The sequence below is a fragment of the Mucilaginibacter gilvus genome (genome assembly GCF_004054195.1).
In the GTDB taxonomy this organism is placed as follows: domain Bacteria; phylum Bacteroidota; class Bacteroidia; order Sphingobacteriales; family Sphingobacteriaceae; genus Mucilaginibacter; species Mucilaginibacter gilvus.
On the sequence record NZ_SBIW01000007.1, the window covers coordinates 230,686 to 346,028 of the forward strand.

Consider the following 115,343-nt stretch of genomic DNA (forward strand, 5'->3'; position numbering starts at 1 on the left):
GAACCAGAACACCGGTGCTTTAAGCGTGCATGTAAACGCGGCGAATGCCACCGCCGTACTGGCACAGGTTAAAGAAAAATGGCATTCCTTAGCGCCAAACCAACAGTTCGACTACTCGTTTATGGACGAAGATTTTGAGAACAGCTACCGTACCGAGCAGCGCATAGGCGGCATATTTATCGCCTTTACCTCCATGGCTATTATTATCGCCTGCCTGGGCTTATTTGGCCTTGCAGCTTATGCTGCCGAGCAGCGCACTAAGGAGATAGGCATCCGCAAGGTACTGGGTGCCAACATATCCATTATAGTAGCGATGCTTTCCAAAGATTTTATTAAACTGGTTATCATCGCCATCGTTATCGCGTCGCCATTGGCCTGGTTTAGTATGCAGCACTGGTTTCTATCAGGTTTTGCGTACCGCGATGGTATTAAATGGTGGATAGTAGCCACTGCCGGCGGCGGGGCCATCATTATCGCGTTTGTCACCATCAGTTTTCAATCAATAAAGGCCGCGCTGGCCAACCCGGTAACGAGTTTGAAGAATGAATAGGGTAGAGAGTGGTGAATAGAGAATAGAAAGTAGTGAGTAGAGAATAGTCAGTGGAGAATAGAGAATGGTGAGTGGTTTTGGGCCGCTCACCATTTTTTAGTTTGTTACAAGTGTAAATTCACCACTCTCTATTCACCACTCACCAAAACCACAGTGTATCATAACCGTACAACTGTTGTTACGCATGCGTACAGTGTGTAATATTTTTTTTACGTTATTGTATTGATTTTTAGATTATTGTAAAATTGGTATCGCTTTTAATATATTAACAGTGTTATAAACAAATACATAAATAGCCTGGCGCGGTGCATAAAGCAAGCGGGCGATAATTATAACCAAAATACTATCACCTCACGAAACTGAGTAATCAAAAACTAATGATAAAGAACTATTTTAAAATCGCCTTAAGGGGGTTCCGCCGGCACAAGCTGTTTACCTTTATCAACATTGTGGGCTTATCCATAGGCATCAGCGCCGCGCTGGTGATATACCTCATTGTGCATTTCGATTTTACGTTTGATAAGTTCCATAAAGATAGCGACCGCGTTTACCGTGTAACTACTGATTATTCGTTCGCGGGTGAAGTTGGGCACAACGGTGGGGTAACCATGGCCCTGGCGCCGGCATTGAGCACCGAAGCAACCGGTATCGACCAGGTAGCACCATTCTACATATACGGTAACGTGAATGTGCTGGCGCCCAATGGCTCATCGGTAGGTAACAAGTTAAAAAAGCAAAGCGGGATAATTTTCGCCGAAGGCCATTACTTTAATATTTTTGAATATAATTGGGTAGTGGGCAATAAAAAAACCGCCCTTAAAGATCCCAACACCGTTGTGCTTACTACAAAGCAAGCGAAACTGTATTTCCCTAAGCTGGAGTATGCCGATATGCTGGGCAAGCAACTCATCTATGATGATTCGCTTAAAACCACTGTTACCGGTATTGTAGAACCTTTTAAAGAACGTTCGGACTTTATGGCACATGATTTTATATCCTACATCACCGGCACTACCGACCATTACGTCAAAGACAATTTTGAGGTAACGCAGTGGGGAAATACCAACTCTGCCTCGCAGTTATTCATCAAACTCGCGCCAACTGCTTCAGCTGGTAAATTAGAGAAGCAATTGAATGTAATGCTGAACAAGCATAACCCGCCAACGCCCGAAAATAAGGGCAATACCCAGGGTTTATCGCTCCAGCCTATCGGCGATCTGCATTTCGATCAAGTGTATGGCGGCTTTGATGGTGTGCGTACGGCCAGCAAAACAACGCTTTACGGTTTATTGGTTATAGCGGCTTTCTTGCTGATGTTAGGCTGCATCAACTTTATTAACCTTACCACAGCGCAGGCATCGCAACGCGCCAAAGAAATAGGCATCCGCAAAACAATGGGGAGCAGGCGGGGGCAGTTGATCATGCAGTTTTTAAGCGAAACGTTTTTGATAACCCTTTTAGCGGTTATTATTTCTGTGGCTATAGCGCCGGTAATATTAAAATTGTTTGCCGACTTTGTTCCAGAGGGGATCGCCATAAATATCCTCGCTCAGCCCGATCTAGTTGTGTTTTTAATATTACTGACCTTACTCGTAAGCGGCTTGTCGGGCTTTTATCCGGCCCTGGTTTTATCTGGCTATAAACCGGTTACGGTGCTTAAGAACCAGTCGGCAGGTAATAGCAGTAAATCGCGTAACGCCTGGCTGCGTAAAGGGTTAACGGTTACCCAGTTTGTGATAGCGCAGTTCTTTATCATGGCTACCTTATTGGTGAGCAAACAGATCTACTACGCGTTGCATAAGGACCTTGGTTTTAAGAAAGACGCTATTGTAAATATCAGCACACCGTATAAAAGCATAAATACCGATAAACAACAGGTGTTTATGAATAGGATCCGCGCCATAGCGCAGATAGAACTAATGAGCGTGGGTGGTGCGCCGCCATCGTCGGGCAATACAAACTCTACCACCGTAACCTACAAGGACGGCAAAAAAGAGGTAAAAATAGACCTGCAGCAAAAATTTGCCGATGAAAATTACCTCAACGTTTACCAGATAAAATTATTAGCCGGGCGTAACCTGCGCTCAACCGATACGGCGGGGGCGGGTAATATCCTCATTAATAATACCTACGCCAAAGTTTTAGGTTTCCGTAACCCAAATGATGCCATTGGTAAGCAGTTGGATTATAACGACAAGCAAAAAACCATTGTAGGTGTAACGGCCGATTTTTACCAGAAATCGCTTCATTCACCTATAAAACCACTTGCTATCCTGCAGCCCGGGAACAGGAAATGGAATAACCGCACTTTCCATATCGCCCTAAAACCGCAAACTGCCGGCGGAAACGAATGGAAAACTGCCATAGCCGGGTTTGAAAAGATATGGAAGGAGATTTATCCCGACGAAGATTTTGAATACACTTTTTACGACGAGAACATTGCCAAGTTTTACACCGCAGAGCAACACACTTCGCAATTGCTTACCTGGGCAACAGGCCTTTCTATATTTATCAGCTGCCTTGGTTTATTAGGTTTGGCTATTTATACCACCAGCCAGCGCACTAAGGAAATCGGCGTACGCAAGGTGTTGGGCGCTTCGGTAGCGCAGATTGTTACGCTGCTATCAACCGAATTGATCTGGCTCATAGTACTGGCTTTTGTAGTAGTAACACCAATTGCCTACTACGCCATGCAAAAATGGATGGAGAACTTTGCAGACCGCACTGCCATCAGCTGGTGGATCTTCGCGCTAAGCGGTGGAGGGATGCTTACAGCAGCATTGTTTACGCTAAGCTTCCAAACGGTAAAAGCAGCAGTTGCGAACCCTGTGAGGAGTTTGCGAAGTGAGTAGCTGTTAGTTGATGGTTCATAGTTCATGGTTTATAGCAGGCGTAAAATAATTGCTGGGCTACCATGAACTATCATCAATGAACAATCAGCCAATAAAAGTTAACGAATGTTAAAGGTTTAGGATTCGAAAGCTATAGTGCTGATATTGTAGGCAATTACAAAAAGCCTATGCTGAAGAACTACTTTAAAATTACCTGGCGCAGTATTGCCAATAATAAAATATCCTCGCTTATTAATATCGGCGGGCTCTCCGTGGGTATAGCAGTGAGTTTTATGTTGTTGCTGTATGTATACAACCAATACAGTTTTGATAAATTCCACAATAATAGCGACCGGCTGTACCAGGTTTTTAAAAACCAACCATCAAACGGAGAAATAAGAACTAAAGCATTTACGCAGCAGCGGCTTGCCGGCGTGCTAAAAAAAGATTTCCCGGAAGTAGAGAATGTAGCACGCATCAACGAATCTAAAGAAGCACTCATCACCTTTAACGACAAAGGTATTAAAGTGAACACCGTAGCATCTGACGCGGCGCTGTTTGACTTATTCAACTTTCAGTTGGTTTGGGGCGACAGGCGCACCGCACTTAGCGACCCAACCGGCATCGTAATTTCAGAATCAACCGCATTGGCCGTATTCGGCAACAGGAACCCGGTGGGGGAGATGATCCAATACGACAACCAATTCCCCATGAAAATAAGCGCGGTTATCAAAGATAACCCGCAAAATTCCAGTTTTACTTTTAAAGCCATCATACCATGGCAGGCTTTTTTAAACGAGATGCCCTGGCTAAAAGATGAAGGCTGGGATAATTACTCCTATTTCACGTATGTGCGTTTAAGGCCCGGCACATCTTTGGAGGCGGTAAATGCCAAAATAAAAAACCTCATAGGGCAGCATTTCCCACAGGATAAGGCGGTGAAGCTATTTATGTTCCCGTTTACCAGGCTACATTTGTATGGCGAGTTTAAAAATGGTGTGAACACCGGCGGCAGCATCGAATATGTGCGGTTGTTTTTATTCCTTGCCATTGGCATATTGCTCATAGCTTGTATCAATTTCATGAATCTGTCAACTGCCAGGTCGGAAAGAAGGGCGCGCGAAGTTGGCATTCGCAAAGCCATTGGCGCAAGGCGCGGTTCGCTCATAAAACAATTCATGAGCGAGTCGCTACTGATGGCTTTTGCAGCTTTCCTGCTTTCCCTCATGCTCATTATGGTATTACTTCCTGTGTTCAGGAATATCGTTAATATCAATTTAAGCCTGCCCTATGCCAACCCATGGGCCTGGTTAATGGCTTTGGCAGTTACAGTGTTTACAGGGTTGGTTGCAGGTAGTTATCCGGCACTTTTCCTTTCGTCGTTTAACCCGGTTAAGGTGTTGAAAGGGCAAATGATAAGCACACAAAGCAGCATCCGCCCAAGGCAGGTGCTGGTGGTTATGCAGTTCACCTTTTCAACCTGCCTCATCATCTTCAGCATTTTTGTATACCGGCAAATAGGCTTTATTAAAAACCGCCCGGTTGGTTACAACCGCGAAGGGATGATAGAGATCGCCTCTGATGGCAGGATGTACGACCAGTTCGATCTTTTCCGGCGCGATGCGCTGGCATCAGGCGCCATTACCGATGCTGCATTGATATCCGAACCTATAACCGGCGTTACCGGCGCCACCTGGAATAACACCTGGCCGGGACAGCTCCCCGGCGAGCGTAGTATCTCTATAGATTGTGTTGCGGCTACCTACCATTTTATTGATACTTACCAACTGCAATTAACCAGGGGGCGTGATTTTGCTGCCGGCCGCCCCTCAGATTCTACCGCTGTTATACTTAACGAATCGGCAGTGAAACTGATGCGCTTAAAAGAACCCGTTGGGCAACAAATAACGTGGATGAACAGCAAGCGCACAATTATAGGCGTAGTTAAGAATTTTGTATTGGCATCGCCTTACGAACCGGTGAAGCCAGTTATTATCGGGTTTTCGAAAGACTGGGCCACCAGTATAGGCTTGCGGCTCAACCCCAATACATCAATATCGCATAACCTGATAGTTTTAGAAAGCATCTACAAAAAATATAACCCTACGTACCCTTTCGAGTACAAATTTACCGATGAAAGTTTTAGCGCCAAATTTCGTAACGAGAAATTACTCGGCACTATGGCAGTTTCATTTACCTGTTTAGCTATAATGTTGTCTGCGCTCGGGTTGTTTGGGCTTGCCTCATTCTCTGCCGAACGCAGGCGTAAGGAGATCAGCATCCGCAAAGTTTTGGGCGCAGGTACGGGCGCGCTATGGTTAAAACTTTCACAGGAGTTTTTGGTGTTGGTGGTACTGTCGTTCGTTATCGGCTCGCTTATTAGTTGGTACCATATCAGCAGGTGGTTGTCGCAATATACGTATCACACATCTATCAGCATTTGGGTTTTTGTGGCTACGCTGGCTTTAAGCCTTGCCACTTGCCTTATTGCGGTAAGCTGGCAGGCTGTGAAGGCGGCCCTGGTAAACCCGGTGAAGAATTTGCGGAGTGAGTAAGGATAGTTCATAGGTGATGGCCCATGGTTTGTAGCCGAATTAGAGGTATCAGATCCGTTATGCCCAAAACTCGTGCATATGAACTATCATCCATAACCATCAACTAATTTTCTTTATTTTCGCACAATGAATTTTTCGTCGAAACTGCTGGAGGATGCAGTTGCTGAATTTACTAAATTACCTGGGGTGGGGCAAAAAACTGCCCTGCGTTTGGTGCTGCATCTGCTCAACCGGGAGAAGGAGGAAGTAACCCGTTTCAGTACCGCCATCAGTAGATTAAGAAACGAAATCCAGTTCTGCAGCACCTGCCACAATATCTCTGACAGCACTATTTGCGAGATCTGCGCTTCACATAAACGCGACCATTCTTTGGTTTGCGTGGTAGAAGATACGCGCGATGTAATGGCCATTGAGAACACCAACCAATATAACGGCGTATACCACGTACTTGGTGGCTTAATATCGCCAATGGATGGTGTGGGTCCGTCCGACCTGCAGGTGGATACATTGGTGGAAAGATTAAAGGAATCGGGTGTAAAAGAAATAATTTTCGCCCTTAGCGCCACCATGGAGGGCGATACCACTATTTTTTACCTGCATAAGCGGTTAAAACAATTTAATATAAATATCTCTACCATTGCCCGTGGCATAGCTTTTGGTGGTGAATTAGAGTACGTGGACGAGATCACTTTAGGAAGGTCTATTGTGACAAGGGTTCCGTACGAAAATTCATTATCCTGATTGCTTATGAAACTCTCTGTTATTGTAGTTAATTACAATATGTGCGCTTTGTTGAAGGCTTCGCTTAGCTCTTTAACTAAAGCTTGTAAGCATATTGATTATGAATTAATTGTGGTTGACGATGCGTCTACAGATCGTTCGGTAAAAATGCTGGAAACGGAGTTCCCAAAGGCCCACGCCATCCTGAATGAGAAGCAATTGGGTATCGCCAAAAGCCGCAACCTGGGGCTTGCAAAAGCAAACGGACAGTATGTTTTAATGGTCAATGCGGATACAATTACAGCCAGCAACGCGCTGGATGGCACACTGGCATTTATGGATGAGCATACCGATGCCGGCGGTGTTGGCGTGCGTATGCTAAACCCGCAGGGGCGCTTCTTGCATGTATCGCGCAGGGGCTTTAACAAGGCATGGGAAAACTTCTTTAAACTTACCGGCCTGGCAAAACACTTTGTAAAATCGAGGTTGTATAAGCACGAGAACAATAACTGGGTTGATGAATTTGAAACCGCCGAGGTTGACGTGATCAACGGCGCTTTTATGTTATTGCGCAGATCGGTATTGAACGAGGTGGGTGAGCTTGATGAGCGTTTAGCGATGTTCGGGCATGATATCGACTTATCTTACCGCATCCGCCTTGCGGGATATAAAAATTACTATTACCCCAAAACCTATATTCTTAACTATAGGAAGCACCTGGGCTCAAAATTTACCTGGAGCTACATCAGGCATTTTTATGGTGCTATGATTATATTCGCTGCCAAATATATGTTCCGTATGCCGGAGATCAAGATGCCGGACGTACAGCAGATATTTGCCCCGAAATATGAACTTGAAAAATAAGGTAATTGTTATCACCGGTGCCTCATCTGGTATCGGTAAAGCCCTCGCCATAGAATTTGCCAATCGCGGCGCCAACCTGGTTTTAGGAGCAAGGCATTACGTGAATTTGTGCACCATCGCTCAAAATATTGAAACTCATCAAAAAGTAAAGGCCGTTGCTGTACAATGCGATGTTACGGTTGAACAGGACTGCGCCATGCTGATCAAGCAAGCCGTATCAACCTTCGGTAGGGTAGATGTGCTTATCAATAACGCCGGTATCAGTATGCGCGCGCTTTTTAAAGATGTTGACCTAAAGGTTTTAAAAAGCCTGATGGACGTAAACTTTTGGGGCACTGTATACTGCACCAAATACGCCCTCCCCGAGATCACCAAAACAAAAGGCAGCATAGTGGGCGTGTCGTCCATAGCAGGTTATAAGGGCCTGCCGGGTCGTGCCGGCTATTCCGCCAGTAAATATGCCATGAATGGTTTTTTAGACGCCCTGCGCGTAGAAAACCTGAAAACAGGCGTACACATTATGGTGGCTTGCCCTGGCTTTACAGCATCCAACATCCGCAATACGGCGCTCGATAAAAGTGGCAAAGAGCAGGGCGAAAGTACACTGGAAGAAAATAAAATGATGACATCTGAAGAGGTGGCAACCATTATAGCCGATGGCGTGGAGGGCCGCACCCGCACACTCATAATGACCACACAGGGCAAACTCACCGTTTTCCTCAGCAAATTCTTCCCTGCTTTTTTAGATAGGCAGGTGTATAAGGTTTTTGCAAAGGAGAGAAATGCTTTAGTTCAATAGTTCAATAGTTCACTGGTGGGTTGTTGGACTTCCTTTATCTTTTTGTATTGAACAAACCCACCATGTCATCCCGAACGAGCTGCGGTGGAGTGTGTGCGGGGGCGAGGAGGGAACTTGTACGCCCTGCTTGGGCAATGCGCGGTCATATAAAAAGCTTGGATGCATGGCTTATAAGATTTCTCACGCTCGCCTTTCACGCACCACCAACCACACGCTGGTTCGATGACATAATGTAGGATGTTTGGCTTTACCATCGCTGAACTATTGAACCACTGAACCAAACAAGCTTATCTTGCTCATATCCAATACAATCCTGCCATCTTCATCCCGTTCAAACATCGGTACAAATTTAGCATCCCATACCATATCGGCGTAGGTGTAAGAGGTGCGGGAGTGTACGGTTTGAGAGAACGTGTCATCAAAGGCTTTTAGCAGCACCGAGAACGAAGCCTGCGTGCGTTCCAGTTCATCGGGCGTAATTTCGGCGAGGGGACTGTTCTCATCAAGGGGGTGTACTATTGTCCAGTTGAGGGTGAGGATGCTTACGTTAGAGCGCTCCAGTTCCAGCGGGAAGAACCGACGGGTGGCTTTTCCGTTCACTATCTCGTTATAGGAGAAGATGACCTCGATGCCCAGATCTATTAAAACATTCTTCCGCAGGTTGGAGATCCGGAACATCAGTCCTTTGCCGCTTTCCTGGTAGGGGCTTACCAGCAGGTTATCGCTGTACACAATTTTAGCCGATGGCTTAGAAAAACGTCCGTAAAGCAAACCCGTAGCTAACGCGAAAGCCAGCAAACCCATCATGGATTCGATAGCCGCAACGCTGTTTGCCACCACGCCCCGCGGACTGATGTGCCCGTAGCCCACGGTAGATATGGTTTGTGCCGAAAAGAAGAACGCGTCTAAAAAACGGCCGTAAGGCGTAATGCCGGTTGCACCATCCAGGCTATTCATACCTATGGACACGTATATGGTAGCAAAAAACAAGTTGGCAAAAAGATAGCCGCTCAGTACGATGAGCCAGAACTTGCCCCAACTCATTTTAATAAGGGTGTGGTAATTATCGGCTGTATTAAAAAATGCCAGCCCTTTACGCCGCACATTCACCGAACCATCTTTGTTGATAAGCGGCTGGCTTTTGATAACCGGCTGTGGGCCAAAACCAAGGTCGTTTTCTGGATTTATCTTTTGTTCGCGTATGGACATCTGGTAATAATTAAATTGAATAAAAAAGCAATCTTGAATTAAATGCGGTCCATCTTTAATTCAATAACTACCTATGAAAAATGTGTGGATAGATGTATGAGCAATTTTACAGAAATTCCTTTACATTTTAAGGGCATCCCGGCCTTGGTGAGCTTATATCTGGTGTTTTACAAAAGTGTTTTATTGTGTTTTTTTATTTCGACGTAAAATATATACATTGTTCATAATAAACTATTTATAAATATCATCTAAAGTATAGGGGTGTTCCAAAGTGTTTCACAAAAAACTGTAAAATACTGATAATCAATATGGTCTTAAAATAAGTGTTCCACATTTAAAAGTAGCACACCTAAGCCGACAGCTCAATAAAATTTAAACGCATTTGCTTTTGTAAAAACATCATTCCGCTTGCTTTTAGTGAAAAGTATTTCCATATTTGCCTTAACAAATGAAAACAATAGCATTAAACAACAATTGGTGGTGGCTTAACGAAAACTCGTAAGGCAGCCTCATTTTTTGTTTTTTACAGATATACAGAAGGGTTGCCGCAAGGTAGCCCTTTTTTTATGCCCTAACATGAAACAGATACTTAACCATCTTTTTGAACACAAAACCTTTAGCCGTGAGCAATCGAAAGAAATTTTGAAGAACATCGCACTGGGTAAATACAATAATTCGCAAATGGCCGCCTTTATGACTGCCTATTGTATGCGCAGCATCACAGTGAACGAACTGGAAGGTTTCCGCGATGCGATGCTAGAACTTTGCCTGCCTATCGACCTGGAAACCGGTGAACTTATCGACCTTTGCGGCACCGGCGGCGATGGCAAGGATACATTTAATATCTCTACCCTTGCGTCATTCGTGGTAGCGGGGGCAGGTTATAAGGTGGCCAAACACGGCAACTACGGCGTTTCTTCGGGCTGCGGTTCATCCAACGTAATGGAGCATTTGGGCTATGTGTTCACCAACAATACCGATGCCCTCAAACGCAGCATTGATAAAGCAAATATCTGCTTCTTGCACGCGCCGCTTTTCCATCCGGCTATGAAAACTGTGGCGCCTATCCGCAGGGAATTGGGCGTGAAAACCTTTTTTAATATGCTTGGCCCATTGGTAAACCCCGCAAAACCGGGTAACCAGTTGGTAGGTGTATTTAACCTGGAACTGGCGAGGGTTTATGCTTACCTGTACCAAAAATCGGGTATTAAATATACCATCCTAAACGCCTTAGACGGCTACGATGAGATTTCGCTCACCTGCGATTTTAAAACTTTCTCCGGCGAAGGCGAAAAGATGAATACCATAGAAAGCCTCGGCTTTGCCAAACTGAACGAGAACGAAATAACCGGCGGGCATACCGTTGGCGATTCGGCAGACATATTTATGAAGGTGCTTAATGACGAAGCTACAAAAGCGCAAGCCAACGTAGTGTTGTCAAACGCGGCAATGGCCATTAAAACCATTTCGCCCGGCAAAACATTTGCAGATAGTTTTTACGAGGCAGAGGAATCGCTCACCAGCAAAAAAGCGCTGCGAAGCTTTAAAACTTTGATTGCGAGCTAATATGAAGATAAAGATTTGTGGTTTAAAACACCCGGATAATATCGAAGCCGTAGCGGCACTATCGCCCGATTATATGGGCTTTATCTGTTATAGCAGGTCGCCGCGCTTTATTGGGGAGCTTGACGAAGATATTTTGGCAACCCTGCCAGATAATATCCTTAAAACTGGAGTGTTTGTAAATGCCTCGGTAGAGCGCATCAACAAAACGATGAATAAATATGGTTTCGAGGCCATTCAGTTGCATGGTGCCGAAACCCCGGATAACTGCGCCATGTTCCGCACCAAAGTGACCGTTATCAAAGCTTTTGGTGTAAATGAGGATTTTGATTTTAGCCGATTGGAAAATTACGCTAACAAAGTAGATTATTTCCTGTTCGATACCAAAACGGTAGCACATGGCGGCTCGGGCAAAACCTTTAAATGGGAAGTGCTGAATAAATACACGGGCGATGTGCCTTTCTTTTTATCGGGCGGGTTAAGCCTGGAGAATTTGGCTGAAGTGGGTAGCATCAAACACCCTATGCTGTATGGTGTTGATATGAACAGCAGGTTCGAATCGGCCCCGGCTTTAAAAGATGTAGATAAGCTTAAAGAAGCATTTAATATTATAAAAACATTCAATAACAAATGAAGTACGGAGTTAACGAACAGGGCTATTACGGAGATTTTGGCGGGGCGTATATCCCCGAAATGCTTTACCCTAACGTAGAGGAACTGCGCCAGGAATACGTGAAGATAATGAACGACCCGAGCTTTATAGCCGAGTTTGACCAGCTGCTGCGCGATTATGTGGGCCGCCCGTCGCCTTTATACCATGCCAAACGCTATTCGGAAAAATACGGAGCGAACATTTTCTTCAAACGGGAAGACCTGAACCATACTGGTTCGCATAAAATAAACAATGCCATCGGGCAGATACTTTTAGCTGAACGCCTAGGCAAAAAACGCATCATCGCTGAAACTGGGGCCGGGCAGCATGGCGTGGCTACGGCTACTGTTTGTGCGCTTAAAGGCATCGAGTGTATAGTATACATGGGCGAAATAGACATGGCACGCCAGGCACCCAACGTATCTCGCATGAAGATGCTGGGTGCCAGGGTAATACCGGCAACATCAGGCAGTAAAACCCTTAAAGATGCCACCAACGAGGCCATGCGCGACTGGATAGGCAACCCGGTTGATACCCATTATATCATCGGCTCGGTAGTTGGCCCGTATCCTTACCCGGATATGGTGGCCAAATTCCAATCCATCATTTCCCTCGAAGCAAAAAAACAACTGCTGGAGCAAACCGGCAATGAGTTACCACAATATGTAATGGCTTGTGTAGGGGGCGGCAGCAATGCCATGGGTATGTTTTACCATTTTTTGGACGATGAGGATGTGAAATTAGTAGCGGTTGAAGCAGCAGGCAAAGGTGTAGAGAGCGGCCACTCGGCAGCAACCACTTTTCTTGGCCGCGAGGGCGTTTTACACGGCAGCCGTACCATACTGATGCAAACAGCCGATGGGCAGGTGGAAGAACCGTATTCCATATCTGCAGGGTTGGATTATCCCGGCATAGGTCCGCAGCATGCACATTTGTATAAAGTAAACCGTGCCAAATACGTAAGCATTACCGATGATGAGGCGCTGCAGGCGGGCTTGCTGTGCTCGCAAATGGAAGGCATTATCCCTGCCATAGAAACCGCGCACGCGCTGGCCTATTTGGAGAAAATGGTATTTGATAAAGGCGATAATGTAGTGATCTGTCTGTCGGGCAGGGGAGATAAGGATCTGGATACTTATATTAAGTATTTCGGGTACTAGGGGTGTGGTGAGTAATGAATAGTCAGTGGTGAGTGGTGAATTGTTTTGACCCCAACCACCACTCACTATTCACCACTCTCTATTCTCTACTACTACTCACTATTCTCCACTCAACAAGTGTATCATAACCGAACACACACTGTTACACTTGCGTACATACGGACACTTTTCTTATCTTTGTAAATCACTTATAATTAAATACTTATAAAACTGGTATAGCTTTTAACTACGTTAAGGCAAAATCGGTTTGTATGTTAAAAAATTACTTTAAAATAGCCTGGCGCAACATTCTCCGCCATAAAGGTTATTCCATCATAAATATTTCTGGTTTAAGCGTGGGCATCGCAGCCTGTCTGCTCATATTTGTTATCCTGCAGTTCGAGTTGAGCTTTAACACCGGTTTTACGAACTATAAAAGTCTGTACCATGTGGCTACTAAGCAAATAGGCGAGGACGGTACCACTTATAATCCCGGCGTATCCGTACCGGCTCTCGATGCCTTGCGGATCGACTTTCCGCAGGTAAAGTTTGCTGCCTTAAACTCCAGCTATGGCAGCCAATTAACTGTTCCGGGTAACGACCCAAACAACGCCTTGAACGATAAAAAATTCAGCGAAGACGTTGGCGTGTTTTTTATGGAACCGCAGTTCTTCGATATCTTCCATTCTGATTGGCTGGCAGGAGATAAAAGTGCTTTAGACCAGCCAAACATGGTGGTGATAGCCCAAAGCACGGCCACTAAATACTTCGGCAACTGGAAACAGGCCATGGGTAAAACCCTGAAAATGGATAACGTTTTAACCCTGCGTGTTGCCGGCATTATTGGCGACGCGCCTGATAACAGCGATTTCCCGCTGAAGGTGATGGTATCCTACACTACCTGGAAAGAGCATCCTAAAGATTATAATTACTCCCATGAATGGGGCTCACTAAGCAGCAATCACCAGATATTTGCCGAGCTGCCGCAAAATATGACGGCCGCCAATATGGATAAGCAGTTGGTACGCTTCACCGCAAAATTCGCAAAGGATAAAACTAAGGTAACCCGTGCCCATTTTTTACAGCCATTAAGTGATATGCACTTTGATACCCGTTTCGGTAACACCATTGGCGACCACAGCACCAGCATGGCAACCTTGCGCATATTGGGGCTTATTGCCGTGTTGATCATCGTTATGGCGTCCATCAACTTTATTAACTTGTCTACCGCGCAATCGGTAAGCCGGTCAAAAGAGGTAGGCATCCGTAAGGTATTGGGTAGCACCAGGAAACAACTGATCTCGCAGGTACTTGGCGAAACCACGCTTATTGTGGTATTTTCGGTTGCAATTGCAGTCGCAATAGCAGAACTTGCTCTGCCATACCTCAAAAATATCGCCACCGTGCCGGATAATATCCGCTTGTTTAACGCTGGAACAATGATGTTTTTGGCATTGACAACCATCGCGGTTATTATACTTTCCGGCATCTATCCCGCACTCGTCGTATCGGGCTTTAAGCCAATACTGGCCATCAAAAACAAAATCACAGCAGCTTCCGTTGGCGGCATCCCACTGCGCAGGGCATTGGTTGTCGGCCAATTCTTTATCGCGCAATTATTGATCATCGGCACTTTGGTTGCGGTAAAACAAATGAACTATGTAAACGATGCCGACCTCGGATTCAACAAAAGCGCTGTACTAATACTACCCGGTTATACCGACAGTATCAGCCTGGGCAAAATGCAAACCTTTAAACAGCAACTATTGCAAAATCCGCAGGTAAAATCGGTGAGCTTTACTTCTGATGCGCCATCATCTGATAACAACTGGGGATCCAACTTTTATTATAACAACGATATGAAAGGCGCTACCTTCGGCGTTTTCATGAAGTTTGCCGATGCGGATTACTTTAAAACCTTTGGTTTTAAATTTGCCGCAGGCGGAGGTTTCGACCTAAGTGATACTACCCGCCAGGTAGTTGTTAACGAAACATTGGTACACAAACTGGGCGTAAAAAACGCAGGGGACGCTATTGGCAAAACGTTTAAGTTGGGCGGCGCTAAAAAGTGGGCAAATATTATTGGAGTGGTTAAGGATTTTAAAACCAATTCTTTGCGCGATGCTGTTAGACCCATTGTTATTTTAACGCAAAAGGAATATGAAGGGCAGGCGGCCGTAAAAATTCAGACAACAAGCCTGTCGAAAACAACAGCTGCCGTTAAGGCCCTGTGGGAGAAAACCTATCCCGAGTATGCTTACAGTGGCTATTTCCTTGATGAAAAAATCGCTAAATTTTATGAGCAGGAGAACAAGCTTGCGCTGGTTTACAAGATCTTTGCCGGTATTGCCATCTTTATTTCCTGCCTTGGCTTGTACGGCCTGGTATCGTACATGGCTGTGCAACGCACCAAGGAAGTTGGTGTAAGAAAGGTATTGGGCGCGTCTGTAGCCAATATTGTTTTCATGTTCTCCAAAGAGTTTTTATTGCTGATAGGGATCGCCTTTTTAATTGCCATGCCAACCGCTTGGTATCTGATGTCGCAATGGCTGCAGAATTTTGCTTACCGCATCCCATTAACCGCAGGCGTATTTTTGCTGGCGATAGTAGGATCTATGGGGATAGCATGGCTTACCGTGAGCTACAAAGCCTTAAAAGCCGCGCTGGTAAACCCGGTAAAGAGCTTGAAGTCGGAATAGTGTTCATAGTTCATGGTTCAAAGTAAAAGGACTACAGGAATTACCATGAACTGTCATCCATCAACTAAATAAATCTGCGTAATCACAAAATATAATCTGTGTAATCAATGTATAAAAACTATTTTAAGGTCGCCTGGCGCAATCTGTGGAAGAATAAAGTTTCCTCTGTTATCAATATCGTTGGGCTTGCCGTGGGTATGGCTGCCTGCATTGTGATACTGCTATTTGTATCGTACGAGAAAAGCTTCGACAGTTTTCATGGCGAAAACATTGTAAGGCTGAATGAGGTACAAAAGTGGCCCGGATTAGCCGCACCTCAAAAGGTAGCCTTATCTATGTTCCCGATGGCACCGGCTATCAAGGCAGAGTTTCCTGAAGTGAAGGATTACACCCGTATAAAATGGGACGATAAATATCAGTTCACCTACAACGAGAAAAGAATATTTGTACCCGAGGTTTTTGCCGTCGACCCTTCTTTTTTTAATATATTTAATTTTAAGGTGATAAAAGGCGATGCACTTGCGGCGATAACCAAACCAAACAGCATTGCCATTACCGAGGAAACTGCCCAAAAACTTTTTGGTAAGGAGGATCCCATCGGCAAAATAATAAACCATTACGGTGGCGATACGCTTAAGTTTACCGTAACAGCCGTGATGGCTAATGTGCCAAAAAACTCCCAGCTACAATTTGATGCCTTATACTCTTTGCCGGGCATCCATCAAAAATGGATGGATAACTGGGGCGGTAACTGGTTAAATACCTACTTTAAAATGTCGCCCGGAGCCGATTTGAAATCCTTTGAAGCTAAGATGCCGGGTTTCTTAAAAAAACACCTCAATGGCGACGGCTGGAAATATTATGAACTATTTTACCTCCCGCTGAAAGACATACATGCAGGTTCTACAGACATCGGGCTGGATTACCTCAACTTTCAAAAGTTCGACCAGAAATCGACCAACCTATTCGCCATCATAGCTATTATTGTGCTCGTTATCGCCTGCGTAAACTTCATGAACCTTTCTACAGCACGCTCTGCTGATAGGGCGAAAGAGGTGGGCATACGTAAATCTATAGGTGCAAACAGGCCCCAATTGGCTTTGCAGTTCCTTGGCGAAACCATTTTGTTATCCTTACTGGCGCTGGTGTTTGCTATTATATTGGTAGAGCTTGCTTTACCCTACGTAAATAACCTCAGCCTTCGCGGCATTTCGCTGCCTGTTTTCAGCCAGCCATTATTCCTGCCGCTCATTTTGGTGGGGACTATTTTGGTGGGCTTCATTTCGGGTATTTATCCTGCTTTGTTCCTTTCCTCCTTTAAGCCGGTTAAGGTTTTAAAGGGATCGGTAGAAACCGGCAAGAACAAAGGGGCTTTGCGCAACGTGTTGGTGGTTGGCCAGTTTACCAGTGCTGTTTTCCTGATGATAGCCACCGTATTTGTGGTGAAGCAGCTTAAATTTATGCAGGCTAAAGACCCCGGCTTTACCCGCGAGCAAATGGTTACCATTCCGCTGGATAGAATTTCGGGCAAAGGCTACCAGCTGTTTAAACAGCAACTATTAAACAACACACTTGTTGCCGGTGTAACTGCTTCGCAAGACCAACTTGGCAGCCATTTAGATCAAAATGGTGTTACGTTTCAGTATAAAGATTCTCCAAAGAAGGATTTGGCGGCCACGCAGCTTATTGTTGATAACGATTATCTCAACGTTTATAACATCAAATTGTCGCAAGGCAAAAACTTTTCTACCGAAAAATCTCAAAACGGTCGTGAATACATTGTGAATGAAGCCATGGCCGACGAACTCTTAAAAGATCATCCCGGGGCTACACGCGCTTCGTTGATAGGGCAGCGCTTCGGCTTCGATTCGCTTGGCGTAATTACCGGTGTGTCCAAAAACTTTAATTTTAATTCGATGCATTATAAGGTAGAAAACCTATTCCTCGTAAATCAAAGTGAATGGGGATTCCGCAAGGTTTCGGTAAAAATAAATGCGGGCAAATCAAAAGAGGCCATTGAGTTCATCAAAGCTACCTGGAAGCAAATTAACCCCGACCACCCGTTTGAATACCAGTTTTTGGACGACCATTTTGCGGAGGTTTACCGAGCCGATAACCAGGTGAGCAAAATTGTGGGGATACTGGCCGGTTTGGCCATTTTGATATCCTGCCTTGGCCTATTTGGCCTCGCATCTTTCTCTGCCGAAAAACGGGTGAAAGAAATAGGGGTGCGCAAAGTACTGGGCGCATCGGTGAAAAATATTGTAATGTTATTATCCGGCCATTTTATAAAATTAGTGATGATATCAAACCTTATAGCCTGGCCGCTAGCATGGTACGCTATGAATTTGTGGTTGAAAGATTTTGCCTACCATATCAGCATCACCTGGGGCACGTTTCTATTCGTAGCCTTGCTATCGGTAATCATTGCCTTGCTAACCATCAGTTTTCAATCAGTAAAAGCAGCCATAGCCAACCCGGTGAAGAGTTTGCGGAGCGAATAAAAGAGATTTCGGATTTCGAATGTTCGATTTCGGATTTAGTATTTAGAAATTAGAATTTACTGCATAATGATAAAAAATTATTTAAAAACAGCATGGCGTAATTTGTTGCAAAACAAGGCAACGTCCTTCATCAGTATAGCGGGGCTGGCAGTAGGAATCTGCTGCTTTTTGCTATTGGCGACTTACCTCATCAACGAGCTTAGGTACGATCGTTTCCACCAGAAAGCGGATAGGATAGTGCGCATCATCCAAAACCACAAATCGCCGGATTATAACGAAGTGAATACTATAGCAGTAACGCCAACCGCGCCGGTGCCGGTTTTTAAACAACAGCTAACCGATGTTGAAGACGGAGTACGCATTATAGATTATTCGGACATGCGCCCCGCCATCGTTCAGTTTGGCGATAAGCTTTTTAAAGAGAAAAACGTGCTGATGGCCGACGGATCGTTCTTTAAGATCTTCAGTTTCAAATTCATATCCGGCGATGCGGGCTCTGCTTTGGGCAATTCATCATCTATAGTGATCACGGCTTCCACAGCCACTAAATATTTTGGTGCCGATAACCCCATCGGCAAAATTTTAAAGGTAGATGGAACCAACAACATGATGGTTACCGGAGTGGTAGAAGATGTGGCCGAGTACTCGCAGATAAAGTTTGATATGGTAGGCAGCTACGCTATGATGCCGCGCTCGCTCATCCGCAAATGGGACTCGGCAAACGATTACTCTTATCTACTGTTAAAACCGAGCGCGGATAGGGTAGCTACCGAGAGGAAAATAAACACCTACCTGGATAGCCTCTACAAAAACGACCTGGCCGCCGGCGAAAAAATATGGTATAACCTGGAGCCGCTTACCTCTATACACCTGTACTCTACCGCCGGTGGTTTAGAACCTTCGGGCAATATCAAATACGTCTACATCCTGGGCATTGTAGCCGTTATACTGTTGGTATTGGCCTGCGTAAACTTCCTGAATCTGGTAACCGCCCGCTCGGCCGAACGTTCTAAAGAGATTGGCGTGCGTAAAGTTATGGGCGCGCAGCGTAAGCAATTGTTCTTCCAGTTTATTACCGAGGCGGGTATCATTACCCTCGTATCGCTCATAGCAGGCGTAGTTTTTGCGTCGTTTTGCTTCCCGGCGTTTAGCGATTTTAGCGGGCAGGCGCTCAATTTTAATACCTGGAATATTACATGGTTGGTTACAGCAATACTTGGCCTATTTTTTATAGTCACCCTGTTAGCAGGTACTTATCCATCGTTGTATCTATCGGCGTTTAAGCCGGTGGTGATACTTAAAACAAAGTCTACCGGGGCGGCAGGCGGTAATACGCTGCGCAAATCGCTGGTGGTTTTCCAATTCATCGTATCGGTTTTCTTTATTATCAGTACGCTGATAGCTGGCAACCAGCTAAAATATATGCAAAACCTGAACACCGGGATGGACCGCTCGCAGGTGATGGTGCTTGATATTGGCGGTATGCCTTTTAATAACCTGGAGCCCTTTAAAAATGCAATAGCGCAAAACCCCGGTATTACGGGCGCAACGGCCTCCTACAATTCGCCGGTGAACGTGCGTGGCGGCTATTCTATCAACAGCGCCGACGGTAAAAACTCCGATTTTAATCTGCCCGTAACGGCAGCCCCAATTGAGCGCAACTTTATCAAAACCATGGGCATGACGCTGGTTGCCGGCAGGGACCTGGACCTGGGCGATGAGCAGCAGGTGCGTAAAGATAGCCTGCGCCAATACAGTTTTATTTTAAACGAAACCGCCATTGCCGCCATGGGCTGGAAACCTGAACAAGCCATAGGTAAGCACATTGGGCTTAACGGGCGAACGGGCACTATTAAAGCCGTTGCTAAAGATTTTAATTTTTCTTCCTTACACCAAAAGATAGAACCGTTGGTAATATTCCCCGAGTACGATTGGTTTGGCAAGCTGCTGGTAAAAACCAACGGCAAAAATACCGCCGCTACCATAGCAGTTATGGAGGCGCAATGGCACAAGTTTTATCCCAACTCGCCATTCGAGTACCACTTCCTCGACCATGAGTTTGAAGAAATGTTTAAAACCGACCAGCGTACTGGCTCCATTCTGCAAGCCTTTACGCTGGTTACCATATTTATCTCCTGCCTGGGCTTATTCGGCTTAGCGGTGTTCAGCACCCGCCAGCGCGTTAAAGAGATAGGAATCCGCAAGGTTTTGGGTGCAAATGTAATGAGCATTGTAGGCCTTATCTCGTCCGATTTCCTCAAGTTGGTACTCATAGCAGTTATTATATCTTCACCGCTTGCATGGTACGCCATGAGCGCCTGGCTGCAGGATTTTGCCTACCGCATAGATATTTCCTGGTGGGTGTTCCTGTTGGCAGGAGGGATGGCTATTCTCATTGCCTTCGTCACCGTAGGATACCAATCCTTTAAAGCCGCGCTCAGCAACCCGGTGAAGAGCTTGCGCAGTGAATAGTGAATAGTGAGTATGAAAAACAAGTTGTGCGCTGTGGAATATCAGCGCACAACTTGTTTTTACAAAGCTTAGTAGGTTAAAACCATTCACCACTCTCTATTTACCACTCACATTGTATCATTACCGAACGCCCCGCTGTACAGAAGCGTACAGTATTATAATTAAATTTAATTATAAATAACTGATAGTTAGTAATTTATAACTTTGGTATGTTATTGATACTTTAATGCCAAAATCAAATTAAGAAATTGCAACCAGTAAACAATTATCCATTAATCTTAACCAGTTAAAATGTTATCACTACAGCATATTTCGAAGTATTACCAGGTTGGCGGCAACAAAAATTTCGTTATCAACGATATTAGTCTTGATGTTGATGAGGGTGAGTTTGTATCTATCATGGGCCCATCCGGTTCGGGTAAATCTACGTTGCTCAATATCATCGGCATGTTGGATGATCCATCAACCGGATATCATTACTTTGTAGATCAGCCCGTTCATCAAATGAAAGAAAAGCAGCGCTCTGCTTTATACAAACAATACATCGGCTTCGTTTTCCAGGCTTACCATTTAATAGATGAGTTAACCGTTTACGAAAACATTGAAACCCCATTAATATACCAGGATGTAAAAGGCAGCGAACGCAAGGCCATGGTGGCAGATATGCTCGATCGTTTTAACATCGTAGGTAAAAAGGACCTTTTCCCGGCACAATTATCTGGCGGGCAACAACAGCTGGTGGGTATAGCCCGCGCGCTGATAGCCAAGCCAAAATTGCTTTTGGCCGATGAGCCTACCGGTAACCTTAACTCCAAACAAGGCGAAGAAATTATGGAGCTGTTCCGTAAATTAAACAAAGAAGATGGCGTTACCATCATCCAGGTAACGCACTCGGAAAAAAACGCGGAATATGGTTCGCGCATCATTAACCTGTTGGATGGAAGGGTTGAATCTTCAAAAAAATTCTGAACTATAACACAAAATGCGATACTATAAATACTTACTTTTTAGCTTAGCCCTAACTATCCCGGCACTGGCACATAGCCAAACTGCCGATACTACGCTTAACCTGCAGCAATGCATCGATATTGCCATCAAAAACAACCTCGATGTAAAAAAAAGCGAACTGTTGCTGCAAACCGCCAAGGTAAACTCCAACCAGGCAAAAGAATACCTTTTGCCGGCCATCAGCGGCCAGGTAGACCACAGTATCAGCAGTGGTCGCGGTATCGATCCATCTACCAATACGTATGTGAACCAGTCGTTTAAATCTGGTAACTACAATTTAAACGGCGACCTTACCTTGTTTAGCGGTTTACAAAACCTAAACAACATCAAGCAAACATCATTAGCCTATCAGGCTGGCAAAATGGATTTTCAGCAGGCTAAAGATCAGGTTACCATCAGCGTTATCACCGCTTATTTATTGGTGCTGAATAACACCGAACTGCTAAACCAGGTGCGGAATCAATTAGATGTGTCGAAAAAACAGGTGGAGCGTTTAAACATCCTAGAGAAAGAAGGTGCTAACAAGCAACCGTCAGATTTGTATGATCTTAAAGGTACTTATGGCGACAATCAATTGAACGTAGTGAACACCGTGGCAACCTTAAAAGGTTCCAAGCTGAGTTTATTGCAGATCCTGAATATCCCTTACAAGGAAAACATTATGCTTGCACCCATCAATGCCGAAGATCTTGCTAAACAAACGTCAAACTCCGCCGACCAGGTGTATGATATCGCTTTAAATCAGCTGGCTTATGTAAAGGCAGCTACCTTAAGGCGACAAAGCGCCGAAAAGGGCGTGAGCGTTGCAAAAGGCGGGCTATTCCCAACAGTATCGTTGTTCGGTGGCTTATCAACCAACATCTCCAGTTCGGGGCAAATTGCCGGGCAGGATGTTAGCTACGTCGATCAGTTTAAAAACAATCGTGGTACAAATGTGGGCATCAGCTTAAGGGTACCAATATTGGGTTACCTCCAAAAACGCAACAAAGTAGCTTTGGCGAAGATTGATCTGCAGAACAATATTTATGTAGAACAAACTACCAAAGTGCAGTTAAGGCAAAACGTAGAGCAGGCGTATTTAAACATGACCTCGGCTTATGAAAAGTACGATGTTTTGACGGAGCAGGTTACTGCCTATGCCGAATCTTTCCGTACCGCGGAGATCCGCTTTAACGCGGGCGTACTTACCTCGGTAGATTTTGTATTGGCCAAAAACAATCTCGACAGGGCAAAATTGAACCTGATCAACGCCCGATACTCGGTTTATATTTATAACAAAATTTTAGATTATTACCAGGGAAAATTGTCATTATAATAAAATTTGCATCTTATTAGATTATTATATTACATTTATTGCAGAATCTACAAGGTATCCGGCCCGCCATTTTCAACGGCGCGCCGGATATTTCCATTAAAGCCCATTCTGTTCCTTCTGAGCAATTTTTAATAACACAAAAGCTTATTTTTGTTGTTGACACTAAAAAATTATAACCTTATGAAAAAGTTACTACTCACATTATCCATAGTTTTAACAGGTGCCGTAGCTGCGCAGGCGCAGGTATTGCCAAGCGTGCAGTTTGGCGTGAAGGGCGGCGTAAATTTAACAAGCCTTTCATCGGGCGGCAGCTCGTTTAGCAGTAATAATCGTGCGGGTTACCTTGGTGGTTTTTGGGCACGTTTTGGCGCATTAGGATTCAACTTTCAGCCGGAGATTTACCTGACCAGCAAAAACGTAGATATCAACACCAGCACCACCACAAAAGGCACTGCAAAATTCACCAGTATTGATGTGCCCTTATTAATAGGTGCTAAAGTAGGTGCGTTAGGCATCGGCGGCCGGTTTTATGGTGGCCCCTTATTGTCGTTCGCTATTAACAAAGACAACAATTTGGGGAGTGCCGTTGGCGGCGCATCCCGTTTAGATTACAAGGATTCTAATTTCGGGATACAGGTAGGTGCCGGACTGGATATCCAAAAAATATCCGTCGATCTGCGTTACGAAGCAGGGCTTACGAAACAAAATTACTACGATGGCAGTACCAATTATAAAACCCGCGTAAGTTTATTTAATTTAAGCCTGGGTTACCGCTTATATTAACAAGGAAAGAATTTGAAGCGAAGGCCTGCACATAAACTGTGCAGGCCTTTTTTGTTGATAATAAAGTATTAGCCTTTTGTAATAAAATAACAATAAAGTATTATTGTACAAAGCGTTGCTTGCCTTACCTTTATCAAAACCAATACCTACTATATGATTCACAAACGAGTGCTTGCCATTTTGATGCTACTAACTAACGTATGTTTGCAAATGCCTGTTAAAGCACAGGTGCCCTCGCAGAGCGGTAAAAGCATAATTCGCCTTAACCAGATTGGTTTTTATCCCAAAGCCGGTAAAATAGCTGTAATTACTGCACAGCAAACCGGTAATTTCCACATTAAAACACTTAACGGTAAAACCGTTTTCACCGGCGAGCTAAAGACTTCGAACCAGCCAGCTTTCTCCGGCAATTACACAGCTATAGCTAACTTTTCGGCGTTTAGCCTGCCGGGCAAATATGTTGTAAACTTACCCGGGAGAGGCGATTCTTATCCTTTTGAAATAAAACCAAACGCACTGAAGTCGGTAGCCGACGGAACCATCAAGGCCTTTTACTACCAGCGGGCCTCAATACCACTTGAAGAAAAGTACGCCGATAAATGGCACCGGCAAGCCGGGCACCCGGATGATAAGGTACTGATCCACCCGTCTGCCGCTACCGAAAAACGGCCGGAGGGAACAATGATTTCCTCGCCACGTGGCTGGTACGATGCCGGAGATTATAACAAATACATCGTTAACAGCGGGATCTCTACGGCGACGCTGCTTTCTTTATATGAAGATTTCCCGGCGTATATGAAAACCGTTAAACTGAATATCCCCGAAAGTACTAACCGGTTGCCCGATGTGCTGGACGAAGTGCTTTGGAACCTTCGCTGGATGCTCACCATGCAGGATCCCAACGATGGCGGTGTATATCATAAATTAACCAATCCCCGTTTTGATAAAATGGTAATGCCGGATAAGGCCGATTCGGCGAGGTATGTGGTGCAAAAAAGCACCGCAGCCGCGTTGGACTTTGCCGCGGTAATGGCACAGGCATCAAGAATCTTTAAAAAGTTCCCGCAGGCTTTGCCCGGGCTGGCAGATTCATGCATAAAAGCATCAGAATATGCCTGGCAATGGGCGGCTAAAAACCCGGCGGCACTATACAACCAAGATGCTATGAATCGCCAGTTTAAACCCTCGGTGGTTACCGGTACCTACGGCGATGGCATGGTAAGCGATGAGTTTTTTTGGGCGGCTGCCGAATTATACAGCGCCACCGGCAAGGTTGAATATTTTAGCAGGCTGAGCTTCACAGCAAACGATAGAGTGCAGGTGCCTACCTGGAGCAACGTAAAAGTAATGGGTTATTACGCGCTTACCCGAAACATGGGAGCAGATATCGGCAGTCACCCCGAGCTATCGCAAACAAAGGAGCGATTGTTAAACTTTGCCGATACTTATATAGCAGGTGCCGACAGTAACGCTTATCAAACCGTGATGACGAAATCTAAAATCAAATTCAACTGGGGCAGCAACAGCAATGCCGCCAACCAGGGAATATTGTTGATAAAAGCCTATAAGCTAACTAACAATAGAAAATACCTGCAATACGCTCTTGCTAACCTCGATTATATTTTGGGCAGAAACGGCACGGGGTATTGCTATGTTACCGGCTTCGGTAGCAAACCGGTAATGCACCCCCATCACCGCCCATCGGTAGCCGATGGGGTAGAGGATCCTATCCCAGGTTTGCTTTCCGGTGGGCCCAATCCCGGTATGCAGGATGGCGTGCAGGTGCCCTCGCTTTTCCCGGATGAGGCTTTTATAGACAGTGATAAGTCCTACGCAACCAACGAAATAGCGATAAACTGGAACTCACCGATGGCCTACCTGGCTAACGCATTACAGGCATTACAAAAAAACCTTTTTAATACCCAAACTAAAAATCATAACTAATAAACAGCATGAAAAAACTACTTGTATCCGCTATAGGCCTTAGCCTTTTAATCGGAACTTGCCTAATGGCGCAGCCAAAAAAGCCTGCCGCCGCTAAAAGCAGTATCGACCAAAAAGTTGATGCCCTTATTGCAAAAATGACCCTGGAAGAAAAGGTTGGCCAAATGACGGAGGTAACATCCGATGTAGTATCAAAAACCAATTCACCCATCCACCAGATAGACCCCGAAAAACTAAAAGAAGCCATCATGAAATACCATGTGGGCTCTATTTTAAACGTCACCGGCACCGCCTACACCCGCCAGCATTGGTTTGATGTAATTACAGAAATACAAGGTGCCGCTGCTAAAGACCGCCTCAAGATTCCCGTTATATACGGGATAGATGCTATCCACGGCGTAACTTATACCACTGGCAGTACCTTGTTTCCGCATGAAATTGCGCTCGCAGCAACTTTTAACCGCAACATCGCTCATACTTTAGGCGAGATAACAGCTTATGAAACACGCGCAAGCTATATCCCCTGGAATTACTCGCCTGTATTGGATTTGGGCAAATCGGCTTTATGGCCGCGTATTTATGAAACTATGGGAGAGGACCCATACCTGATCAAAACGCTCGGTGCCGAAGTAATAAAAGGTTACCAAGGAAACGATATTAGCGATAAATACCACGTAGCCGCCTGTATGAAACATTACCTTGGGTACGGCTTCCCCATGAACGGGAAAGACCGCACGCCATCGTGGATACCGGACAGGTACATGCGCGAGTATTTTTTACCCCCATTTGCCGAGGCCGTAAAAGCTGGTGCCCGTACGCTCATGATCAACTCGGGCGAGATAAACGGGGTGCCTATCCACGCCAGCAAATATATGCTGACCGATGTATTGCGCGGCGAGCTGCATTTTGACGGTATTGCCGTAACCGACTGGAGGGATATACAATACTTAAACACCCGCCACCATGTGGCCGCCACCCAAAAAGACGCTGTAATGATTGCCGTTAATGCCGGCGTAGATATGAGCATGGTGCCTTATGATTATACCTTTTTTACCTACCTGGTAGAATTGGTTAAGGAGAAGAAAGTAACCATGGCGCGTGTAAACGAGGCCGTTCACCGCATATTAAAGGTAAAATATGAATTGGGGTTGTTTGAACGCCCTGTGGGCAACCCGGATGATTACCCTAAGTTTGGTTCGGAAGAATTCAGGATGGCGAGTGTGCAGGCAGCTAACGAAGCTATTACGCTGTTAAAGAATAACAACAAAATCCTGCCACTTAAGAAAGGCCTTAAAGTATTAGTTACCGGGCCAACCGCAAACACCATGCGGTCGTTAGACGGGGGATGGAGCTACACCTGGCAGGGCGATCAGTCTGATAAGTTTGCTGCCGATAAAAACACCATATTGGAAGCCATTCAACAGAAAATTGGCAAGGATAACGTAAACTACCAACCCGGTGCAGCATTCGACAGCTTGCTGAACGTGAGCGAGACAGTTAAAGCGGCTAAAAATTCGGATGTGATTATACTGTGCCTTGGCGAGCTTTCTTATACAGAAAACGTAGGTAATATTGACGACCTGAACCTCCCATTAGCCCAAATACAACTGGCAACCGAATTAGCCAAAACCGGCAAACCTGTTATATTGGTATTAGCCGAAGGCAGGCCGAGAATTGTTACTAATGCCGACAAACTGTCAAACGCCACAGTAATGGCATACTTACCCGGAAACGAAGGTGGCGATGCTATTGCAAGTGTATTATTTGGTGATGTAAACCCATCGGGCAGGTTGCCAATTACTTACCCGCGTTATGCCAACGCATTGGTTAACTACAACCGCAAAAACCTGGAGAACGGTAATTCTGATGATAGCCACGGCTATAACCCGCTTTATGAATTTGGGCACGGCTTAAGCTACACTACATTTGCTTATGATAACCTGCACATCAGCAAGCCAACGTTAAACGCTAATGAAACACTGACTATTACTGTAGATGTGAAAAACACCGGGCAGGTAGAAGGTAAAGAATCTGTTTTGCTGTTCATCAGCCAGCTTTATGCCAGCATAGCACCAGACACTAAACGGCTGCGCGCTTTTGATAAGATAGGCCTTAAACCCGGCGAAACAAAAACAGTTACTTTTAAAATTACCGCTAAAGACCTTGCTTTTGTGAACGATGTAAGCAAAACAGTAACCGAAGCAGGCGAATTTAAAATACAGTTAGGTAGCCAAACTCAAAGCTTTAACTATGTATCAAACTTAGATGCACCATCCAGAACAGGAAGGTTATAATTTATTAAATAATATGTAGGAGAGGCGCGAGAAATTGCGCCTCTTTTTGTTTACGGGATATGCTTTTTATTTTCTTACACCGTTGTGATAGCCGTAATGGCGGCAACAATTAAAAAACACATACCGAAAACGAAGAAATACGCCAGCGAAACGCCTATCATTTTGCTTACTGTGCGCCACCTACTTCGATTGTAAACAACTCTTAAAGAGCGGTATACATAATAAGTGACGCCTAAAAAAGCCACCAGGTCAAGTATCTCAATAACAGATTCCCATGTTGCAGGGATGATTAATTTCAGGACTATTTCGGCGGCTAAAAACAAAAACAGGAAGCAATGCAGGTGGATGGCATAAATAATATGTTCCACGTAAAATTTACGGTTTTTGCGAAAGGCGATGCTCAAAATAAACGCGAATAGCGGCAGCAAAAGAAACATCATTTTTGGGGCATTGTGCTGCAGCCCTTCTCTGAACATTTCCAGGCCGTTCTTGCCCTGGCTCTTCCAGCTATAACTTTTCTTTTTTATGTAGCCGGTAAAAATACCATCACGCTGCGCTTCAGTCAGTTTATTTTGTTGAGCCAGGTATTCGGGATAGCTATCCGGGTCGTTTTTATTATCCATCAACATGATGCCGCCGTTATAATCCTTAGGGTCCGGGTCGGCAAGCTTAGCAGCCGGAGCGGGGCTTTTCGCCTTTGCAATTTGCACTGTGTCAATAGTTTTAACCGCGCCCGGAACAAATTTATTTATAGTTTGTTTTATTTTGGCTTTATCCGCAGGGGTAAGACTCTTGTCCGAATCAATATCTTTGGCAAGGTTATGTTTTATGGTATCGGCCAGTACCCTCGTACTTTTGTTTGATGGCACTTCCTTAACTATTTCATGCCCGTTTTGCTTAAAAAACAAAACAAAAAATATCAAACTGATAAAAATATACATCTTCACCGGATGCAGGTATTGAGCCCGGCGCCCTTCGAGGTAATCAACTGTGAGCTTGCCGGGTTTTGCAAAAAGCGGTTTCAGCGTATGAAAAAACTGGTAGTCGAAGTGAAAATAATCACTTACGGCATGGTTGATCATGTGCCCAAAGCTTTCCTTCATCTGCAGGTTCTCCTGCCCACACTTATGGCAGAAATTTCCTTGAAGTTCGGTTCCGCAGTTAAGGCAATCAGTTTCGTGCCGGTAATGCTTTTTCATAGCTTGTTGTAAGTGAGGTTTTTAGGTAAGCTATTTTAAACTTTTTATTTATTCTTTTCGTTTTGTATGCTTCTGTTCTAAGCGTGCTGTATAGCGTGTTTCAAAGCAGCGTTGTGTTTATACCTGAAAACAAACGGGAATATGATGGCTATTACCAGGGCATAAGCAGCAAAGGTAAGCCAGATGCCGTGCCAGTCTTTACCCTCGTTAGGTAAGGTAAAGTATTTATCTATTATATAACCGCTTATCCGGCTTCCGAAGAAAGCACCAAAACCATTTACCATCATCATAAACATACCCTGCGCACTTCCTCTTATCTCCGGGGAAGCCTGTGTTTCTACAAACAAAGAACCCGAAATATTAAAGAAATCGAAAGCCATACCATAAACGATGCATGATAATACGATCATCCATAAACCTCCCGCAGGGTCGCCGAAAGCAAACAGGCCAAAGCGCAGTACCCATGCCAACATGCTGAACAACATTACGTATTTGATACCAAATTTGCGGAGGAAGAAAGGGATAGCCAGGATAAATAAAGTTTCAGACACTTGCGATATAGACATAATAACGGCTGGGTATTTTACCGCCCTTAAGCCCTGATAAGCAGGTACTTTAGCAAAATCGTGCAGGTAGGTATCGCCGTAGGCATTTGTTAATTGTAATGCTGCGCCTAATAGCAAGGAAAAGATAAAGAATATGGCAAACTTTGGGGTTTTAAACAGTGCAAACGCATCTAAGCCTAACAGGGTATAGAATGATTTATTGCCCGTGCTCACAGCAAAAGGCCTGCATTTGGGAAGGGTAAAGGAGTAAAGCCCCAATATTAACGATACAAACGATGCAATATAAAACTGGTTGGAAGTAGTTTCGCTATGCGTTAAACTTACCACCCATAGGGCAACAATAAAACCTACAGTACCCCAGGTGCGGATGGGTGGGTATTCTTTTACTACATCAATATTTTGATTTTTAAGGGCCGAATAAGCCACTGTAATAGAAAGAGATAGCGTTGGCATGTAAAACGCCATGTTAAGCAGTAATACCCAAAAGAATGTGCCGGGGTCTTTAACCATTGGCAGGCAAAACAAAACACATGCGCCGCATATATGCATAATGCCATAAAGCTTTTCGGCATTGATTAACCTATCAGCAATAATACCTGTTATGGTGGGCATAAATATGGACGCGATGCCCATGGTAGAAAAGATAGCCCCAAACTGCGCCCCCGACCAATGTTTATTTTGGAACCAGTATGCGCCGATTGTAAGGAGCCAGGCTCCCCAAATAAAAAATTGCATGAAATTCATCAGTATTAAGCGGAACTTAATATTCATATAGAACAGTTTAAATCAGTTATAGTAAAATTTAACACCAAAAGCGAAAATTACTGAAATAAGGCGATATAGGAAAGCGGACTCGCATAGTTTATCCAAAATAATTGAAACGAAAGGCCAAAAACCTTATCTTTAACCAACTTAAATTGCAAATTATGACAAAGTTTTTCACGCTCCTGCTGGCTTCAGCAATTCTTTCGCTAACGGCGGTTTCACAAACTAAAAATACCAACCAAATTGGCGTTAATGCGGGTTTGAACTTTGCAACCGTTACCACCAGCGCTTACACCAACAGTGATTACAGAACGGGGTTTAACCTAGGTATATCGCTTGATCATTTTTTCTCGGAAAGCTGGAGTATTAAGGGTAAATTGGCTTACGACCAAAAAGGCTGGAAAGGTTATCTTGCAACTCCTACCGATCAATTTAATACTACTTATAATTTAGACTATTTAACTATCCCGATTATGGCTAACTGGCACTTTGGCCGTACTAAAAATTGGTACCTTAATTTTGGCCCTTATGTTGGTATTTTATTGAATGCCAAAGAAACCAGCAACGGCAGCGATGTGAAAAATATTTTTAACACAACCGATGCCGGCCTTGACGTCGGCATCGGCATTAAATTCCCTGTATCAGAAAAGGCAAAGTTCTTTATAGAAATTAATGGGCAAGGCGGTATTGCTGATATTGTGAAGGATAATACTTATTCAGCATTAAGGAATAGTGTAAGCAATTTGAATATTGGCTTAAATTTTTAAAGATCGGTTGCCTATAATGGTAAGGGGGTGCCGGTCCTGGGAATTCCCCTTTAGCATTAATTAGGAAGCTTTCCGCTTATTCAGCTCATCGCGAATTTTGGCAGCCTTCTCATAAGCTTCTTCGGAAAGAGCCTGCTGCAAGCGTGTTTTTAACTCATCATCACTTAGGGAAGTGAACGAACCCGAAGGCGTGGAAGGTGTTTTCTCTTCCGAGGTTTCGTTAATGTTCTCTAAATAAACAAAATCGTTGCCTTCTATCACAATACCCGCGGTAGAAAGAATAAACTCATAAGTATAGATAGGGCAATCGAACCTTACAGATACAGCAATAGCATCTGAGGTGCGGGCATCTATCTCTACCGTTTTTTTTCCATCAAAACAAACCAGCTTAGCATAAAATATACCATCCACCAGGTTGTAGATGATGATCTCCTGCACGGTGATGTTAAATGCCTGGCCAAGGCTCTTAAACAGATCGTGTGTAAGGGGACGACTCGGGGTCATTTTCTCTATCTCGATAGCAATGGCCTGCGCCTCGAAACTACCGATGATAATAGGTAATCTTCGGCGGCCGCTAACTTCGCCTAAAACCAGTGCGTACGCGCCGGACTGCGTTTGGCTGTAGGATAGGCCCACAATATCCAGCTTTATCTTTTTCATATCATTACCCATCACAACAAAATAGTTTTAAGCCGAAGCTTTATATGCTTTTACCGCATCAATTAATTTTGGCAGCACTTCAAACGCGTCGCCCACAATACCATAATCTGCCACCTTAAAAAATGGCGCTTCGGCGTCTTTGTTGATTACCACAATAACTTTAGACGAACTAACGCCCGCCAGGTGCTGTATGGCACCCGAAATTCCTATTGCAATATACAAATTTGGACTGACAGCTATACCTGTTTGCCCAACGTGTTCGCTATGTGGGCGCCAACCGGCATCAGATACCGGTTTTGAACATGCAGTAGCCGCACCGAGTAACCCAGCCAGCTCTTCTACCATTCCCCAGTTTTCGGGGCCTTTTAAGCCACGCCCCGCAGATACAACTATCTCTGCATCAGGCAAAGAAACTTTATCTGTAGAACGCACGATATCTTTTATCATAGCTTTAAAATCCGATTCTTTGGTTTCTACCGTAAAATCTTCTACCTGCCCTGCAGCACTGCTCTCTACAACTTTATAGGAGTTTGGCGTAAGCGCGATAACTTTATTAGCCGATGTTAGCTCAACCGTTGCAAAAGCTTTACCGGAAAACGCCGTTTTCTTCACTGTGAATTTACCACCATCAAGCACCGGCAAGGCAACAGCACCATCAGCAACACCAGCATGCAACTTTACACCAATGCGAGGCGCAAGGCCACGACCGCTGAAAGAATTAGACAGTACTACAATATCCGCGCCCTTCGCTTTAGCGGCTTCGGCTATTACCGAGGCGTAGGCCTGGTTTACAAAATTCTTTAATTTATCGTTAGATACATTCAGCACTTTTTCCGCGCCATATTTGCCTAATGCGGCAAGATCATCGGCAGCTACGTTGCCAATAGATATGGCTATAAGGTTGGTACCGGCCTGGTCGGCTATTGCTTTAGCATAGCTAACGGCTTCGAAAGTTGATTTTTTGAACTTGCCTGCGGCATTCTCGGCATATATTAAAACTGACATATAAGATAGTTCTTCTTCTCGTAAATTTGAATTGATTAAATAACCCTTGCCTGTGTGTGCAACAACTCCAATAATTGGGCCGGGTCGCCGGCATCAACCAATGTTACCTGGCCGCGTGGGGCAGGAGTTTCATAACTAATGACCTCCGAAAAGGTTTTAACATCCACAGCTTCAACTACGTTTAGCGGTTTGGTGCGTGCGCTCATAATGCCGCGCATGTTGGGTATTTTGGGTTCGGCAACGCCTTCCGCAGTACCGGCAACAAATGGAAGCGGGATAGTTAATACTTCTTTGCCGCCTTCAATCTCGCGCTCAACAGTACCAGTGGTGCCGTCTACATCCAGCTTTTTAATGATAGAGACAGATGGAAGGTCGAGCAGTTCGCCCAGCATACCGGCTATTTTAGAGCCGTTGTAATCTATCGATTCTTTGCCGGTGAGGATAAGGTCGAAAGGATTTGCTTTAACATACTCAGCTATCTGATAGGCTACATACCAGGCATCGTGCGGTTTCGCGTTGATGCGGACTGCATCTGTAGCGCCGATAGCCAACGCCTTGCGGATGGTAGCGTCGGTACTGGTTTCGCCAACGTTTATTACGGTAACGGTGCCTTTACCGCCGTCGGTTAATTCAATGGCACGCGCCAGGGCGATCTCATCCCATGGGTTTAAGATGAACTGAACGCCGTTTGTATTAAATTGGGTGTTGTTATCTGTAAAGGTTATTTTTGTAGTGGTATCCGGAACATTGCTGATACATACCAGTATTTTCATCATAATTGGTTTGTTTTTACGGGTAGTTATTGGTGATGCAAATTTAGTTAAAAAAGAGAGAGTTTAAAATGGAGATAAGCAGATTAGATAAGCTGTTGGCTTTTATACAGAACGAACCGGACGACGAGTTTTTAAAATACGCGCTGGCCACAGAGTATCTGCGACTTAACGATACAGAGAAATCCCTGAGTTACTACGAAGACCTGGTAAACAATTATCCCAACTACACCGGCACTTACTACCACCTTGGTAAACTTTATGAAGCCCTTGGCCGAAAAGACGACGCCATACGCACCTACGAAGTTGGTATGAAAATAACCAAGGAGAAACGCGACAACCACGCTTTTAGCGAATTGCAGGGCGTTTATATGGCCGCCAAAGGTTATGATGACGATGATGACGACGACTATTAATACATAAACTGTGAGGCGCAGGGAGCTTTTATTCATACGGGATGTTACCCTGTACACATTTACCGCTTTTGGTGGGCCGCAGGCGCATATAGCCGTTTTGCTGCGCCAATTTGTACAGAAACGCGGATACATTACCGAGGAAGAGCTGATGGAGCTCAACGCACTTTCGCAAATTATGCCCGGCCCGTCGTCTACCCAAACTTTGGTTGGTATAGCCTGGAAGGTAGGAGGCGTAAGGTTAGCACTTATCACTTTTTTAATTTGGATCCTGCCATCTGCATCCATTATGTGTATGGCGGCCATCAGTTTTAAGGCCTTTGCCGATAAAGATAAATTTACGGCGATACTTCGTTACATACAACCAATGGCAGTGGGTATTGTAGGGTACGCTACTTACACCTTCGCCACAAAATTTCTGCGGACCAAGGTTACCATGATGCTGGCAATAGCTTCGCTAATAGCAACGCTTATCCTCCAAAACCCTTATGCATTCCCCTTATTGATACTCATGGGGGGAATCATATCTTCGGCATTGGAAACACAGCAACAGGAGAACGAGCTGCGGGTGAAGCTTTTCAGCAATGTGAATCCGAATAAGGTAGCCTACTTTATTGGGATCTTATTGTTTTTTGCCGCGTTGGGTGCTATTGTGAGCCGCACCTCACCGTTTAGTTTACCTATTCGCTTATTCGAGAATTTTTACCGCAATGGTATACTCATATTTGGCGGCGGGCAGGTGCTTGTTCCGCTGATGTACACCGAGTTTGTGGAACTGAAGCACTATCTCACCAATTCAGAATTTTTGAGTGGATACGCATTGCAGCAGGCTTTACCCGGCCCTACATTTAGTTTCACCTCCTTTGTGGGCGGTATAGCCATGGGTGATAAAGGGTATGGCATAGCCGGGCAAATAGTGGGTAGCGTAGTGGCCGTGATCGGTATCAACCTGCCGGGATTGATCCTGATCCTGTTCATTGTTCCTTTTTGGAACGACCTCAAAAAAATAACCCGTATCAAAAACTCCTTAAGCGGCATTAACGCGGTTGCCGTGGGTTTTATGGCAACTGCCTTTATTATGCTTGTGATGCCCTTTCACCTCAACTTGTTGGCTTATGCATTAATGGCGGCTACTTTTTTGCTATTGCAGTTTACAAAGATAAAAGCGCCGGTGGTGATATTAATAGGGGTGGTATTGGGGTTAGTGATTTAGATGCCTCTTTTAGGTCTTGTTGAGCCAAAAAGTTTACAAAATTTAACACAATTTCGCGTGTTAAATTTATAAATAATTAATAATCAATAAGATGTATTTTTACAAGGTTAACATAAAAAGCGACTTTTTACCGGTAATTTTTAAAACAAGCAGGATAAGCTGAATGGTAAACATAAAGAAGCCCGGCGGTGTCAGTCGGGCTTTATGTTTACCAAGTTTCCCCTTCAGGGGGCGGAGGGGGCTCGCCTAAAACGGCGGCTCATCCTCCATATCATCCATACGGGATGGGCGGATGATAAAGTTGCTTTGCTTTTCAAAATCCTGTGATGGGCCCAAACCTGCAAATGCGTTACCGCCGGCAGGAGGGAAGCCATCCATATTGGTTTCCAGATCGGTAAACTTCACAAATTTACCAACGAATTTCAGCCTCACACGGCCGGTTTCACCGTTACGGTGTTTGGCTATAATAACCTCGCCTACGCCTTGTGTCGGGTTGTTATCCTCATCCACATCCAATCCATAATACTCGGGACGGTAGAGGAATAATACCATATCCGCATCCTGCTCAATAGAGCCCGATTCACGCAAATCCGACAGCATTGGCCTTTTAGAACCACCGGGGCGGCTTTCAACCGCACGGCTTAACTGCGAAAGCGCAATTACGGGTACGTTTAATTCCTTGGCTACCGTTTTTAGGGCGCGGGAGATACTACCAATTTCCTGCTCGCGGTTACCGCCACCACCTTTGCCTTCGGCCTTACCCTGCATCAATTGCAAGTAATCGATGATGATCAGTTGGATGTCGTGCTGCGATTTTAAACGGCGGCACTTAGCGCGAAACTCGAATATATTTAATGATGGGGTATCGTCGATAATTAAAGGGGCGGCCTCTAAGCGGCCAATTTTGGAGTGGATCTGCTGCCATTCCCATTCCTCTAAAGTACCCTTACGGATCTTTTCCTGCTCAATTTCGGTTTCGCCGGATATTAAACGATTAACCAACTGAACAGACGACATCTCGAGCGAGAACACAACAACGGGTTTGTTAAAGTCTACTGCTGCATTGCGTGCACAGGTAAGTACAAAGGCCGTTTTACCCATTGCAGGGCGGGCAGCAATGATAACCAGGTCGGATTTCTGCCAACCGGAGGTCATACGGTCAAGGTCGGTAAAGCCGGAAGGAACTCCTGTTAAGCCGTCCTTTTTATCCTTAAGCGCCTCAATATCTTTCAGTGCTTCATGCACAAGATCATCCATCATGCGCGAATCGCGGCGAAGGTTATTTTGTGCTATTTCGAAGAGGTTTTTTTCAGCCTTATCTAACAGGTCGAAGACGTCGCTGGTATCTTCAAAAGCAGAATTGATGATATCAGAAGAGATACGGATCAATTCGCGCTGGATATATTTTTGAATGATGATACGCGAATGGTATTCTATGTTCGCGGCAGATGCCACGCGGTTGGTAAGTTCGGTAACGTAATAGGCACCGCCAATCATTTCCAGTTCGCCTTGCTTGCGTAGCTGGGCAACCACGGTAAGGATATCTACCGGTTCTGTTTTCTCGAATAATACCGCAATGGCGTTGAATATTTTTTGATGCCTGGTTTCGTAAAAAACCTCAGGTTTTAATACATCAATAACCGAAGAAAGGGCGTCTTTCTCCAGCATCAGCGCACCAAGTACAGCTTCTTCTAAGTCGGTAGCCTGGGGCGGCAACTTGCCCGCGCCCGAGTAAGGGCTTGGATTTGTTACGCGATTGCGGCGGTCTGAATTAATTTTATTGGTAGAATCGTTCTCGAACATCATAGCCCACAAAAATATATAAATAATATCCGCAATAGCTTCCTAAATCCTCAACATATCAATTTAAAACTTAATGAAAACGTTATCAGCGATATAAATTTAAGGCATTGTTATTAACGCCCGATGTTGATAACTTGTTAGTTATTTCATAATCAACTCATCAGTAACTAAATAGAACAATGTGGATAAAACCTGCCAGATGTTAAGTATCGAAAAAAGATATTTTGATATAGCAAAGTGGCACATCAGTTCAATAACCGTTAAATCAGTTAATATAGCTACTTTTGCACCAGACACAATAAGGAAAAATGACATATAATTCTAAGCCGGTACGCGAGGGTAACCAAATGGTTTTTGGTATCCGCGCAGTTATCGAGGCCATACTTGCCGGAAAAGAAATTGAAGCTTTATACACCCAGCGCGGCCTTGGCGGCGGCTTGCTGAACGAATTGCGGGATGTGATGAACGAGTACCAGATAACCGCGCAGCAAGTGCCGGTAGAAAAGCTCAACCGCATTACCATGAAAAACCACCAGGGGGTTATAGCGTTCATATCGCCGATAACTTACCAAAAGGTAGAAAATATAGTACAGGATGTATTTGAAAGGGGAGAAGTGCCTTTAATTTTGGTACTGGATAGCATTACCGATGTGCGCAATATGGGCGCCATTGCCCGTACGGCGGAATGTGCGGGTGTACATGCCATTGTTATCCCGGCAAAGGGCTCGGCACAGATCAACCCTGATGCCATTAAAACATCAGCGGGTGCCCTGTATAAGATTCCCGTTTGCCGCCACGATAACTTTATGCAAACTGTGCGGTTTCTACAGGAATCGGGCTTACAACTGGTTTGCTGCACCGAAAAAACGAACGAGAACATCTATACGCCCGATTATACCGCGCCAACGGCTATCATCATGGGTTCTGAAGAAGACGGCATCCGTAACGACATCATCCGCATATCCGACCATCTGGCCAAGATCCCAATGTTCGGCGAAATAGAATCGTTAAACGTGTCTGTATCTACCGCGGTTATTTTATACGAGGCGATAAGACAACGTGGAGGGGGTAAAGCGTAAACAAGCATCTCAACAGCTTATTTAGTTATGATTTCAGAAGAAGAGTTAAAAGAGATAGAGCTTAGATGTAACAAGGCGCAAGATGGACCCTGGAAATCTTATATAGAAAATAGAGACCACGAAAGTGGTGGCGACTTTATCATGACAGCGAACAAAAAACCAGAGGAGAAGACATCGAGATGTCAGGTGCCACACATGCCGATTATGATTTTATTGCAGGCGCAAAGCAGGACATCCCGCTACTGATTACCGAAATTCGTCGGCTAAAAGCTTTAATTTAAACTTTCGGAAGAGCCGTTCATAAAAAAGCCCGATATCATCAACCGGGCTTTTCTTATTCATCTGCACATTTTCACATCTGAAATCTGCACATTCGAAGCCTATATATACTTTGTCCCAAATTTCCCTTTCACATCAGCAACTACTTGCTTTATGTTTTGCTCGTCTTCGCGTGGGCATATCAGCAGTGTGTTATTAGATTCTACCACAATAAAATCATGCAAGCCTTTTAATATCACCAGCTTTTCGCCGGGTACGTTTACCATGCAATTGCTGCTGTCGTACATAATTACCTTCTCTGAGGGTATAACTGCGTTACCAACATAGTCCTTATCGGCCAATTGATAAATAGACGCCCAGGTGCCAAGATCGCTCCAGCCAAATTCAGAAGGCAATACGTACACATTTGACGCTTTCTCCATGATGCCGTAATCTATAGAGATATTAATACAGCGCTGGTATATTTTGTGTACAAAGGTTTTCTCTTCTTCGGTATTATAAACGGACCGCGCTTCTGCAAATATCTCGTGCATCTCGGGCAGGTAGCTGTTAAACGCACTTACTATAGCTTTTGCCGACCATACAAATATCCCGGCATTCCATAAAAAGTCTCCGCTTTGAATAAAGGTTTTAGCAATATCCACCGTAGGTTTTTCTGTAAAAGTTTTCACTTTATGAAAATCATCGTTTATCACCTGGTCGGTGTATTGGATGTACCCATAGCCGGTATCCGGGCGGGATGGTTTAATGCCAAGGGTAACCAGGCATTGCTTTTCGGTAGCTGTTTGTAACGATTTTTCTATTGCGGTAACAAAGGCAGCCTCATCAAGTATCAGGTGGTCAGACGGGGCAACCACAATGGCCGCATCCGGGTTAATACTTTCAATTTTAAAACAGCCATAGGCCACGCAAGGCGCGGTATTACGCATAACAGGCTCAGTTAGTATCTGATCATCTGCCATATCCGGCAGCTGTTTTTTTACAAGCCCGGTGTAACTTTCGTTAGTAACAACATAAATATTTTCTTTTGGGCAAACCTTCAGGAAGCGGTCGTAGGTGTTTTGGATCAATGTTTTACCGGTGCCCAGTATGTCGATAAATTGTTTAGGATGCGATGCTCTGCTAATTGGCCAAAAACGGCTGCCAATTCCGCCTGCCATTATGATGGCATAGTAGTTTTTATTCATGCTTTGGTTAAAGAATTTTTATTTGGTAAACGTTGGTTAAATGTGTGCATTAATTTGTAAATTTAGTATTAAATAAAACTAAATATTACTGCACAAAAATTACCCTATTTTAAATGCATAAATAAACAAATTGTTTTTGGAAGAATAATCATTTTTTTATAAAATTTTACATTAAACCCAGCGTTTATTTATAAATTTTTGTTATTTTGAACCATATTTTTAAAACGTATATAAGTACATAATGATAGAAGCTAAAAAATCGCTTTTTGATAACCTGCAGAATTTCTTCGGGTTTGATAACTTTAAGGGGGAGCAGGAAGCGATAATTACGAACATTTTAGCAGGCAACGATACATTTGTGATAATGCCCACCGGGGGCGGAAAATCCATGTGTTATCAACTCCCTGCATTAATGAGTGAAGGCACAGCGATTGTGATCTCTCCGCTCATCGCGCTCATGAAAAACCAGGTAGACCAGTTAAGGGCCTTCGGAGGCTCGGACAGTATAGCTCATTTTTTAAATTCCTCATTAACTAAAGCAGATATTTTAAGGGTAAAGGACGATGTTTTAAGCGGCAAAACCAAATTGCTTTACGTTGCACCCGAATCTTTGACCAAGCAGGAGAACGTTGATTTTTTAAGATTGAACAAGGTATCGTTTGTAGCGGTTGATGAAGCCCACTGTATATCTGAGTGGGGGCACGATTTTAGGCCAGAGTATCGTAAGATACGCCAGGTGATCAGCAATATTGGTGACGATATTCCAATTATAGCGCTTACCGCTACCGCAACGCCAAAAGTACAGCAGGATATCCAAAAGAACCTGCAGATGAATAATGCTACGGTTTATAAATCGTCATTTAACAGGTCTAACCTGTTTTATGAAGTTAGGGCCAAACGTACCGCTATAAAAGAAATTGTAAAATTTGTAAAGCAAAACCAGGGCAAATCTGGCATCATCTATTGCCTCAGCCGTAAAAAGGTGGAGGAAGTTGCAGAAGCGCTTAGCCTTAACGGTGTAAAGGCACTGCCATACCATGCTGGTTTAGACCCTAAGGTACGTGCCGATACGCAGGATAAATTCCTGATGGAGGATGTGGATGTTATTGTGGCAACCATAGCCTTCGGGATGGGTATTGATAAACCTGATGTGCGTTACGTAATACACCACGACATGCCTAAAAGCATGGAAGGATATTACCAGGAAACTGGCCGGGCAGGCCGTGATGGCGGCGAAGGAGTTTGTGTGGCATTTTACTCGGGCAAGGATATTGATAAACTACAGAAGTTTATGAAAGACAAGCCTGTTGCCGAACGCGAAATAGGCACACAGATATTAAAAGAAGTTATTGATTACGCCGAATCTTCCGTGTGCCGCCGTAAGCAATTATTGCATTACTTTGGCGAGAATTTTAACGAAGCCGGTTGTAACTGCATGTGCGATAACTGCAGCGCGCCAAAAACTCATTTTGATGGCGAGGCACAATTGCATAAAGCATTAAGCCTCATCAAGCTTATCGGCGAAAAATTCGACGATTGCCACATCATCAATATTTTAATGGGCAAGGATGATGCACAGGTTAAAAACTATGAACACGATAAACTAACAGATTATTTTGGCACCGGCATAGATGATGGCGAAGTTCTCTGGAACTCGCTGATGCGCCAGGCGTTGTTGAATAACTTCCTGTCTAAAGATATTGACCAATATGGTCTACTGCATTTAACAAAATCGGGTAACGCCTTTATTGATAATCCATACAGCATTCGTTTCATTCTGAACAGGGAAATGGGCCCTACCGATGAGGATGAGGCAGAAGATGGCCCTAAACAGGGTGGTGGCGCTTTGGATGCCGAGTTACTACAAATGCTTAAGGACCTGCGTAAAAAACTGGCCAAGCAAAAAGGATTACCTCCGTTTGTTATCTTCCAGGATCCATCCTTAGAGGAAATGTGTACACATTACCCGGTTAACGCCGAGGAGTTGAAGCAAATATCGGGTGTGGGAGCGGGCAAAGCGCTGAAATTTGGCAAGCCGTTTACCGATCTGATCCAAAAATATGTGGATGATAACGATATCGACCGCCCGGTTGATATGGTGATAAAAAGTGCGGCTAATAAATCGGCGCTTAAAGTATTTATCATTCAAAATATCGACCGCCATTTAAACTTAGATGATATAGCGGCTTCTAAAGGGCTTACCTACGAGGAGATCTTGAAGGAGGTGGAAACTATAGTAAACTCTGGCACCAAACTGAATCTGAACTATTACATAGACGAGGTAATTGATGAGGATAAACAGGAAGAAGTGTATGATTACTTTAAAACCGCCGAAATTGATTCTATTGACGATGCCCTGATAGACCTTGGCCCGGATGATTACACCCGCGAGGAACTGCAGTTAATGCGCATCAAGTTCATGTCGGAAGTGGGGAATTAATTTAAGTTAAAAGTATAAAGTTAAAAGTCCAAAGTAGGAGCTTTCGATAGCTTCGACTTTGGACTTTTTATGTTTGCATATTCAGGTGGGAGCGGGGAACTCAAGTTAAAAGTAGAAGGCCCCCAAGAGTAGTTTTTATAAACTTTAACGTTATACTTTTCACTTTCAACTCTATTTAGCTATTATCTTAAACTCAGTCCTTCGGTTTTTTGCCCGGTTGTCATCAGAAGTATTTGGGGCAATAGGCTCTGTTTTGCCGTAGCCTTTGTAAACCATGCGGGCCGGATTAATATTGCTGGAGGAAAGATAGGTATATACCGATTTTGCCCTGTTTTCGGATAATAGTTGGTTAGCCTGGTCGTTACCAATATCATCTGTATAGCCCGATATTTCGATCCGCACGGTTGGGTTCAACGTTAAAAACTCAATCAATTTCTGCAGTTCTGCCTTCGATTCACTTTTGATATCGAATTTATTGGTATCAAAAAATATATTCTTCAAAATAACTTTTCCACCAACTTCGATAGGAGAAAGCAGCACCGATATATTGTAAGCAATTTTTGGAGTATGGCCAATAAGGGAGAAATTGTCCGAATAAAAAAGATACCCCTGTCGCGAGATATTCAACCCGTAATTTTTGCCGGTTGCCAGTGTAGCTAAAAACTCGCCAAGGTCTTCACTGCTGTAATCCTGGTACACCGGCATGTTTTTCTCCAGGTCTATGATCTCTATAATAGCTTCTAAGGGCTCCTTCGTTTTAATGTCTTTAATATCCCCCTTTACATAAGTTACAATGTTGGGGCGCAGGTTTAACGGAAGCTCAAAGGTGTAAATATCATAACCACCAAAGCCTTTTAAATTATCTGACGCAAAGAAAGCATACGCACCATTAGCCGTAAGTGTAAGCCCGTTCTCATCGCCGCTGGAGTTAATTGGCGAACCGAGGTTAACCGGTCTTTGCCATTTGCCGTCTTTTGCCAGGCGGCTTATAAACAAATCTTTATTACCCATGCCCGGCCAGCCATTGCTGCAAAAGTAAAAGGTGCTATCGTCCGGGTGGATAAATGGTGATTGCTCGTCGTAAATGGTATTAATATTGGGGCCCATATTTACCGGGTCACCCCAGCCTTTATCCGTAAGGGTAGATTTCCATATATCATAGCCACCGTAGCCGCCCTTCCGGTTACTTACAAAGTAAATAGTACGCCCATCGGCACTTATAGACGGCTGCGCTTCCCAACCCGGTGTATTCAGCGGCGAACTCAGGCTAAAGGGTTTGCCCCAGTCTTCACCTTTTTTCTGAGCAATGTAAATATCGCAGCGCCCCTGGCCATCGGGCCTGTTACAGCCTGTAAAAAACAGGTATTTACCATCTTGCGATATAGATTGCGCGCCTTCATTAAAAGTAGGCGTATTGATAGCATCACTCAGGTATACCGATTTTTTCCATTTACCGGCCAGCTTATCACTTTTATAAAAATCTTCATTGTTATTTATCTTACGAGTGAATATCAAAGTAGATTCGTCTGCTGTGGCTACGGGCAAATATTCATCAAATTGAGTGTTGATCTCCGGCCCCATGTTAATAGGGATAAAGGGTACAGGATGCTGTAGGGCTTCTATACTAAAATCACAATCGCGCAGCAACTTGCGAGCAAAGGCTTCATTTGGGGCTGTGAGATTTGGGTACGTAATATACTTTTCTAAATGCTGCTTGGCAGGGATATATTGCCCGTCGGTTATTTCGGCTTCGCCAACTCTTAAATAAATAGCCCGGTTGTGTTCGGGCTCCAGGGCTATCACCTTTAGGTAGTGTTCTATAGCGGCCTTATTTTGCCGTCTTAACCTCAGTACATCTGCCAGTAAGGCGTGGGCTTCAACAAACTTACTGTCATCGCTTATCGCTTTTTCCAGTTGCGCTATAGCATCTTCATACAAATGCTCGTCGATACTTTCGCCGGCAAGTACATAATTTTTAATAGCACTTTTATCCGTAGTGGAATATCGACTTTGCTGGCCAAATACACCTACAGGTAAAAACAATAAAACTAAAACAGCAAGGTAAATAATGCGCATCGGCGTACTGATACGTTAATCAATATGCTAAGTTACACATTTAAGGTATATTTAAATACTTATGCGTTTGCAGTGAAATTTCCCATTGAGGGTTATTCATCACATACTCAACAATAAGCGGGGCCATCTCTTTATTCTTGCTCCATTCGGGCTGTAGATATAGCTTACAATCGGGCGAAACCCGTGTGGCGTTGTGTTCAGCAAACTCAAAGTCGGATTTATTGAAGATGATCACCTTCAGCTCGTGCGCCTTATCGGCAACGTTTTGCATAGGTGCTTTAAACTTTTTTGGGGAGAGGCAGATCCAGTCCCAATCACCAGAGAGGGGATAGGCACCGGATGTTTCTATAAAGGTTTTGATGCCTTCTTCGTGCAGTTTGGCGGTAAGATAATCCAAGTTATATATCAACGGCTCGCCGCCGGTTACCACTACAGCCTTTGATGGATGCACTTTGGCATTAGCAACAATAGTATCAGCAGCCGTAAGGGGGTGCAATTCTGCATCCCAGCTCTCTTTTACGTCGCACCAATGGCAGCCCACATCGCAGCCTCCGAGGCGAATAAAGTAAGCGGCTTTGCCGGTATTATATCCTTCGCCTTGTATCGTATAAAATTCTTCCATTAAAGGAAGTAATGTGCCGTCTTCCGGAACCTGATGTGCCATAATAAGGGTGCAAAGGTAGGTTTTTGTGGCGAAAGGTTAAAGGCCAAAGGTAAAAGGTGAGATTGAAGTGATGCGGATTTTTAAAACAAGAAACATAATTACCTATTACTCTTTCATATTTCATAATTTGCAGGTAGCTTTATGCTGTAAACTTTACCCCGGTTTAAACCTATGAAGAAACTATACCTCTCGTTTATCTTCTTCTTTTTCTTGTGCTTAACATCGTGCGTAGACATTGAAGAGCGTTACGATTTTAAACCCGATGGCGCCTGCAACGTGGTTTATGGCTTCGACATGAGTAGAGCGGTTTCGGTTTTAATGAACCTGATGACGGACTCAGTTCGTGAAACACCACAGTTCAATTTGGCAAAGGATACCACCCTGAATTTTTATAACGCTCTGCCGGATAGCATCGCCAATAAAATGAATGCCGAAGAAATAAAAATGGCGCAGGGCAGCGACCTCGCTGTGAAAATGGACCTGAAAAATAATATTATGAAGGTAAGCATAAAGCATGAGGCTAAGAACGCCGCCGACCTGCAATATTACCTGCAACACCTGAGCAACATCTCCATGAACAGTGAGTTGAGCAACGTAACGCAAAGCAAACAAGTAGGCGGTTTTGATGCGCAGCCACTCATAACCAGCCAAAGCTATTATAACTACGAGGTAACTCCGCATAAATTTTACCGGATAATAGATAAAGTAAAATTCGCCGCGTTTTTAAAGAAGGCAGGTGCCAAATTTGCCATGGCCAAAGCCATGCTGATAGATATGCCGTACAAGGTTGTACTTAATTTTGCCAAACCTGTTAAAAAGATAAATAACTCAAAGGCCCTGTTATCTGCCGACAGGAAACGCGTAACGCTGGTTACCAGTATGGATGAGGTGATGAAAAACCCGGCTTTAATGAATTTGAAGATAGATTTTTAGCGACAGATGAAGTGGTACAAAGTAAATGGCATTGAACCCAACGATAAGCCATTTATAACAAAAGTTAAAGTAGCCGGTAAAAGTATTTGTTTGATAGGATACGAAAGCAAGCTGTTTGCTTTAGGGGCTACCTGCCCTCATGCCCGCGAAGATTTGAGCCGCGGCTGGTGTAAAGAGGGTAAACTGGTTTGCCCGGTGCATCGTTTTTCTTACGACCTGGAAACCGGCAAAGGCAGCCCCGGCCAAAACGATTATATAGATAATTACCCGGTTAAAATAAAAGCCGGGGACGTTTATGTTGGGATTATATCATTTTGGGATAAGCTGTTAGGCAGAGGTTAACAAATAACCACCTAACAAGCCAAAAATCTCTATTGATAAACCTCTTTATTTGCCGATGACAAGGTGTTTTTCAACAAACCAATAATCGTCATCAAACCCACGCCACCGGGTACCGGGGTTATCCAGGAAGATTTTGGCGCAACGTTCTCAAAATCAACATCACCGAAAAGCTTGTAGCCTGACTTGGTTACCGTTGAGGTTTCGCGGTTCATACCAACGTCAACCACTACTACGCCATCTTTCACCATATCGGCAGTGATGAAATTCTTTTTACCTATGGCTACGATCAGAATATCCGCATCAAGCGTAAACTTTTTAATATCGGGTGTTTTGCTATGGCAAATGGTAACCGTGCAATTACCCGGGTAGGTATTACGCGCCATTAAAATACTCATTGGCGAGCCAACAATATTGCTGCGGCCAACAACAACGCAATGCTTACCGGCGGTTTCTATGCCGTATTCTTTCAGCATCAGTGTAATACCGTAAGGGGTAGCAGGAATAAAAGAAGGCAGGTTACGCTGCATACGGCCAAGGTTTACAGGATGGAAACCATCCACATCTTTGCGATGATCTATCCGTTCGGTTACTTTCTCCGGGTCGATATGTTTGGGGAGGGGGAGCTGTACAATGATACCGTCGATATCGGCGTCAGCATTTAATTCCGCTACTTTGGCAAGCAGTTCTTCTTCGGTAACCTCACCTTCGTAACGTACCAGGGTAGATTTAAAACCAACCTTTTCGCAGTTCTTCATTTTGCTGGCCACGTAGGTTTCGCTGCCACCATCGTGCCCAACCAAAACAGCCACCAAATGCGGCTTACGCCCGATGCGTTCTAATATTTTAGCCGCTTCTTCGGCTATTTCTACCTTAAGTTTTTCTGATACGTATTTTCCGTCGAGTAATTGCATGCCTCTTTATAAATTTTTTAGCCAACCAACAGGTAGTGGTGGCAAGTCTAATTCTACATATTCCTCTTTTTTTACAAACCGAAAGAGCGGCATGTTGGCCAAATGTAGCTTGTTGCCCTGTTTGATATTTATTTTAGAAATGATGCTATCAAAAGTTTCAATTCCTTTGTTTATCATCGAATTGATGATCCTGTCCGATTCGTTTTCTGTATGCACATCAACGATATACCGTGGTGCACTATCGTTGTAAACTATCCATTCTCCGTATGAAAAGTCACCCAGGTCAATAACCTTTATTATTCCTCGCCACGTATAAAAACTCACTTGCAAGTATTTGGCCATAAAGCGATCTTTCTTAGCGCGCCGATCAATCAAGTTTCAAAACCGCCATAAACGCGCTTTGTGGTATCTCTACGTTACCAACCTGGCGCATGCGTTTTTTACCCGCTTTTTGTTTTTCCAACAATTTACGTTTACGGGATATATCACCACCATAACATTTGGCGGTAACATCCTTACGCATCGCTTTAACGGTTTCGCGGGCTATAATTTTAGCACCGATGGATGCCTGGATAATAATTTCGAACTGCTGGCGCGGCAATAATTCTTTCAGTTTCTCGCAGATCTTTTTACCAAAATCGTAAGAGTTTCCGCGGAATATCAATGAAGATAGCGCATCCACCGGTTCTGCATTTAGTTTAATATCTAAACGAACCAGGTCTGATCTGCGGTAGCCTATCTGATGATAATCGAATGAGGCGTAGCCTTTGGAAATGGTTTTCAGCTTATCATAAAAATCAAAAACGATCTCGCCCATTGGCATCTCGAACGTAAGTTCAACCCTGTCTGACGTTAAATACGACTGATTTTTAATAAATCCGCGTTTTTGAATACAAAGCGACATTACCGGGCCAACGAAATCAGATTTGGTGATGATGGTAGCCTTAATATACGGTTCCTCCACAAAATCTATCTTGCTTGGGTCTGGCAAATCGGACGGATTGTTTACAATGATAGGTTCGTTGCGGGTTGTGTAGGCTATGTATGACACGTTGGGCACGGTAGTGATCACCGTCATATTAAACTCGCGCTCTAAACGTTCCTGGATGATCTCCATGTGAAGCATACCAAGGAAACCGCATCGGAAACCAAAGCCTAAAGCCGCAGAAGACTCGGGTTCGAAAACCAAAGAAGCGTCATTCAACTGCAGCTTGGCCATCGATTCGCGCAGTTCTTCATAATCATCGGTATCAACCGGGTAGATGCCCGCAAATACCATTGGTTTTACTTCTTCAAAGCCTTGTATACCTCCTTCGCAGGGGCGGGCTATGGTAGTGATGGTATCCCCAACTTTTACCTCGCGCGATTCTTTGATACCCGAGATGATATAGCCTACATCACCGGTTTTTATCACATCTTTTGGTGCTTGTTTTAACTTAAGCGTACCAACTTCTTCTGCAATGTACTGCTTTTCGGTAGCGAAGAATTTTACCTTATCGCCCTTACGGATCTCGCCGTTAACTACTTTAAAGTAAGCTACGATACCGCGGAAAGAGTTGTAAACTGAATCAAAGATCAAGGCTTGCAGGGGTGCGTCCGGGTCGCCAACAGGGGCGGGGACACGCTCTATAATGGCACGCAAAATATCAAATACGCCCATGCCGGTTTTACCCGATGCGGCTAAAATCTCTTCGCGTTTACAGCCGATGAGTTCAACTATCTGGTCTTTCACTTCCTCGGGCATAGCGCCGGGGAGGTCCATTTTATTCAACACCGGGATGATCTCCAGATCATTTTCCAGCGCTAAATACAGGTTGGATATAGTTTGCGCCTGGATACCCTGCGCGGCATCTACAATTAACAACGCACCTTCGCAGGCTGCTATAGAGCGTGAAACTTCGTAAGAAAAATCTACGTGACCGGGGGTGTCTATCAGGTTAAGGACATACTTCTGTCCGTCGAGCTCATATTCCATCTGTATGGCGTGGCTCTTGATGGTGATACCGCGTTCGCGCTCCAGGTCCATATCGTCAAGCAATTGTGCCTGCGATTCGCGCTGGGTGATAGTGCCGGTATACTCTAATAACCTATCGGCAAGGGTGCTCTTACCGTGGTCGATATGTGCTATGATACAAAAATTGCGTATGTGCTTCATTCAGCCGCAAAAATAACTTTTTAGGCGGATAAATTGGCATAGTAGCGTTTGGTTTATGTATTTTACATTCGAACGTACAAAAGTTCGAACAGACAGGCAGTGAGATTAAAACAAAAATGAAAGAAATGCCGTACCAACGGGTAATTACGTACCTGTTGTGATCACTTCGTTTCTACCTGTAAAAAGGAAGGTGTTTCCGTAAGCTGCAAAGTTACCTTTCCCTTAATTGCTTTTAAAGACGTTTGCGTCATCTCGTTTGCCGATGCCCTGGGTTTGTAAAGTATTGCCGACACCGCTCTACCCAAATCAAGTGTATAACTACCTGTTCGTCCTGTTTGATCGGGAATGGTTAATGCGTAAATGATCTTATTGCCACTTTTATATTTATCTATCAGAGGATCCCTGCTTATCGTGCCAACATAGTTGTAGTTGCCCATCAGTTTTGTTGCCTGTAAAATATAGTCCGCAGCGGGGCGGCGTTTTTTATTTCCGGCAAGGCCGGAGGTTGCGTATTGTTCTGCCTTATTGGGGAATGCATCAAACAACTGGTAAAAGAACAGCCTTTTTACTCCATGGCGGATGTAGAGCAGGGAGCTTCTTAAGATCCAATCGGCCTGGGTTTCCAGCACCGTTTTATTGCCGATGGCAGGCGCGCGCTGGTAGCTGCCGGGGTTGACATCATAACCCACCTCGGTAACCCAAACTTCGGGCTTATTAGGCAAACTATTGGCATATTTAACAAAACCATCGGCCACGCTGCCCGATTCTGATAGCTCCGGCGCTACGCCTGTTGTAGCTTTTTTATGTGTAAACACACTGCCGTCGTTGGCGTACAGATGGTAGTTGATGATGTCGAAGCAAAGATCTATACGGCCATCAGGTTTTACACCACGGTTGATCTTACACCATTCTACCATTCGTTTTACATATTCCACGTCGGCAGTGGCCAGCCCGGTCATCACTACCTGCATACTGGGGTCGGCGGTTTTTACGCCTGCGTTGTTGCCCAGTGTACCTTTATGCCCGTCGTAAAAAGCGGAAAGGTTGGCTGCGTACTGCTCGGGCGTTTGGGTGGCTTTATCACCTTTCCACCAGCGGTCGTTCTCGTTGCCGCATTCGATGTATTTGATAAGCCCCATGCCAATTTTCACCTGGTTTGGGTTACCATTCGCAGAGCGGGCATCAACCTTTACCAGCGTAGGATTTACAGCTTTATTATACCCATAACGCGCCGCAAACTGGAATGCAGTGCGAGCTTGTGCCGCGTATGATTCGGGTTTGCTTAAGTCCGATCCGTAAGGTGCGGGTACGTTTTCGTCGTCGCGCTCATCGGCGGGGTAGGTATCCATCATCCGGGCAGGCAGGTTTTTCAGACATGCTAATACCAAAATGCTGTCTTGCTTGCAGCGGGTGTACATCAGGTCGTAGTTCCAGTTGCCCTTATTGGTGGGGTTATAAGTATAATTGCCTTCGGTGTTTTCCAGTTTATTCCAGTTCATGTAATGACGTATGGCGCTGAATGATTTGATCAGTGCCATATTGGGCTCATAGATCGCCCTTTCGTTCATGGCCGCCGGATTTTCCTCAAAATTCCATTCGTAACTATTTACACCGAACATATTCTTTAGCGGCACAGGGTATGAAGCTGGCTGAATCTTGTTGCCGGCGCCTATGTTTATGGTATCACCATCCGGTATTACCGCGACCTGTGGAGTTGCTTGCTTAGCGGATCTTTCGCCACATCGCGAAAGCACCATTACAACTACAAAAAGCGGGATAATCGTTTTGGCTAAAACAAGTATTTTCATTGCAACAGCGGGTGGTAAATAAAGGTAATAATAAATTTCATCCTACAAAAAATGCCGCCCCGGTTTGTAACGGAGCGGCATTTTTGTAGCGGGAGAAATCTCTTAGAACAGCATTTCCTGAGGAGGGGTTACACCTTTTAAACGCAGGTAAACGGTAGTTTGGCCACGGTGATGTGTTTGGTGTTCAAATGTCTTGGCCAAAATCAACCCACGGGTGGATTTACGTGTAGGACCCATAGCAACTTCTTCCTGCATCTGCGCGTCGGTCATACCTTGTATGGTAGCGATCACAAAATCGTAGCTATCCAAAACAGCTTTTGAAGTTGCCTCTTTGGTTTGGGCTATGGTTTTCTCAGCAGATACACCCTTTCCAAGCGGGCTATCCTTGCCGCTTGCGGTTGTAACTAAACCGTAATTACCGTCGGCTAAATGCAGCATTTGCTGTGCAAAATTACGCATTTCGGGGGTTGGTTTTAAGGCGTAGCCATCAGCAGGCATAGCATCCAAATAAGCTTTTGTGTACGCTTTTGCGCGTGTCCATTCGGCAACAGACTGCTCGCGGGTTATTTGCGCAAACGCAGCTGTACAGGTTAATACAATTACCGTAAGTAAAAGTGATATTTTTTTCATAATGGTTTATTTAGTGCTGCTAAGATACTTTTATTTACGCAAAAGCAGCCCAGCCAATCTGTTAAGGAATAATTATTTTATCCTGAAGCTTTTTTTAAAGATCGATTTCCCCCGCCGCAAAAAAAAATAAAAATAATTTATGGAATTGCTGTGAAGGCTGCATCTTACAGGTAAATATTGCGATGCAAAACCTAAACCTTATCACAATATATAATAGCCTAAAGTTTGTAGCGGTGAGTTCCTGCGCGAGAAATTTAAAGGATTCAGCTAAATGCTTATCAGGGAGTTTGAAGCACATCCAGGCATTCCTTGGAAACCTTTTTATTAATATCCTTTGGTAAGGGTAACAAAACCGAGTCCGGGTAAATTTTCTTTAGTTTTCCAATAACACAATCGCAAAATTTATTCACGGTAGCCGGATATTTCGGTCCTAAAATGGCAACGTAATTTTGGCGAAATGCTTTCTCGGTGTAGGGCGACCATTTTTCATAAAAGGGCACTAAATCGGCGTTGCCGGTATTATGTTCCTGTATGGCGTATTCACGCTCCACTCTAATATGTAAGGATTGAAGGCTATCTTTAGAAACAGAATTTATACCATTCGGGATTCCTTCTTTAATCCTGCGCACCAGAAATACAACATATTTTTTTCGCTTTACCGGGTCGGGCATTACCGATTTAGAGGTAGAGTCTAAGTAATTATACAAACCCACCTCATATTTTGGCGTCCAGACTTTGGGATTAGGCTGTGCTTTATCAGTCTGAGCAATAAAAACAATCCCTATAAAAATCAGAAAAAACTTACCCATCAGATACCTTTTTAGCGTTATTTATTTAATAAGGGTTATTACTTCGAAACCTCTATCTTAACCTTCTTACCCTTTATTTTCTCATTTTTAACAAGCGTTACCACGCGGTCGGCATGTTTACGTTTTACCGCGGCGTATGATGAGAAGTCGAGTACCTCAATCAAACCCAGGTCTTCTTTATCTAAATCACCTTTTTTTAAGAGTAGACCGACAATATCCACTTTGTTCACTTTGTCTTTTTTACCTGCGGCGAGGTATAGCGTGGTCCATTGTGACGGTTGCGGGATAACAATATCGCCGCTTAGATCTTCCACCTCCGGCAGTTCTTTTAAGTACGCGGGCTTTTCTCCGGGGCCAAGCATTAAGTAGGAGGTACCCGTAGCGTGCATACGGGCGGTACGGCCATTGCGGTGGGTGAAAGCCTCTTCATTATGCGGTAATTGGTAGTGTATCACGTGTTCTATCTCGGGAATATCCAGTCCGCGCGAAGCCAGATCAGTAGTGATCAGGATGCGGTGACTGCCGTTGCGGAATTTGATCAGGGCACGTTCACGGTCGTCCTGTTCCATGCCACCATGGAAAATATCATTTGGTAATCCATTATCCCAAAGGGTATCGCTGATGCGCTCTACGGCTTCGCGGTGGTTACAAAAAACAAGTGTTGCTTTATCGCCAATTTTGCAGATCAACGCAAACAAAGCTTCCAGTTTATCGGCTGCCTCGGCCACCACTACTTTTTGGGTAAGTTTAGATATGGTCGGAGTATTATCAAGGTAATTTAGAGTAACCGGTTTATGGATCCCGGTAAAGCGCGGGATCTCGTCCATTTGCGTGGCAGAAGTAAGGATGCGCCTACGCACGCTCCGCAATTGTCCAATAATGTAAGCCATGTCTTCCTGAAAACCATACTCCAGGGCTTTATCAAACTCATCCAGTATCAGCGTAACAATGGTATCGGTATCAAAAGTTTCGCGGCGCAGGTGGTGGCCTATGCGGCCAGGTGTACCGATCAGTACCGCAGGTGGCTGCGACAGGTTTTTTATCTCTGTCCTAACCGGGTGCCCACCGTAGCAACAGTTTACTTTAAAACCGCTGCCTATCGAACGGAAAACCTGCTCTATCTGCAAAGCAAGTTCCCGCGAGGGGACTAATATCAAAACCTGTACAGTAGATACCTCAGGATCCAGCAGGCTAAGTAAGGGCAATAAAAAACCAAGTGTTTTACCCGATCCGGTCGGCGAAAGCAGTATCACATCGCCTTTTTTGGCGGCGTCGATAGCAGCTTCCTGCATCGGGTTTAATTTTTCAATATTAAGTTTTTGGAGCGCTTGCTTTATCATAGATTTTTGATCAGGAGCCGCAAAGATACGCCAAAACGCCGGGTAAGGCTAATTTGCTGATAAACCTACCCTTCGGAAAAGAAATCTGCCAGGCTGCCAAAATAAGCGTCGTTCCAACCATCAAGGATATCGTTATAATCACCATCGGGGATATTCGTGTGCTTCAGTTCAACCGAAGTGCCTTGCTTATCGGTATGCAGTTTTATGGTGACAATGGATTCCTCGGGCTGCCCGTCGAAATACCATTGCTGTACTATTTTCTTGTTCTCTTCAAATTCCAGGTTCTTACCCACAATGCTGCCTTCCCACATAGAAAATTCCGAACCGGCAACGGTGGACATTTCGGCTTCCTCGCCCGTCCATAATTGTATGGTTATAGGGTTGGTGAGCGCCATGTAAAGCTCCTCGGGCGTGGCCGGTATGATGTAGTATTTTTTGAGATCTTTCACGGCTGCAATTTAGCGGAAAAAATTTGGTCTGTCACCAAAGGCCTACAAACAACAAAGGCAAGCTGCCTTCCCGAAGGAAGCGCAGCTCAGAAAAGGTTTACAAAAGTTTACACAATTCAATGTTAAAATTGTTTAAATATCTGATAATCAATTAATTATTAAATATGGTGGGTTTACACTTTTTTAGCTTTTTTATTCGAAATATGAATATGTCCTATCGGCTTCAAATCGTTGGTATAAACCGTATGGGTATCATTATTTACCTTCCACAGGCCCGATTGGCATAACTACCCGGCCGTAAACCTCGTTCATTACACCGGCAATGCCTGTGTAGATAGCCGACAAACCGCAGATGATACCTTCATACCCCGCTAAAGTAGTAATGCTTTTATTACCCGTTGCATCGCCAATGGCCAGCAGGGCAAATAATACGGTTAACGATGCAAAAATAAATTGCAGTGCACGGTTTAGTTTTAACGTGCCAAAAAACAGGCAAAAGGTGAAAAATCCCCAAATGCTGAGGTACGCCACCATAGCGCCTTCGGCTGGTTTGGTTCCCCAACCTAATTTTGGCATAACGATCAGCCCAACCAGCGATAACCAGAAGAATCCATAAGAAGTGAACGCAGTCAGCCCGAAGGTGTTATTCTTTTTTGCTTCTATTACACCTGCTATAACCTGGGCCAGTCCGCCATAGAAGATCCCCATACCCAGGATCATGGTATTCATTTCGTAAAAGCCGGCGTTATGAATGTTCAGTAAAACGGTGGTCATACCGAAGGCGCAAAGGCCGAGTGGTGCAGGGTTGGCTATGCCATCCTTCACAACAACAGGAGTAGTTGGGATCATGGATAAAAGGTTTTTAATTTGGTTTATGCTTGCAATCTAATTTAATTACCGTTAATTAACAATTAAATTTAAACTGAATTGCTGCGCGGGCGTTAACCTTATCATATATGCAGAAACTCGTTTTAATTCGCCACGGCGAAAGTGTTTGGAATAAAGAGAACCGTTTTACCGGCTGGGCGGACGTAGACTTATCAGAAGAGGGGTTTAACCAGGCGCGCCGGGCAGGGAAGCTACTGGCCGATAACGGCTATACCTTTGACATGGGGTTTACCTCTGTACTTAAACGATCCATCAAAACGATGCATTTTGTGCTGGAAGAACTGGAACACTTGTGGATCCCCGTGCATAAATCATGGCGGCTGAACGAGCGTTTTTACGGCGCCCTGCAAGGCCTGAACAAGGAAGAAACCGTTGCCCGATACGGCGAAGAGCAGGTACACAAATGGCGTCGCGATCCGCACGAACAGCCGCCCGCCATCACCGAGCAGGACGAACGCTTCCCTGGGCATTACCTCAGGTATAACGATCTGACGTATCGCGAACTCCCGCTAACGGAGAACCTAAGCCAAACGATGGACCGCGTGCTCCCGTTTTGGCATGAGCATATTGTACCCGCTATAAAAGATAATAAGAAAGTGATTATCTGCGCCCATGGCAACAGCCTACGCGCCCTTATCCAATACATCGAAAACCTAAGCGACGAGGACGTAACCAAACTGGATATCCCAACCGCTACACCATGGGTGTATGAACTGGATGACAGGTTAAATTCTATCAGGCATTATTATTTGGAATAGTTTTAAGTGATAAGTTCCCAACTCAAAACCCATCACTAAAACTGATAACTACTTCTCCAACTCCAATCCCCAATCTTTACCCTTATTCACTGCAGGGACCCCTTTATCCATCCAAACTGGCATTGGCTCGCCTTTTAAATAGTGCCCGAAGAATTGCGCTTCGCGGATGCTGATGTCTTTGCGGTTCTGGCGTTTTACCAGGTTGTGGGCCTCGTCGTTATATTGCAGCAGCCAAACGGGTTTACCTAAACGGCGCAGCGCGGTGAACATTTCAATACCCTGGTACCATGGCACGGCGCCATCGGCATCGTTACTCATAACCACAACAGGTGTTTTTACCTTAGGGAACTGAAATAATGGCGAGTTCTCTATATATAGTTCCGGCTTCTCCCAAAGGGTAGCACCTATGCGGCTTTGTGTTTTTTCGTACTGAAACTGGCGGTTCACGCCACTTTCCCAACGAATACCACCATAGGCGGAGGTCATGTTAGCCACCGGCGCACCGGCCCATGCGGCAGCGTACATATTGGTTTGGGTGATGAGGTAAGCAACCTGGTAACCTCCCCAGCTTTGGCCCTGTATGCCAATGTGCGCTGCATCAACCCACGCATTTTTCTTTAAAGCTTCCACGCCGGAGTTTACAAACTCTACAGCTGATGCACCCGGGTGCCCGTTAATGTAGCTGATATCCGGCGCGAAAACTAAGTAACCGTTGCTCACAAACCAGGAGATAGGCAGACGGGATGGCGTAGGAGCGGGCGGGACATAACCATATAACCCATCGCTTAGCTTTTCATAAAAATAGGCTATCATCGGGTATTTCTTAGCCGGGTCGAAGTCTTCGGGTTTATAGAGGATGCCTTTCGACTTGTAACCTTTTGGTGTTGTCCATTGCACCAGTTCCGCGGTTCCCCAATTATATTCGGCTTGCTGCAGGTTTATGGCGCTCAATTTTAATTCCTTTTTTAAATCGGCAGATACATATAGGTTTGGCGATTGCGTATAGCTCGATTTGGTGTAGATAAATACATCAGCATTTTTGGCTTTTTGCAAACTGCTGTAAGTTAACGGCGCTACAATAATCTTAGCCGGATCGGCCTCGGTACCAAGTGTTTTTGTATAATAACCCCACTGCTTATTTTCTTCGTTTTGCGCGAGGAGCCAAAGCGTTTTTTTTGAGGGGATAAATTTCTCCTCACTGTCGGTTGGGCTGTAGCGGAACTTGATCTTATTTTGCCGACCGATGTGGTTGGTGAGGTTAACCGTATGACCTGTTGCCGGGTCTATACTCCAGATGTCATATCTATCGTAGATCAGTACATTTTTATCGCCCTTTTCCCAACCGGCAATGCCGTAAGGGCCGGGGTCATCGGGTACGTCATTTTCTTCGTCGCCCATTTTTACGCCTGTCGCCGCGGTTAAATTCAACTTCTTGCGTGTAGCAATAGTATAAGAGTGCCAGTTTTGGCCTTTGGAATCGAACCAGATCACATAATTACCACCCGGTGAAATGCGATAACTGGCTTTCGCGCTATTGTTGATACGGGTACGTTCGCCAGTTTTTGTATTGACCAAAAATGCCTCCTGGTTACTGCCGCCTTCCCATTGCGATTGCACACGTGAACCTGTATCAACCAACCCTAAAACATAACCGCCATCGTTATTATCAGGTACAGCAATATCCCTGATATTTTCGTCGCCCAATTGAATTAATTTTCGATTACCTTCATTGGGTTGGATTACCGCGAGGTAACTTCTTTTTAATTCTTTTTGCAGGTTCTTTAGTTGGTAAGGTTGCAGGTAGTCGTCCTTATAATTCCAGATGTCCAGCCTTGCCAGTTCAAAATCCACCAGGGTAGTGTCAGCTGGCTTTGGTATTGGTGCTGTTCCGAAAAACAGGTTTGTGCCGTTTTTGCTAAAGTATACCTTACCATCGCCGCTGGCCGTCCAGTTTGCAGGCATACCCGCGCTTCCCTGTGCGGCAACTACATCGGCACTATCTTTTGTGGTGTTATAATAATAAAGCTTAAAGGGTTTTACCAGCGCTTTTTCCGGGTTTTTCTCGGCAGTAAAAGCAAGCTGTTTACCTGCTTCATCAAAAGCGAGGTTGCGGTAATTACCACGCCCTGTGCTGATGGCTTTCAGACTGTCTTTTTCTATATCGTAAACAAACAAACCCGACTTCACGTCTTTTGATTTCTTGGGTGCGGTAACCGAATAGGCCAGCAGTTTGCCATTCTTGCTTAATATATAGTCACTCACGTATTTAAACGCACGAGACCTTCCGCTGATTAACTGCCTCAGCGTAAGTTCCGCACCCTCTTTAACCGGCGGTGCAATGGTAGTAGCAATTGCTTTTTTTGATGTATCGCCAGCTTCTGGTTTCTTCACCGTGTCGGCTGGAGAAAGGTAGGCTATTATTGATGCCTTTTCAGCTATTTTAAAGGAGCGGATCGCCGGTATTTTTTCTACTGACCCGCTTCCCAACGCCAAAATACCCAGCGTATCATTCGGAAATTCATTTTGCTTTTTCTTCTTGATCTTTGCCTGCCTTAAATCTTTATAAAACGGACGGATCATAAACACGGCGTATTTGGAGTCGGCGGTAATCCTTGCGGTATCGGCCCGGGCCACCCTGAAAGGGTTTTTGTTTTTTGTATCGGTTATCACCAGGTCCGCATCGCCTTCCTGTGGTTTTATCACAAAGAATATTGATTTTCCGTCGTTGCTAATGAATTGGTTACTGATGTTTTGCCAGCCATCATATACAGATTGATCGAGTGGTTTTTTGGATGTTTTTTGTGCAGAGGCACCCAAACAAGCAATAAATAAGATTGCCGGTAACAGTGTTTTTTTCATAGAAGGCAGATAAACCTTAAAGATGCTAAAATTTAAACCCCGGTAGTAATTGAAATGAAAAAGTTACAGGCTAAACGTACTGCCTTGTAAAATTGAATAGCTATTTACATATATTTATCCCTTCCTTAATTTATAATTAAGTTTTATGACAAGTGTTTTACCGCCAGCCAATTATCAGATGTATTTACAAGGTGGCGGCGAATTGGGTGAGTTAACCCGTTCGTTCGATTGGGAATCCACCGTACTGGGCAGCCCTGATAAATGGTCGCAAAGTTTGCTAACCACCATCAGTATTATTCTTAAATCCAGGTTCCCGATGTTTTTGTGGTGGGGGAATGATCTTATTCAGTTTTATAATGATGCTTACCGCCCCAGCCTCGGAGCAACCGGCAAGCATCCTAAGGCACTCGGGCAAAAAGGAGAAAAATGCTGGCCCGAAATATGGCCCATTATAAAACCCCTAATAGACCAGGTGATGGCCGGCGGTGATGCAACCTGGAGCGAAGATCAACTGATACCTATTTATCGCAATAATAAAGTAGAAGATGTGTACTGGACGTTTGGTTACAGCCCCGTGATAGATGAAAGCGGCCAACCCGGTGGCGTTTTGGTTATTTGTAATGAAACTACCGATAAGGTAAAAACCTACAATGCAATAAACGAAGCGAAAAAAGAATTGGAGTTTGCCGTTGAAGCCGGAGAGCTGGCTACCTGGGACTTAAACCCCTTCACCAATAGGTTTGTGGGAAATAAGCGCCTAAAAGATTGGTTTGGCGTTTCCACCTCAAATGAGATAGACCTGCAGCGCGCCATAGATGTGATGGCGGAGGGGGACCGGGAAAGAGTTACCGCGGCCATTGCGCGAGCGTTAGAAAAAGGGTCGGATGGGAATTATAATATAGAATATTCCATAATAAAGCCGGGGGCCAAAGGCCGACGGGTTGTGAAAGCAGTAGGCAAGGCAATTTTTAATTCCGAAGGTGTTGCTTATCGTTTTAGCGGAACGTTACAGGATGTTACCGAAGATCATAACATACAGTTGCGCAAAGATGAGTTTATAAGCGTTGCCAGCCATGAACTGAAAACGCCGATAACATCGCTGAACGCGTCTATGCAGATATTGCAGAAGTTGATAAAAACCGAAAACGTAAGCGACAAAATCCGTTTGTTTGTAGGTAAAGCCGGCAATAACCTAAATAAGCTGGTGCATTTGTTAGACGACCTACTGAACGTAACCAAATTACAGCAGGGGCAACTGGCTTTAAATAAAACACGTTTTAACCTGGGCGACCTGGTAAGAGATAGCTGCGAACACTTAAGCCAGGACGATAGCCACCTGATAACCGTTACAGGCCCCGATGACGTAATGGTTTATGCCGATTACCGGCGCATAGACCAGGTACTGGTAAACCTGGTAAATAACGCCATCAAATATTCTCCTCAAGCGAAGATGGTAGATATCACGTTCGGCAGCGAAAACGGGGTGGCTATTGTATATGTGCAGGATTATGGCATAGGTATAAACCCCGAAAAACTCCCGCATTTATTCGACCGATATTACCGGGTAGATGGCCTAGGGCATCAATTCTCCGGCCTCGGCCTTGGGCTTTACATCAGTGCCGAGATCATTAAACGGCACGATGGCAACATCAGCGTAGATAGTGTATGGGGAAATGGCAGTACATTTTCTTTTACCTTGCCATTGGACTAATTTGCCGCGTGTTTTTTACTTTTATAAAGACCTGACATCTCCCACAATTGCCAGTATAAATATTAATAACAGCGCCAGTATAATTATCAACACAATGAGGTAAAACATCCGATATTTGTTGAAAGGCTCTTTATGACGATAACTTTTTAAGATGTTTGCTATCGCCAATGGCACTAATGCAAATTCTGCCAGCACCGGTACAACCACCAACAGCGCACTGATAATAGACACGATTGGATGTTGCGGCAGTACCTTCGCGAGCTGGGTATACAAGATTGTCCACAAGAAAAGATAAAACCCAATTTTATAATAGCGCTTGCCTTTATTGAAATAGGGCGCGCTCGGGTTTGGACCGGTATTAATTATTTGCACGCCTAAATATATAAATTTCCATCACCGTAGCAAACAATCGACCGCTTAGCTGATTTATACAGCTAAACATGGCCTCATCCAAAACATCTATATACGCGGCGCTTATTGCCAACCTGCTTATCGCGGTAACTAAGTTTATCGCTGGCGGCATCAGTAACAGCGCGGCAATGATCGCTGAGGGCGTACACTCGGTGGTAGATACGGTTAACGAATTGTTTTTGCTACTTGGCATCCATCGCAGCAAAAAACTGGCCGATGCTACACACCCTTTTGGCTATGGTAAGGAGCTGTATTTTTGGTCGTTCATCGTATCCATCATGATCTTTGGCCTGGGTGGCGGCATTTCCATTTACCAGGGGATCGCCCACATTATCAAACCCGAAGAACTTGGCGACCCAACCATCAACTACATCGTATTAAGCTTATCTATTGTATTTGAAGGGGCTTCGCTGATCATCGCCATAAAACAATTTAACCAGATCCGCGGCACCACACCGTTTTGGCATGCTGTTATTAAAAGTAAAGATCCATCCAGTTTCCTGGTTTTATTTGAAGATGCCGCAGCGGTTGCCGGGTTGTTCATCGTGATGATTTGCGTTTATATCAGTCACAGGTTCAATAAGCCTTACGTCGATGGAGTGGCATCGCTTTTGGTTGGGTTAATACTGGTTGTGGTCTCAGCAATTTTAGCAAGAGAGAGCCGCAGCCTGTTAATGGGCGAAGGGGTATCTACCCAAACGCGCGATAAAATTTGCCAGATGGTTGAGGGCGACGGCCATGTGGTAAAAGTGCAACACATATTGTCTACCTATCAGTCGCCAACTGAGGTGTTGCTAATGCTTATTGTCGCCTTCAAGGCCGATATGGATACTGAAGAAATAAATAAGGCGATAGACCGAATAAGAGACCTGGTGAAAGCGGAGTTTGACCTGGTGCGTTTTGTTATTATTCAGCCGGAAAGTTTAGAACATCATGTGCTGTGGAACGACGATAAGCATTGATAGTTTATTACCCTTGTTCATCTTTTTTTTACCAAATTATTACCACCCGAATTTCCCGCAACCATGCAATTGTTGTTCCTTAGCTGACACAATCCGTCACCATGAAAAAATTCAAACAAATAGTAGCCCAGGTAAAAGCCACGGCAGATACCGCCCCGGAGTATAACGATCTCCTTTGGCAACTCATTTGCTACTCGCCAAAGATGCCGGCACGCCTGCAGCAACAGCAATTATTGGACGAGGCTGAGAAATTTTCGCTTACTGCTTACGATAGGATATTTACCCAAGCTAACTTAACGTTTAATGGTTTTAAATGGGGAAGCGGCTCGCGGCTCATTACCATCACCCATGGCTGGGGCTCCAAAGCTGCCGATTTTAGCGAACTGATATCATTGCTTCGCGAAATACCCGATACCACAATAATAGCCTTTGACGTGCCCGGGAACGGCAGTTCGGAAGGCGAACTATCTAACGGCGATCTGTTTGCAAGGGCCATGGCCGCGGTAAGTGAAAAGTATGGCACACCCGATGTGATGATAGGCCATTCGCTTGGCGGCATGGCTAATGTGCTGGCTTTAAATTTAACAGGGATTAAACCAAAGTTGTTATTCAGCATTACGCCGCTCATCAGGCTGAAGGAAAACTTCGAGGGTAGCATGAATGCCGTTGGCATTGCCGAAGACAGGCAGGCAACCTACCTGCAAAGCTTTAACGAGAAGGTAGGCGTGCCTGCATCGCATTACGATGTAGAGCAGCTTTACCAGTTTGGACCCGAACTAAACCACGTATTGCTCTACGACGATGCCGATCTGATTTCGCCGTACATCCACATCCGGGAATTTCTAAGCAATCGCCCGTTTATCCGCAGCAAAAATTACACGGGTGCGGGTCATGCCGGAATGATCAGATCGCCGCAAGCTATAGCCGATATTGTTGCCGAAATAAAGGCAATTTTGGAATAGCCGGTGCTGTTTTAATTAGCTAAATTTGTTGATGCCCCAATCAGCATCAACAGTTTTTCCAAAAATATATCTCTACCGACGCGTTGTACAGGCTAAACTTTTTATTGATACTCATTACCATCAGCCCATCAATTTAGATGCTATTGCCGACGAGGCCTATTTCTCCAAGTTTCATTTTATCCGCCTGTTTAAAGCCACTTATGGCAAAACACCTCACCAGTATTTAACGGCTGTGCGGATAAATAACGCGCAACTGTTACTAAAAACAGGCATGCCCGTTACCGATGTCTGCTACGCCATTGGGTTCGATAGTGTTAGTTCTTTCTCCGCGCTATTTAAACGGATAACCAAAAAATCTCCCTCTTCCTGGCAGCAAGCGGAACTAAAACGTGCCGCTGTGATGAAAAAGTCGCCATTGAATTTTATTCCAAATTGTTTTGCTCAACAAAATGGCTGGACGCAAAATCGCAATTTTCAACAACAGGAAGAGCCCGTGGTTGCCGACCTTTAGCCCATAAACAAATACGATGATCACAAAAATGAACCACGTTAGCATCTTCGTCCTTAACCAGGAGAGTGCTTATGATTTTTATGTAAACAGGCTTGGCTTTAAAGTGCATACCGATGCCAGCATGGGCCCGGGAATGCGCTGGTTAACCGTTTGCCCACCCGAACAACCCGGCCTGGAGATAAGCCTGATGGCGATTAACGAAGGCATGATGTTTAAAGAAGATGCAGCGGAACAAATGCGCGCGCTGGTGAGCAAAAGCACCTTTGGTTTCGGCGTTTTTGAATGTAACGACCTGCTTGCCACTTATGAAGAATTAAAGGCAAAAGGAGTGGAGTTTACCAAAAAGCCCACTAAAGAATTTTACGGTTTTGAAGCGCTGTTTAAAGATGATTCCGGCAATTGGTTCTCACTGGGCGAGAAGGCAAAATAGAAATAAGCACGAATTTCACGAACGGGTTCGAATTTCATTAATTTTAGCTGCATACTAAACTCAATTAGTGAAATTAGTATCACTTAATATCGCCAGCACCTCGTCCCAGTTATTGGCCCGTACGTGGTGGTTATAACTAACGTTGTGAAAAGCATGGAACATGATAGGCTTACCTTTAAAATTATCAAGGTTTTTCAGGTGATCGTCTATCATGAAATCGGTATTGATAATGCTTTTATCACCACAGAAAATAACGTTACGCCAATGAATAAAAGGAAAGTTCAGTTTTAACCATTCCAGTTTTTCGGGCAGGCTCAGCGGGAATTCCATGGCGGCCGATACAATGTACACTTCGTAGGTCTCCATTAGTTTTTTAACGGCTTCTACAGCCCCGTCCATCACCGGAAGGGTTAAAAAGAAACCGGGTGTAAAAGCAAATTTGCGCGCTGCGCCTTCTTCGGGGAAAGCGTTGGCTTCCTGTTTACCTGTTAAATATTCCTTGGTGAAAAGTACACCGTAATCGCGGTGGTACCAGTTCAAAAATTGTTGTTCCACATCGGCTATTACGCCGTCCATATCTATTGCTATCGATTTTTTAATCATATCAGAAGTTCATGAAATCCGACAATTGAAATTGCCCGATTCCTTTAAATACTTTCAATTTGAGATGCGTTATAGGCTAATCACTGCCTGCAGACTTACTTATGTGAAGCCTTAACTTTATTAAAGTAATCTACCAGCTTATCAATATTGCCTATGCCGAACCTACCCGCGCGGATCTGCTCTACTGCTTCGGGTTCATCGCCCATGGCTTCGCTCATTACATCAACAAAATTATTTTCGGTAAGATGTTGCATGGATGCGGTATTGCTGCCGTAATAATACGTTAGTTTTGATTTATCTACGCTGCCGCCACCGCCGCCGCCCAGGTTTATGCCTAAACCACCGCCCAATCCGCCACCGTAACCACCGCCACCCGTGCTAAGTCCCACACTTGGGGAAAAGCGCACTTTTTTGCCTGTTCCACTGCCACTGCCCGCGCCACGTGTAGCGTAGATCTTGGTTTCCTCATTGACCACTACGCGTACAAAATCAAGTTCTTTTTTTGCCCAGGTCTCGTTGCCGGGGGCGTGTGCCACTACAAAACTATCTTTCCCCACCACATACGATTGCAGATCGCTTGTGCTCAATTTATACGGCTCGGTTTTTTCGCCATCCTTAAACTCAATAAAGCCTTCGTTTTTAATTGGGCCGTTACCGCCCGGGTTAGCAATAATAAACCCATCAGAGCGGACGCCTTTAACATCAATAAAATGACCGGGCTGCCATTTTTGGGCATTGGCTGCACTACTTGCCGAAAGTAGGATTGCCGCAAGAAAAGTATATTTTATAAAATGCATTGTTAAATTATTGTATTAATAAAAGCAGGCCGTTATTATTTAATCGGCTCCTTTAGTTTGTTAAAATACGCAATAAGCTCTTCTATATTATCCAACCCAAACGGAATTGCTTTAATATATTCCACAACTTTCGGTTGGGCTTTCATTACAGCAGCAATTATGTTTATAATCAGTGTGCTTTAGGCCGTATATAACCCCACTGCCATATTTGTGATTATGCTGATACAATCATCATCATAAAAAATAAAATGATTAGAATTGGGGGCACACTAACCGAATACAAATAAAGCATTTTTTAGCAAAATAATATGATGACTGTTGATCTGCGCAGCGATACCGTAACAAAACCTACTGACGGCATGCTGGAAGCCATGTGGAGCGCCGAAGTTGGTGATGATGTTTTTGGCGAGGACGAAACCGTGAACGCGCTGGAGGAAAAAGCTGCGGCAATGTTCGGGATGGAAGCTGCTATTTACTGCCCATCGGGCACCATGACAAATCAAATAGCCATCAAATGTTTTACTCAGCCGCTTGATGAATTAATTGCCGACCAAACCGCGCATGTGTACCGTTACGAGGGTGGGGGCATTGCCTTCAATTCGGGGGTGTCTACACGTTTGCTTAACGGTTACCGGGGCATCATCACGCCGGAAATGATTGCGCCAGAGATCAACGACGACAATATCCATTATCCGCATACCAGTTTGGTGGTGCTGGAAAATACCGTAAATAAAGGTGGCGGCAGCTGCTACACCTTAGAGCATATTAAGCCCATTGCAGCATTATGTAAAGCAAAAGGCCTAAAATTGCATTTAGACGGGGCACGCATTTTTAACGCGCTTGCCCATACAGGTGATAAACCTACCGACTATGGAACTTACTTCGACGGGATTTCGGTTTGCCTGTCAAAAGGCTTAGGCGCGCCAGTAGGTTCGATTTTACTGGCTGATAAGGCTACCATTAAATATGCGCGCCGCCTGCGCAAGGTTTTGGGCGGAGGAATGCGCCAGGCTGGATTTTTAGCCGCTGCGGGGATCTATGCGCTCGATCATCATGTTGAACGACTTAAAATAGACCATAAGCACGCCCAAATTTTGGCGGAAGAACTCGGCAAGCAAAGTTGGGTAACCAACGTGGTACCGGTAGAAACTAATATTATTCTTTTTGATACTGTGGAACCTGCAGAAAAGGTTTTAGCTCGATTAGAGGCAAAAGGTATAAAAGCCAACAGTACCGATACACACCGCATCCGCTTTGTAACTCATTTGGACGTGCATGCCGAGCAGGTGGAATATGTTATAACTTCATTGTAAATGGTGATGAGTATTGGTGAGTGGATAATAGTGAGTAGTAAGTGATAGATAGAGAGTGGTTTTCCCAAACAAAAGAGTTTTACTAACCATTCTCAACTGGCACTCTCCACCCACTGGTTACCAGCTAATGATTGGTAGACATTTCACCATCTCCATGCAATCGGGAAATGCAGCTAACCCCTTGTTCTGTTCTACAAATTGTTTAACCGGGATCACTTCCATTTGAGGCAGGGTTGGGACGGATAAATATAATTAAAAACCTGTAAATCAGTACACTCTTGACTCTGCTCTCTGCCTTCAAAACTTATAAGTCCGCAGCGTGTTATATCTCGCATGAACCGCCTCCTTAAAAAACTCGAAAAAATTGGCCGCGACCCCAAAATTACTGCAAAAGCGGTTGGTCTGCGTTATATAGCAGATTCGGCACCTGGGTATACCCGCAAAAAATCGGGCAAAGGCTGGAGTTTTTATAATTCTGATGGCGAGCTTGTTAAGGACAAAGAGTTAATTGCCCGCTTTACTAAACTGGTGATACCACCGGCGTACACCCATGTTTGGATATCGCCGTATGATAACGGGCATTTGCAGTTTACCGGCACCGATGCAGCTGGGCGTAAGCAGTACCGTTATCACCCTTATTGGAACAAGATCCGCAACCAGTCTAAATACCACCGTATGCAAATGTTCGCGGCACATTTGCCCGCAATTCGCGAACGGGTTGACCACGACCTTGCCCGCCATAACCTCGACCACGAAAAAGTGGTGGCATTGGTGGTACGGCTGATGGAACTAACCAGCATTAGGGTAGGCAATGAATCGTATAAGAAACTGTACGGATCCTTTGGCTTAACTACGCTGATGAACAAGCACGTAAAGATTGAGGGCACCCGGATAAACTTTGAATTTAAGGGCAAAAAGGGCGTGTTCCATAAGGTGGCTTTGCAAAGCCGTAAACTGGCCAACCTGGTTAAGCAATGCCGTGATATTCCAGGTAAAGACCTCTTTCAATATTATAATGCACAAGGAGAGCGTTGCTCCATTGGATCGGGTGATATCAACAACTATCTTAAAGAGATCACCAGCGAAGATTTTACCGCTAAGGACTTCCGTACCTGGGCAGGCAGTGTAAGCGCCTTATACGCATTTAAAGAGGCCGGTGAGTTTGATAACATTACCGAGTGTCGTAAAAAAATAGTAAGCGTGCTGGATATGGTGGCCATAAACCTGGGCAACACCCGCACGGTTTGCAAAAAATATTACGTGCATCCAACAGTTATTAAAAGCTACGAGGAAGGCACTATATTTAAGTACATCAGCGAACTGGATGAAAAGCAGGATATAAAATCTGTGGAATTGAACATTGCCGAAAAGGCGTTGATAAAATTATTGGAGAACGAAAAACTTGCGGAGGCAAGTTAACGAGACTACTACAATCGCCTAAAAATCTGTATGTTTAGTGCCTAACACAAAACATAATGGATAGAGAAATAAGTGTTACTAAAGAGGGGTTGCTTTTTGCCGAACTAAAGTTTTCTTATGAAACCCAGGTATCGGGCTATGCAGAGGGCGTTTATTACAATTCTTATTGGGTAATACCGCCTTCGATAGATCCGCCAGGCCCGGGCTTGCAAGCTTCGGTACCCTTGTTTGTTTTAGCGAAAAGCGCGGTGAAACATGATGTAATTTCATCAATGCAAGTATTAAAAGAGTACGATGTTTTGTTTATAAAACAACTGGAGGCATACCCGCCACCCGGGGACGATGCCGTATTTGAATATAAGGATTTTCATCACCGATACCCTGTGAATGAACCATTAAATGGCATTGTGGATGTGCAGGCTAATTTTGGTGAGGATATAAAAATGATAAAATTCACTTCTGCCCATAACTGGGGTGGCGATAAGGAACACTCTGCAAGTTGCCTGAAGGCGGATGCTACGATGATAGTGCAAATGGCAGAGCATCAGCAAGCCGCACAAAAAAATAAAAAATTTTAGATGCTTTGTCCAATCCCTGCTTTGCTGATCGTCATTCGGTTTTAACAATTAAACTCAAAACATCATGAAAGATTTTTTATTGATCTACAGAAGCAACCCTTCTCCCGTAACAACAGCATCACCCGAAGAAATGCAGGCCCTTACCAAAAAGTGGATGGATTGGGTTGGAAGCATTGCAGCCCAAAACAAGCTTACCGATAGAGGCAATCGCCTAAACCCGGAGGCAAAAGTAGTGAGACCTAACGACGTGGTTACCGATGGCCCTTATATGGAAATAAAAGAAGCAATTGCCGGCTACAGCATTGTAAAAGCCGAAACGCTTGACGAAGCCGTAGAAATTGCCAAAGGTTGCCCTGTATTTTTAGTTGGCGGCAACGTAGAGGTTCGCCAAATTGATGTGATGTAATTAAAACTGTCTGAATCAGGGTTTACAGAATGACAGAATTTTCAGGATACATAGGACGGGCTATCAATTTATACCGTGCTGGCTATTTAATATTCTGTTCATTCTAACATTCTGTAAATTCAGATTCTGACAATGCAGCAGCAAGAACTCATACCGCATTTATTCCGAAATGAATACCGCAAGATAACGGCGGTATTGTGTAAGCTCTTTGGCATCGAAAACATGGAGATAGCCGAAGATATTGCCAGCGATACATTTTTACATGCATCAGAATTGTGGGGCATCAGGGGATTGCCGGATAACCCAACCGCCTGGTTATACACAGTGGCCAAAAACAAAGCTAAAGACCACCTAAAACGGAATAAGCTTTTCAACCAAAAAGTTGTCCCGATGGTGCAGAACGCAGCATCGGAGCTGCACGAGCTGGAGATCGACCTATCCGACCAGAACATTAAAGATAGCCAGTTGCAAATGATGTTCGCTATTTGCCATCCCGTTATCCCGGCTGAAGCGCAGATAGGCTTGTCGCTGCGCATCCTTTGCGGTTTCGGGATAGAAGAAATTGCCGCAGCGTTTTTGAGCAATAAAGAAACCATCAATAAACGGCTCTTCAGGGCCAAAGAGAAACTAAGGCAACTCAATGTAAAAATAGAAATGCCCAACGAAGCCGAAATAAACCACCGGCTGGAATCTGTTTTAGCAACGCTTTACCTGCTGTTTAACGAAGGCTATTATTCGCAGGCGCGGGATGTTACCTTACGCAAAGAAGTATCGCTGGAGGCTTTACGACTCACCCATTTACTTACCGAAAACCAGGCAACTAACAAGTCTGCAGTGTATGCTTTGCTAGCGCTGATGAGTTTCCACGCTTCGCGATTTGAAGCAAGGCTGAACCAGAACGGCGAAACCGTTCTCTACCAGGATCAGGACGAAAGCCTTTGGAACGCGGAATTGATAAACCAAGGCGAGCATTTTCTCCGGATCTCGTGGGAGGGGAGCACAATTACCAAATACCACCTCGAAGCCGGCATTGCCTATTGGCATACCATCAAAGCTGATACACCTTTAAAATGGGAAACTATCCTGCAGTTTTATAACCAATTATTATTTTTGCAATACTCGCCCATTGTGGCGCTTAACCGTACTTACGCGCTTTCAAAAGCGAATGGCAAGGCGGAAGCAATCATTGAAGCAGAAAAGCTGAACCTGAGCCGTAATCATTTATACCACTCGCTGCTGGGGGAATTATATACCGATATAGATAATGGAAAGGCCGTGGTGCATTTTAAAACAGCGCTTGGCCTGACCAAATCAAAAGGGGATAGGGAGGTGTTGAAGCGGAAGATCGCGGCCTTAGACCTTAGGAAATAAGCCCTTAATTATCCCACGATAACTAAATACAATAATTATGGGACGGACTGATTTTTTTATTGAAATTAGCAGCGATCAATTACTACATGGATGACCGAACTCAAAAACTTTATCAGCAGTTATGCCAGCTTTAATGAGGCCGAACTGGACGATATTGTAGGCCGGTTTAAACAACGCAGCATCGCCAAAAATGACTTTCTTTTACTGGAAGGTACCGTATGCCAGGACCTGGTTTTTGTGGAGGAAGGCTGTTTACGTTTGTATTACCTGGACGATGACGTAGAGATCTCGGTTTGGTTTGCTTTCCCAAACTCATCGGCCATTGATATTTACAGCTTTATAAGTGATAAACCGTCCAAATACTTTTTACAGGTGATAGAGGATAGTACGATACTTTACCTGCCCAAAGCAGAGCTGACGAGACTTTATGCTGAGTACCCCACCATGCAGGAAATGATGCGTAAGTTTTGGGAGGATGCCGTGCTGAATTTGATTGATCGCTTTACCGCGCTCCAGCGCGATTCCGCCGAAAAACGCTACCTCGATTTGATGTCGAAGCCGCCATATTTACAGAAGATCCCGCAAAAATATCTTGCTTCGTTCATCGGTGTTACACCTACTTCGTTAAGCCGAATCCGCAAAGGAATTCGCTAAACCACCTTACTTTGCTTGTACTTCCGCGCAAAGTAAATGGCAGAGAACGCCGTTAGCACTAACCCGATAGCTGATAAACCCATCACACTGTTTGAGAAAAAGGAAACCCAGTTGAGTTTTACCTTAAAGATCTCTTTAGAAAGTAATACACCCACGCTGCCTATATAGCCAAAGGAGTCGGCGAGGTAAATCAGAAAACCAACATTCCCCGCATACTTAAATGTAGCGATAAGTCGCTCGAAAAAGACAGCGTTAAAAGGGATATAAACCATATAAAGCCCCAAACCCACAGTCGCCATCCACCAAATAGGGGCGATATATCCGCCGGCGAATGCCAGTGTGGATAGGCCGGCTAACAAAAAGCCCATGCCAATAAATACATGCGCGGTGATCAACGCTTTGTAGCTGTCGCGGATCATCACCATACTGCCAATGAGGATAAGAATAATAAGCGTGATGGGTGTTTCAGTTTTGGAGAAGATGGAGGGTTGGTTAAAAAAGCCCATTTCCTTCCACATGTCGGCACCAAAATTATCGCGGATATCGCGGAAGATCGTCGCAAAGGTATAAATGAGGATACAGGCTGCCAATCCGGGTAAAAACGCGCGTACAAAAGTCTGGCGCTGGGCTTTACTCATGGGTGTGCGTTCCATCCGTTCGGCAATATCCCCGGCATCGGGCGGGGGTATTTTCTCCATCAGGAACACAAACAGCAGAAGCGGCCCGGCAAATAAAAGCCCGGTAAAGAACGGTACCCAATACTCGGTAACGCCAAATTCCAGCATCAGCCAGCCACCGGCCGACCGTACAAAACCCGACGCGAAAATAAAGCTCACAGCGAGTGTAGCGCCAATAAAATCGGTACCGCGCCGCCCTTCCACATAAGAAAACACTACGCCCCAAAGCATCCCCAGCGGGAAACCATTGATGAACAGGAAAATGATATTGTAAGGTACCGGTACCAATGCGAAGCAAAGCCAGCTCAACCAGGAAATGCCGGTAAGTACCAATATGGTGACCCAGCGCCCGTGCCGTTTTAATTCGGCAATATACTTTACACCATAAAATTTGGCCAGCATATAACCCAACACCTGGCTAATTACCAACAGGGTTTTGTAGCTGTACCCCCAAACGGTGATCCCATCAAAGGTAGCGACCGTAAATGATTTGCGGAACCCGAAGATCATGGTGTAGGCCAAAAACACCACCACGGCAGCGTAAATGCTGGTTTGTATTTTATTGCGGGATGCAATGGTTGACATAGGCGAATTATTTTGGCGGAAGATAGCAAGATATTAGCCGTATAAAACCATATCGTAACATCTTTACAACAAATGGGCTAAATAGGCCGATAAAATTTTATATTGCCGCTTTAAAGCACCTGTTACAATGTTAAAATTCTCCTTCACCTTGTTTTTCTCGCTGATACTTTTAGGCTTAATAAAATATTATAGCGCACCGTCCGTAAATGCTGCTGCCGATTCAACCCTCGTGCATAAACAATCAGCAGATATAAGGCAAACCAGGCAGCAAACCTGGCCCGATGGTTTAACGGTTACGCCCTTTGCCGGCCCGGAACTTACTCCAAGCCCCGCCTGCCTTGCAGCAGCGCCCACCGGTGAAATATTTGTTGGTGTAGATATGATGGGCTCATTGGGCAAAGCGCCCGGAAAAGGCAGGATATTGAGACTGGTTGACGCAGATAACGACGGCAAGATAGATCAGCATACCGAATTTGCGCGGGTGGATAATCCGCGCGGGATATTTGTTTTAGGCGATAAGGTATACGTGTTGCATACCATATTCTCAAAAGAAACACAAAAAGCAACGGGCATGGACCTGGTTGTATTTGAAGATAAAGACCATGACGGCGTTGCCGACGGCCCATCACAACCGGTTATTGAACATTTGAGTAACCCTAATATGCTTGCCGATAGAGGAACAGACCACGCCACCAACGGTATCCGTATGGGTATTGATGGCTGGATCTACATCGCCGTGGGCGATTTTGGCTTTCACGACGCTATAGACCGTTCGGGTAAAAAACTAACCATGCTTGGTGGCGGCATCGTACGGGTGCGGCCTGATGGTACCGAAATGGAGATCTTCTCTCACGGCACACGCAATATTTATGACGTAGCGATAGACCCGTATATGAACATTTTCACCCGGGATAATACCAACGACGGCGGTGGCTGGAATATCCGGTTCTCGCATCATATCCAGTCTGGCGAATATGGCTATCCGGTGTTGTTTCAACATTTTACCGACGAGATATTGCCTGCACTGGCCGATTTAGGCGGCGGATCGGGCACCGGTGCCTTATTTATGGATGAGCCTACCTGGCCCGAAAAATACAACCATGTACCCATGATGGCCGACTGGGGCAGAAACGAACTGTACATCCATCGTATAACACCAAACGGTGCCAGCTTCACCCAAAAACAAGAGGAATTTATCCAGCTACCCCAAATTACTGACCTTGACGTAGACGGTTCGGGAAGGCTTTATCTCTCTGCCTGGGATGGTGCAGGTTATTCGGGCGACCCTTCCAAAGGGTATGTTGTACGTGCAGTACCAACAGGATGGACATATAAAGCATTCCCAAACCTGAAAACCGCTTCGGTTAAAGAATTGGGCAATTTACTTGCATCAGGTAGTGCGGTTACCCGTTTATATGCATCGCAGGAACTCCTTGCGCGTCCGGCTGATGAGGCAGCGAAAGCGGCACTCGTCATTGCAGCCGATAAAGGCCAGCCGTTGTACGCGCGCGTTGCCGGGGTGTATACCTACGCCCAAATTGCTGGAGAAATCGGCATACCCGCCCTTGTGCAGCTCTCTGCAGACAAAGAGTTGAAAGAGTTTGCCTTAAAGGCGCTAACCGACAGGAAAGGCCGCTTGCAGAATGTACCGATGGAACCTTTTATAAATGGCCTTAAAGATCCATCAGCAAGGGTACAAGCGGCAGCTATAGTAGGCCTTGGTCGCCTTGGCAGGGTAGAGGCCGCTAACGCACTTTTAGCAACCCGCGTGCCGGCGTCTTTCGGAGCGCCCGCAAAAGGAACGGAAGGACAGCACGCTAAACCGAATGCAGATATTGTAACCCCTCACCTGGCTGTGCGCACTTTGGTAAATTTAAACGCGGTAAGCGCTTGTTTAAGCGCCATCGGAACAGAACATTCAACCCTGGCGCTTTGGGCACTGCGATACATGCATGATGCCAAAGCTGTAGACGGGGTGATAGCTGCTTATGCGAAGGCCAAAACCCCGAAACTAAAAGAGCAAATATTGGCTACCCTGGGCAGGCTTTACAAAACCGAGGCGCCCTATGACGGTTCCTGGTGGTGGAGTACCCGGCCAGATTCGCACGGGCCATATTACAAAGCTATCATCTGGGAATCTTCGCCTAAGATAAAGGCATTCCTTAGCACCTTGCGAAGCAAAGCAAGCCCAACAGGTAAAGTATTTTTTGCTGATTTAAATGCACGCAACCAAATGGAGATTTTAGCTTTTGGTGGCGAAGAAAAGGTGCCGGTAGTTAAGGAAGCAAAGATAGACCTGGAGAAGATACGGAATAAAAAAGGGCAGATCGGTAAATCATCCATCGAAGATATCATGCTTGCGCTTGCCAAGATCAAAGGCGACCCGCTTAAGGGGAAAGCGCTTTTCGCTCAACAGGGTTGCATAGCCTGCCATAGTATTAAAAAAGGCGAAAAATTGAAAGGGCCGTTTATGGGGCAAATAGGCTCTATCATGACCCGCCAGCAAATTGCCGAATCGGTACTTAAACCAAGCGCATCCATTTCCCAGGGATTTGCTACGGTAACCATCACAGCAAAAGGAAACAAAACTTACATGGGTTTTATCACCGAAGAATCTGCCCAGAAAGTTGTAATGCGCGATATTGGCGGGAATGTTTACACCGTAAAAGCGGCTGACATCCTTTCCCGCAAGGAAATGAAAACCTCTATGATGCCTACAGGCCTGGCCAACGCGCTATCGTACGAGGAGTTTGCTTCGCTGGTGACCTTTTTATCACTACAGAAATAGGTCAGACCTCGTTGCTATAGTTTTTTGTGGAATTGTAAAATGGCGTTTAGTTTTGGAGATCGCCATTGTTATACTTCGGTTGGTCATACACCGGGAAAAATGGTATGGAGATTATTTATTTCTGAACTCAAGCTTACAATTTTCGTAGTAGTAAGCCGGGGAAGGATAATACATTGGGTGACGAATTTCTTGGAGGTAAATTAACTTTATCATCAACTTATCTTAACACCAAATAGCGTAGAGAATAAATTACGGGGCTTATATTTACGCGCTATTATTCGCTATGAAAAAACTAAGTATTTTGATCCTGGCATTGCCTGTTACAATAGCAGTAAGCCAAACCGCAAACAGCCAGATAAAACCTTATACAGTTGCCAACGCCCATTCGCACAACGATTATAAAAACGGTATTCCCTTTTACCGGGCTTATGAAAAAGGTTTTGGCTCAATTGAGGCCGATGTTTATGCTGTTAGCGGCAGGTTGCTGGTCGCTCACGATAAAAGGGACACCGCCGCGAGCCGGTCGCTACGAAACCTGTATCTGACCCCGCTTGCCGAAAAACTAAAACACGACCCGCACAGGCAATTGCGTTTGCTGATAGAAATAAAGCAGGATCACAAAGCGGTGCTATCGTTAGTGATGCAGGAGCTTAAGCCCTTTGCAGAATATATCTCGTCGCCGGGGCACCCGGGTAATTTATCTATTGTGATGACAGGCGCTGTACCGCCAGCCGTAGAAATGGTAAACTACCCGGATTGGATAACTTTTGATGTTGACCATCTGAATGGTTTTACACCACAGCAATGGCAAAAAATAGGGTTGGTAAGTTTCCCTTTGAGTAAATATGTGCGTTGGAATGGCAAAGGAGTATTGAACAGCAAGGAGATAGCGAGGCTAAAAGGGGCGATAGACAGTGTTCATCAGGCCGGTAAAATGATCCGTTTTTGGGAAAGCCCCGATACAAAGAGCAGCTGGCTTGCACTAATGCGCCTGGGCGTTGATGTTATAGGTACCGATAAGATAGAAGAGCTTGGCGACTTTTTAAATAAGAAGGCTAAAAATGAATATTCAGCAAAGCAGGCATATCCGGTATATCACCCAACCCACAGCGCAGATGGAACTGTAAAAAAAGTAAAGAACATTATTTTATGCATCGGCGACGGCATGGGGTTGGCACAACTATACGCTACTTATACAGCCAATCATGGGCAACTCAATATTTTTCAAATGAAGAATATTGGTTTCTCTATTACCAATTCGGCGGACGCTTACATTACAGATTCGGCGGCTGGTGCCACTGCCTTTGCATCCGGGCAGAAAACAAACGACAGGGCTATTGGGGTGGATGCAACCGGCAAGCGTTTAAGGTCTTTAGCGGTGTACAGCGCCGAAGCTGGCAAAAAAACAGCCGATATAGCGGTATGCCAGTTAACTGACGCTACTCCGGACGCGTTTTACGCGCACCAATCAGAAAGGAGCGACAGCCTTGCTATCGCCGCGGAGATACTTAATTCCAATATCGATATTTTCGTGGGAACTGCCTTTACGGATTTTACGACAAAGGTAAACGGCGTACCAATAATAGATAAAATGAAACAAAGAGGTTATACCGTTATCCGCAAGTTTGATGATTTTCTGAAATCGCCCGCAAAAAAAATACTGGCGCTGATGGACGACAGCGCTACAAGGCCTAAAATAGCGGGCAGGGGCGAGTATTTATCTCTGGCCCTGAAAAAGGTAACCGGCGCTTTCAAAAACCACCCGAAAGGCTTTTTTATAATGGCAGAAGGCTCGCAGATAGACTACGGTGGCCACAACAATAATTTAACGCAGGTAATTACCGAAAATGCCGATTTCGACAGAATGGTAGGAGAGGCCTTGCGTTTTGCAGATGAAGATGGCGAAACGCTTGTTATTGTAACAGCTGACCACGAAACCGGCGGACTAACCCTGCTAGACGGTGATATTAACAAAGGCTACGTTTTGGGAGATTTTAGTACGAATGACCATACAGGTACCCCGGTGCCTGTGTTCGCCTATGGCCCGCATTCGGGAGATTTTAGGGGTGTTTACAACAATACCGAAATTTTCAATAAGATATTAAAGCTGATAAGATAAGATAATTAAATCCTTCGCCGGAGCTATCACACAACAAAGCCCTTCTGATTTTTCAGAAAGGCTTTGTACCCAGCGCCGGAGTCGAACCGGCACGGTTTCCCACAGGTGTTTGAGACCAGCGCGTCTACCAATTCCGCCAGCTGGGCTTGCTTAGTCTGAGGCCGCGTTAGCTGCTCAGAAGCGGGATGCAAATGTATTTAAACTCTCCTTAATCCGCAACAGATATTTTTGTCTGTAGTAAATATTTGCAATTGCGTTAAGCCTGCTTTCCTTCGCGGTATCGCTCAATTCTTCGTATCCGGAGGTTAAAACGGCCAGTTCTTCGTTTATATCGCCCTCAATGGCAAGCACTTCAGCGGTAACGTCGGCAAGTTGCCCGGCGTTTTCAATTTCCATCAGGCGTTCATTTATATCCATCATTTCCATTAAAAAATCTGCCGGAAGCTGCGGTTTTGTGCCTTCATTTACCAATTCATGTAGCTTTAAAATGTATTTCGACAGCTTATTTGGGTCGGAAAGGGTTTGGTAAGCCTTATTATTCAGGGTAGATAACTCCAGTATTTCCTGTTGCTTTGCCTCATCCTCATTAGCAAAAAAATCGGGGTGGTATTTTTTACTCAACGCGTAAAATTGCTTTTTTGTCGCGGCTGCGTCCGGGTGGAACGTTTCAGTGATGTTGTAAAATTCAAAATAATTCATCGTTCAAAATTAATGTTTTTACTTGCGTACCGCTGCATTTGTTATTTTATTATAATAATTTAAGGCTGTCTGCAAAACATTTTAACGGGCTTGTGGTTAACACAGGCATCATTAACTTTTGTATTTAAGCTTCGGAATTTAGTATATATTTGCACACTTAAACACGCTGCCGTTACTATGTTTGATCATCGCCCAAATCAAATAATCAAGTATATTTACTGCATAACTGGTGCTTATTTAGTTAAAAATATAACTGAGTGCGGCGCTATTTAGTAACCTACATATGAATCGTTTGAAACCTTACTTAATACTTCTTTTTACCGCACTATGCCTATCGGCTTTTAGCCCTGCCCAGGCCCAAGGGATCCCGCAAAACCTATCCGGCGTAAATGTTAACGATCTGTCTGACGCGCAACTGCGCCAGGTATTACAGCAGGCGCAAGCTACCGGTATGACAGATACGCAACTATTGCAAACGCTGCAGGCACGTGGTTTATCTGCCGAGCAATCACAGATATTACAGAACCGGGTGACTGCAATTCGCAAAGCCGGTAACACTACATCTGACCCGCAGTCATCCACAACCTCTCCTTCTACAGCGCGTAGCTTAAATTACAGGCCAGACAGTAGCAACGGCGCATCAAGGGATAACCTGTACGGTGCGTTTACGCCAAAAATATTCGGAGCAAACTTGTTTCGCAACAGCAACATCACCTTCGAGCCAAACTTAAAAATAGCCACGCCCGTAAATTATATTTTAGGCCCTGAGGATCAGTTGAACATCAGCGTATACGGTGCCTCCCTGGTTAACTGGAAGCTTGATGTGTCACCGGAAGGAAATATCAACATCCCCGGCGTAGGCGTCTTAAACGTATCGGGTAAAACTATCGAGCAGGCAACCGCGTCTATTAAAAGTAAGCTTGCTGCTAATAATTACGCCGTTGGCCGCGGCACTAATGTGCAGGTAAGCCTGGGTAATATCCGCAGTATAAAGGTGATTTTGGTAGGCGAGGTGGTAAAACCCGGTACCTACACGTTGCCATCACTGGCCACCGTTTTTAATGCCCTGTACTCGGCAGGCGGGCCAAACGATAACGGCTCCTTTCGCCAGATAGAGATCATCCGCAATAACCGCATCGTCAGGCGGTTGGATGTTTACGATTTCCTAGTAAAAGGTGATCAAAAAGATAATATAGCACTGCAAGACCAGGATATCATCAGGGTACCCACTTATCGTACCCGTGTGCAGTTGGTTGGTGAAGTGAAAAACCCAGCCTTGTTTGAAGTACTGGCAGGTGAAAGCCTGCAGGATGTGTTACGCTTTGCCGGTAGCTTTACCGATCAGGCTTTTACAGCACGCATCAAGGTATCGCAAATAAACGATCAGCAACGCCGCATTGGCGACGTGGTTGAGGCCGATTACAAGAACTACATCCCGCTGCGGGGCGACAAATTTACCGTAGAGAAAATCCTTGATCGGTATGAAAACCGCGTGGTGATAAATGGCGCAGTTTTCCGCCCCGGAGAATATGAGCTACAGAAAGGGCTAACCTTATCGCAGTTGATAAAGAACGCGGCCGGCTTAAAAGAAGACGCTTTTACGGCCCGCGGTAGTATCACCAGGCTTAAACCCGATAATACTACAGAGCTGATTTCTTTTGATGTAAACGCCATACTGAATAACACCACACCGGATATTTTATTGCAGCGCGAAGACGTGGTAAGCATATCATCCATCTTCGACCTTAGGGACCAATACCGGGTTACCATTAAGGGTGAGGTGCGCAGCCAGGGTGAATTTGCCTTTGCCGAAAACATGAGTGTGGAAGACCTGATTGTGAAAGCGGGCGGTTTTACCGAAGGTGCGAGCGCTAAACGCATTGAGGTTGCAAGGCGGGTTAACGATAGCGACCCCAACTTAACAACGAGTAGCCTGGCTCAGGTTTTTAATGTAGATGTTGATGGACAATTGAAAAACGGCGATGCGGGTTTTAAGCTAAAACCATTTGATATCGTATCTATATATAGCCTGCCGGGTTACGAAAAACAGAGCACCATCAAAATAGAAGGAGAGGTGCTTTACCCCGGCTATTATACCATTAAACAGAAAAATGAAAAAATATCAGATGTAATTGCGCGCGCTGGTGGCTTAACTGTATTTGCCGATGCAGACGGCGGTACCCTCAAACGTGATAATTTTGCTATTTTAGGTATTGACAAAAACAGTATAGATACCAATGCTGTAGAAAAAGAGCGCCTGCAAAGGCTGAACCACTTAAAACAATCTAACAAAGATTCTACCATAAACGATACACCGCAGTTTCGCAATAATTTTGTGGGCATCGACTTGAAAAAGATCATGGAAAAACCCGGCTCCAGTATAGATCTGCGATTGGAGGATAACGATGTCATCAGGGTACCCAAACAGCAGCAACTGGTACGTGTAAACGGCGAGGTGCTTTACCCAAGCGCTATAGTTTACAGTAAGGGGAAGTCTTTTAAAGATTATATCTTGAATGCCGGTGGGTATTCTGCGAGTGCTTCAAGAAGAGGGTCGTATGTGGTATACCCTAACGGTACGGTACGCGGAACAGGTAAATTCCTGTTTTTTAACGTGCATCCCAGCATCAAACCAGGGAGCGAGATATACGTTACCAGGAAACCAGAACATAAAGGGTTATCAGCACCGGAGGTAATAGGCATTTCAACCGGCCTGGCATCCTTAGGCGCTATTATTTTAGGGATAATAAACTTAAGCAAGTAATGCAGGAACAACCTTTGATTTTGACTGATAATACTGGCGAAGACGAAATATCTTTAAAAGCACTTATAAATAAAGGTAACGCTGGTTTAAAGCATCTGCGCAGCAAATGGCCCATTATTTTGCTGTTTGGTTTGTTTGGTGCTTTATTAGGTGGTGCCTATGCCCATTTTAAAAAACCTGTTTATACCGCTACCAGTACATTTGTATTGGAAGAACCGGGGAAAGGGGGCGGTTTAGCGCAACTTTCGGGACTTGCATCGCTAGCTGGCATCGATGTTGGTGGCGGTGGCGGTGGAATTTTCCAGGGCGATAACATTTTAGAGCTTTACAAATCCCGTGTGATGATAGAGAAAACGCTACTATCGCCAGTGGAACTAAATGGTAAAATGCAGCTGCTTATCGATAGATATATTGCTTCAAATAAATTAGAAGAACGTTGGAAGGAAAAGGATGGCATAACAAATTTTTCGTTTAATCAGGATCCAGCCAAATTCAGCCGCTGGCAGGATAGTATCATCTCCGATATTGTAATGAACTTTAATAAAAAGGTCTTGGTTGTTGATAAAATAGATAAGAAACTAAGCATTCTAAAGGTAGATATTATTACAAATGATGAACTTTTTGCCAAGGCATTTAACAGCAAACTTGTAGAAACAGTAAACGATTTTTACACTCAAACAAAAACAAAAAAAAGTGTGCAAAACGTAAATGTGTTACAACATCAGGCAGACAGTGTAAAACGAGTTTTGGGTTATTCAATAAGTGGAGTAGCATCGGCATTAGATGCTGCGCCAAACGCTAATCCGGCTTTGTTATCTTTGAGGGTTCCTTCTCAAAAGAAACAGGTGGATGTTCAGGCAAGCGGAGCTATATATAGCGAGATTGTAAAGAATCTGGAGGTGGCTAAGATTTCTTTAAGGCAAGAAACTCCGTTGATACAAGTGATAGACCAACCTGTATTACCCTTACCTAAAACCGAGCTTGGTACAGTAAAAGCAATAGTGATCGGGTTTGTGCTTGGTGCCATTTTAATTATCATCTGGCTTAGCAGCAAAAAAATATCACAGAAGATCATGTCATAAATATATAAGGTGTGATACCCATAGTTCAAAGCTCATAAGAAATAGGCCTTTTGCAGTTATTTACAACATAAACATACTCGCGTTAATTAATAGTTATGTTAATAATTGGTGATATATTTGCCAGCTTAAAAAAACTAAAATTAGGGATTTCTAAGCTGATCCGATAGGATGTAGTGCTGGTCGGTCGAACGAATATGCTTAGTTAATCTATTTGCAACTTAAATTAGCAGTCCTACTCTTTAATTATTGATATCAAAAATGCAGATTTATAATTTAACTGTTTTATTACTCCTAATCACTTGGAAACAACGTTTTTTAACAAGGGTAAAACTAAAAATGGTTTTGCCTTTTTACTCGTGCATCGTGGTAATGGAGCTTGTTCAACTAAAACTTTCCTAAGTTATTAATCATTGTAAATTACCAAATGCAATTTACCAGTTTAAAAGTTGTTGCTGTTAATATGGAAACGGAAGATACAGTTACCATATCTTTCAAACAGCCCGCTTTAAAAAAAGTCAGGTATGTCCCCGGGCAGTATTTGACACTTATCTTCAGAATTAACGGCCGACGATTTATCCGCCCTTATTCATTCTCTTCGGCACCACTTTTCGACGATAATTTGGATATTACAGTTAAACGTGTGCCCGGCGGCGTTGTATCCAACCACATTATCGATAAAGTTAAAGTTAACGATATAATAGAGGTTATGCCACCTATGGGCGATTTTATTTTAGATGAAGCCACCCTAAAACCAACCACCCATATTGTTTTGTGGGGTGCAGGGAGTGGAATAACACCTCTAATGTCCATCGCCAAATATGCGTTACGAAAAAAACTTGGAGAGCATGTTACATTAATATACGGTAACCGTAATACCGAAAGTGTTATATTTAGTAAGACCATTAAGCACTTGGAAGATGAGTATAGCAATACTTTCCGTGCTTGGCATTTTCACACACAGGCTGCGGTCTCGCTGAATAATCCATACCACGTGCAGGGCCGTATTGACCCTCTTTATGTTTTAAATGTGATCGCTCAGGAGGGAGACCTTAACAGAACTTTACACTACATTTGTGGGCCAGCAGGTTTAAAAGAGTCGGTAAAGGTAAGTTTAGAAGGCTTAGGGGTTGATAAGAGTAAGATATATTCGGAAGACTTCGAAATCGTACGGGATCCTACTCAATTTCAAGATGTAATAACGCGAACCATATCTTTAAAAAAAGATGGTAATGTTTATGCAATTGAAGTTGCTAAAGGCAAAAGTATTTTAGAAAGCGGATTAGATGCATTCATAGATATGCCCTATTCTTGCCAAACAGGTAATTGCTGCGTGTGCAAAGGAAAACTTATTAGAGGAGAAGTAAAATTGATTGGCGGAGAAAAAGAATCTGCGAAACTTGAAGTTGATGAAAGATTACTCTGTTGTAGTTTTCCCCTTACAGATAATATTGAAATAGAAGTTGAATAATAACGATATATGAAAGTTGTACTACTCGCGGGCGGCTTAGGAACCCGGTTAATGGAAGAGACTGAAGCACGTCCAAAGCCTATGGTTGAAATTGGCGGAAAACCAATTTTATGGCACATTATGAAAATTTATGAAACCTATGGCTATAACGACTTTGTTTTATGCCTGGGTTATAAAGCTCAATCTATAAAAGAGTATTTTTTAAATTATTACTTATATAATTCAGATGTAACTATTGAGCTGGAGCGCAATAAAGTTGACGTGCATTTTTCAAACTCCGAATCCTTTAAAGTAACCTTAGTTGATACCGGGTTAACAACTAATACCGCCGGGCGAATAAAACGTATCAAAAAATATGTACAGGATGAAACATTTATGCTTACTTATGGAGATGGTGTTGCTGATATCAACATCAAAGAATTAGTTGAATTTCATCAATCTCATAAAAAGTTGGCCACGCTTACTACCATTCAAATTCCAGGGCGTTTCGGCAATATAGAAATGGGTGAAAATGGCGAAGTAGAACATTTTATAGAAAAACCCCAAGGCGATGGTATGTGGATAAACGGTGGATTTTTTGTGTTAGAACCTGGTATATTTAAATATTTAGAAGGTGATATGGACGATATTCAATGGGAAAAAAAGCCATTGAAAGAAATTGCAGAAGATGGCCAGCTTTCGGCTTACAAACATTCGGGATTTTGGAAGCCCATGGATGCCATGCGTGATAGAATTGAACTTGAACAACTTTGGAGCGGTGGCAATGCGCCGTGGAAAATCTGGTAACATATGTTTAACGAGTTAAAAGAAATTTATAAAGGAAAAAAGGTTTTTTTAACCGGCCATACAGGTTTTAAAGGCTCTTGGCTGTTAAAAATCCTTACGATGTTGGGCGCCGAGGTGAAAGGCTATGCACTGGCACCGGAAGGAGATTTAAATCTTTATAATATTATTAATGGTGATACAATCTGCGATTCGGTAATTGCTGACTTGCGGAATAGAGAAACGCTAAACAAAGCGATGCTTGATTTTGAGCCCGACTTTGTTTTCCATTTGGCTGCACAGCCGTTAGTAAGATTGTCATATCGTATCCCCTCCGAAACATTTGAGGTGAATGCGATTGGAACGGCTAATGTGCTTGACGCAGTAATGCTGCTTAATAAGCCATGCTATTGTGTGCTGATAACCACTGATAAGGTGTATCATAATAACGAATGGGAGTATCCATATCGCGAAAATGACCGACTTGGTGGTTATGATCCTTACAGTGCAAGTAAAGCCTGTATGGAACTGGTTATAGGGTCTTATCGGAATTCATTTTTTAATGAAAACACTTATCCTGTTCATCAAAAGGCTATTGCGGTAGGTCGCGCCGGTAATGTTATAGGTGGGGGCGATTGGTCGGCAGATCGTCTGATACCAGACATAGTAAGCGCTTTACATGCCGGAAAACCTATAGAAATTCGTAACCCGGATTCGGTAAGGCCATGGCAGCATGTTCTTGAGCCATTAACAGGGTACTTGTTGTTGGGTGCCAAATTATTGGGTAACCCGGTTGCATTTTCGCAGGCATATAACTTTGGCCCCGATGTTAACGATGCACTGCCTGTGCACAAAATGGTTGAAATGGCTATAGCAGCCTGGGGTAGTGGAAACTTTAATATCAACCAAACCGTTAATCAACCGCACGAGGCCGGACTGCTGAAACTTGACATCAGCAAAGTTAAAGCAGAATTAAACTGGCAACCAAAAATGAACGCCGATAAAGCGGTGAACACAACTATAAACTGGTATAGGGAGTTTTATAGCCGCAGCGAGATGACTGTATATACGGAAAAGCAAATTCAGGACTTTTTTAATGGCTAAGATTTTCATTACCGGCATAACGGGCTTCCTTGGGTCGGGCATTGCTCAAGTGCTTATTAACCAGGGGCACCAGTTAATTGCGAATTACCGGGAAAGTTCTTCTAAAGAATTATGCCGGGAGTTTGAGGGCCGGGTAATCTGGATTCTTCAGGATGACGATAACGTTTGGGCCGAAAAAGTAATTGCTTTTTCTCCCTCTGTTATAATTCACTCGGCATGGTTAGGAGTGGGGCATCAGGACAGGGACAACTGGGATGTACAATCGCAGAATATTGATTTTTTACGCATAATATTGACTGTTGTGCAAAAAAGCGGAGCCCCCAAATTTATTGGTATGGGCTCGCAAGCCGAATATGGAGTATACAGCGGAAGCATTAATGAAGATCAACCCATAAATCCTACAGAAGCTTATGGCAGAATAAAACTGGTGTGTGCTGAACTGGTGAAACAGTATTGTAGCCAGTATGGCATAGATTGGTATTGGTTAAGGCTTTTCTCATTTTTCGGCAAAGGGGAAGCTGATCATTGGCTTATCCCATCGCTGGTTAAAAAGATTGTAAACGGCGAAAGCATGGACCTCACGTTAGGTGAACAAAAATATTCGTACCTGTATGTTAGCGATTTAGGGCTTGCCGTAAATAAAATTATAACAAATAGCGGCAAAAGTGGTATATATAACATATCTGGAAAAAAAGTAGTCGTACTGAGAGATTTGGTTAAAAATATAAGGGACAAAATAAACCCTTCCTTTTCGCTAAATTTTGGTAAGCTACCCTATCGTGTTAATCAATCTATGCACATGCAGGGAGATTCTGGTAAATTTGTGACCGAGTTTGGTGATTTTGATGTATCTGATTTTGACGTTGCGATATCTGACACGGTTGAATACCTAAAAATGAAATTTAAAGATAAATTAAAATGAAAGCTTCTGATTTTATAGCTACCTTTTTAGAGAAAAAAGGAGTAAAGCATGTTTTCGAACTATCGGGTGGTATGATAACCCATATATTGGATTCGTTAAATCAGAAAACATCCATCAATATAATTACTATGCACCACGAGCAGGCTGCAGCCTTTGCTGCAGATGCTTATGGCCGTGTAACCGGCATCCCCGGCATTGCGCTGGCTACAAGTGGCCCCGGCGCCACTAACCTGTTAACCGGTATAGGGAGCTGTTATTTTGATTCTACCCCAGCTGTTTTTATAACAGGCCAGGTAAACCGCCACGAACAAAAAGGTAATCGCAGCATTCGCCAACTGGGTTTCCAGGAAACGGATATTATTGCCATGGCGCAACCGATAACAAAAGCCTGTTTTAAAATTGAAAGCGAGCATGATTTGCCGGCTGTAATGGAAAAGGCGTTTATGATAGCCATGGAAGGGAGGCCGGGCCCGGTTCTGATAGATATTCCAATGGATATACAACGTGCCCAAGTAGAGCCTATTCCACCCCCTGAAAATGGTGAGGCAATTCAAGGTACATCTGCCGAAATATTGCAGGATATTTTTAAAAGTATAAAAGACGCTAAACGTCCCCTTTTATTAGTTGGTCGCGGTGTGCGTGCCGCTTTTGCCAAGGAGGAAATGGATGCATTTTTGAAAAAAACCGAATTGCCGGTAATCACCACTTTACTTGCGGTTGACGCCGCCGAGTTTGATCACCCTTCTCGGGTTGGTTTTATTGGTAGTTATGGCAATCGCTGGGCAAATATTGCTTTTGGAGAAAGTGACCTGCTGATAGTAGTAGGCAGCCGCCTTGATATCCGCCAAACTGGTGCTGATACCAAATTTTTTGAGAATCGCACTATTTATCATATAGATTGCGAAAGTGGCGAAATAAATAACCGTGTTAAAGGTTGCGTGCCGGTAATTACCGACGCGAAGCAATTCTTTATAGATTTTAATATAGCTGCCGAAACAGAATCGTTTAAAAAGCCTATAGACTGGCTACAATATATAGATGATCTCAAGCAACAATGGCCAGATACTAAGGAGCTAACGCCTGATGGTATTAACCCAAACTATTTCATGCATACCTTGTCGCACAATTCACGCGCAGCCAAATGTTACATTGCAGATGTTGGGAGCCACCAAATGTGGGCAGCACAATCTTTAGAAATCTATAAAGATCAGCTGTTTTTTACGTCTGGAGGCATGGGCGCAATGGGGTACGCGCTGCCTGCGGGTATTGGAGCATGTTTTGCGTTAGATTTAAACCCAGTTATAGTGATAGTTGGTGACGGATGTATGCAAATAAACATCCAGGAGCTTCAAACCATTGTTCGCAATAAGCTGCCAGTTAAAATTGTTGTGATGAATAATAAAAACCTGGGAATGATCCGTCAGTTTCAGGATAGCTATTTCGAATCGAGGTATCAAAGCACCTATTGGGGCTACAGTGCACCCGATTTTGAAAAAGTGGCGAAGGCCTACGGTATTGATTCCTTAACCATCAGCGCCGAGGATGAAATGGAAGATGCGGTAAACTGGATGTGGAATGAAACCAATGCTGGTGAACCAGTGTTGTTACAGGTTATGATAGACCCCCATACCAACACCTACCCTAAAATTGCTTTTGGTAAGCCAATCACGGAAATGGAGCCTTTTGCAAAACCAATAGAAATGGAAAGTACCTAATACGTTTATATTAAATAGAGCATGTTAAAAAATATTACTACCCCTGAGCTGGAAAAAAGCCTTAGAGAAATTGCTAAAGCTAAAACAACACAAATCATTATACCAGGTAAAAACTATATCCCCGTTACCGGCAAGGTATTAGATGAGGAAGATGTATTACTTGGTGTTGATGCCGCATTAGACGGCTGGTTAACGGCAGGCCGTTTTGCCAATTCTTTTGAATACGATTTCGCCAAATATTTTGGTGCCCCAAAGGCATTACTTGTTAACTCAGGCTCGTCGGCTAATCTTGTTGCGTTTTATGCCCTTACTTCTACAAAATTGGGAGATCGCGCTGTAAAACCGGGCGACGAGGTAATCACTGTTGCCGCAGGTTTCCCAACCACAGTAAACCCAATAGTTCAATTTGGCGCTATACCTGTTTTTGTTGACGTGGATATTGCAACGCACAACGTAAAAGCCGAAGATATTGAAGCCGCCGTTTCGCCTAAAACAAAGGCTATAATGATCGCACATTCGCTTGGTAACCCATTCAATTTGGATGAGGTGATGCGTGTGGCAAAAAAATACAACCTTTGGGTGGTAGAAGATGATTGCGATTCTTTGGGTGCTACTTACCGCGGGCAAAAGACAGGGACTTTCGGCGATATTTCTACATTTTCATTCTATCCGGCCCACCATATCACAATGGGAGAGGGTGGTGCCGTACTGATAAACAACCCCGAACTGGCTAAAGTTGCGGAAAGTTTTAGAGACTGGGGTCGCGATTGTTATTGCGAGCCGGGTAAAGATAACACCTGCGGGTGCAGATTTTCGCAGCAATTGGGCTCGTTGCCTTATGGCTACGATCATAAATACACCTATTCGCACATTGGTTTCAATTTAAAAGTTACCGATATGCAGGCTGCCTTTGGTGTATCGCAATTAAAAAAACTGGATCACTTTGTACAGCGCCGCCGCGAAAATTTCAAAGCTTTACACGAGCGTATGAAAGAACTGGAAGAGGTGTTTATCCTGCCAGAGGCTACCCAGCATAGTGACCCTTCATGGTTTGGTTTTTTGCTTACATTACGTGAAGGAGATGCAGCCGATAGGCACATGCTTGTACAGCACCTGGAAGAAAAGAAGATAGGTACACGGTTGCTATTTGGAGGTAACTTACTACGTCAGCCCGCCTATGCCAATATTAATCATCGCACAATAGGAAATTTAGCCAATACCGATACGATCATGAACCAATCTTTTTGGTTGGGTGTGTGGCCGGGGCTAAACGAAACACATTACGATTACATGTTAGATGTAATTAAAGAGTATATAAGCTAAGTTATTGCAATCACTAAAATATATGTTCATCAAACAAGCATTAATTTTGGTATAATCTCCTAAGATAAAGGTTAGCGACAGCGGTGAATTTCAACGCAACGCGGTAATATTTATAACTTACGATATTGTATTTACAGATGGGTTTTAGTGAAAATTATACAGCAAGAACGTTAGGTGAAACAATGCGCAATTAGGCGGATACAACCAGAATAAATAATAAACCGGGCTTTAAATAGTAAAGTGGATTTTAGGAATGGAATTACCAGTTTTGTAAATCGGGTAAACCTGCAGGCGATGTGCCACGGTGAGTGTGAACCGTCATTAGCTGAAATGAAAAACGGAGATTATTATCTTAATAAAAATCTCATCAATAGCTCAAAGTAAAATGTTAATATTCTTAAAGAATATCTTAGCGAAGATAGGTATCGACGGTGCTATAGCTTTCACGCTTTTATCAAGAATTATCCAAGCCTTTGGGGGGATAGGATCATTAGTTTTTATTGGGGCTTTTCTTTCAGGAGATGAACGCGGATATTTTTATACATTTTCGAGCATCCTGGCTATTCAAGTTTTTTTCGAGTTGGGTTTAAGCGGCATTATTACGCAATATACGGCTCATGAATGTGCCCACCTGCAATGGGTAAACGGCAACCTACAGGGAGAGAGTTACTACAAATCCAGATTATCATCACTGCTCAGGTTTTTTATCAAATGGTTTGGCGTAATCAGCTTGCTTTTATTTTTGCTGTTAGTGGCAGCAGGTTTTTACTTCTTTTCCAACTACAACAAAGGTTCGCACGTTGCCTGGCAAAATCCATGGATACTGCTTTGCCTGGCTACTTCTTTAAATCTTTTTATCGATCCGTTGCTGGCTTTCATTGAAGGACTTGGTGATGTAAAGGATATGGCAAAAATACGGCTGATCCAAAAAACAACCAACGTAATATTGTTAATCGTTTTTTTTGTATTGGGTTTTAAACTATACTCTGCCGCGCTGGCATCGTTAGTATCCATCTTAATAAATTACGCTCAAATCGTATTTACAAAACGTAAAGATAAATTGAGAACTATTTGGAAACTACTTGGAACTGATACAATAAATTACATGACCGAAATTTTCCCTTTTCAGTGGCGTATCGCGTTAAGCTGGATAAGCGGATTTTTTATTTTCCAATTATTCAATCCAATTTTATTTGCATTTGAGGGGCCGGTTGTTGCCGGGCAAATGGGTATGTCGTTGCAAATTTTGAACGGTATTTCTGGCTTGTCAATGAGTTGGATAACTACCAAAGTGCCGCTCTTTTCGTCGTTAATTGCGCTTAAAAAATATGAAGAATTAAATGTGGTTTTTAAAAAAACGCTGAATAGTTTAATTGTAGTTAATTTTGGCATGATTGGACTCTTTTATCTACTCTTTATGCTGCTTTATGTTAACCATTTGTCTTATAGTAATAGATTTTTAGCCCCTGTGCCGCTTGCATTACTTTGTGGAGCAACAATGGTTAATCAAATGGTTTTTTCTTGGGCAACTTACTTAAGATGTCATAAGCAAGAGCCGTTTTTAATTATTTCGATTGTGATAGGTATACTTTGTTCTCTCTCAACCGTAATTTTAGGTCGGTATTTTGGCGTATTAGGATTAGCCGGTGGTTACACTTTTATTACTTTTGTTATTTCCTTCCCCTGGGCATATTTTATATTTAAAGAAAAACAATCCCAATGGCATTAACTAAGTTTTTCATCACTAATATAAACAGAAAACATGCCTAAAGTTTCTATCATAGTTCCTACTTACAATCGCTCTGTATATTTGAAAGAAACTTTAAATTCTATTCTGAAGCAAAGTTTCGATGATTATGAAATAATCATTACCGACAATTGCTCTCCTGATGATACCGAGCAAGTGGTAAAATCAATTGCCGATCCGCGAATTGTGTATTCTAAAAATGCCCAAAATTTAGGATCTGTTAATAATTATAATAAATCGTTGGAACTGGTTAAAGGCGAATTGATACACCTTTTTAGCGATGATGACATTATGCTGGCGGATTGTTTAGCCGATAAGGTGGCAGTGTTTGAAAAATATCCTGAAGTGGCGATATTACACTCTGATATAAACACCATTGATAAAAACGGCCACATAATATCAAATAGCCATGCATTTAACGTTTATAAAAAGTGGGCAAAACTACACGCTACAAGCAGAATATTTGATAAAAAACAGTACCATAAATTTTTAATGGCTAACAATTTCGTATGTATGCCCGCGGTAATGATGCGTACATCGGTATTCAAAAAAATAGGGTTTTTTGATTCAACTTTATCTTATATTGTAGATTGGCAATATTGGTTGAAAGCTTCATTGTTTTTTGATTTTTATTATATAAATAAAAAAACTATTTCGTACCGCATACACGATACAAATACAGTAAAAAAACTTTCTTTGCGAATTTTAAATAATGAGTTTAATCACGTCTTAAAAGATCTAAGAGAGAACTATAAAGACTCGTTAGTAATTAAAAACAATCTGCAGGCTTTTTTAATTAAATTATATTACAACGGTTTTCATAGGCATTACTATACCAATTATGTACGCTGGTTACTCGAGTTTATAAAACCTAATTAACCCACAATTAATTTTAGCCATTTTTATCATGTTTATAACAAACCTGCTTCATCAGTATTTATCGCACTTTAAAATGCAATGTAGGCTGGCGCACCTATCAAGCCGCTTTAAATGCTATATTCATCATTCTACTGGTTTTTATTATGACGATGTAAACGACGTACAAATAGGAGCAGGGTGCTCAATAGGAATTAATAATGTGATTTTTTGCACTAATGAACAAACCAAAGGGAAGCGGGCAAAATTAATTATAGGAGATGGCACTTCTTTTGGCGAAATGAATAGTATCAGAGCATCTGGTGGTGATATAATTATTGGTAAAAAATGCCTTATATCTCAATTTGTAAATATTGTGGGTAGTAACCACGCTATTAATCCCAATGAGAATATTAAAGACCAACTTTGGGATGACACAAAAACAGGTGTTACTATTGGCGATGATGTTTGGATTGGTAGCGGCTGTACTATTTTACCTGGCGTTACTATAGAGCGTGGAGCTATTATTGCAGCCGGATCGGTAGTGACTAAAGATGTTAAAGCTTTCACTATAGTGGGTGGTGTGCCAGCCGCATTTATCAAGAACAGGGTTTAGCAATTATTAAATGAAAAGAGTTTTATATGTTTTCGGGGGTGAAGAAGCCTCAGGTGCCGAATTCGTGATACAGAGGCTATTTAAATACAATACCGCAGTTGTAGAACCGCACTTATTTGTATCGCCCGGCAAATTTGCAGATGAAGTTGTCAACAATAAAATTTGCCCGGTAACCCAGCTAAATGCTTTAAAAAAGTTAAACAGGGCAAGAATTAAAGGGTTCGGGTTTATAATTAAAGCACTAAAAAATTATTTTGTGGTATCTGGCAAGGTGCTTGACTATGTTAGGAAAAATAACATTGATATTGTACATGCTAATACAATAGTTCCTGCTTCTTACTTAATTCCCGCAATAGTATGGTCAAAAATCACGTTCAAAAAAACAAAGTGGTTTTGGAGCGACCACGATCTTCAATACTTCTCGCAAATAGATCATATTGTTTCTAAACTTTGCTTAAAACTATTTGATGCTACTTTAGTAGTATCTGATGCAGTGAAAAAAAAATTCGGATCGGCCAGTGAAAAATTAATGATATTATACAATGGGCTCGACTTAAATGATTTTATTGAAAATGATACGCTAAGGCGGAATTTTAGAGAAAAGTATAATATAGCAGATAACCAATTGCTATTTTGCATTGCAGGTGTCGTATCGCCCCGAAAAGGCCAGATTATGCTAATTAAAGTATTTAGCCAATTGGCAGCCAAATATGATCATATTAAGTTGGTATTTGCCGGGCGTTTATCAGAAGATACACCCGAATATTATCAAACATTTTTGGGCGAAGTAGAAAAGAATAAAGAAAGCATCCTATACATAGGAAAAGTAAATGATATGGTATCGCTTTATAACGGTATCGACGTTTTGTATAATAATAGCAGTAACGAGGGTAGCGAACCGCTTGGCACAACAATATTAGAAGCAATGGCAATGCATAAAATTGTAATAGCATCAAAAGTGGGCGGATCGCCTGAAATAGTCACAGATAAAAAAGATGGTTTCCTGTTTAATGCAGATAATGAAAGTGCTTTAATGGACATTACGGCGCAAGTGATCGATAACTGGTACAACCTAACTGCAATGCGGGCTCAAGCCAGCATCGCGATAAAGGAACGGTTTGATATTGAAATTATGGCCAGTAATTACAATGGTATAATAATGGCAAATACTAACTAATTGTAATGAACGGTTTATTGATATTTCTTGGCAGTTCTGTGTATTTGTGTGGTTCATACCTGGTATGGCCAAGCAGGTATAACATCACAGCCCATTTAAATATCGCATTTGTGTTTATTGCTTTTTTCGTTCCTGCAATCATCCTTAATAATTACGAAGAGTATTCACCGGATATTGTTGATCTATATGTTCAGCTATTAACGGTAGGGGGCATTTGCTACGTTATTGGGCTGTTTATTGGGTTTAACATTAAACCCTGGCGAACATCGCTTTCGTTTGATGTTTTAAGTTCCGCGATGTATAGTAAGCGGGTTGTTAATGTAACCGCTATCATGCTTATTTTAGCTATTGCGGGCGAAAGTTTTGGTTATTTATTAATGGGGTACGTGCCGATGTTTGCTGCAGACCCTTTGGCCGCGAAATTTTTTCGGAACCAATATGCGGTACCCTTTTATGTATCTATTATTTATCTGTCTTCTTTTTTCGTTTTGTCAACATTAGTGCCTATAAGTCTCATGATCTGGTATCAGGACAAAAAGAAGGTATTTTTTTTAATTCTATCTTTTTTGGCGGTATCGCTGATGATGATGTCATTGGCGAGGAGCGCTGCTTTCAGTGGTATTATTTTGTTTGTTGCCGTGATCATGAGCTTTAAAAATAAAAAAACGTTTTTTTTATTTATTATATTAATTTTTTGCGCCTATGGCTTCAGTTCGGTATTTTATTTTATTACCGGCATAAGAAACTTTACGGATGTAGGGTTTAAAACAGACCATATTTTTTGGCGTGTACTTTCTTCAGGAACCATCGATATTGATGATCAATTAAATTTTTTAACCTATTTTGATAAAAATCCGGAATGGACTTATGGCCGTACAGTTTATGGCGGTCTGATACCCAGCCATTATTTTTGGAATCCGGCTGTTTATACCCTTAGGGTAGTTAACCCGGGTAGTGATTTAAACACGCTGATTTCGGGCGGGTTGAGGTTGCCTGCCCCTATATGGGGTTACGTGTCGTTCCAATGGCCCGGCGTTGTTATGTTTTGTTTTCTCTCGGGAATGATTAAAGGCATGATGGCAAAATTCACAAAGCACTGGGTATCTAAACACAAAACTTTATTAATAATAGTAATTGTAATGGCAATCAATATTTTTGTATTTGAGCCGGCTTGTTACTTCTTTGTAATGTCTAACTATTCAATACCGCCATTAATATTGATGCTTTTCTACATGTATAGAATTAAGTTAAAGTAGTTTGCTTTTTTATAAAAGGCTTTTTTAGCTCATGCCAATATCATAACCCAATTTTAAATGTTCACATTAAACAGTAGATTTTTAACTCAAAATTTAACAGGTGTACAACGCTATGCCTATGAGTTGTTTAAACAAATAAATAAAAGAACTGAGGATGCCAGCTATGTATTACCGGCTCAGCCTGTAATTGACAAATATGAAATACCAGAAGGCTTAAAACTGCAAAAAACCGGAAAATATAAAAGTCACGTATGGGAACAATTAGAACTTCCCGCTTACTTAAATAAATTAGCAAAGAAGCCGCTTCTATTAAACCTTTGTAATACAGCCCCACTTTTTTACAAAAATCAAATTGTTACGGTACACGATATTGCCTACATGCGTGGTAACTGGCATAGCCGCAGTTTTCGTTCGCTTTATAAGGTTATAATACCAACGGTTTTAAAAAACAGTAAGCATGTGATAACAGTGAGCGAGTTTTCAAAAGCAGAAATAATGGATGCTTACAAAATTGCTGGTGATAAAATATCGGTTGTGTATAACGCCGGGTTTTCTGCTCCAGATATTGAAAAAAGCGACAGAGGGGATTTGGAATTAAAATATCCTTACATTTTGTCCGTTGGCTCCATAGATCCACGAAAAAACCTTAAGCGTTTAATAAAGGCCTTTCTTAATTTAAAGCAAACAGATTTTACGTTATATCTTACAGGCGCTTATAATGCTAATTTTAAAACTGACCCCGAGTTAGATGTACTGCTTAAAAACAATGAGGAACGTATCGTTTTTTTAGGTTACCGAACCGATGCAGAATTGATTTACCTTTATCAGAACGCATTGTGCTTTGCTTACCCATCGTTGTATGAAGGGTTTGGCCTTCCGCCTGTTGAGGCAATGGCAGCGGGTTGCCCGGTAATTACCAGCGGAATAACAAGTTTGCCCGAAATATGTGGTAGCGCCGCTTTGTATTGCGATCCGCTTAACATTCCCGACATCACATCCAAAATGGACAATATGATTGAAGATAGCTACCTGCGCGAAAATCTTATAGCACAAGGGTATGAAAATGCCGGAAAGTATTCATGGCAATTGTCTGGTAAATTATTGATGGATGTTATAAATAACTATATATAAGCCGCTATATTTCATATTAGTTACAATGTACCTCATTTATTTATGCAGCAAACTAATAGTTAAATCGGTAATTTCGCCATTTAACACGTTTATATAATCAAATGGGCAAAATTAGGACCTTGCTTGCTTTATCTGTTGTAATGTTTCACTGCGGTTCCATTTTCGGGGTTACCCTTATCGGTGGTGGCCTTCCCGTTCAAGCCTTTTTTATAATCTCAGGATTTTACATGTCTATGGTTCTCAATGAGAAATATATAGGTGCAAACAATTCATATAAGCTTTTTTTGAGTAACAGGCTTTTAAGGCTTTACCCCATTTACTGGGTAGTGCTTATATTAACTGTATTAGGCGGGGTTTTGTTAGCGGCAAAGGCCCATACCATACACATAAACAAATTTGAAGGATATTTTGCCTTACAAGGTTACGTACCCTCTGTTGCATTTATGATTATCAATCAGGTTGTTATATTCGGGCAAGATCTGGTATACTCATTAGCTATAGATCCAGCAAACGGGCACTTGTTTTTCACAACCCTGGCCGAAAATGGAAAACCACCATTAACCACCTTGCTAATGGTGCCACCAGCCTGGACACTTGGGGTAGAACTAACATTTTATTTAGTTGCTCCATTTATTTTGCGCAGGAAGGCAGGTATAATAGTTTCCCTGATCGTATTGTCTTTTTTATTGCGGGTTTGCTTACTTTACATGTACGGCTCGGCGGTAGAACTTTGGATGTACAAGTTTTTCCCTACATCGTTAATGTTCTTTTTGTTAGGCTATGTATGTTATCGCATGTACGTAAGGTTGAAAAATGTAAAACTTAATAATAAGCTGGGCTATGTGGTACTTATACTCCTGGTTTTAGAAACGTTTCTTTATCCTTATTTACCAGATTTTAGACTGGCATATTTTCCTTTCGGTTTTCTTGACACGCTTTATCTAACATCAATTACTTTTGCGGTACCGTTTTTATTTATTCATTTCAAATCAAATACATTGGATAACAAGATCGGCGAATTATCCTATCCAATTTATATATGCCATAAGTTGTTTTTTTACATATTAAGAAGCATGCATTTTTTATCGGGCCAATTCTTTGGGCTTTATGTGGTAATAGGTACTATAATATTTGCGATACTTTTAACCAAATTAGTAACCTTACCAATTGAAAAGTACCGGCAATCACGATTAATAAGACAAAGGAGCAACGGTTGACATATTTCTACCATCAAACCAAAATTGCCAACAATTAGTTACCGGTCTTAAAGAACATTTAATCTTAGCTGGTGTTACAACAACTTTTAAGGGATGCAGCATATTTGGTAAGAAGGCTATATACAATTTAAGTAAAGGCGATACTGTTGATAGAATAAGATATCAATAATTTAAGTATAATATATTACAAAAGGAATAAGGATGAGGATATTAGTTGTTGACGAGCTTTGCCCACCACAACTTGGGGGAATACAGGTTAGGTTTAAAGGACTTGCCAAGCAATGGGCTGCAATGGGCCACGAAGTACATGTAACCGCGATAGATCACCTGGGCACATCATCCGAAAAGGAAGTGATAGACGGGATAAATTACCATCGCATCATGAAAGATGATGGTTATTATAAGAGCGGCCCTTTTGGAAGAAAGGTGAGCACCATATTTACCTACACGTTTAAGCTCAAACCTTTTTTTAAGCAGGAATGGGACCTCATCATTTTTTGCCAGTTCCCTATGTTGCCGCAGATATTTTATAAGCTATTTTATAAAAAGCGCGCAAAAACGGCTCTCGATTTTGTAGAATACCGTGGCTCCAGGCTTTGGAAGATCATCAATAATATCATCCTCAACGCGGCAGACCAGGTAATTTGTATAAGTAACCACGTAAAACAATGTGTGCTGGAACACCGTAAAGATAATCTCCATATAATACCCAGTTTTGTTGATACAACAGGTGCTGTTTCGGCAAGTAAAACAAACTATATATTTATGGGGCGTATGGTAGAGCACAAACACCCGGAGCATGCTATACAAGCTGTTTTGGCATACAACGAAACCTATAACAAAAATATGCCATTGCAAATGATGGGCGGTGGTGGCATGCTGCAAGAGTTGAAAACAGAATACGCCGGCAATGGTTGTATCACCTTCCTCGGCAGTGTTGATGATGAGGTAAAACAGCAGGTGCTGGCAAACGGCCGCATCCTTATTTTACCTTCGGAGCGGGAAGGTCTGCCGATAGTTGTTATAGAAGCAATGTCCTACGGGGTGCCAACAATAACAACCGATTACCCCGGTAACGGAACACAATTTTTTGTCACCGAAGAACAAATTGGCAAAGTAGCACAGCCCGATGTAAATGATATTGCAAAAAAAATAAAGGAAATAGAGGACGACTATGATGCGTTTGTTAACCGCTGTAACCAGATAAAAGACAACTACGATACAAAGGTTATTGCACAAAAATATTTGGATATCTTCCGCTAAACGGCTCGGCGATAAACAATTTACAAGTTTAAATATAAAAGGCTATGAAGATTTTAATTGTAGGTTCGATGGGGTTTATTGGCTCCCACGCGTATAACTACTTTTCATCAAAACACCAGGTTTGGGGTGCCGACGTGGTACCTAACCCCGGTGCCGAGAATTATTACCTGCTTGATAAAACCGATACCGACTATAAACCCACCTTTAGCAAGCAGCAGTTTGATATCTGCATAAATGCCAGCGGTAACGGCAGCGTACCAATTTCTATCAATAAGCCGGTTTTCGATTTCGAACTGAACGTAACCAATACCATTAAGTTATTGGATGCCATCAGGATACAAAACCCATCGTGCAGATTTATCCACATGTCGTCGGCTGCTGTGTATGGCAACCCGCCCAGTTTGCCTGTTACCGAAGATCTTCAGTTGAAGCCCATGTCGCCTTACGGTTGGCATAAGCTGTATTCCGAGCAGATATGTAAAGAGTATTATTACATGTACAATCTGCAAACCATCAACCTGCGTTTATTTTCGGTATACGGCGAGGGTTTAAAAAAACAATTGTTTTGGGACACTTATCAAAAATGCCAGTCATCTAAAGAGATCGAGCTATTTGGCTCTGGTAACGAAACGCGCGACTTTATTTACATCGGCGACCTGATGAAAGCTCTGGAGTGTGTGATGTACCGCGGCTTGTTCAATGGCGAAGCGATCAATGTATCATCGGGCATAGAGACTACTATAAAAGAAGCCGCCACCATTTTTTGTGCCGAAGTAGACGGAAAGATAAAACTTAAATTCAACAACATAGTAAAGCCTGGTGACCCTTTTAACTGGCGTGCAGATGTAAGCACACTTTGCGGCTGGGGCTTTTCGCCACAAACAAGCATAGATGAAGGATTGAAAAATACAGCCAAATGGCTTAAACAATACCACGCCGCATAGGCTGCGGTGTTTAGCAGCAGGCAAATATCTGCTATATTAGCGGCTTGATACGGTGCTCGCGTTGCCGCGGTGTTCAAATTAGCTGAAATGGATTATAAAATAGATAACGATATAAAAATATTGGTGGTTGGCGACCTGATGCTCGACCATTACATTTACGGTACTTGTAATCGCATTTCCCCTGAAGCTCCGGTGCCAGTGGTAGAAATTATTAAAGAAACTTATACGCTTGGGGGTGCCGGCAACGTGCTGGAGAACCTGATAACCTTTGGCTGCAATGCCGATATTATTGCCGTAGTTGGCGATGACGAAAATGCATCTATAGTATTTGATGAACTGGCTTCAAACAATATATCCTGGCAGGGCATTATTAAAGATGCCGGGCGCTGTACCATCGTAAAATCGAGAGTGATGGTAACCAATCATCAATTGATACGCCTCGACCGTGAAGTTACCGTGCCGCTACACAATGAAAAAGAGGAGCAGGTTTTAAGGTATCTTAAGCAGCATATTGCCCGGTATAATATTGTATTGATATCTGATTATAACAAAGGCCTGCTTACACCAACATTACTCAACGGAATTTTAGCTACCTGCCACGAGCAAAACATCCAAACCGTTATTGACCCCAAGGGCCATGATTTCTCAAAATACAAAGGCGCAAACATAATAAAGCCAAACAAGAAAGAAGCTGTAATTGCCTCCGGCATCAACATTACCAATACCGAAAGCCTCACCGCCGCCTGCATCAAAATACAGGAAATTACGGAGTGCGACAGCGTTATCATAACCATGTCTGAAGATGGCATAGCAATGTATAGCAGTGGTAAATTAGAGATCATCCCCACAAAAGCACTTGACGTAATTGATGTTACCGGAGCGGGGGACACCGTCCTGGCATCACTTGGCATCGCCCTGGCATCGGGCAATACTTTATATAATGCATGTAATTTTGCCAATCACGCTGCTGCGGTTGTGGTAAACAAGGTAGGCAGCGCCACAGCTACATTAACCGAGGTGAAACAAAAATTTGAAGACTATTCAGCAATTACCCGTAAAGGGCAATAACTGAATTCTATGCTGTGAATAAGAAGCGGTAATCAACACGAAAACTATCTGTCAAAACAAGCATTTACTAAAATGGAACAATATATCACTTCAATTTTTGAAGAACACATAGCCGTAGCGCATAACACCGTTGCGCAGTTACAAGGCAATATTGCAAAAGCTTGCGAAATTATAATAGCCTGTAGCAAGAGTGGCAAAAAAGTACTACTATTTGGTAATGGCGGCAGTGCTGCAGATGCCCAGCATATAGCGGCGGAGTTCACCGGCAGGTTTGTTAAAGAACGCCGTTCATTACCGGCAATAGCACTTACAACAGATACCTCGGCCTTAACGGCTATTAGTAATGATTATGGGTTCGACCGCGTATTTGAACGGCAGGTAGAAGGATTTGCTGTTGCCGGCGATATACTGATAGGCATCTCTACCAGCGGTAACAGCCCCAATGTGGTAAAGGCGCTTTTAAAAGGTAAAGAAGCAGGCTGCAAAACTATTGGCCTATCCGGTCGCGATGGTGGCGAGATGAACAACTGCTGCGATATAAACATAGTGATACCCTCTGATGTAACGGCCCGCGTACAGGAAATGCATATCCTGATAGGGCATATTATATGCGGTGCTATTGATGATGCATTTTAAGCAAGCATATAATATTTTGTATAAGTAAAATACGGCAACTTATTCGCCCTGTTAAGTATTCCTGATTAAGATTTTGGCATCGTTTTGGTAATATAATTGTTAACAATTATTAAGCAAGCCAATTTTTGTAATAAATTGTTATAAAAAATGTATTTTTGTAACATCTTACCAGGATAAATATCTATGACAACACGCTACTCTAAGCACCTGCCGGGGTTTGTTTTTTTGAGTGATCTACTGCTGCTAAATGTTGCGCTGTACAATTCTCACTTCATTAAATTCAACACATTTCGCCCGGATAATACTTCTGTAACATTTATTCTATTAGTGAATATAGCTTGGGTGGTAGTTTCCGCCTTGTCCAGAAGTTTTTATGTATTCAGGCCTTTGCTTCTTAGGGATAATATTAACAAGTTTTTGCTTACCCTTATTTATCACCTGCTTTGCGTTTTCGCGATCATCTATTTCTTTAAAATATTCAATATCTCCCGCACCGAGGTAATGCTTAGCTACAGCATATTTTTTGCATTAGTTGTTGCACAGCGGTCGGCACTGTTCTTTTTTCTGGACTATATTCGTAAAAAAGGATACAATCACCGCCAGATAGTGATCATTGGCGATCAAAATATCGCGCAAAGACTGGTGAAATCTTTTTCGCAGCATCCTGAATACGGTTACGACCTGAGCGATTTTATATCAGAAGAGCAAATGGCCGATATGAGCGAAGACGCGCTTATACAACAACTCATAGAAAAAGGACCTAACGAAATATTCATCTGTTACAAGCAAATGAATACCGGGTTGCTAAACCGCCTTGTTAAAATGGGAGATACCTACCTGATAAAAATAAAGGTGGTATCAGACCTCATCCTGAACAATAATTACGCGCAGCTGGTAAACTACGATAATGTACCTGTTTTGCATTTAAACGTGCATCCCGAGATAGGTTTAAAAATAAGAATTTTGAAAAGAAGCTTTGATATATTATTCTCTACTACGGTGATGGTAACAGGAGCTCCGGTGTTTTTTGTTTTATACACCATAACTAAGCTTACCTCAAAAGGCCCGGCCTTTTTTAGGCAGGAGCGTATTGGCAAAAACGAAAAACCTTTTTATATATACAAATTCCGCAGCATGCGTGTTAATGCGGAATTAGCTGGCCCGCAATTGTCTAAAGACAATGACCCGCGTATTACCAAATGGGGGATGATCATGCGTAAAGCACGCCTTGACGAGTTGCCACAATTTTGGAACGTATTGAAAGGCGATATGTCTGTTGTAGGGCCAAGGCCAGAACGGCAGTACTACATTGAGCAAATTGTTGAGAAAACACCCAGCTACAGGAAACTCCTTCGGGTAAAACCGGGATTAACTTCCATTGGCCAGGTGCATTACGGTTATGCCGAGAATGTAGACCAGATGTGCGATCGCGTACGTTACGATCTGCTTTACCTGCAAAACATCAGCCTTAATTCAGATCTGAACATCATCCTGAAAACCGTTAAGGTAATGGTGCAGGGAAAAGGTAAATAACCCATGCCTGTATTTTACGACCAGCTGAACAGGGCTGTTTCGATACCTTATTTTCCAAAAAGAATCATCTCCATAGTTCCGTCGCAAACGGAACTATTGTTTTATATGGGCTTGGGTGACGAAGTAGTGGGAATTACCAAATTCTGTATCCATCCCACAGTTGAAGTGTTACAGGTGTCTAAAATAGGGGGCACCAAGCAACTTAACCTGGAAGCTATTCATCAATTGCGGCCCGACCTCATCATTGCCAATAAGGAAGAAAACGAGCAAAATCAGATAGAGGAGTTGATGAAGCTCTACCCGGTTTGGATCAGCGATATCTACGACCTACCGGGGGCACTGCAAATGATAAGCGGTATAGGCGCTATAACGGGCAGGGTAGAAGAAGCTTTACAGCTTAATAGTACCATCCGGCACCGCTTTGATGAGCTGACCAAACCAGCCACAATCACTCGCGTTGCTTACTTTATTTGGCGCAAACCTTACATGGCAGCCGGTAAGGAAACTTTCATTGATAGTATGCTACAGCAATGCGGGTTTGAAAATGTATTTAACACCACCCGCTATCCCCAAATAACGGCAGAAGCCTTGATAGCCGCTAACCCTGAATTAGTATTGCTATCATCCGAACCGTACCCCTTTGCAGAAAAACATATAGCTGAGATTAGCGCGCTGTTACCTAATACCCGCGTTTTGCTGGTTGATGGGGAGATGTTTTCCTGGTATGGAAGCCGCTTATTAGAAGCACCGGTCTATTTTACGAGCCTTGTAGAAAGTATAAGTAAATTTAAAAGCTAACAAATGAGGCACATAGCTAAAAAACCAAAATTGTGTTTTAATATTTATCAATAAAAGCTATCTTTGCACACTCTAAAAAACCAAAACGCGGAAGTGGCGTAATTGGTAGCCGCACCAGACTTAGGATCTGGCGCCGCGAGGCGTGGGGGTTCGAGTCCCTTCTTCCGCACTAAGTTTAAAAGCCGTTAACTGAAAAGTTAACGGCTTTTTTATTGCCTTTAAACAATGGCTTAACCCTGACTTAACAATTATCTGCTTTTCATTACCTTCGTTTTCGTCAACCGGCTATACAAGGAAAAGCGCTACACCAATGGACCCCAAATTCAGACCAACCGAATATAAAGCACTTTTATACCGCCTCTTTTTAGGCTACCTGTTCTATTTTATTGCAAGGATATTATTCTTCGCCTTTAATACCAACCTGCTTGCGGTGGATGATTTAGGCACCTTACTAAAACTGTGTTATTATGGCGTAGCCTTTGACACCGCCGCGCTGATGTACATTAATGTGCTGTTCATCGTGTTAAGCATCACCCCGCTAACCGTTAATACGAAGCCCGCCTACCAAAAGGGGTTAGCCATCTTATACTTCGTAACTAACTTCCTGGCTTACGCCACCAGCTTTATCGATATTATTTACTACCGTTTCAGCCAGGTACGCTCTACGAGGGCCACGCTGGATGTGGTATCGCAGGAAAGTAATAAGGAGGCGCTTGCCAGTCATTTTGCCTTTGCCTACTGGTATGTAATTGTTATTTACTTTTTATGCTGCGTTTTGTGGGTTTGGCTGTATAAACGCTTAAAAATTAAACCTGTTAACGCAAAGCTGGGTTGGGTTTATTTTGCCTCATCCATAGTGGTTTTGCTTATCACCGTCGCCCTCGTAATTGGCGGCATCCGGGGCGATTTTAAACACAGCACACGCCCCATTAATATGGTGGATGCCTACAAACACGTTACCGTACCCAACCAGGGCGATGTGGTGCTGAATACGCCTTTCGCTATCTTCCGCACGCTAAATAGCAACAATTTTAAGCTGCAGCATTTTACCGATGAAGCTTACATCGATAGCAACATCAAACCCATAAAACAATATAATAGCCACCCCGCTTCAAAACCGAATGTGGTGATCATCATATTGGAAAGTATGGCCCGCGAGTACTGGGGCAGTATGAATCGCGGCACAGCGACTCGTGATTTTAAATCATACACGCCGTTTTTAGATTCGTTGAGCGATAATAGTTTGATCTTCACCAACGCTTATGCCAACGGCCGGCAGTCCATCCATGGCCTGTCCTCTGTTTTAGCGGGAATCCCATCGTTTCAAACGGCCTTTACTTCTTCGCCTTATGCCAAGCAGCCAATACAGTCCGTTGTATCGGTTTGTAACAGTATGGGGTATCAAACCTCATTTTTCCACGGCGCAGCTAACGGCTCGATGGGTTTCCAGGGCTTTGGCAGCATTTTGGGCTTTAAAAACTATTACGGCCGTACAGAATATAATAACGACAAGGATTTTGACGGCATCTGGGGTATCTGGGATGAGCAGTTCTTCCAGTTTATGGGTAAAACCCTCGGCACACAAAAGCAGCCCTTTATGGCCACGCTGTTCACATTATCCTCGCACGACCCATACCAGCTACCCGAAAAGTATAAAAAACGTTTTACCGGCGGGCCGCTGCAAATACATAAAACCGTACAGTATTCGGACAATGCGCTGCGCTTGTTTTTCAATTACGCCAAAACGCAACCCTGGTACAGCAATACCGTTTTTATAATAACTGCCGACCATACCAGCCAAACCCACTACCCGGAATACAGCAAAGCGATCAACCGGTTTGCGGTACCTATATTATTCTACAGCGCCAACCCGGTCTATGCGCTAAAGGGCACCCGTACCGATCTCGCTTCGCAAATGGATATCTATCCATCGGTTGCCGATCTGATAGGTTACAACAAGCCATTCCGTTCATGGGGGCGGAGTTTGATAAGTAACCTGCCGGCAGAAACTCCACGGGTCATCAATTCCACCGGTAATATTTACCAGTTTATGCAGGGAAACTTTACGTACCTTTTTGACGGAAAAGCCATCACCGGGATTTTTGCAGCTGCAGATAAAGGACTGGCAAAAAACCTGATGGCCGGCCAGCTAAGCCTCGAAATGCAAAAAGGCATGATGGATTGCAAAGCGTTCATCCAGGATTATGCTGATAGGGTGATAAATAAGAAGCTGAACTCGTCACATTAATACCGAAATATCGCTCCTGAAGTATTGCGGCTATTAATTTAAACCAATAGGCTCTACCTTTGTTACAGTGATCTATATCAACACTATGGAGAACAAAAAAGCAGCACCAAAAACTTTAGGAGCAACAGAAGGCGAAACCCTTTCGGTAATGGGCGGCAACTATCGCATACTGGTATCGGGCAAAGAAACAGGTGGGGCGTTTGCTACCATCGAGATGATGGTGCCACCCGGAGGTGGCCCCGGTCCGCATGCTCATCCACAATTCGAAGAATCCTTTTACATAGTCGACGGTGAGATCGAGGTAAAATCAGAAGCATCTACCTATATCGCTAACAAAGGTGCGTTCGTAAGCATCCCAAAAGGTGGCATTGTACACGGTTTTAAAAACAAAAGCGAAAAAATGGCCCATTTGCTTTGTATGGTTGTCCCTGCCGGATTGGAGGAAATGTTTTTGGAAATGGGGCGGCCGGTAAAATCGGGCGAATTTTTACCGCCGCCGCCAATGGATCCGGAGATAGCCAAAAAGATGGCAGCCGTAGCCGAAAAGTATGGACAAAAACTCTTTCCGCCCGATTATTTGGGATAAAATATAATTAGTTGCCTTTCATCACCTCTGCAAACACCTCATAAGAGCGGAGCCTTGCCTGGTGATCAAAAATATGCGATGTAACCATTACTTCATCAATATTGGTCAGTTCAACAAAGGCCTGCATCTTGTTCTTTACAGTCTCGGGGCTGCCAAAAATGGAATAAGCCAGCATTTGTTCTACGGCTTCCTGCTCAAAATAATTCCAGGCACCGTCCATGGTATCAATAGGAGGGGGGAGCAACTGCCTTTTGCCGGTTACCACACCCTTTATAAATTGCTGAACCGATGTTGCCAAACGATTGGCTTCCGCGTCGGTATCGGCGGCAACCACGTTGATGCAGCTGATTACATAAGGCCTATCCAAAAACTCCGACGGCTTAAAGTTTTGGCGGTAAAGTTCTATCGCTTCTAAAAAATGAGCAGGGGCAAAGTGGCTTGCAAAGGCATAAGGCAAACCTTTTGCCGCTGCCAAACGGGCGCTATCTGTGCTGGAGCCTAAGATCCAGATCGGGATCTCCAAACCTTCACCGGGGATGGCGCGAACTTTACTATCTACGTTATCGGCCGAAAAGTAAGTTTGCAGCTTCTCCACATCTCTCGGAAAGTTAAAAGCGGCATTCATATTTTCGCCACGAATAGCAAGCGCGGTAAGCTGGTCGCTGCCTGGTGCCCGGCCAAGGCCTAAGTCAATTCTGCCGGGGTATAACGAGGCCAGTGTGCCGAATTGCTCAGCTACTACAAGCGGTGCATGGTTGGGCAGCATTACACCGCCCGAGCCAACCCGGATGCTTTTTGTGCCGCCAGCGATATAGCCAATGAGTATAGTAGGGGCCGAGCTGCCCACGTTCATCATGTTATGATGCTCGGCAAACCAATAGCGGGTGTAGCCCCATTCCTCGGCAAGTCGGGCCAAGGTAAGGCTGTTGGGAAAAGTATCAATAGGTGTTTTGCCTTCTACAATGGTAGCAAGGTCGAGTACGGAGTATGGTATATTTAATAATGTAGACGACATAATTTTTATTTATCAAATCAAAATTACATCTTAAGGGTTGTAACAATTGTCAACAAACCATAAATGACTTTACATACACATAGTTAATAACATGGTGTGAGTAATTATAAGTGTTTGTTTTACACTGTAACTACAAATCTTTGTGTATCTTCGCAGATTGATTTGGAGCAGCGAAACACAAACACTTCTTAATTTAGGTTTATATATTAAACATTACAAACTTTTGCTCTTTTCGTTTATGAGTACAACTTATCTCCGAATCGCTCAATACATTTTTTCTTTTTTATTTCTTTTTCACCTGCCAATACAGCTTTAATATTGGCTTAACAGTTGAACATTTTTTTATATGAGACAGCTTAAGATATCACAATCCATTACAAATCGCGAATCGCAATCTCTGGATAAATACCTTACCGAGATTGGCAAAGTAGACCTTATTACCGCACAGGAAGAGGTTATACTGGCACAGAAGATCCGCGAGGGCGACCAGGCCGCTTTAGAACGTTTAACAAAAACAAACCTGCGCTTTGTGGTATCCGTTGCGAAACAATATCAAAACCAGGGGCTTACCTTAGGCGATCTAATTAACGAAGGTAACCTGGGTTTAATAAAAGCAGCAAGACGTTTTGATGAGACCAAGGGCTTTAAATTTATCTCTTACGCGGTATGGTGGATCCGTCAGTCGATCTTATCGGCTGTTGCAGAGCAAAGCCGTATAGTTCGTTTACCATTGAACCAAATTGGTTCGCTAAGTAAAATAAACAGGTCTGCTTCTAAATTAGAGCAAACTTTAGAGCGCCAGCCAACTCCGGAAGAATTGGCCGAAGACCTGGAAACTACTACAGAGCGGATCTCAGATTCGCTATCAAATTCAGGTCGCCAGGTTTCTATGGACGCGCCTTTTATTACAGGCGAAGAAAACACCTTACTTGATGTTTTGCAAAGTACTGATGCAAGCACAGATAGCGAACTGATGACCGATTCTCTTTCACAGGAGATAAAACGTTCACTGAACATTCTGGCGGAGCGCGACAGGCAGGTTATTGTATTGTTCTTCGGTTTGAATAACAATGCAGCTCATTCTTTAGAAGAGATAGGCGAAAAATACAGCCTGACCCGCGAACGTGTTCGCCAGATAAAAGATAAAGCGCTGATGCGTTTAAGGCAAAATTCAAAAGCGAATTTATTGCAATCGTATTTGTAATATAACGCCGCCCAATACAAAAAGCCCCGACTCATTTTAAGTTGGGGCTTTTTGTGTTTTATAGGTTCGTATCTAAAACCTTACTTTTATCTCCTATTAACCTATTCAATAAAAGAGAAATTACGATGACCATTAATACAAAAATAACAATGGCCGCGGCGGCGGTTTTTTTAGGTTTTATAGGCATTGCCCTAACTTTTTCCCCTAACGAAGCTGCCGCTATGGCCGGCTTGCAGATTAACCAGGTATGGCAGGTGGTACTACAGGTTTTAGGCGGGCTTTATTTTTCGTTCGCTATTATTAATTGGATGGCAAAGGGTGCTGCTATAGGCGGCATTTATAATAAGCCGATATTAATGGGCAATTTAAGCCATTTTGTAATTACGGCAATCACCCTGGTAAAACTTACGTTGAACAATCATGAACTGCACTACAGCGTTTACTTACTTACAGGTATATATGCAGTGTTTGCCATTTTATTTGGGATGATGCTCTTCCGCAGCCCGGTTTAAGCCTCTAAGGAGGCGTGTTTTTTTAATTATTTAATATCCGCAACCTATTGCTTTTAAAATAGTTATTCGTAAATTCATAAATCCAATTAAACCTGTTATTTTATGAAAAGCGTAAAACACATCTTAGCCCGTAAGGGTAGTGCGGTTATTGCCGTGCCTGCCGATACCACTGTATTAAATGTGCTTAAACTTATGGCCGAAAAAAACATCGGCTCCGTGGTGGTTACTGATAACGGCCAGTATATAGGGCTTGTTACCGAACGCGATTACGCCCGTAAAATAATACTGATGGGCAAACATTCTGACGAAACTACCGCCGGCGATATCATTAGCACAAACCTGCCGCATGTTACGCCAAAATCGTCGGTAGAAAGCTGCATGATCATCATGAGCGAGAACAACATTCGCTATCTGCCAGTATTTGATGATTCTGAGGACCTTTGTGGCATTATATCAATTAACGATGTGGTGTACGAAACCATCCACTCGCAACAGGAAACCATAGAGCAGCTGCACAGTTATATCCATCAATAGGGCGCGCGCCTCATCGGTTATTTGTGGTAAATGAGGGTGTTGGCACCGCCGGGGCTTTCAATCTGTGTTTTAGCCTTAAATAGGCGTTACCCGCTGTACAATATCAAATAAAACCAGTTAAAAATGGAGAAATGCAATTGCTGAAAATTACTCCTCCGGCTAATGCAAATACCCGATTTAAAGCATTCAATACAAGGCGTTTATTGGCTTTAAGTCATCAAAAAAAGAATAATAATTTATTGTTTTTTCAGTTTTATTTATTGTAACTTCATCATTACCAATTATAAAAATTCTTAAAAAGGAGGCATCATGAATATGGTCCAAAAAGTAGAACATTGGGGTGATCTTCATCACCCGAGATGGCTGGACGTTGTACGTATTTTCCTGGGATTGATCATTTTTTGTAAAGGCGTAATTTTCATCAGCAGCACGGGTGTGCAGCAGGACTGGATCTTCCAAAACAAAACCTTTGGGGGCCTGGGGCTGATGGCCGTAGTGCTGATACACGTAATAGCTTTTGTACACGTGATAGGAGGGCTGCTTATTTTAACAGGGCTGCTTACCCGCATGGTAGTGGTTATGCAGATGCCCATTGTTTTAGGCGCCATATTTTTTGTGAACATCACCAAAGGGCTATCGTACTTAAACACCGAACTGTGGCTTTCTATAATCGTTTTCCTGCTGCTGGTACTATTCTGGATTGTAGGTTCGGGCAAGTTTTCGGCAGATAACTGGATAAAGGAAACGAATGATCATCAGCACAGGCATAGATAAAATTAGCTCAATAGAATTTTTGAACCCGGACGCTGAAAGCGTCCGGGTTTTGTTTTTTATTGTAAGGGAATCATTGTCCAATCTGCCGGCTTTTTGGGTTCGGCTCATGAGTTTTGGTACAGCAGCGCTAATCTGGAAGCCCGTTGAAAATTATTTATTAATGCTCGTCAGCGTGGACGCTGATATACTTTTACAGTCAGGCGTGGACGCCCGACCGGGCGGGTAGCGTTGATAGTATATTAATGGACTATTACTTGCTTAAAACCAACTTTTAAGTTCACCCGCCATTTTATCCTGTTCAGGTGGTAATTCCATTTTACCACATATCAATTCATCAATTCCGGCAGCTATATCGGTAGCTACAGCTCCATGCCTGATAAAGCTTGTAATCCAATTGGCACCGCACAACCATAAAAATGCCGCAATACCTAACCACCAGGGACCGCTATTTGCTATTGCAAAAGCACCCATAATAACCGACAATATTGATGTGCCGATAAATAACTTACGCATATTTATTTGATAGTGAAGCAGCCAACTATTGTTTTTATGAAGCAGATTAAAAACACCATTATCAACGCTACCAAATAATGAGCCTCTCCAATTGGATGTTGAACCTTTATAACTAACAGACAGATCTTCAACAACAATGTTATCTGCTTTGTCTCTCAATATACTTTTCCCAATATATTGAAACTTCTGCTCTTTGTTATCAGGCGTTACTATTGTTTTTAGTGATCTCTTAAAGCGAACAGAAAAAGGGAAAATCATTATTAGCAAACTTTGTATAAAGATAATGGAATATTTTTCAGCCTTGAAATAGCTTTCTCCTGGCATTACAAAAAACACACCTCTCATCTGCTAATACTCGTCAGCGTGGACGCTGACAAAATTTTGCAGTCGGGCGTGGACGCCTGACCGGGCGGGGACCAGCTACAAACCAACTGGATAGCTGGAAAGGTTCTCGACTTTAAAAAAATCAAACTGATATCCGGTTTCAAGATAGACTATAGGGATAGCATTCCTGTATTGAGGATAAGTGGAACGACTAACTTGCGAAAGATCTACTCGAAGTAAGAATGAAATTGCACCAGGTGTACGTGTGTTTTAAAAAGAATTTATTTTCAATTAAATAAAGAATTCCTTTCATCAATTAACGAAGAGATGTCAATATTAAGCGCTGTATTTCCCCGTTTTTCTTGATAAACACGATTCAACTCCAGGATAAATTTGTTCATTTCGTCTGAGATCAGGTGCAGTTTTTCCGAAAGCTCCTTAATTTCCTCCTCACTAAATTCATTATCAGAAATTAGCGCGGTTATGCCCATCATAGAAGCGATAGGCCGGCGAATAACGTGCGCAATATCAAAAATGATTTGCTCAATAGATACGATGTAGTCTACAAGCGGGGTAATATCGCTTATAGCTCCATACCATAACACCTTTCCATTCTTGCTTTTTTCTGATACGGCCTGCATCCAGCGCCAACTTACATGGTTATTTATAACTACCCGGTATTGAAAACTAATTATTGTCCCCGTAAGCCAGGCAGTTCTCATCGCATCATCAAATTTAACCTTATCGTCCTCGTGCACTATTTCCCTTATTTTAGTAGGGTCTGTGGCCGGGTTCTCCGGATTGTGCGAATGGTTCAATCTATCCGTTCCACGGTTGCAAAAGATGATGTTGGTTTGCCCGCTCTCCTCAATTTCAAACATATACGTATCCCCCGGAACCTGGCTGGTGATCTTTTTTATCAACTGTTCACTTTCCCTGATTTTTTCCTCTGCTTTTATCCGTTCAGAAATATCGGTATGGGTACCCAGGCTTACATTGGTTATATTTCCATTCTTGTCGTGCAGCCTCCTCGCACGCGACCAAATCCAAACCCAGTCGCCGTTTTGATGGCGCATCCGAAAAAAACTTTCGTATAACTCCGTTGTGCCGCCCATTAAAAAATCATCGAAGATCTTCACTGCACCTTCGCGGTCATCCGGATGGAGCCGCTCCACCCAGGACATACCCTGTGTATCCTCCCAAACGCCATCGGGCCTGTCCATGCCAAGCATCGCGAAATATTGCGCGCTGTACCATACCCGTTGTGTATCAAGGTCGTATTCCCACGCGCCGGTATTTGAAACCGCAATAATGGATTTATAGCGTTCCTCACTTGCCCTTAGTTTCTCCAGGGCTTCTTTCTTCCGTGTAATATCTCGGTTGATGGACATATACTGGTATACATTGCCTTCCTCATTCAAAAACGGCACAATGGTGGTATCTACCCAGTACAAGGAGCCATCCTTTGCCTTATTACAAAATTCTCCCCTGTAAAACTTCCCTTGGTGCATGGCATTTCCTAACTCTGTGAAGTATTCAGTTGGGTGGTAACCCGACCAGAGAACGCTATGCTGTTTGCCTAATAATTCTTCGGGGCTGTATTTACTAATTTTACAAAAATTCTCGTTCACAAACATAAAGGAGCCGTCCACATCAGAGATGGCTACGATAGAAGAAATATCTAAGGCGTACTTATAATCTTTCAATTCTTTTTCCCGCTCCCTAAGATCATGCACCTTCTGGTCCTTTACCGTTTCCGCTTCCTTCCGCTTTATAATTTGGCGTTGCAAGGTAATTAAGCTGGTGCGCAGGTGATTAATGGCGTAATATTGCAAGACAAGGACGGTACCAAAAGGAATAATGGCGCTAAACCAGCGGCTGATAGGATCATGTACTACTGTAGCGGCCGGCAAATGACCGGTTACCTCCAGGTAGGCCAGTACGAAGTCTGTAGCTATGGTTAACAGGCCAATGATCAACCCACCTCTGCGGCCAAGTAAAAACCCGGCGGTAAGTACCACACTCATCTGCGATAGAATGCCCGGCGCAAAGATCCCGCCGGCGGAGTAACAGGGAATAGTAATGTATAGCCACAGCATGACAGTTAGCGACCAACTTGCAGTGCGGGTGCGCCCAAAATGGTTCAGGGTAAGGTTAAAGGCGGCTATAAAAAGGGTGATACTCATTAGTAACACCCATCGCGACCACAATTGAGGGAAATAAAAGAACTCTATAAAAACAATCAATCCGGTTACCATCAACCAGATAATGGCCAACGCGTAAACCATATAGCTTTGATAGTTCTTTTCTTTGTCGGGTGCCAGGAAGATGTTGTTCATAAAAGCGATTTAGGTGAACCAGGAGCATCCGGAGGAAGGGGTGTATCTCGCGGTAAGCTACCTCATAAATAAATGTACGCAACTTATTAAAAAAATTAATAACGAAGCGTTAAATAATTTAACAGGCAGGTACCGAATAGCTCAGTGTCTCCGCTCATCAGGATGGCAATTATCCCGTTTGAAAATAATTTCTCATATTAATTCCATGTCACGCAACACCTCTGACGGGTTATGCTATTAGTTACGCGTCAGGTAGACGATACAAAACGTTTATAGTCAGTCGCTTACACCTGGTGTTCCACAAAACGTGTTTCAGGGTATTTTAGCCGATAAAACTTATTTTCAATAAATACCTACAATATAGTTAGTTATGATGATTATTTAAATAACCGGGATGTTCCAAAGTGTTTCACAGGAAACTGTAATAGGCTGAAAATCAACACTTTTTTTAAAATAACTGTTCCGCATTTAAAAGTGGAACATCTGCAAAAAAAAAGCATTAAAAAAGCCTTCCAACGTAGGTTGAAAGGCTTTTTTAATTTGGTGACCTGGGAGAGGATCGAACTCTCGACCCACTGATTAAGAGTCAGTTGCTCTACCGGCTGAGCTACCAAGTCGTTTTTTAACGGGCTGCAAATATACAGCTTTATCTCATCTAAAAACAGATTTTTGGTAATACATTAAAACAGTGGCGTAACGTGCTCCACAAACCCTTAGTTTTGCCGAAATTTTATATATTCGGAGCACCGTAAAAACTAACGTATACATATTGATGCCAACCTTTTGCAATAACGGCAATAAATAACCAATGATCTTCAGTTCCGTTCCCTTCGCCTTTTTTTTCACGATAGTTACAAGCTTATATTTCGCTATTCCATATAAATATCGCTGGGCCTGGTTATTGGCCTGTAGTTGCTATTTCTACATGGCATTTATCCCGGTATATATATTAATCCTTTTCTTCACCATTATTATCGACTATATATCCGGTATTTTAATTGAGCGGCAGACCGGCAAAAAACGGCGATGGCTTTTAATAGTTAGCCTGGTTGCAAACATAGGCATATTGGCTATATTTAAATACTACAACTTTTTTATAGATAGCCTAAATAATTTGCTGCTTTATAACCACCAGGCCACTGCGTTTCAAAAGCTGGCAATTGTACTCCCCATCGGGCTATCGTTCCACACTTTCCAGGCCATGAGTTATACCATTGAGGTTTATCGGGGCAATCAAAAGGCCGAGCGACATTTTGGTATATATGCGCTATATGTAATGTTTTACCCACAGCTTGTGGCAGGGCCCATAGAGCGCCCTCAAAATTTGCTGCACCAGTTTTATGAAAAACACGATATCGATTATAAACGAATAACAGATGGCTTAAAACTAATGGCCTGGGGCCTTTTTAAAAAAGTAGTAATAGCCGATAGGCTGGCCATTTTAGTTGACAATGTTTATGATAATCCGCTTAACCACCATGGGCTCAGTTTTATCATTGCTACGGTTTTTTTCTCCTTCCAGATATTTTGCGATTTTTCCGGCTATTCTGATATGGCTATAGGCATGGCCCGGGTAATAGGATTTAAATTGATGAAAAATTTTAATAGCCCTTATCATGCTAAAAGCGTACAGGAGTTTTGGGGGCGATGGCACATATCGTTATCAACTTGGTTTAAAGATTACTTGTATATTCCACTCGGAGGCAGGCGGGTGACTGTTCCGCGCTGGTACTTAAACCTGTTTATTGTGTTTTTAATAAGCGGCCTGTGGCATGGGGCCAATTGGACGTTTATTGCCTGGGGGGCACTGCACGGCTTTTACATCATATCCGGGCACATGGTGGCTCCAATTATTACACGTTTTAATAGTTTGGTTGGCATAAAATGGCCCAGGTGGCTCTCCGGGTTTATCAAAACTTTAACAACATTTACGCTGGTTAGCTTTGCATGGATATTCTTCAGGGCCCGGTCAATAGCTGAAGCTTTGCATGTCATTAAAAGCATATTTACCGAAACCTATACCGATGTGTATCATTTGCTTCATCACAAACCTGGCAACTCTAACCTCGGGTTAATAGGAGAAGAGTTATGGCTGGCCACCCTGGGCATACTGCTATTGGAGTTTGTTCATATCGCTCAACAGAAGTATAATATATATAAATTAGTTAACGAGAGGCCTGCGTATATGCGATGGGGTTTATACTACGCATTCCTGTTAATTCTCTTATTTTTCAATGTTTCGGGCAAT

General features: G+C 43.4%; 93 protein-coding genes, 3 tRNA genes and 1 pseudogene (2 of these 97 only partly in view). 67 read left to right on the forward strand and 30 right to left on the reverse strand.

The features are described from left to right. From EPL05_RS15335 to EPL05_RS15360, 6 genes are all read left to right on the forward strand, one after another. Positions 1-550: the 3' end of an ABC transporter permease gene (locus EPL05_RS15335; protein ID WP_128534857.1), read on the forward strand. It extends 1,877 nt beyond the left edge of the window; only the last 550 of its 2,427 coding nucleotides appear in the window; its start codon lies off the left edge, out of view; it ends in the stop codon at positions 548-550. A 377-nt stretch (positions 551-927) separates the two neighbouring features. After that, positions 928-3,402: an ABC transporter permease gene (locus EPL05_RS15340; protein WP_128534858.1), complete on the forward strand. Its 2,475-nt coding sequence runs from the start codon at positions 928-930 to the stop codon at positions 3,400-3,402. 167 nt (positions 3,403-3,569) lie between these two features. Next, complete coding sequence (locus tag EPL05_RS15345; RefSeq protein ID WP_128534859.1) at positions 3,570-5,936, forward strand: ABC transporter permease; 2,367 nt, start codon at positions 3,570-3,572, stop codon at positions 5,934-5,936. Positions 5,937-6,062: 126 nt separating this feature from the next. After that, entirely contained in the window at positions 6,063-6,677 is a 615-nt protein-coding gene (gene recR / locus EPL05_RS15350) for a recombination mediator RecR (RefSeq protein WP_128534860.1), read from the forward strand. A gap of 6 nt (positions 6,678-6,683) precedes the next feature. Then, positions 6,684-7,520 carry a glycosyltransferase family 2 protein gene (locus EPL05_RS15355; protein ID WP_128534861.1) on the forward strand — a complete coding sequence of 279 codons (837 nt, stop codon included), beginning with the start codon at positions 6,684-6,686 and terminating at the stop codon, positions 7,518-7,520. Next, positions 7,504-8,319: an SDR family oxidoreductase gene (locus tag EPL05_RS15360; protein ID WP_128534862.1), complete on the forward strand. Its 816-nt coding sequence runs from the start codon at positions 7,504-7,506 to the stop codon at positions 8,317-8,319. The genes EPL05_RS15355 and EPL05_RS15360 overlap by 17 nt, the downstream gene beginning before the upstream one ends. A gap of 261 nt (positions 8,320-8,580) precedes the next feature. Here EPL05_RS15360 and EPL05_RS15365 read toward each other — a convergent pair whose 3' ends face one another. Next, positions 8,581-9,528 carry an ion channel gene (locus EPL05_RS15365; protein WP_128534863.1) on the reverse strand — a complete coding sequence of 316 codons (948 nt, stop codon included), beginning with the start codon at positions 9,526-9,528 and terminating at the stop codon, positions 8,581-8,583. Positions 9,529-10,104: 576 nt separating this feature from the next. Here EPL05_RS15365 and trpD point away from each other — a divergent pair. The 11 genes from trpD (at position 10,105) to EPL05_RS15420 (ending at position 27,901) form a co-directional block, all read left to right on the forward strand. After that, entirely contained in the window at positions 10,105-11,094 is a 990-nt protein-coding gene (trpD, locus tag EPL05_RS15370; protein WP_128534864.1) for an anthranilate phosphoribosyltransferase, read from the forward strand. Between the two features lies 1 nt (position 11,095). Further along, positions 11,096-11,725: a phosphoribosylanthranilate isomerase gene (locus tag EPL05_RS15375; RefSeq protein WP_128534865.1), complete on the forward strand. Its 630-nt coding sequence runs from the start codon at positions 11,096-11,098 to the stop codon at positions 11,723-11,725. After that, positions 11,722-12,903, forward strand: a complete 1,182-nt coding sequence (gene trpB / locus EPL05_RS15380) for a tryptophan synthase subunit beta (protein ID WP_128534866.1) — start codon at positions 11,722-11,724, stop codon at positions 12,901-12,903. The genes EPL05_RS15375 and trpB overlap by 4 nt, the downstream gene beginning before the upstream one ends. Before the next feature lie 251 nt (positions 12,904-13,154). Next, positions 13,155-15,581, forward strand: coding sequence for an ABC transporter permease (locus tag EPL05_RS15385; protein ID WP_128534867.1), 2,427 nt, complete (start codon positions 13,155-13,157; stop codon positions 15,579-15,581). A gap of 107 nt (positions 15,582-15,688) precedes the next feature. Then, positions 15,689-18,085 carry an ABC transporter permease gene (locus EPL05_RS15390; protein WP_128534868.1) on the forward strand — a complete coding sequence of 799 codons (2,397 nt, stop codon included), beginning with the start codon at positions 15,689-15,691 and terminating at the stop codon, positions 18,083-18,085. A 66-nt stretch (positions 18,086-18,151) separates the two neighbouring features. After that, positions 18,152-20,557 carry an ABC transporter permease gene (locus EPL05_RS15395; protein WP_128534869.1) on the forward strand — a complete coding sequence of 802 codons (2,406 nt, stop codon included), beginning with the start codon at positions 18,152-18,154 and terminating at the stop codon, positions 20,555-20,557. A gap of 291 nt (positions 20,558-20,848) precedes the next feature. Further along, a complete protein-coding gene (locus tag EPL05_RS15400) occupies positions 20,849-21,526 on the forward strand; it encodes an ABC transporter ATP-binding protein (protein ID WP_128534870.1) in 678 nt (225 codons plus the stop codon). 13 nt (positions 21,527-21,539) lie between these two features. Beyond that, positions 21,540-22,880, forward strand: a complete 1,341-nt coding sequence (locus tag EPL05_RS15405; protein ID WP_128534871.1) for a TolC family protein — start codon at positions 21,540-21,542, stop codon at positions 22,878-22,880. 180 nt (positions 22,881-23,060) lie between these two features. After that, positions 23,061-23,663 carry a porin family protein gene (locus EPL05_RS15410; RefSeq protein ID WP_128534872.1) on the forward strand — a complete coding sequence of 201 codons (603 nt, stop codon included), beginning with the start codon at positions 23,061-23,063 and terminating at the stop codon, positions 23,661-23,663. 153 nt (positions 23,664-23,816) lie between these two features. After that, positions 23,817-25,607 carry a glycoside hydrolase family 9 protein gene (locus EPL05_RS15415; RefSeq protein WP_128534873.1) on the forward strand — a complete coding sequence of 597 codons (1,791 nt, stop codon included), beginning with the start codon at positions 23,817-23,819 and terminating at the stop codon, positions 25,605-25,607. A gap of 8 nt (positions 25,608-25,615) precedes the next feature. Then, positions 25,616-27,901, forward strand: coding sequence for a glycoside hydrolase family 3 N-terminal domain-containing protein (locus EPL05_RS15420; RefSeq protein WP_128534874.1), 2,286 nt, complete (start codon positions 25,616-25,618; stop codon positions 27,899-27,901). Between the two features lie 74 nt (positions 27,902-27,975). Here the strand turns inward: EPL05_RS15420 and EPL05_RS15425 are convergent, their stop codons facing one another. Next, the gene (locus EPL05_RS15425) at positions 27,976-29,100 is read right to left on the reverse strand and encodes a DUF3667 domain-containing protein (RefSeq protein ID WP_128534875.1); all 1,125 of its coding nucleotides are present in this window, start codon (positions 29,098-29,100) and stop codon (positions 27,976-27,978) included. Between the two features lie 77 nt (positions 29,101-29,177). Then, complete coding sequence (locus EPL05_RS15430) at positions 29,178-30,437, reverse strand: nucleoside permease (protein WP_128534876.1); 1,260 nt, start codon at positions 30,435-30,437, stop codon at positions 29,178-29,180. A 155-nt stretch (positions 30,438-30,592) separates the two neighbouring features. On the opposite strand from EPL05_RS15430, the gene EPL05_RS15435 reads away from it, so the two are divergent. Continuing rightward, positions 30,593-31,198 (forward strand): porin family protein, encoded by a 606-nt coding sequence (locus tag EPL05_RS15435; RefSeq protein ID WP_128534877.1) that lies wholly within the window; start codon positions 30,593-30,595, stop codon positions 31,196-31,198. A 60-nt stretch (positions 31,199-31,258) separates the two neighbouring features. On the opposite strand, the gene EPL05_RS15440 is transcribed toward EPL05_RS15435, so the two are convergent. The 3 genes from EPL05_RS15440 to EPL05_RS15450 are packed head-to-tail and all read right to left on the reverse strand — an operon-like array spanning position 31,259 to position 33,636. Then, positions 31,259-31,858: a bifunctional nuclease family protein gene (locus EPL05_RS15440; protein WP_128534878.1), complete on the reverse strand. Its 600-nt coding sequence runs from the start codon at positions 31,856-31,858 to the stop codon at positions 31,259-31,261. 27 nt (positions 31,859-31,885) lie between these two features. Beyond that, on the reverse strand, positions 31,886-32,863 hold the full coding sequence (locus tag EPL05_RS15445; protein ID WP_128534879.1) for an electron transfer flavoprotein subunit alpha/FixB family protein: 978 nt from the start codon (positions 32,861-32,863) through the stop codon (positions 31,886-31,888). A gap of 35 nt (positions 32,864-32,898) precedes the next feature. Beyond that, the gene (locus tag EPL05_RS15450; protein ID WP_128535136.1) at positions 32,899-33,636 is read right to left on the reverse strand and encodes an electron transfer flavoprotein subunit beta/FixA family protein; all 738 of its coding nucleotides are present in this window, start codon (positions 33,634-33,636) and stop codon (positions 32,899-32,901) included. 68 nt (positions 33,637-33,704) lie between these two features. On the opposite strand from EPL05_RS15450, the gene EPL05_RS15455 reads away from it, so the two are divergent. Together EPL05_RS15455 and chrA are read left to right on the forward strand one after the other, a co-directional pair. Then, positions 33,705-34,049 carry a tetratricopeptide repeat protein gene (locus EPL05_RS15455; RefSeq protein ID WP_128534880.1) on the forward strand — a complete coding sequence of 115 codons (345 nt, stop codon included), beginning with the start codon at positions 33,705-33,707 and terminating at the stop codon, positions 34,047-34,049. Positions 34,050-34,059: 10 nt separating this feature from the next. Then, entirely contained in the window at positions 34,060-35,259 is a 1,200-nt protein-coding gene (chrA, locus tag EPL05_RS15460; RefSeq protein WP_243837306.1) for a chromate efflux transporter, read from the forward strand. Between the two features lie 246 nt (positions 35,260-35,505). On the opposite strand, the gene dnaB is transcribed toward chrA, so the two are convergent. Next, positions 35,506-37,065: a replicative DNA helicase gene (gene dnaB, locus EPL05_RS15465; protein WP_128534881.1), complete on the reverse strand. Its 1,560-nt coding sequence runs from the start codon at positions 37,063-37,065 to the stop codon at positions 35,506-35,508. Positions 37,066-37,370: 305 nt separating this feature from the next. Between dnaB and rlmB the strand changes: the two genes are divergently transcribed. Next, positions 37,371-38,141, forward strand: a complete 771-nt coding sequence (rlmB, locus tag EPL05_RS15470) for a 23S rRNA (guanosine(2251)-2'-O)-methyltransferase RlmB (protein ID WP_128534882.1) — start codon at positions 37,371-37,373, stop codon at positions 38,139-38,141. 380 nt (positions 38,142-38,521) lie between these two features. Here the strand turns inward: rlmB and EPL05_RS15480 are convergent, their stop codons facing one another. Further along, positions 38,522-39,607, reverse strand: coding sequence for a mannose-1-phosphate guanylyltransferase (locus tag EPL05_RS15480; RefSeq protein WP_128534883.1), 1,086 nt, complete (start codon positions 39,605-39,607; stop codon positions 38,522-38,524). Between the two features lie 244 nt (positions 39,608-39,851). On the opposite strand from EPL05_RS15480, the gene recQ reads away from it, so the two are divergent. Next, entirely contained in the window at positions 39,852-42,047 is a 2,196-nt protein-coding gene (gene recQ, locus EPL05_RS15485) for a DNA helicase RecQ (protein WP_128535138.1), read from the forward strand. 171 nt (positions 42,048-42,218) lie between these two features. On the opposite strand, the gene EPL05_RS15490 is transcribed toward recQ, so the two are convergent. Both EPL05_RS15490 and EPL05_RS15495 read right to left on the reverse strand, forming a co-directional pair. Then, the gene (locus tag EPL05_RS15490; protein WP_128534884.1) at positions 42,219-44,123 is read right to left on the reverse strand and encodes an OmpA family protein; all 1,905 of its coding nucleotides are present in this window, start codon (positions 44,121-44,123) and stop codon (positions 42,219-42,221) included. Between the two features lie 40 nt (positions 44,124-44,163). Beyond that, complete coding sequence (locus EPL05_RS15495; protein WP_128534885.1) at positions 44,164-44,787, reverse strand: 7-carboxy-7-deazaguanine synthase QueE; 624 nt, start codon at positions 44,785-44,787, stop codon at positions 44,164-44,166. A gap of 171 nt (positions 44,788-44,958) precedes the next feature. On the opposite strand from EPL05_RS15495, the gene EPL05_RS15500 reads away from it, so the two are divergent. Together EPL05_RS15500 and EPL05_RS15505 are read left to right on the forward strand one after the other, a co-directional pair. After that, positions 44,959-45,720: a hypothetical protein gene (locus tag EPL05_RS15500; protein ID WP_128534886.1), complete on the forward strand. Its 762-nt coding sequence runs from the start codon at positions 44,959-44,961 to the stop codon at positions 45,718-45,720. A 6-nt stretch (positions 45,721-45,726) separates the two neighbouring features. Then, positions 45,727-46,062, forward strand: a complete 336-nt coding sequence (locus tag EPL05_RS15505; RefSeq protein WP_128534887.1) for a Rieske (2Fe-2S) protein — start codon at positions 45,727-45,729, stop codon at positions 46,060-46,062. A gap of 29 nt (positions 46,063-46,091) precedes the next feature. On the opposite strand, the gene EPL05_RS15510 is transcribed toward EPL05_RS15505, so the two are convergent. The 9 genes from EPL05_RS15510 to EPL05_RS15550 form a co-directional block, all read right to left on the reverse strand. Beyond that, positions 46,092-46,973 (reverse strand): bifunctional 5,10-methylenetetrahydrofolate dehydrogenase/5,10-methenyltetrahydrofolate cyclohydrolase, encoded by an 882-nt coding sequence (locus tag EPL05_RS15510; RefSeq protein ID WP_128534888.1) that lies wholly within the window; start codon positions 46,971-46,973, stop codon positions 46,092-46,094. Positions 46,974-46,979: 6 nt separating this feature from the next. Then, positions 46,980-47,315, reverse strand: a complete 336-nt coding sequence (locus EPL05_RS15515) for a hypothetical protein (protein ID WP_128534889.1) — start codon at positions 47,313-47,315, stop codon at positions 46,980-46,982. A gap of 25 nt (positions 47,316-47,340) precedes the next feature. Beyond that, positions 47,341-49,128, reverse strand: a complete 1,788-nt coding sequence (lepA, locus tag EPL05_RS15520; protein WP_128534890.1) for a translation elongation factor 4 — start codon at positions 49,126-49,128, stop codon at positions 47,341-47,343. Between the two features lie 161 nt (positions 49,129-49,289). Continuing rightward, positions 49,290-50,936 (reverse strand): hypothetical protein, encoded by a 1,647-nt coding sequence (locus EPL05_RS15525; protein ID WP_128534891.1) that lies wholly within the window; start codon positions 50,934-50,936, stop codon positions 49,290-49,292. Between the two features lie 102 nt (positions 50,937-51,038). Beyond that, on the reverse strand, positions 51,039-51,566 hold the full coding sequence (locus tag EPL05_RS15530) for a DinB family protein (protein WP_128534892.1): 528 nt from the start codon (positions 51,564-51,566) through the stop codon (positions 51,039-51,041). Positions 51,567-51,844: 278 nt separating this feature from the next. Further along, positions 51,845-52,375 carry a hypothetical protein gene (locus EPL05_RS15535; protein WP_128534893.1) on the reverse strand — a complete coding sequence of 177 codons (531 nt, stop codon included), beginning with the start codon at positions 52,373-52,375 and terminating at the stop codon, positions 51,845-51,847. Positions 52,376-52,413: 38 nt separating this feature from the next. Further along, positions 52,414-53,715, reverse strand: a complete 1,302-nt coding sequence (locus EPL05_RS15540) for a DEAD/DEAH box helicase (protein WP_128534894.1) — start codon at positions 53,713-53,715, stop codon at positions 52,414-52,416. Positions 53,716-53,780: 65 nt separating this feature from the next. After that, positions 53,781-54,164, reverse strand: a complete 384-nt coding sequence (locus EPL05_RS15545; protein ID WP_128534895.1) for an SRPBCC domain-containing protein — start codon at positions 54,162-54,164, stop codon at positions 53,781-53,783. 255 nt (positions 54,165-54,419) lie between these two features. Then, positions 54,420-55,013 (reverse strand): acetate uptake transporter, encoded by a 594-nt coding sequence (locus tag EPL05_RS15550; protein ID WP_128534896.1) that lies wholly within the window; start codon positions 55,011-55,013, stop codon positions 54,420-54,422. A gap of 107 nt (positions 55,014-55,120) precedes the next feature. Here EPL05_RS15550 and gpmA point away from each other — a divergent pair, with 107 nt between their 5' ends. Further along, the gene (gpmA, locus tag EPL05_RS15555; protein WP_128534897.1) at positions 55,121-55,810 is read left to right on the forward strand and encodes a 2,3-diphosphoglycerate-dependent phosphoglycerate mutase; all 690 of its coding nucleotides are present in this window, start codon (positions 55,121-55,123) and stop codon (positions 55,808-55,810) included. 48 nt (positions 55,811-55,858) lie between these two features. On the opposite strand, the gene EPL05_RS15560 is transcribed toward gpmA, so the two are convergent. Further along, positions 55,859-58,669, reverse strand: a complete 2,811-nt coding sequence (locus EPL05_RS15560) for an alpha/beta hydrolase family protein (RefSeq protein ID WP_128534898.1) — start codon at positions 58,667-58,669, stop codon at positions 55,859-55,861. Positions 58,670-58,814: 145 nt separating this feature from the next. Between EPL05_RS15560 and EPL05_RS15565 the strand changes: the two genes are divergently transcribed. After that, the gene (locus EPL05_RS15565) at positions 58,815-60,380 is read left to right on the forward strand and encodes a PAS domain-containing sensor histidine kinase (protein WP_128534899.1); all 1,566 of its coding nucleotides are present in this window, start codon (positions 58,815-58,817) and stop codon (positions 60,378-60,380) included. A gap of 21 nt (positions 60,381-60,401) precedes the next feature. Here the strand turns inward: EPL05_RS15565 and EPL05_RS15570 are convergent, their stop codons facing one another. Then, positions 60,402-60,611 (reverse strand): hypothetical protein, encoded by a 210-nt coding sequence (locus EPL05_RS15570; protein ID WP_128534900.1) that lies wholly within the window; start codon positions 60,609-60,611, stop codon positions 60,402-60,404. Between the two features lie 209 nt (positions 60,612-60,820). Between EPL05_RS15570 and EPL05_RS15575 the strand changes: the two genes are divergently transcribed. The 4 genes from EPL05_RS15575 (at position 60,821) to EPL05_RS15590 (ending at position 63,656) form a co-directional block, all read left to right on the forward strand. Beyond that, a complete protein-coding gene (locus tag EPL05_RS15575; protein WP_128534901.1) occupies positions 60,821-61,753 on the forward strand; it encodes a cation diffusion facilitator family transporter in 933 nt (310 codons plus the stop codon). A 101-nt stretch (positions 61,754-61,854) separates the two neighbouring features. Beyond that, positions 61,855-62,715 carry an alpha/beta fold hydrolase gene (locus EPL05_RS15580; RefSeq protein WP_128534902.1) on the forward strand — a complete coding sequence of 287 codons (861 nt, stop codon included), beginning with the start codon at positions 61,855-61,857 and terminating at the stop codon, positions 62,713-62,715. Positions 62,716-62,746: 31 nt separating this feature from the next. Beyond that, on the forward strand, positions 62,747-63,226 hold the full coding sequence (locus EPL05_RS15585; RefSeq protein WP_128534903.1) for a helix-turn-helix domain-containing protein: 480 nt from the start codon (positions 62,747-62,749) through the stop codon (positions 63,224-63,226). Positions 63,227-63,242: 16 nt separating this feature from the next. Beyond that, positions 63,243-63,656, forward strand: a complete 414-nt coding sequence (locus EPL05_RS15590; RefSeq protein WP_128534904.1) for a VOC family protein — start codon at positions 63,243-63,245, stop codon at positions 63,654-63,656. A gap of 60 nt (positions 63,657-63,716) precedes the next feature. Here the strand turns inward: EPL05_RS15590 and EPL05_RS15595 are convergent, their stop codons facing one another. Then, positions 63,717-64,259 (reverse strand): 5' nucleotidase, NT5C type, encoded by a 543-nt coding sequence (locus EPL05_RS15595; protein ID WP_128534905.1) that lies wholly within the window; start codon positions 64,257-64,259, stop codon positions 63,717-63,719. A 95-nt stretch (positions 64,260-64,354) separates the two neighbouring features. Next, the gene (locus tag EPL05_RS15600; protein WP_128534906.1) at positions 64,355-65,056 is read right to left on the reverse strand and encodes a hypothetical protein; all 702 of its coding nucleotides are present in this window, start codon (positions 65,054-65,056) and stop codon (positions 64,355-64,357) included. Positions 65,057-65,364: 308 nt separating this feature from the next. Between EPL05_RS15600 and EPL05_RS15605 the strand changes: the two genes are divergently transcribed. From EPL05_RS15605 to EPL05_RS15630, 6 genes are all read left to right on the forward strand, one after another. Further along, positions 65,365-66,369, forward strand: a complete 1,005-nt coding sequence (locus EPL05_RS15605) for a threonine aldolase family protein (RefSeq protein ID WP_317127893.1) — start codon at positions 65,365-65,367, stop codon at positions 66,367-66,369. Between the two features lie 333 nt (positions 66,370-66,702). Next, entirely contained in the window at positions 66,703-67,788 is a 1,086-nt protein-coding gene (locus EPL05_RS15610; protein WP_128534907.1) for a DNA topoisomerase IB, read from the forward strand. A 56-nt stretch (positions 67,789-67,844) separates the two neighbouring features. Next, a complete protein-coding gene (locus tag EPL05_RS15615; protein WP_128534908.1) occupies positions 67,845-68,366 on the forward strand; it encodes a hypothetical protein in 522 nt (173 codons plus the stop codon). A 64-nt stretch (positions 68,367-68,430) separates the two neighbouring features. Further along, positions 68,431-68,772, forward strand: a complete 342-nt coding sequence (locus EPL05_RS15620) for a YciI family protein (RefSeq protein WP_128534909.1) — start codon at positions 68,431-68,433, stop codon at positions 68,770-68,772. Positions 68,773-68,904: 132 nt separating this feature from the next. Then, positions 68,905-70,143: an RNA polymerase sigma factor gene (locus EPL05_RS15625; RefSeq protein WP_128534910.1), complete on the forward strand. Its 1,239-nt coding sequence runs from the start codon at positions 68,905-68,907 to the stop codon at positions 70,141-70,143. Positions 70,144-70,233: 90 nt separating this feature from the next. Next, positions 70,234-70,797, forward strand: coding sequence for a Crp/Fnr family transcriptional regulator (locus tag EPL05_RS15630; RefSeq protein WP_128534911.1), 564 nt, complete (start codon positions 70,234-70,236; stop codon positions 70,795-70,797). On the opposite strand, the gene EPL05_RS15635 is transcribed toward EPL05_RS15630, so the two are convergent. Beyond that, positions 70,794-72,059 carry a DUF5690 family protein gene (locus EPL05_RS15635; RefSeq protein ID WP_128534912.1) on the reverse strand — a complete coding sequence of 422 codons (1,266 nt, stop codon included), beginning with the start codon at positions 72,057-72,059 and terminating at the stop codon, positions 70,794-70,796. The genes EPL05_RS15630 and EPL05_RS15635 overlap by 4 nt on opposite strands. A gap of 127 nt (positions 72,060-72,186) precedes the next feature. Here EPL05_RS15635 and EPL05_RS15640 point away from each other — a divergent pair, with 127 nt between their 5' ends. Further along, entirely contained in the window at positions 72,187-74,847 is a 2,661-nt protein-coding gene (locus tag EPL05_RS15640) for a DUF7133 domain-containing protein (RefSeq protein WP_128534913.1), read from the forward strand. Between the two features lie 283 nt (positions 74,848-75,130). Then, complete coding sequence (locus EPL05_RS15645) at positions 75,131-76,966, forward strand: alkaline phosphatase (protein WP_128534914.1); 1,836 nt, start codon at positions 75,131-75,133, stop codon at positions 76,964-76,966. Positions 76,967-77,032: 66 nt separating this feature from the next. On the opposite strand, the gene EPL05_RS15650 is transcribed toward EPL05_RS15645, so the two are convergent. Continuing rightward, positions 77,033-77,112 (reverse strand) — tRNA-Leu (locus tag EPL05_RS15650). A 28-nt stretch (positions 77,113-77,140) separates the two neighbouring features. Beyond that, the gene (gene hscB / locus EPL05_RS15655) at positions 77,141-77,665 is read right to left on the reverse strand and encodes a Fe-S protein assembly co-chaperone HscB (RefSeq protein ID WP_128534915.1); all 525 of its coding nucleotides are present in this window, start codon (positions 77,663-77,665) and stop codon (positions 77,141-77,143) included. A gap of 283 nt (positions 77,666-77,948) precedes the next feature. Between hscB and EPL05_RS15660 the strand changes: the two genes are divergently transcribed. From EPL05_RS15660 to EPL05_RS15775, 24 genes and pseudogenes are all read left to right on the forward strand, one after another. Next, complete coding sequence (locus EPL05_RS15660; protein WP_128534916.1) at positions 77,949-80,429, forward strand: SLBB domain-containing protein; 2,481 nt, start codon at positions 77,949-77,951, stop codon at positions 80,427-80,429. Further along, on the forward strand, positions 80,429-81,511 hold the full coding sequence (locus tag EPL05_RS15665; protein WP_128534917.1) for a Wzz/FepE/Etk N-terminal domain-containing protein: 1,083 nt from the start codon (positions 80,429-80,431) through the stop codon (positions 81,509-81,511). Before EPL05_RS15660 ends, EPL05_RS15665 begins: the two co-directional genes overlap by 1 nt. A gap of 424 nt (positions 81,512-81,935) precedes the next feature. Beyond that, positions 81,936-82,979 carry an FAD-binding oxidoreductase gene (locus tag EPL05_RS15670; RefSeq protein WP_128534918.1) on the forward strand — a complete coding sequence of 348 codons (1,044 nt, stop codon included), beginning with the start codon at positions 81,936-81,938 and terminating at the stop codon, positions 82,977-82,979. Positions 82,980-82,988: 9 nt separating this feature from the next. Next, positions 82,989-83,765 carry a glucose-1-phosphate cytidylyltransferase gene (gene rfbF, locus EPL05_RS15675; RefSeq protein WP_128534919.1) on the forward strand — a complete coding sequence of 259 codons (777 nt, stop codon included), beginning with the start codon at positions 82,989-82,991 and terminating at the stop codon, positions 83,763-83,765. A gap of 3 nt (positions 83,766-83,768) precedes the next feature. Beyond that, positions 83,769-84,845, forward strand: a complete 1,077-nt coding sequence (rfbG, locus tag EPL05_RS15680; protein WP_128534920.1) for a CDP-glucose 4,6-dehydratase — start codon at positions 83,769-83,771, stop codon at positions 84,843-84,845. Further along, positions 84,838-85,767: an NAD-dependent epimerase/dehydratase family protein gene (locus tag EPL05_RS15685; protein WP_128534921.1), complete on the forward strand. Its 930-nt coding sequence runs from the start codon at positions 84,838-84,840 to the stop codon at positions 85,765-85,767. Before rfbG ends, EPL05_RS15685 begins: the two co-directional genes overlap by 8 nt. Further along, on the forward strand, positions 85,764-87,482 hold the full coding sequence (locus tag EPL05_RS15690; protein ID WP_128534922.1) for a thiamine pyrophosphate-binding protein: 1,719 nt from the start codon (positions 85,764-85,766) through the stop codon (positions 87,480-87,482). Before EPL05_RS15685 ends, EPL05_RS15690 begins: the two co-directional genes overlap by 4 nt. A gap of 21 nt (positions 87,483-87,503) precedes the next feature. Next, the gene (gene rfbH, locus EPL05_RS15695) at positions 87,504-88,805 is read left to right on the forward strand and encodes a lipopolysaccharide biosynthesis protein RfbH (RefSeq protein WP_128534923.1); all 1,302 of its coding nucleotides are present in this window, start codon (positions 87,504-87,506) and stop codon (positions 88,803-88,805) included. A 385-nt stretch (positions 88,806-89,190) separates the two neighbouring features. Continuing rightward, positions 89,191-90,534, forward strand: a complete 1,344-nt coding sequence (locus EPL05_RS15700; protein WP_128534924.1) for a lipopolysaccharide biosynthesis protein — start codon at positions 89,191-89,193, stop codon at positions 90,532-90,534. A 33-nt stretch (positions 90,535-90,567) separates the two neighbouring features. Then, on the forward strand, positions 90,568-91,431 hold the full coding sequence (locus tag EPL05_RS15705; protein WP_128534925.1) for a glycosyltransferase: 864 nt from the start codon (positions 90,568-90,570) through the stop codon (positions 91,429-91,431). A 430-nt stretch (positions 91,432-91,861) separates the two neighbouring features. Beyond that, a pseudogene (locus EPL05_RS24675) lies at positions 91,862-92,017 on the forward strand (DapH/DapD/GlmU-related protein); the annotation flags it as partial. A 16-nt stretch (positions 92,018-92,033) separates the two neighbouring features. Further along, positions 92,034-93,200 carry a glycosyltransferase family 4 protein gene (locus tag EPL05_RS15715; RefSeq protein ID WP_128534927.1) on the forward strand — a complete coding sequence of 389 codons (1,167 nt, stop codon included), beginning with the start codon at positions 92,034-92,036 and terminating at the stop codon, positions 93,198-93,200. Positions 93,201-93,205: 5 nt separating this feature from the next. Beyond that, positions 93,206-94,456 (forward strand): oligosaccharide repeat unit polymerase, encoded by a 1,251-nt coding sequence (locus tag EPL05_RS15720; protein ID WP_128534928.1) that lies wholly within the window; start codon positions 93,206-93,208, stop codon positions 94,454-94,456. 57 nt (positions 94,457-94,513) lie between these two features. Further along, positions 94,514-95,587 (forward strand): glycosyltransferase family 4 protein, encoded by a 1,074-nt coding sequence (locus EPL05_RS15725; protein ID WP_128534929.1) that lies wholly within the window; start codon positions 94,514-94,516, stop codon positions 95,585-95,587. 101 nt (positions 95,588-95,688) lie between these two features. After that, on the forward strand, positions 95,689-96,804 hold the full coding sequence (locus EPL05_RS15730; protein WP_128534930.1) for an acyltransferase family protein: 1,116 nt from the start codon (positions 95,689-95,691) through the stop codon (positions 96,802-96,804). A 201-nt stretch (positions 96,805-97,005) separates the two neighbouring features. Further along, a complete protein-coding gene (locus EPL05_RS15735) occupies positions 97,006-98,067 on the forward strand; it encodes a glycosyltransferase family 4 protein (RefSeq protein ID WP_128534931.1) in 1,062 nt (353 codons plus the stop codon). 44 nt (positions 98,068-98,111) lie between these two features. Continuing rightward, on the forward strand, positions 98,112-99,011 hold the full coding sequence (locus tag EPL05_RS15740) for an NAD-dependent epimerase/dehydratase family protein (RefSeq protein WP_128534932.1): 900 nt from the start codon (positions 98,112-98,114) through the stop codon (positions 99,009-99,011). Positions 99,012-99,098: 87 nt separating this feature from the next. Next, on the forward strand, positions 99,099-100,079 hold the full coding sequence (gene rfaE1 / locus EPL05_RS15745; RefSeq protein ID WP_128534933.1) for a D-glycero-beta-D-manno-heptose-7-phosphate kinase: 981 nt from the start codon (positions 99,099-99,101) through the stop codon (positions 100,077-100,079). Positions 100,080-100,151: 72 nt separating this feature from the next. Further along, the gene (locus EPL05_RS15750) at positions 100,152-100,715 is read left to right on the forward strand and encodes a D-sedoheptulose 7-phosphate isomerase (protein ID WP_128534934.1); all 564 of its coding nucleotides are present in this window, start codon (positions 100,152-100,154) and stop codon (positions 100,713-100,715) included. A 183-nt stretch (positions 100,716-100,898) separates the two neighbouring features. Further along, positions 100,899-102,248, forward strand: coding sequence for a sugar transferase (locus EPL05_RS15755; RefSeq protein WP_128534935.1), 1,350 nt, complete (start codon positions 100,899-100,901; stop codon positions 102,246-102,248). 3 nt (positions 102,249-102,251) lie between these two features. After that, positions 102,252-103,046 carry an ABC transporter substrate-binding protein gene (locus tag EPL05_RS15760; RefSeq protein ID WP_128534936.1) on the forward strand — a complete coding sequence of 265 codons (795 nt, stop codon included), beginning with the start codon at positions 102,252-102,254 and terminating at the stop codon, positions 103,044-103,046. Between the two features lie 87 nt (positions 103,047-103,133). Next, a tRNA-Leu gene (locus tag EPL05_RS15765) sits at positions 103,134-103,215 on the forward strand. Positions 103,216-103,356: 141 nt separating this feature from the next. After that, positions 103,357-105,294 carry an LTA synthase family protein gene (locus EPL05_RS15770; protein ID WP_128534937.1) on the forward strand — a complete coding sequence of 646 codons (1,938 nt, stop codon included), beginning with the start codon at positions 103,357-103,359 and terminating at the stop codon, positions 105,292-105,294. Between the two features lie 85 nt (positions 105,295-105,379). After that, positions 105,380-105,880, forward strand: a complete 501-nt coding sequence (locus tag EPL05_RS15775; RefSeq protein WP_128534938.1) for a cupin domain-containing protein — start codon at positions 105,380-105,382, stop codon at positions 105,878-105,880. A 7-nt stretch (positions 105,881-105,887) separates the two neighbouring features. On the opposite strand, the gene EPL05_RS15780 is transcribed toward EPL05_RS15775, so the two are convergent. Further along, a complete protein-coding gene (locus tag EPL05_RS15780; RefSeq protein ID WP_128534939.1) occupies positions 105,888-106,895 on the reverse strand; it encodes an LLM class flavin-dependent oxidoreductase in 1,008 nt (335 codons plus the stop codon). 346 nt (positions 106,896-107,241) lie between these two features. Between EPL05_RS15780 and EPL05_RS15785 the strand changes: the two genes are divergently transcribed. The 4 genes from EPL05_RS15785 to EPL05_RS15800 all read left to right on the forward strand — a co-directional run bounded on the left by EPL05_RS15785 (position 107,242) and on the right by EPL05_RS15800 (position 109,919). Further along, on the forward strand, positions 107,242-108,099 hold the full coding sequence (locus EPL05_RS15785) for a sigma-70 family RNA polymerase sigma factor (protein ID WP_128534940.1): 858 nt from the start codon (positions 107,242-107,244) through the stop codon (positions 108,097-108,099). 125 nt (positions 108,100-108,224) lie between these two features. Further along, complete coding sequence (locus EPL05_RS15790; protein WP_208394766.1) at positions 108,225-108,611, forward strand: hypothetical protein; 387 nt, start codon at positions 108,225-108,227, stop codon at positions 108,609-108,611. Positions 108,612-108,713: 102 nt separating this feature from the next. Beyond that, positions 108,714-109,145, forward strand: a complete 432-nt coding sequence (locus EPL05_RS15795; RefSeq protein ID WP_128534941.1) for a CBS domain-containing protein — start codon at positions 108,714-108,716, stop codon at positions 109,143-109,145. Between the two features lie 309 nt (positions 109,146-109,454). Next, positions 109,455-109,919 (forward strand): DoxX family membrane protein, encoded by a 465-nt coding sequence (locus EPL05_RS15800; protein ID WP_128534942.1) that lies wholly within the window; start codon positions 109,455-109,457, stop codon positions 109,917-109,919. A 258-nt stretch (positions 109,920-110,177) separates the two neighbouring features. Here the strand turns inward: EPL05_RS15800 and EPL05_RS15805 are convergent, their stop codons facing one another. From EPL05_RS15805 to EPL05_RS15815, 3 genes are all read right to left on the reverse strand, one after another. Next, a complete protein-coding gene (locus tag EPL05_RS15805) occupies positions 110,178-110,777 on the reverse strand; it encodes a hypothetical protein (RefSeq protein ID WP_128534943.1) in 600 nt (199 codons plus the stop codon). A 266-nt stretch (positions 110,778-111,043) separates the two neighbouring features. Further along, a complete protein-coding gene (locus tag EPL05_RS15810; RefSeq protein WP_128534944.1) occupies positions 111,044-113,095 on the reverse strand; it encodes a PAS domain-containing protein in 2,052 nt (683 codons plus the stop codon). Positions 113,096-113,636: 541 nt separating this feature from the next. After that, a tRNA-Lys gene (locus tag EPL05_RS15815) sits at positions 113,637-113,712 on the reverse strand. A 308-nt stretch (positions 113,713-114,020) separates the two neighbouring features. Here EPL05_RS15815 and EPL05_RS15820 point away from each other — a divergent pair. Further along, positions 114,021-115,343: the 5' portion of an MBOAT family O-acyltransferase gene (locus EPL05_RS15820; protein WP_243837307.1), read on the forward strand. 27 nt of this gene lie beyond the right edge of the window; the window shows 1,323 of its 1,350 coding nt (coding positions 1-1,323); it begins with the start codon at positions 114,021-114,023; its stop codon lies beyond the right edge, outside the window.

Bases quoted from the DNA above. Each gene is read 5' to 3' on its own strand.
- EPL05_RS15750 (WP_128534934.1), top strand. From the start codon at position 100,152: ATGGAACAATATATCACTTCAATTTTTGAAGAACACATAGCCGTAGCG.
- EPL05_RS15490 (WP_128534884.1), bottom strand. From the start codon at position 44,123: ATGCGCATTATTTACCTTGCTGTTTTAGTTTTATTGTTTTTACCTGTA.
- EPL05_RS15800 (WP_128534942.1), top strand. From the start codon at position 109,455: ATGAATATGGTCCAAAAAGTAGAACATTGGGGTGATCTTCATCACCCG.
- EPL05_RS15455 (WP_128534880.1), top strand. From the start codon at position 33,705: ATGGAGATAAGCAGATTAGATAAGCTGTTGGCTTTTATACAGAACGAA.
- EPL05_RS15595 (WP_128534905.1), bottom strand. From the start codon at position 64,259: ATGATTAAAAAATCGATAGCAATAGATATGGACGGCGTAATAGCCGAT.
- EPL05_RS15440 (WP_128534878.1), bottom strand. From the start codon at position 31,858: ATGAAAAAGATAAAGCTGGATATTGTGGGCCTATCCTACAGCCAAACG.
- EPL05_RS15625 (WP_128534910.1), top strand. From the start codon at position 68,905: ATGCAGCAGCAAGAACTCATACCGCATTTATTCCGAAATGAATACCGC.
- rlmB (WP_128534882.1), top strand. From the start codon at position 37,371: ATGACATATAATTCTAAGCCGGTACGCGAGGGTAACCAAATGGTTTTT.
- rfbH (WP_128534923.1), top strand. From the start codon at position 87,504: ATGTTAAAAAATATTACTACCCCTGAGCTGGAAAAAAGCCTTAGAGAA.
- EPL05_RS15635 (WP_128534912.1), bottom strand. From the start codon at position 72,059: ATGTCAACCATTGCATCCCGCAATAAAATACAAACCAGCATTTACGCT.
- dnaB (WP_128534881.1), bottom strand. From the start codon at position 37,065: ATGATGTTCGAGAACGATTCTACCAATAAAATTAATTCAGACCGCCGC.
- EPL05_RS15690 (WP_128534922.1), top strand. From the start codon at position 85,764: ATGAAAGCTTCTGATTTTATAGCTACCTTTTTAGAGAAAAAAGGAGTA.
- EPL05_RS15405 (WP_128534871.1), top strand. From the start codon at position 21,540: ATGCGATACTATAAATACTTACTTTTTAGCTTAGCCCTAACTATCCCG.
- EPL05_RS15565 (WP_128534899.1), top strand. From the start codon at position 58,815: ATGACAAGTGTTTTACCGCCAGCCAATTATCAGATGTATTTACAAGGT.
- EPL05_RS15755 (WP_128534935.1), top strand. From the start codon at position 100,899: ATGACAACACGCTACTCTAAGCACCTGCCGGGGTTTGTTTTTTTGAGT.
- rfaE1 (WP_128534933.1), top strand. From the start codon at position 99,099: ATGGATTATAAAATAGATAACGATATAAAAATATTGGTGGTTGGCGAC.
- EPL05_RS15385 (WP_128534867.1), top strand. From the start codon at position 13,155: ATGTTAAAAAATTACTTTAAAATAGCCTGGCGCAACATTCTCCGCCAT.
- EPL05_RS15705 (WP_128534925.1), top strand. From the start codon at position 90,568: ATGCCTAAAGTTTCTATCATAGTTCCTACTTACAATCGCTCTGTATAT.
- EPL05_RS15530 (WP_128534892.1), bottom strand. From the start codon at position 51,566: ATGAAAAAAATATCACTTTTACTTACGGTAATTGTATTAACCTGTACA.
- EPL05_RS15355 (WP_128534861.1), top strand. From the start codon at position 6,684: ATGAAACTCTCTGTTATTGTAGTTAATTACAATATGTGCGCTTTGTTG.
- EPL05_RS15640 (WP_128534913.1), top strand. From the start codon at position 72,187: ATGTTAAAATTCTCCTTCACCTTGTTTTTCTCGCTGATACTTTTAGGC.
- EPL05_RS15510 (WP_128534888.1), bottom strand. From the start codon at position 46,973: ATGCAATTACTCGACGGAAAATACGTATCAGAAAAACTTAAGGTAGAA.
- EPL05_RS15785 (WP_128534940.1), top strand. From the start codon at position 107,242: ATGAGACAGCTTAAGATATCACAATCCATTACAAATCGCGAATCGCAA.
- recR (WP_128534860.1), top strand. From the start codon at position 6,063: ATGAATTTTTCGTCGAAACTGCTGGAGGATGCAGTTGCTGAATTTACT.
- EPL05_RS15610 (WP_128534907.1), top strand. From the start codon at position 66,703: ATGAACCGCCTCCTTAAAAAACTCGAAAAAATTGGCCGCGACCCCAAA.
- EPL05_RS15420 (WP_128534874.1), top strand. From the start codon at position 25,616: ATGAAAAAACTACTTGTATCCGCTATAGGCCTTAGCCTTTTAATCGGA.
- EPL05_RS15740 (WP_128534932.1), top strand. From the start codon at position 98,112: ATGAAGATTTTAATTGTAGGTTCGATGGGGTTTATTGGCTCCCACGCG.
- EPL05_RS15390 (WP_128534868.1), top strand. From the start codon at position 15,689: ATGTATAAAAACTATTTTAAGGTCGCCTGGCGCAATCTGTGGAAGAAT.
- EPL05_RS15400 (WP_128534870.1), top strand. From the start codon at position 20,849: ATGTTATCACTACAGCATATTTCGAAGTATTACCAGGTTGGCGGCAAC.
- EPL05_RS15790 (WP_208394766.1), top strand. From the start codon at position 108,225: ATGACCATTAATACAAAAATAACAATGGCCGCGGCGGCGGTTTTTTTA.
- EPL05_RS15670 (WP_128534918.1), top strand. From the start codon at position 81,936: ATGCAATTTACCAGTTTAAAAGTTGTTGCTGTTAATATGGAAACGGAA.
- EPL05_RS15445 (WP_128534879.1), bottom strand. From the start codon at position 32,863: ATGTCAGTTTTAATATATGCCGAGAATGCCGCAGGCAAGTTCAAAAAA.
- EPL05_RS15660 (WP_128534916.1), top strand. From the start codon at position 77,949: ATGAATCGTTTGAAACCTTACTTAATACTTCTTTTTACCGCACTATGC.
- gpmA (WP_128534897.1), top strand. From the start codon at position 55,121: ATGCAGAAACTCGTTTTAATTCGCCACGGCGAAAGTGTTTGGAATAAA.
- rfbG (WP_128534920.1), top strand. From the start codon at position 83,769: ATGTTTAACGAGTTAAAAGAAATTTATAAAGGAAAAAAGGTTTTTTTA.
- EPL05_RS15535 (WP_128534893.1), bottom strand. From the start codon at position 52,375: ATGGGTAAGTTTTTTCTGATTTTTATAGGGATTGTTTTTATTGCTCAG.
- EPL05_RS15810 (WP_128534944.1), bottom strand. From the start codon at position 113,095: ATGAACAACATCTTCCTGGCACCCGACAAAGAAAAGAACTATCAAAGC.
- EPL05_RS15365 (WP_128534863.1), bottom strand. From the start codon at position 9,528: ATGTCCATACGCGAACAAAAGATAAATCCAGAAAACGACCTTGGTTTT.
- lepA (WP_128534890.1), bottom strand. From the start codon at position 49,128: ATGAAGCACATACGCAATTTTTGTATCATAGCACATATCGACCACGGT.
- EPL05_RS15415 (WP_128534873.1), top strand. From the start codon at position 23,817: ATGATTCACAAACGAGTGCTTGCCATTTTGATGCTACTAACTAACGTA.
- EPL05_RS15480 (WP_128534883.1), bottom strand. From the start codon at position 39,607: ATGAATAAAAACTACTATGCCATCATAATGGCAGGCGGAATTGGCAGC.
- EPL05_RS15575 (WP_128534901.1), top strand. From the start codon at position 60,821: ATGGCCTCATCCAAAACATCTATATACGCGGCGCTTATTGCCAACCTG.
- EPL05_RS15580 (WP_128534902.1), top strand. From the start codon at position 61,855: ATGAAAAAATTCAAACAAATAGTAGCCCAGGTAAAAGCCACGGCAGAT.
- EPL05_RS15620 (WP_128534909.1), top strand. From the start codon at position 68,431: ATGAAAGATTTTTTATTGATCTACAGAAGCAACCCTTCTCCCGTAACA.
- EPL05_RS15775 (WP_128534938.1), top strand. From the start codon at position 105,380: ATGGAGAACAAAAAAGCAGCACCAAAAACTTTAGGAGCAACAGAAGGC.
- EPL05_RS15430 (WP_128534876.1), bottom strand. From the start codon at position 30,437: ATGAATATTAAGTTCCGCTTAATACTGATGAATTTCATGCAATTTTTT.
- EPL05_RS15795 (WP_128534941.1), top strand. From the start codon at position 108,714: ATGAAAAGCGTAAAACACATCTTAGCCCGTAAGGGTAGTGCGGTTATT.
- EPL05_RS15410 (WP_128534872.1), top strand. From the start codon at position 23,061: ATGAAAAAGTTACTACTCACATTATCCATAGTTTTAACAGGTGCCGTA.
- EPL05_RS15780 (WP_128534939.1), bottom strand. From the start codon at position 106,895: ATGTCGTCTACATTATTAAATATACCATACTCCGTACTCGACCTTGCT.
- EPL05_RS15805 (WP_128534943.1), bottom strand. From the start codon at position 110,777: ATGAGAGGTGTGTTTTTTGTAATGCCAGGAGAAAGCTATTTCAAGGCT.
- rfbF (WP_128534919.1), top strand. From the start codon at position 82,989: ATGAAAGTTGTACTACTCGCGGGCGGCTTAGGAACCCGGTTAATGGAA.
- EPL05_RS15630 (WP_128534911.1), top strand. From the start codon at position 70,234: ATGACCGAACTCAAAAACTTTATCAGCAGTTATGCCAGCTTTAATGAG.
- EPL05_RS15600 (WP_128534906.1), bottom strand. From the start codon at position 65,056: ATGCATTTTATAAAATATACTTTTCTTGCGGCAATCCTACTTTCGGCA.
- EPL05_RS15560 (WP_128534898.1), bottom strand. From the start codon at position 58,669: ATGAAAAAAACACTGTTACCGGCAATCTTATTTATTGCTTGTTTGGGT.
- trpB (WP_128534866.1), top strand. From the start codon at position 11,722: ATGAAGTACGGAGTTAACGAACAGGGCTATTACGGAGATTTTGGCGGG.
- EPL05_RS15540 (WP_128534894.1), bottom strand. From the start codon at position 53,715: ATGATAAAGCAAGCGCTCCAAAAACTTAATATTGAAAAATTAAACCCG.
- trpD (WP_128534864.1), top strand. From the start codon at position 10,105: ATGAAACAGATACTTAACCATCTTTTTGAACACAAAACCTTTAGCCGT.
- EPL05_RS15615 (WP_128534908.1), top strand. From the start codon at position 67,845: ATGGATAGAGAAATAAGTGTTACTAAAGAGGGGTTGCTTTTTGCCGAA.
- EPL05_RS15590 (WP_128534904.1), top strand. From the start codon at position 63,243: ATGATCACAAAAATGAACCACGTTAGCATCTTCGTCCTTAACCAGGAG.
- EPL05_RS15665 (WP_128534917.1), top strand. From the start codon at position 80,429: ATGCAGGAACAACCTTTGATTTTGACTGATAATACTGGCGAAGACGAA.
- EPL05_RS15525 (WP_128534891.1), bottom strand. From the start codon at position 50,936: ATGAAAATACTTGTTTTAGCCAAAACGATTATCCCGCTTTTTGTAGTT.
- EPL05_RS15720 (WP_128534928.1), top strand. From the start codon at position 93,206: ATGAACGGTTTATTGATATTTCTTGGCAGTTCTGTGTATTTGTGTGGT.
- EPL05_RS15715 (WP_128534927.1), top strand. From the start codon at position 92,034: ATGAAAAGAGTTTTATATGTTTTCGGGGGTGAAGAAGCCTCAGGTGCC.
- EPL05_RS15360 (WP_128534862.1), top strand. From the start codon at position 7,504: ATGAACTTGAAAAATAAGGTAATTGTTATCACCGGTGCCTCATCTGGT.
- EPL05_RS15735 (WP_128534931.1), top strand. From the start codon at position 97,006: ATGAGGATATTAGTTGTTGACGAGCTTTGCCCACCACAACTTGGGGGA.
- EPL05_RS15645 (WP_128534914.1), top strand. From the start codon at position 75,131: ATGAAAAAACTAAGTATTTTGATCCTGGCATTGCCTGTTACAATAGCA.
- EPL05_RS15435 (WP_128534877.1), top strand. From the start codon at position 30,593: ATGACAAAGTTTTTCACGCTCCTGCTGGCTTCAGCAATTCTTTCGCTA.
- EPL05_RS15770 (WP_128534937.1), top strand. From the start codon at position 103,357: ATGGACCCCAAATTCAGACCAACCGAATATAAAGCACTTTTATACCGC.
- EPL05_RS15585 (WP_128534903.1), top strand. From the start codon at position 62,747: ATGCCCCAATCAGCATCAACAGTTTTTCCAAAAATATATCTCTACCGA.
- EPL05_RS15500 (WP_128534886.1), top strand. From the start codon at position 44,959: ATGAAGAAACTATACCTCTCGTTTATCTTCTTCTTTTTCTTGTGCTTA.
- EPL05_RS15725 (WP_128534929.1), top strand. From the start codon at position 94,514: ATGTTCACATTAAACAGTAGATTTTTAACTCAAAATTTAACAGGTGTA.
- EPL05_RS15700 (WP_128534924.1), top strand. From the start codon at position 89,191: ATGTTAATATTCTTAAAGAATATCTTAGCGAAGATAGGTATCGACGGT.
- EPL05_RS15550 (WP_128534896.1), bottom strand. From the start codon at position 55,013: ATGATCCCAACTACTCCTGTTGTTGTGAAGGATGGCATAGCCAACCCT.
- EPL05_RS15760 (WP_128534936.1), top strand. From the start codon at position 102,252: ATGCCTGTATTTTACGACCAGCTGAACAGGGCTGTTTCGATACCTTAT.
- EPL05_RS15515 (WP_128534889.1), bottom strand. From the start codon at position 47,315: ATGGCCAAATACTTGCAAGTGAGTTTTTATACGTGGCGAGGAATAATA.
- EPL05_RS15345 (WP_128534859.1), top strand. From the start codon at position 3,570: ATGCTGAAGAACTACTTTAAAATTACCTGGCGCAGTATTGCCAATAAT.
- EPL05_RS15685 (WP_128534921.1), top strand. From the start codon at position 84,838: ATGGCTAAGATTTTCATTACCGGCATAACGGGCTTCCTTGGGTCGGGC.
- hscB (WP_128534915.1), bottom strand. From the start codon at position 77,665: ATGAATTATTTTGAATTTTACAACATCACTGAAACGTTCCACCCGGAC.
- EPL05_RS15495 (WP_128534885.1), bottom strand. From the start codon at position 44,787: ATGGCACATCAGGTTCCGGAAGACGGCACATTACTTCCTTTAATGGAA.
- EPL05_RS15505 (WP_128534887.1), top strand. From the start codon at position 45,727: ATGAAGTGGTACAAAGTAAATGGCATTGAACCCAACGATAAGCCATTT.
- EPL05_RS15450 (WP_128535136.1), bottom strand. From the start codon at position 33,636: ATGAAAATACTGGTATGTATCAGCAATGTTCCGGATACCACTACAAAA.
- EPL05_RS15425 (WP_128534875.1), bottom strand. From the start codon at position 29,100: ATGAAAAAGCATTACCGGCACGAAACTGATTGCCTTAACTGCGGAACC.
- EPL05_RS15730 (WP_128534930.1), top strand. From the start codon at position 95,689: ATGGGCAAAATTAGGACCTTGCTTGCTTTATCTGTTGTAATGTTTCAC.
- EPL05_RS15395 (WP_128534869.1), top strand. From the start codon at position 18,152: ATGATAAAAAATTATTTAAAAACAGCATGGCGTAATTTGTTGCAAAAC.
- EPL05_RS15340 (WP_128534858.1), top strand. From the start codon at position 928: ATGATAAAGAACTATTTTAAAATCGCCTTAAGGGGGTTCCGCCGGCAC.
- EPL05_RS15605 (WP_317127893.1), top strand. From the start codon at position 65,365: ATGATGACTGTTGATCTGCGCAGCGATACCGTAACAAAACCTACTGAC.
- EPL05_RS15375 (WP_128534865.1), top strand. From the start codon at position 11,096: ATGAAGATAAAGATTTGTGGTTTAAAACACCCGGATAATATCGAAGCC.